General features: G+C 73.1%; 111 protein-coding genes (1 of these 111 running past the window's edge). 53 read left to right on the plus strand and 58 right to left on the minus strand.

Annotated elements, in window-relative coordinates; all coding sequences use genetic code 11:
- Positions 1-59: the 3' portion of a hypothetical protein gene (locus FB388_RS30690; RefSeq protein WP_142105661.1), read on the plus strand. 619 nt of this gene lie to the left of the window's left edge; 59 of the gene's 678 nt are visible here — the last part of the coding sequence; its start codon lies off the left edge, out of view; it ends in the stop codon at positions 57-59.
- Positions 60-93: 34 nt separating this feature from the next.
- On the opposite strand, the gene FB388_RS30695 is transcribed toward FB388_RS30690, so the two are convergent.
- From FB388_RS30695 to FB388_RS30710, 4 genes are all read right to left on the minus strand, one after another.
- Positions 94-1,491 carry a hypothetical protein gene (locus tag FB388_RS30695; RefSeq protein ID WP_142105663.1) on the minus strand — a complete coding sequence of 466 codons (1,398 nt, stop codon included), beginning with the start codon at positions 1,489-1,491 and terminating at the stop codon, positions 94-96.
- On the minus strand, positions 1,488-2,363 hold the full coding sequence (locus FB388_RS30700) for an ABC transporter ATP-binding protein (RefSeq protein WP_142105666.1): 876 nt from the start codon (positions 2,361-2,363) through the stop codon (positions 1,488-1,490). Before FB388_RS30700 ends, FB388_RS30695 begins: the two co-directional genes overlap by 4 nt.
- An 81-nt stretch (positions 2,364-2,444) precedes the next feature.
- Positions 2,445-2,825 carry an MBL fold metallo-hydrolase gene (locus tag FB388_RS30705; RefSeq protein WP_211362278.1) on the minus strand — a complete coding sequence of 127 codons (381 nt, stop codon included), beginning with the start codon at positions 2,823-2,825 and terminating at the stop codon, positions 2,445-2,447.
- 69 nt (positions 2,826-2,894) lie between these two features.
- Positions 2,895-3,485 (minus strand): helix-turn-helix domain-containing protein, encoded by a 591-nt coding sequence (locus FB388_RS30710; protein ID WP_425468594.1) that lies wholly within the window; start codon positions 3,483-3,485, stop codon positions 2,895-2,897.
- A gap of 7 nt (positions 3,486-3,492) precedes the next feature.
- On the opposite strand from FB388_RS30710, the gene FB388_RS30715 reads away from it, so the two are divergent.
- Positions 3,493-4,017 (plus strand): GNAT family N-acetyltransferase, encoded by a 525-nt coding sequence (locus FB388_RS30715; protein ID WP_211362279.1) that lies wholly within the window; start codon positions 3,493-3,495, stop codon positions 4,015-4,017.
- Here the strand turns inward: FB388_RS30715 and FB388_RS39690 are convergent.
- The 4 genes from FB388_RS39690 to FB388_RS30735 are packed head-to-tail and all read right to left on the minus strand — an operon-like array spanning position 4,014 to position 6,155.
- Positions 4,014-4,412: a PPOX class F420-dependent oxidoreductase gene (locus FB388_RS39690; RefSeq protein WP_170225894.1), complete on the minus strand. Its 399-nt coding sequence runs from the start codon at positions 4,410-4,412 to the stop codon at positions 4,014-4,016. The genes FB388_RS30715 and FB388_RS39690 overlap by 4 nt on opposite strands.
- Before the next feature lie 2 nt (positions 4,413-4,414).
- Entirely contained in the window at positions 4,415-4,732 is a 318-nt protein-coding gene (locus tag FB388_RS30725; protein ID WP_211362280.1) for a hypothetical protein, read from the minus strand.
- Positions 4,729-5,433 (minus strand): deoxyribose-phosphate aldolase, encoded by a 705-nt coding sequence (gene deoC, locus FB388_RS30730; RefSeq protein ID WP_246122533.1) that lies wholly within the window; start codon positions 5,431-5,433, stop codon positions 4,729-4,731. The genes FB388_RS30725 and deoC overlap by 4 nt, the downstream gene beginning before the upstream one ends.
- Before the next feature lie 17 nt (positions 5,434-5,450).
- Positions 5,451-6,155, minus strand: coding sequence for a GntR family transcriptional regulator (locus FB388_RS30735; RefSeq protein WP_211362281.1), 705 nt, complete (start codon positions 6,153-6,155; stop codon positions 5,451-5,453).
- A gap of 254 nt (positions 6,156-6,409) precedes the next feature.
- Here FB388_RS30735 and FB388_RS30740 point away from each other — a divergent pair, with 254 nt between their 5' ends.
- Positions 6,410-6,676 carry a hypothetical protein gene (locus FB388_RS30740; RefSeq protein WP_170225895.1) on the plus strand — a complete coding sequence of 89 codons (267 nt, stop codon included), beginning with the start codon at positions 6,410-6,412 and terminating at the stop codon, positions 6,674-6,676.
- Between the two features lie 121 nt (positions 6,677-6,797).
- A complete protein-coding gene (locus tag FB388_RS30745) occupies positions 6,798-7,598 on the plus strand; it encodes a mechanosensitive ion channel family protein (protein WP_142105675.1) in 801 nt (266 codons plus the stop codon).
- A 134-nt stretch (positions 7,599-7,732) separates the two neighbouring features.
- Here the strand turns inward: FB388_RS30745 and FB388_RS30750 are convergent, their stop codons facing one another.
- From FB388_RS30750 to FB388_RS30760, 3 genes are read right to left on the minus strand one after another with little or no spacing between them, the layout of a single operon-like run.
- Positions 7,733-10,042: a xanthine dehydrogenase family protein molybdopterin-binding subunit gene (locus FB388_RS30750; RefSeq protein ID WP_142105677.1), complete on the minus strand. Its 2,310-nt coding sequence runs from the start codon at positions 10,040-10,042 to the stop codon at positions 7,733-7,735.
- Positions 10,039-11,028 (minus strand): FAD binding domain-containing protein, encoded by a 990-nt coding sequence (locus FB388_RS30755; RefSeq protein WP_142105679.1) that lies wholly within the window; start codon positions 11,026-11,028, stop codon positions 10,039-10,041. The genes FB388_RS30750 and FB388_RS30755 overlap by 4 nt, the downstream gene beginning before the upstream one ends.
- Positions 11,025-11,528, minus strand: a complete 504-nt coding sequence (locus FB388_RS30760) for a 2Fe-2S iron-sulfur cluster-binding protein (protein ID WP_142105680.1) — start codon at positions 11,526-11,528, stop codon at positions 11,025-11,027. The genes FB388_RS30755 and FB388_RS30760 overlap by 4 nt, the downstream gene beginning before the upstream one ends.
- A 75-nt stretch (positions 11,529-11,603) precedes the next feature.
- On the opposite strand from FB388_RS30760, the gene FB388_RS30765 reads away from it, so the two are divergent.
- Positions 11,604-12,257, plus strand: coding sequence for a TetR/AcrR family transcriptional regulator (locus FB388_RS30765; RefSeq protein WP_142105681.1), 654 nt, complete (start codon positions 11,604-11,606; stop codon positions 12,255-12,257).
- 51 nt (positions 12,258-12,308) lie between these two features.
- Here the strand turns inward: FB388_RS30765 and FB388_RS30770 are convergent, their stop codons facing one another.
- The 5 genes from FB388_RS30770 to FB388_RS30790 all read right to left on the minus strand — a co-directional run bounded on the left by FB388_RS30770 (position 12,309) and on the right by FB388_RS30790 (position 16,119).
- Positions 12,309-12,692 carry a DUF6401 family natural product biosynthesis protein gene (locus FB388_RS30770; protein WP_246122534.1) on the minus strand — a complete coding sequence of 128 codons (384 nt, stop codon included), beginning with the start codon at positions 12,690-12,692 and terminating at the stop codon, positions 12,309-12,311.
- A 66-nt stretch (positions 12,693-12,758) separates the two neighbouring features.
- Positions 12,759-13,049, minus strand: a complete 291-nt coding sequence (locus FB388_RS30775; RefSeq protein ID WP_142105682.1) for a hypothetical protein — start codon at positions 13,047-13,049, stop codon at positions 12,759-12,761.
- Positions 13,050-13,174: 125 nt separating this feature from the next.
- Positions 13,175-13,879, minus strand: a complete 705-nt coding sequence (locus FB388_RS30780) for an IclR family transcriptional regulator (protein WP_211362376.1) — start codon at positions 13,877-13,879, stop codon at positions 13,175-13,177.
- Between the two features lie 123 nt (positions 13,880-14,002).
- Entirely contained in the window at positions 14,003-14,773 is a 771-nt protein-coding gene (locus tag FB388_RS30785; protein ID WP_142105684.1) for an enoyl-CoA hydratase, read from the minus strand.
- 2 nt (positions 14,774-14,775) lie between these two features.
- Positions 14,776-16,119, minus strand: coding sequence for an SLC13 family permease (locus FB388_RS30790; RefSeq protein ID WP_142105685.1), 1,344 nt, complete (start codon positions 16,117-16,119; stop codon positions 14,776-14,778).
- 111 nt (positions 16,120-16,230) lie between these two features.
- Here FB388_RS30790 and FB388_RS30795 point away from each other — a divergent pair, with 111 nt between their 5' ends.
- Both FB388_RS30795 and FB388_RS30800 read left to right on the plus strand, forming a co-directional pair.
- A complete protein-coding gene (locus FB388_RS30795) occupies positions 16,231-17,403 on the plus strand; it encodes a pyridoxal-phosphate-dependent aminotransferase family protein (RefSeq protein WP_142105686.1) in 1,173 nt (390 codons plus the stop codon).
- On the plus strand, positions 17,400-20,336 hold the full coding sequence (locus tag FB388_RS30800) for an FAD-binding and (Fe-S)-binding domain-containing protein (protein WP_142105687.1): 2,937 nt from the start codon (positions 17,400-17,402) through the stop codon (positions 20,334-20,336). The genes FB388_RS30795 and FB388_RS30800 overlap by 4 nt, the downstream gene beginning before the upstream one ends.
- 162 nt (positions 20,337-20,498) lie before the next feature.
- On the opposite strand, the gene FB388_RS30805 is transcribed toward FB388_RS30800, so the two are convergent.
- Both FB388_RS30805 and FB388_RS30810 read right to left on the minus strand, forming a co-directional pair.
- Positions 20,499-21,461, minus strand: a complete 963-nt coding sequence (locus FB388_RS30805; RefSeq protein ID WP_246122535.1) for an asparaginase — start codon at positions 21,459-21,461, stop codon at positions 20,499-20,501.
- 59 nt (positions 21,462-21,520) lie between these two features.
- Complete coding sequence (locus FB388_RS30810; protein ID WP_142105689.1) at positions 21,521-22,729, minus strand: alpha/beta hydrolase fold domain-containing protein; 1,209 nt, start codon at positions 22,727-22,729, stop codon at positions 21,521-21,523.
- A 109-nt stretch (positions 22,730-22,838) separates the two neighbouring features.
- Between FB388_RS30810 and FB388_RS30815 the strand changes: the two genes are divergently transcribed.
- From FB388_RS30815 to FB388_RS30830, 4 genes are all read left to right on the plus strand, one after another.
- Positions 22,839-23,240 carry an alpha/beta hydrolase fold domain-containing protein gene (locus tag FB388_RS30815; RefSeq protein WP_246122536.1) on the plus strand — a complete coding sequence of 134 codons (402 nt, stop codon included), beginning with the start codon at positions 22,839-22,841 and terminating at the stop codon, positions 23,238-23,240.
- Complete coding sequence (locus tag FB388_RS30820; RefSeq protein ID WP_142105693.1) at positions 23,237-24,121, plus strand: alpha/beta fold hydrolase; 885 nt, start codon at positions 23,237-23,239, stop codon at positions 24,119-24,121. The genes FB388_RS30815 and FB388_RS30820 overlap by 4 nt, the downstream gene beginning before the upstream one ends.
- 159 nt (positions 24,122-24,280) lie before the next feature.
- Positions 24,281-25,432, plus strand: coding sequence for a sensor histidine kinase (locus FB388_RS30825; protein ID WP_142105695.1), 1,152 nt, complete (start codon positions 24,281-24,283; stop codon positions 25,430-25,432).
- Complete coding sequence (locus FB388_RS30830; protein ID WP_142105697.1) at positions 25,429-26,106, plus strand: response regulator transcription factor; 678 nt, start codon at positions 25,429-25,431, stop codon at positions 26,104-26,106. Before FB388_RS30825 ends, FB388_RS30830 begins: the two co-directional genes overlap by 4 nt.
- A gap of 36 nt (positions 26,107-26,142) precedes the next feature.
- Here FB388_RS30830 and FB388_RS30835 read toward each other — a convergent pair whose 3' ends face one another.
- Positions 26,143-26,784, minus strand: a complete 642-nt coding sequence (locus FB388_RS30835; protein ID WP_142105699.1) for a class I SAM-dependent methyltransferase — start codon at positions 26,782-26,784, stop codon at positions 26,143-26,145.
- Positions 26,785-26,889: 105 nt separating this feature from the next.
- Here FB388_RS30835 and FB388_RS30840 point away from each other — a divergent pair, with 105 nt between their 5' ends.
- Positions 26,890-28,191, plus strand: a complete 1,302-nt coding sequence (locus tag FB388_RS30840) for an MFS transporter (protein ID WP_142105700.1) — start codon at positions 26,890-26,892, stop codon at positions 28,189-28,191.
- On the opposite strand, the gene FB388_RS30845 is transcribed toward FB388_RS30840, so the two are convergent.
- Positions 28,157-29,053: a DMT family transporter gene (locus FB388_RS30845; RefSeq protein WP_142105702.1), complete on the minus strand. Its 897-nt coding sequence runs from the start codon at positions 29,051-29,053 to the stop codon at positions 28,157-28,159. The two genes, FB388_RS30840 and FB388_RS30845, sit on opposite strands and share 35 nt — an antisense overlap.
- A 285-nt stretch (positions 29,054-29,338) precedes the next feature.
- Between FB388_RS30845 and FB388_RS30850 the strand changes: the two genes are divergently transcribed.
- Complete coding sequence (locus FB388_RS30850; protein ID WP_142105704.1) at positions 29,339-30,067, plus strand: DUF2382 domain-containing protein; 729 nt, start codon at positions 29,339-29,341, stop codon at positions 30,065-30,067.
- 45 nt (positions 30,068-30,112) lie between these two features.
- On the opposite strand, the gene FB388_RS30855 is transcribed toward FB388_RS30850, so the two are convergent.
- A complete protein-coding gene (locus FB388_RS30855) occupies positions 30,113-30,715 on the minus strand; it encodes a GNAT family N-acetyltransferase (protein ID WP_142106417.1) in 603 nt (200 codons plus the stop codon).
- A gap of 99 nt (positions 30,716-30,814) precedes the next feature.
- On the minus strand, positions 30,815-31,612 hold the full coding sequence (locus tag FB388_RS30860) for an MBL fold metallo-hydrolase (RefSeq protein ID WP_246122537.1): 798 nt from the start codon (positions 31,610-31,612) through the stop codon (positions 30,815-30,817).
- A gap of 438 nt (positions 31,613-32,050) precedes the next feature.
- Here FB388_RS30860 and FB388_RS30865 point away from each other — a divergent pair, with 438 nt between their 5' ends.
- Positions 32,051-32,485 carry a hypothetical protein gene (locus FB388_RS30865; RefSeq protein ID WP_142105706.1) on the plus strand — a complete coding sequence of 145 codons (435 nt, stop codon included), beginning with the start codon at positions 32,051-32,053 and terminating at the stop codon, positions 32,483-32,485.
- A gap of 8 nt (positions 32,486-32,493) precedes the next feature.
- On the opposite strand, the gene FB388_RS30870 is transcribed toward FB388_RS30865, so the two are convergent.
- From FB388_RS30870 to FB388_RS30895, 6 genes are read right to left on the minus strand one after another with little or no spacing between them, the layout of a single operon-like run.
- Positions 32,494-33,270, minus strand: coding sequence for a creatininase family protein (locus tag FB388_RS30870; RefSeq protein WP_142105708.1), 777 nt, complete (start codon positions 33,268-33,270; stop codon positions 32,494-32,496).
- The gene (locus FB388_RS30875; RefSeq protein WP_142105710.1) at positions 33,270-34,607 is read right to left on the minus strand and encodes an FAD-binding oxidoreductase; all 1,338 of its coding nucleotides are present in this window, start codon (positions 34,605-34,607) and stop codon (positions 33,270-33,272) included. The genes FB388_RS30870 and FB388_RS30875 overlap by 1 nt, the downstream gene beginning before the upstream one ends.
- Entirely contained in the window at positions 34,604-35,776 is a 1,173-nt protein-coding gene (locus tag FB388_RS30880) for a substrate-binding domain-containing protein (protein ID WP_142105712.1), read from the minus strand. The genes FB388_RS30875 and FB388_RS30880 overlap by 4 nt, the downstream gene beginning before the upstream one ends.
- 15 nt (positions 35,777-35,791) lie before the next feature.
- The gene (locus FB388_RS30885) at positions 35,792-36,640 is read right to left on the minus strand and encodes an ABC transporter permease (protein ID WP_211362283.1); all 849 of its coding nucleotides are present in this window, start codon (positions 36,638-36,640) and stop codon (positions 35,792-35,794) included.
- Positions 36,637-37,389: an ABC transporter ATP-binding protein gene (locus FB388_RS30890; RefSeq protein ID WP_246122539.1), complete on the minus strand. Its 753-nt coding sequence runs from the start codon at positions 37,387-37,389 to the stop codon at positions 36,637-36,639. Before FB388_RS30890 ends, FB388_RS30885 begins: the two co-directional genes overlap by 4 nt.
- Positions 37,390-37,394: 5 nt before the next feature.
- The gene (locus FB388_RS30895) at positions 37,395-38,657 is read right to left on the minus strand and encodes an amidohydrolase family protein (RefSeq protein ID WP_211362285.1); all 1,263 of its coding nucleotides are present in this window, start codon (positions 38,655-38,657) and stop codon (positions 37,395-37,397) included.
- A gap of 176 nt (positions 38,658-38,833) precedes the next feature.
- Between FB388_RS30895 and FB388_RS30900 the strand changes: the two genes are divergently transcribed.
- Together FB388_RS30900 and FB388_RS30905 are read left to right on the plus strand one after the other, a co-directional pair.
- Positions 38,834-39,415 carry a helix-turn-helix domain-containing protein gene (locus FB388_RS30900; RefSeq protein ID WP_246122541.1) on the plus strand — a complete coding sequence of 194 codons (582 nt, stop codon included), beginning with the start codon at positions 38,834-38,836 and terminating at the stop codon, positions 39,413-39,415.
- On the plus strand, positions 39,408-39,995 hold the full coding sequence (locus FB388_RS30905; RefSeq protein ID WP_142105716.1) for a pyridoxine/pyridoxamine 5'-phosphate oxidase: 588 nt from the start codon (positions 39,408-39,410) through the stop codon (positions 39,993-39,995). The genes FB388_RS30900 and FB388_RS30905 overlap by 8 nt, the downstream gene beginning before the upstream one ends.
- Positions 39,996-40,598: 603 nt before the next feature.
- Here FB388_RS30905 and FB388_RS30910 read toward each other — a convergent pair.
- Complete coding sequence (locus FB388_RS30910) at positions 40,599-41,885, minus strand: amidohydrolase family protein (RefSeq protein WP_142105718.1); 1,287 nt, start codon at positions 41,883-41,885, stop codon at positions 40,599-40,601.
- Between the two features lie 10 nt (positions 41,886-41,895).
- A complete protein-coding gene (locus tag FB388_RS30915) occupies positions 41,896-43,224 on the minus strand; it encodes an aminotransferase-like domain-containing protein (protein WP_142105720.1) in 1,329 nt (442 codons plus the stop codon).
- Positions 43,225-43,316: 92 nt separating this feature from the next.
- Here FB388_RS30915 and FB388_RS30920 point away from each other — a divergent pair, with 92 nt between their 5' ends.
- The 3 genes from FB388_RS30920 (at position 43,317) to FB388_RS30930 (ending at position 45,834) form a co-directional block, all read left to right on the plus strand.
- On the plus strand, positions 43,317-44,108 hold the full coding sequence (locus FB388_RS30920; protein WP_142105722.1) for an alpha/beta fold hydrolase: 792 nt from the start codon (positions 43,317-43,319) through the stop codon (positions 44,106-44,108).
- 113 nt (positions 44,109-44,221) lie between these two features.
- Positions 44,222-45,163, plus strand: a complete 942-nt coding sequence (locus FB388_RS30925; protein WP_142106422.1) for a permease — start codon at positions 44,222-44,224, stop codon at positions 45,161-45,163.
- Entirely contained in the window at positions 45,160-45,834 is a 675-nt protein-coding gene (locus FB388_RS30930; protein ID WP_142105724.1) for a TIGR03943 family putative permease subunit, read from the plus strand. The genes FB388_RS30925 and FB388_RS30930 overlap by 4 nt, the downstream gene beginning before the upstream one ends.
- Before the next feature lie 67 nt (positions 45,835-45,901).
- On the opposite strand, the gene FB388_RS30935 is transcribed toward FB388_RS30930, so the two are convergent.
- Positions 45,902-46,519 (minus strand): DedA family protein, encoded by a 618-nt coding sequence (locus tag FB388_RS30935; protein ID WP_246122543.1) that lies wholly within the window; start codon positions 46,517-46,519, stop codon positions 45,902-45,904.
- Between the two features lie 60 nt (positions 46,520-46,579).
- Between FB388_RS30935 and FB388_RS30940 the strand changes: the two genes are divergently transcribed.
- Positions 46,580-47,647 carry a carboxylate-amine ligase gene (locus FB388_RS30940; protein WP_142105727.1) on the plus strand — a complete coding sequence of 356 codons (1,068 nt, stop codon included), beginning with the start codon at positions 46,580-46,582 and terminating at the stop codon, positions 47,645-47,647.
- A gap of 66 nt (positions 47,648-47,713) precedes the next feature.
- Here the strand turns inward: FB388_RS30940 and FB388_RS30945 are convergent, their stop codons facing one another.
- Positions 47,714-49,876 carry a 3-hydroxyacyl-CoA dehydrogenase NAD-binding domain-containing protein gene (locus tag FB388_RS30945; RefSeq protein WP_142105729.1) on the minus strand — a complete coding sequence of 721 codons (2,163 nt, stop codon included), beginning with the start codon at positions 49,874-49,876 and terminating at the stop codon, positions 47,714-47,716.
- Between the two features lie 207 nt (positions 49,877-50,083).
- Positions 50,084-51,298 carry an acetyl-CoA C-acetyltransferase gene (locus tag FB388_RS30950; protein WP_142106424.1) on the minus strand — a complete coding sequence of 405 codons (1,215 nt, stop codon included), beginning with the start codon at positions 51,296-51,298 and terminating at the stop codon, positions 50,084-50,086.
- A gap of 100 nt (positions 51,299-51,398) precedes the next feature.
- Here FB388_RS30950 and FB388_RS30955 point away from each other — a divergent pair, with 100 nt between their 5' ends.
- From FB388_RS30955 to FB388_RS30965, 3 genes are read left to right on the plus strand one after another with little or no spacing between them, the layout of a single operon-like run.
- On the plus strand, positions 51,399-52,130 hold the full coding sequence (locus tag FB388_RS30955; RefSeq protein WP_142105731.1) for a MerR family transcriptional regulator: 732 nt from the start codon (positions 51,399-51,401) through the stop codon (positions 52,128-52,130).
- Positions 52,131-52,145: 15 nt separating this feature from the next.
- On the plus strand, positions 52,146-52,949 hold the full coding sequence (locus FB388_RS30960; protein WP_142105733.1) for an alpha/beta hydrolase: 804 nt from the start codon (positions 52,146-52,148) through the stop codon (positions 52,947-52,949).
- Positions 52,946-53,368 (plus strand): acyl-CoA thioesterase, encoded by a 423-nt coding sequence (locus tag FB388_RS30965; protein WP_142105736.1) that lies wholly within the window; start codon positions 52,946-52,948, stop codon positions 53,366-53,368. Before FB388_RS30960 ends, FB388_RS30965 begins: the two co-directional genes overlap by 4 nt.
- A gap of 13 nt (positions 53,369-53,381) precedes the next feature.
- Here FB388_RS30965 and FB388_RS30970 read toward each other — a convergent pair whose 3' ends face one another.
- Positions 53,382-54,311 carry an NAD-dependent epimerase/dehydratase family protein gene (locus tag FB388_RS30970; protein ID WP_142105738.1) on the minus strand — a complete coding sequence of 310 codons (930 nt, stop codon included), beginning with the start codon at positions 54,309-54,311 and terminating at the stop codon, positions 53,382-53,384.
- A gap of 132 nt (positions 54,312-54,443) precedes the next feature.
- Between FB388_RS30970 and FB388_RS30975 the strand changes: the two genes are divergently transcribed.
- A complete protein-coding gene (locus FB388_RS30975; protein WP_142105740.1) occupies positions 54,444-55,127 on the plus strand; it encodes a TetR/AcrR family transcriptional regulator in 684 nt (227 codons plus the stop codon).
- A 15-nt stretch (positions 55,128-55,142) separates the two neighbouring features.
- On the opposite strand, the gene FB388_RS30980 is transcribed toward FB388_RS30975, so the two are convergent.
- The 3 genes from FB388_RS30980 to FB388_RS30990 are packed head-to-tail and all read right to left on the minus strand — an operon-like array spanning position 55,143 to position 57,492.
- Positions 55,143-56,075 carry a phosphotransferase family protein gene (locus FB388_RS30980; protein WP_142105743.1) on the minus strand — a complete coding sequence of 311 codons (933 nt, stop codon included), beginning with the start codon at positions 56,073-56,075 and terminating at the stop codon, positions 55,143-55,145.
- Positions 56,076-56,125: 50 nt separating this feature from the next.
- On the minus strand, positions 56,126-56,521 hold the full coding sequence (locus FB388_RS30985) for a DUF3224 domain-containing protein (protein WP_142105745.1): 396 nt from the start codon (positions 56,519-56,521) through the stop codon (positions 56,126-56,128).
- Positions 56,518-57,492, minus strand: coding sequence for a DUF2867 domain-containing protein (locus FB388_RS30990; RefSeq protein ID WP_142105747.1), 975 nt, complete (start codon positions 57,490-57,492; stop codon positions 56,518-56,520). The genes FB388_RS30985 and FB388_RS30990 overlap by 4 nt, the downstream gene beginning before the upstream one ends.
- Before the next feature lie 53 nt (positions 57,493-57,545).
- Here FB388_RS30990 and FB388_RS30995 point away from each other — a divergent pair, with 53 nt between their 5' ends.
- On the plus strand, positions 57,546-58,118 hold the full coding sequence (locus tag FB388_RS30995; protein WP_142105749.1) for a TetR/AcrR family transcriptional regulator: 573 nt from the start codon (positions 57,546-57,548) through the stop codon (positions 58,116-58,118).
- Here the strand turns inward: FB388_RS30995 and FB388_RS31000 are convergent.
- Positions 58,105-58,869: an enoyl-CoA hydratase/isomerase family protein gene (locus FB388_RS31000; protein WP_170225897.1), complete on the minus strand. Its 765-nt coding sequence runs from the start codon at positions 58,867-58,869 to the stop codon at positions 58,105-58,107. The two genes, FB388_RS30995 and FB388_RS31000, sit on opposite strands and share 14 nt — an antisense overlap.
- A gap of 76 nt (positions 58,870-58,945) precedes the next feature.
- Here FB388_RS31000 and FB388_RS31005 point away from each other — a divergent pair, with 76 nt between their 5' ends.
- Positions 58,946-60,031, plus strand: coding sequence for an S-(hydroxymethyl)mycothiol dehydrogenase (locus tag FB388_RS31005; protein WP_142105753.1), 1,086 nt, complete (start codon positions 58,946-58,948; stop codon positions 60,029-60,031).
- Positions 60,028-60,654 (plus strand): MBL fold metallo-hydrolase, encoded by a 627-nt coding sequence (locus tag FB388_RS31010; protein WP_142105755.1) that lies wholly within the window; start codon positions 60,028-60,030, stop codon positions 60,652-60,654. The genes FB388_RS31005 and FB388_RS31010 overlap by 4 nt, the downstream gene beginning before the upstream one ends.
- Before the next feature lie 50 nt (positions 60,655-60,704).
- Here the strand turns inward: FB388_RS31010 and FB388_RS31015 are convergent, their stop codons facing one another.
- On the minus strand, positions 60,705-61,115 hold the full coding sequence (locus FB388_RS31015; RefSeq protein WP_142105757.1) for a nuclear transport factor 2 family protein: 411 nt from the start codon (positions 61,113-61,115) through the stop codon (positions 60,705-60,707).
- Between the two features lie 120 nt (positions 61,116-61,235).
- On the minus strand, positions 61,236-62,390 hold the full coding sequence (locus tag FB388_RS31020; RefSeq protein ID WP_246122545.1) for an MFS transporter: 1,155 nt from the start codon (positions 62,388-62,390) through the stop codon (positions 61,236-61,238).
- A 93-nt stretch (positions 62,391-62,483) separates the two neighbouring features.
- Here FB388_RS31020 and FB388_RS31025 point away from each other — a divergent pair, with 93 nt between their 5' ends.
- The 5 genes from FB388_RS31025 (at position 62,484) to FB388_RS31045 (ending at position 67,365) form a co-directional block, all read left to right on the plus strand.
- On the plus strand, positions 62,484-63,434 hold the full coding sequence (locus tag FB388_RS31025; RefSeq protein WP_142105762.1) for a metal ABC transporter solute-binding protein, Zn/Mn family: 951 nt from the start codon (positions 62,484-62,486) through the stop codon (positions 63,432-63,434).
- Positions 63,435-63,438: 4 nt separating this feature from the next.
- The gene (locus tag FB388_RS31030; protein ID WP_142105764.1) at positions 63,439-64,188 is read left to right on the plus strand and encodes a metal ABC transporter ATP-binding protein; all 750 of its coding nucleotides are present in this window, start codon (positions 63,439-63,441) and stop codon (positions 64,186-64,188) included.
- Positions 64,176-65,360 carry a metal ABC transporter permease gene (locus FB388_RS31035; protein ID WP_142105766.1) on the plus strand — a complete coding sequence of 395 codons (1,185 nt, stop codon included), beginning with the start codon at positions 64,176-64,178 and terminating at the stop codon, positions 65,358-65,360. The genes FB388_RS31030 and FB388_RS31035 overlap by 13 nt, the downstream gene beginning before the upstream one ends.
- 15 nt (positions 65,361-65,375) lie before the next feature.
- The gene (locus FB388_RS31040; protein ID WP_142105768.1) at positions 65,376-66,269 is read left to right on the plus strand and encodes a metal ABC transporter permease; all 894 of its coding nucleotides are present in this window, start codon (positions 65,376-65,378) and stop codon (positions 66,267-66,269) included.
- Between the two features lie 61 nt (positions 66,270-66,330).
- Positions 66,331-67,365 (plus strand): gamma-glutamylcyclotransferase family protein, encoded by a 1,035-nt coding sequence (locus FB388_RS31045; protein WP_211362288.1) that lies wholly within the window; start codon positions 66,331-66,333, stop codon positions 67,363-67,365.
- Between the two features lie 87 nt (positions 67,366-67,452).
- Here FB388_RS31045 and FB388_RS31050 read toward each other — a convergent pair whose 3' ends face one another.
- Positions 67,453-68,790: an MFS transporter gene (locus tag FB388_RS31050; RefSeq protein ID WP_246122547.1), complete on the minus strand. Its 1,338-nt coding sequence runs from the start codon at positions 68,788-68,790 to the stop codon at positions 67,453-67,455.
- Positions 68,791-68,867: 77 nt separating this feature from the next.
- Between FB388_RS31050 and FB388_RS31055 the strand changes: the two genes are divergently transcribed.
- Positions 68,868-69,785: an ABC transporter ATP-binding protein gene (locus FB388_RS31055; RefSeq protein ID WP_142105773.1), complete on the plus strand. Its 918-nt coding sequence runs from the start codon at positions 68,868-68,870 to the stop codon at positions 69,783-69,785.
- Positions 69,782-70,972 carry an ABC transporter permease gene (locus FB388_RS31060; RefSeq protein ID WP_142105775.1) on the plus strand — a complete coding sequence of 397 codons (1,191 nt, stop codon included), beginning with the start codon at positions 69,782-69,784 and terminating at the stop codon, positions 70,970-70,972. The genes FB388_RS31055 and FB388_RS31060 overlap by 4 nt, the downstream gene beginning before the upstream one ends.
- Positions 70,973-71,295: 323 nt before the next feature.
- Here FB388_RS31060 and FB388_RS31065 read toward each other — a convergent pair whose 3' ends face one another.
- From FB388_RS31065 to pdxH, 3 genes are all read right to left on the minus strand, one after another.
- A complete protein-coding gene (locus FB388_RS31065; protein ID WP_142105777.1) occupies positions 71,296-72,597 on the minus strand; it encodes a citrate synthase in 1,302 nt (433 codons plus the stop codon).
- Positions 72,598-72,702: 105 nt separating this feature from the next.
- On the minus strand, positions 72,703-73,956 hold the full coding sequence (locus FB388_RS31070) for an MFS transporter (protein ID WP_142106425.1): 1,254 nt from the start codon (positions 73,954-73,956) through the stop codon (positions 72,703-72,705).
- Positions 73,957-74,254: 298 nt separating this feature from the next.
- A complete protein-coding gene (gene pdxH / locus FB388_RS31075; protein ID WP_142105779.1) occupies positions 74,255-74,908 on the minus strand; it encodes a pyridoxamine 5'-phosphate oxidase in 654 nt (217 codons plus the stop codon).
- A 146-nt stretch (positions 74,909-75,054) separates the two neighbouring features.
- Between pdxH and FB388_RS31080 the strand changes: the two genes are divergently transcribed.
- Positions 75,055-76,218 (plus strand): citrate synthase 2, encoded by a 1,164-nt coding sequence (locus FB388_RS31080; protein ID WP_425468580.1) that lies wholly within the window; start codon positions 75,055-75,057, stop codon positions 76,216-76,218.
- A gap of 72 nt (positions 76,219-76,290) precedes the next feature.
- On the opposite strand, the gene FB388_RS31085 is transcribed toward FB388_RS31080, so the two are convergent.
- Positions 76,291-77,535, minus strand: a complete 1,245-nt coding sequence (locus tag FB388_RS31085) for an MFS transporter (RefSeq protein ID WP_246122627.1) — start codon at positions 77,533-77,535, stop codon at positions 76,291-76,293.
- Positions 77,536-77,632: 97 nt separating this feature from the next.
- Between FB388_RS31085 and FB388_RS31090 the strand changes: the two genes are divergently transcribed.
- Positions 77,633-78,589, plus strand: a complete 957-nt coding sequence (locus FB388_RS31090; protein WP_142105783.1) for a GlxA family transcriptional regulator — start codon at positions 77,633-77,635, stop codon at positions 78,587-78,589.
- Here the strand turns inward: FB388_RS31090 and FB388_RS31095 are convergent.
- Complete coding sequence (locus tag FB388_RS31095; protein WP_142105785.1) at positions 78,574-80,094, minus strand: DUF7847 domain-containing protein; 1,521 nt, start codon at positions 80,092-80,094, stop codon at positions 78,574-78,576. The genes FB388_RS31090 and FB388_RS31095 overlap by 16 nt on opposite strands.
- Positions 80,095-80,338: 244 nt before the next feature.
- Between FB388_RS31095 and serC the strand changes: the two genes are divergently transcribed.
- Both serC and sepH read left to right on the plus strand, forming a co-directional pair.
- On the plus strand, positions 80,339-81,475 hold the full coding sequence (gene serC, locus FB388_RS31100; RefSeq protein WP_142105787.1) for a phosphoserine transaminase: 1,137 nt from the start codon (positions 80,339-80,341) through the stop codon (positions 81,473-81,475).
- 142 nt (positions 81,476-81,617) lie between these two features.
- Entirely contained in the window at positions 81,618-82,865 is a 1,248-nt protein-coding gene (gene sepH, locus FB388_RS31105) for a septation protein SepH (RefSeq protein WP_142105789.1), read from the plus strand.
- 48 nt (positions 82,866-82,913) lie between these two features.
- Here the strand turns inward: sepH and FB388_RS31110 are convergent, their stop codons facing one another.
- Complete coding sequence (locus tag FB388_RS31110; protein WP_142105791.1) at positions 82,914-83,576, minus strand: hypothetical protein; 663 nt, start codon at positions 83,574-83,576, stop codon at positions 82,914-82,916.
- An 87-nt stretch (positions 83,577-83,663) separates the two neighbouring features.
- Here FB388_RS31110 and FB388_RS31115 point away from each other — a divergent pair, with 87 nt between their 5' ends.
- The gene (locus FB388_RS31115) at positions 83,664-84,521 is read left to right on the plus strand and encodes an SMP-30/gluconolactonase/LRE family protein (RefSeq protein ID WP_142105793.1); all 858 of its coding nucleotides are present in this window, start codon (positions 83,664-83,666) and stop codon (positions 84,519-84,521) included.
- A gap of 3 nt (positions 84,522-84,524) precedes the next feature.
- Here FB388_RS31115 and FB388_RS31120 read toward each other — a convergent pair whose 3' ends face one another.
- Both FB388_RS31120 and FB388_RS31125 read right to left on the minus strand, forming a co-directional pair.
- Positions 84,525-85,079, minus strand: a complete 555-nt coding sequence (locus FB388_RS31120; protein ID WP_142105795.1) for a DUF2537 domain-containing protein — start codon at positions 85,077-85,079, stop codon at positions 84,525-84,527.
- A 55-nt stretch (positions 85,080-85,134) separates the two neighbouring features.
- Positions 85,135-85,938, minus strand: a complete 804-nt coding sequence (locus FB388_RS31125; protein WP_142105797.1) for a TrmH family RNA methyltransferase — start codon at positions 85,936-85,938, stop codon at positions 85,135-85,137.
- Positions 85,939-86,124: 186 nt separating this feature from the next.
- On the opposite strand from FB388_RS31125, the gene FB388_RS31130 reads away from it, so the two are divergent.
- From FB388_RS31130 to FB388_RS31140, 3 genes are all read left to right on the plus strand, one after another.
- Positions 86,125-87,633: a glutamate-cysteine ligase family protein gene (locus FB388_RS31130; RefSeq protein WP_142105799.1), complete on the plus strand. Its 1,509-nt coding sequence runs from the start codon at positions 86,125-86,127 to the stop codon at positions 87,631-87,633.
- Positions 87,634-87,825: 192 nt separating this feature from the next.
- Positions 87,826-88,620, plus strand: coding sequence for a hypothetical protein (locus FB388_RS31135; protein WP_142105801.1), 795 nt, complete (start codon positions 87,826-87,828; stop codon positions 88,618-88,620).
- A 5-nt stretch (positions 88,621-88,625) separates the two neighbouring features.
- Positions 88,626-89,216 (plus strand): hypothetical protein, encoded by a 591-nt coding sequence (locus FB388_RS31140; protein ID WP_170225900.1) that lies wholly within the window; start codon positions 88,626-88,628, stop codon positions 89,214-89,216.
- A 216-nt stretch (positions 89,217-89,432) separates the two neighbouring features.
- Here the strand turns inward: FB388_RS31140 and FB388_RS31145 are convergent, their stop codons facing one another.
- Positions 89,433-90,899: an MFS transporter gene (locus tag FB388_RS31145; protein WP_142105806.1), complete on the minus strand. Its 1,467-nt coding sequence runs from the start codon at positions 90,897-90,899 to the stop codon at positions 89,433-89,435.
- A 116-nt stretch (positions 90,900-91,015) separates the two neighbouring features.
- On the opposite strand from FB388_RS31145, the gene FB388_RS31150 reads away from it, so the two are divergent.
- A complete protein-coding gene (locus FB388_RS31150) occupies positions 91,016-92,053 on the plus strand; it encodes an RNA polymerase subunit sigma-70 (RefSeq protein WP_211362289.1) in 1,038 nt (345 codons plus the stop codon).
- Positions 92,050-92,697 (plus strand): TIGR03086 family metal-binding protein, encoded by a 648-nt coding sequence (locus tag FB388_RS31155; protein WP_142105808.1) that lies wholly within the window; start codon positions 92,050-92,052, stop codon positions 92,695-92,697. The genes FB388_RS31150 and FB388_RS31155 overlap by 4 nt, the downstream gene beginning before the upstream one ends.
- A 69-nt stretch (positions 92,698-92,766) precedes the next feature.
- Here FB388_RS31155 and FB388_RS31160 read toward each other — a convergent pair whose 3' ends face one another.
- A complete protein-coding gene (locus FB388_RS31160) occupies positions 92,767-94,200 on the minus strand; it encodes an NCS2 family permease (RefSeq protein WP_142105810.1) in 1,434 nt (477 codons plus the stop codon).
- 54 nt (positions 94,201-94,254) lie between these two features.
- On the opposite strand from FB388_RS31160, the gene FB388_RS31165 reads away from it, so the two are divergent.
- The 4 genes from FB388_RS31165 to FB388_RS31180 all read left to right on the plus strand — a co-directional run bounded on the left by FB388_RS31165 (position 94,255) and on the right by FB388_RS31180 (position 97,650).
- The gene (locus tag FB388_RS31165; RefSeq protein ID WP_142105812.1) at positions 94,255-94,506 is read left to right on the plus strand and encodes a DUF2530 domain-containing protein; all 252 of its coding nucleotides are present in this window, start codon (positions 94,255-94,257) and stop codon (positions 94,504-94,506) included.
- A gap of 117 nt (positions 94,507-94,623) precedes the next feature.
- Positions 94,624-95,361, plus strand: a complete 738-nt coding sequence (locus FB388_RS31170) for an SDR family NAD(P)-dependent oxidoreductase (protein WP_142105814.1) — start codon at positions 94,624-94,626, stop codon at positions 95,359-95,361.
- A gap of 79 nt (positions 95,362-95,440) precedes the next feature.
- Positions 95,441-96,745, plus strand: coding sequence for an MFS transporter (locus FB388_RS40075; RefSeq protein ID WP_142105816.1), 1,305 nt, complete (start codon positions 95,441-95,443; stop codon positions 96,743-96,745).
- Positions 96,742-97,650 carry an SMP-30/gluconolactonase/LRE family protein gene (locus tag FB388_RS31180; RefSeq protein ID WP_211362290.1) on the plus strand — a complete coding sequence of 303 codons (909 nt, stop codon included), beginning with the start codon at positions 96,742-96,744 and terminating at the stop codon, positions 97,648-97,650. The genes FB388_RS40075 and FB388_RS31180 overlap by 4 nt, the downstream gene beginning before the upstream one ends.
- Before the next feature lie 30 nt (positions 97,651-97,680).
- On the opposite strand, the gene FB388_RS31185 is transcribed toward FB388_RS31180, so the two are convergent.
- A complete protein-coding gene (locus FB388_RS31185) occupies positions 97,681-97,893 on the minus strand; it encodes a hypothetical protein (RefSeq protein WP_142105822.1) in 213 nt (70 codons plus the stop codon).
- A 59-nt stretch (positions 97,894-97,952) separates the two neighbouring features.
- Between FB388_RS31185 and FB388_RS31190 the strand changes: the two genes are divergently transcribed.
- Positions 97,953-98,906, plus strand: a complete 954-nt coding sequence (locus FB388_RS31190; RefSeq protein ID WP_142105824.1) for an NAD-dependent epimerase/dehydratase family protein — start codon at positions 97,953-97,955, stop codon at positions 98,904-98,906.
- A gap of 1 nt (position 98,907) precedes the next feature.
- Here the strand turns inward: FB388_RS31190 and FB388_RS31195 are convergent, their stop codons facing one another.
- Complete coding sequence (locus tag FB388_RS31195; RefSeq protein WP_246122549.1) at positions 98,908-100,086, minus strand: L,D-transpeptidase; 1,179 nt, start codon at positions 100,084-100,086, stop codon at positions 98,908-98,910.
- Between the two features lie 97 nt (positions 100,087-100,183).
- A complete protein-coding gene (locus tag FB388_RS31200) occupies positions 100,184-101,233 on the minus strand; it encodes a UDP-N-acetylmuramate dehydrogenase (RefSeq protein WP_246122551.1) in 1,050 nt (349 codons plus the stop codon).
- Positions 101,234-101,458: 225 nt separating this feature from the next.
- Here FB388_RS31200 and FB388_RS31205 point away from each other — a divergent pair, with 225 nt between their 5' ends.
- The 3 genes from FB388_RS31205 (at position 101,459) to FB388_RS31215 (ending at position 104,593) form a co-directional block, all read left to right on the plus strand.
- On the plus strand, positions 101,459-101,968 hold the full coding sequence (locus FB388_RS31205) for a DUF2505 domain-containing protein (RefSeq protein ID WP_142105827.1): 510 nt from the start codon (positions 101,459-101,461) through the stop codon (positions 101,966-101,968).
- Between the two features lie 19 nt (positions 101,969-101,987).
- A complete protein-coding gene (gene purU, locus FB388_RS31210) occupies positions 101,988-102,890 on the plus strand; it encodes a formyltetrahydrofolate deformylase (RefSeq protein WP_142105829.1) in 903 nt (300 codons plus the stop codon).
- A 152-nt stretch (positions 102,891-103,042) separates the two neighbouring features.
- Positions 103,043-104,593: an amidohydrolase family protein gene (locus FB388_RS31215; RefSeq protein WP_142105831.1), complete on the plus strand. Its 1,551-nt coding sequence runs from the start codon at positions 103,043-103,045 to the stop codon at positions 104,591-104,593.
- 46 nt (positions 104,594-104,639) lie between these two features.
- On the opposite strand, the gene FB388_RS31220 is transcribed toward FB388_RS31215, so the two are convergent.
- From FB388_RS31220 to lon, 3 genes are all read right to left on the minus strand, one after another.
- The gene (locus tag FB388_RS31220; RefSeq protein ID WP_142105833.1) at positions 104,640-106,028 is read right to left on the minus strand and encodes an FAD-binding oxidoreductase; all 1,389 of its coding nucleotides are present in this window, start codon (positions 106,026-106,028) and stop codon (positions 104,640-104,642) included.
- A gap of 67 nt (positions 106,029-106,095) precedes the next feature.
- Positions 106,096-107,490, minus strand: coding sequence for an FAD-binding oxidoreductase (locus FB388_RS31225; protein WP_142105835.1), 1,395 nt, complete (start codon positions 107,488-107,490; stop codon positions 106,096-106,098).
- A 128-nt stretch (positions 107,491-107,618) separates the two neighbouring features.
- On the minus strand, positions 107,619-109,934 hold the full coding sequence (gene lon / locus FB388_RS31230) for an endopeptidase La (protein ID WP_142105836.1): 2,316 nt from the start codon (positions 109,932-109,934) through the stop codon (positions 107,619-107,621).
- A 298-nt stretch (positions 109,935-110,232) separates the two neighbouring features.
- On the opposite strand from lon, the gene FB388_RS31235 reads away from it, so the two are divergent.
- Positions 110,233-110,874 carry a TetR/AcrR family transcriptional regulator gene (locus tag FB388_RS31235; protein WP_211362292.1) on the plus strand — a complete coding sequence of 214 codons (642 nt, stop codon included), beginning with the start codon at positions 110,233-110,235 and terminating at the stop codon, positions 110,872-110,874.
- Here FB388_RS31235 and FB388_RS31240 read toward each other — a convergent pair.
- Complete coding sequence (locus FB388_RS31240; RefSeq protein WP_142105837.1) at positions 110,845-111,801, minus strand: SDR family oxidoreductase; 957 nt, start codon at positions 111,799-111,801, stop codon at positions 110,845-110,847. The genes FB388_RS31235 and FB388_RS31240 overlap by 30 nt on opposite strands.
- Between the last annotated feature and the right edge of the window lie 14 nt (positions 111,802-111,815).

Consider the following 111,815-nt stretch of genomic DNA (forward strand, 5'->3'; position numbering starts at 1 on the left):
CGGCCGTCGTGCTCCTCGGCGACATCGACCCGGGCGGCGGGTCGCTCGCCACGAGGTAGCGCCGAGCGGCTCTACGCGACAGCCGGATCCACGCTAGGCGAGGTCGCGCCTGGCCACTCGGTAGCCGGCGAGCCCGAGCAGGCCGGCCCAAAGCACCAACGACACGATCACGGGCCCTGGCCCCTCCACCGGAGCGACCGTGGCCAGCGCCGCCGTGGCGCTCGACGGATCCACCCAGGCGAAGACCTCGGGGGCGAGGCCGCTGATCGTGAGCATCACCGGCACCGTCGCGAAGTAGATCGCGAGCGCGCCGGCCGCATTGGGCACCAGCATCGCGACGGTGAGCGCGACGAGGATCGTCAGCAGCGAACCGAGCACGCACACCCCGACGACCCATCCGATGCGGTAGCCCAGCAAGTACGTGGCGCCCACGTCGGTCACCGCTGCCGGTGCGACGAGCAGCGTCGTACCCAGCTGCAGACCGGCGGCCAGTACCCACAGCATCAGCACGACCGTCGCCTGCGCGAGGAAGTACCGCGCCCGCGACGGCTGGACGAGCAGGGTGGGCTGGGCGCTGCGGTGTTGCCACTCACCGGCGATGAGCTTGATCAACACCGCGTGCAGCAGCACGTGCCCGATCCGGACCGTGTAGAACGTCGGCGAGATCTGGCCCTCCGCCGACGCGTACGTCGACGCGTAGTCGGTGCCCTTGTGGATCAGCACGGTGATGCCCACCAGGACGACCGGGGCGAGCGCGAGCAGGATCCGGTCCGACAGCGTGCCGGTGAGCTTGCGCAGCTCCACCACCACGAGGGTCCGGAACGGGATGCGTCGCGACGCTGCGGCGAACGGCCCCCCGCTCGGCGAGCCGGGCGGGGCCGGAGGAGGCGCGACCTGGGGAACCGGCTGTGCAGGCGTCGCCTGCGCCTGCGGCCCACCCCAGCCCTGCGCCACAGTCCCCGCACCTCCGGTGGGCACCTGCTTCGCCATCGCCGACGGGGCCTGCGCCTGGGGTGCACCCAACGGCGGGGTGGCCGTCTCCGCATCCGCGGCGAGCCCGTGCTGCGCCGTCGCCGACGCCCCGTGCGCCTGGGGTCCACCCCATCCCGGGGCGGCCGGCCCCGCACCTGCCGAGGGGAGCTGCTGCGCCACCGGCGCGGCGACACCAGGAGCCTCGGCCAGCGGACCGGGGCCACCAGGCCACTGCCCCGCCTGAGGCTGCCCCTGCTGCACCGGAGCCTGCTGGCCCCAACCGTGCTGACCGGGGCCGTGCTGGACCGCGCCCAGCTGCACCGCACCCAACTGCGCCGCGCCCAACTGCACCGGGCCGGACGGCACCGCTCCTGCCTGCGCAACGCCCGCCTGCACCGGACCGGGCTGCCCAGGACGGGGCTGCCCAGGACCGGACGGCGTCGCACCAGGCTGCTGCGGCGGGCCGGGAGGCGCCGCGCCTGCAGGCACTGCCCAGCTCTGGCCCTGCCCTGTGGTCATCGCCCGCCTCCCGACAGCCTGAAGAACAACTCTTCGAGGTTCTGCTGGTGATCGCTGATGCCGTGCACCCGCACGCCGGCCGCGTGCACGACGTCGGAGACCCGGTCGCTCGTCGCGTCGGCCAGGATCTGGCCGTCCGGGCCGGGCTGGATGAGCACGCCGGCTTGCATGAGCGCGTTCGCGATCGCCTGCATGTCCGGCCCACGCACCAGGGACCGGTGGGACGCGAGCAGTTCGCGGATGGGCCCGTCGGCGACGATGCGCCCGTTGCCGATCATGACGATGCGATCGGCCGTCTGGTCCACCTCGGACAGCACGTGGCTCGACAGCAACACGGTGCCGCCGCGCGCGGCGTGGCCGCGCAGCAGCTCGCGCACCGCCCGGATGCCGACGGGGTCCAGGCCGTTGATCGGCTCGTCGAGCATGAGCAGCGGGGGGTCGGCCAGCAGGGCGTGCGCGAGTCCGAGCCGCTGGCGCATGCCCAGGCTGTACTTGCCGATCTTCTTGCGGGTCGCGTCGCCCAGCCCGAGCTGGACCATCAGCTCATCGGCCCGCCGGGCCGGGACGCCGATGAGGGAAGCCGCGTTCCGCAGGTGGGAGCCACCGGAGCGGCCCGGGTGCACGGCCGAGGCGTCGAGCAGCACGCCCGCGACGTGAGCGGGGTTGGGCCAGTCGCGGAACGGCTTGCCCGCGACCCAGCTGCCGCCCCCGGTGGGCGGCGTCAACCCGGTGATCATCCGGAGCGTCGTGGACTTGCCCGCGCCGTTCGGGCCGAGGAACGCGGTCACCGTGCCGGGCTGCAGGTCGAAGGAGACGTCCTGGACAGCAGGCCGACCTCCGTAGATCTTGGTCAGCCCCCGGACACTCAGCACGATCGGATGGTAGCGATCAGCCTTTCGGGTCCGACGACCGCGGGACCTGCAGGAACTCCAGGCCCAGCTCAGCGGGTGGAGTCAGCCGAGCGGGTCCGGCACGACCGCCTCGCCGGCGGCGGCGCCGAGCAGGCCGGTGCGGTCGTCGAGAAGGGGCTCGCCGTGCCCGAAGCACACCGTCGCGAGCCCCGGCTCGGCCAGCCGCCGGAACGACTCCTCGGCCCGGTCCCGGTCGGTGTTGAACGGCCCGAGGAACACGGCACCCTCGCGCTCGGCGGCCGTGTCACCGGTGAACAGGATCCCGCGCTCGTCGTGCCGGAGGGCGATGCTGCCCGGGGTGTCCGCGGAGCCGGGCGGGCGGGTGTCGACGAGCGTCACGTCACGCCCGTCCCGCAAGGCGTACGCCTGGCCGACGGGGAAGCGCAGCATGCGCAGGTCAGGGGCGTGGTCCACGATCTCCACCCCGCCATCGTGTCCAGCGGCACCCGGGTCCGGCACGCCTGTTCACCGCCGGCGGACGGCTGGTCCCGCCTAGCGGCGCGTGAGCGCGACCAGGTAGCGGCAGGTCCGGTCGGTCGGGTTGCCGTAGGCGCGGTCCGCGGGTGGGCCGAGCTGGAGGCAGTCGCCGACGTGGAGCTCGTGGACCGTCTCGCCCTCCTGCAGCCGCAGATGGCCGTCGAGCACCCAGACCTGCTGGTGGACGTCCGGGTAGGCGTCGGCGGCGAATGCGACCCTCGCCCCGGCGGGCAGCTCGATCTCCACCAGCTCGAGCGGGCGGCCGCTGGCCGGTGACACCGTCCGGCGCCGGTAGCCGCTGGCCGGGTCGGTCCAGGTCGGCTGGTCGGCGGCGCGCACGAGCCGGCCGGCGCCGTCCTCCGCACGCGCCACGAGCTCCGAGAGCGTCATCCCCAGTGCGAGCGCGAGCCGGGCGAGCAGCACGGCCGTGGGTTGGGCCTCGCCGCGCTCGATCTTCGCGATCATGGCCCGGGACACGCCTGCCCGCTCCGCGAGCGCGCTGACCGAGAGGCCGCGTGTCTTCCGGGCCGCCTGCAGCGCGGCGGCGAGGGACGAGGTCAAGGTGTCGGGCACGACTGTCACTATAGTGGCGGTTCTGCTTATCATCGTCGCCATGAAGGTCCGCGCAGCCACCGAGGGGGATGCCGCGGCCTGCGCCGCGATCTACGCCCCCTACGTCACCGACACGGCGATCACGTTCGAGATCGAGCCACCGACCGCCGACCAGCTGGCCGCGCGGATCGCGGCGGCGGAGCGCACGCACGCCTGGCTCGTGCTGGAGAACCTGGAGGACAGCCGGGTCGTCGGCTACGCGTACGCGGGCCCGTACAAGGAGCGGCCCGCGTACCGGTGGTCGTGCGAGGTCAGCATCTACCTGGAGACCGGCCTGCGGCGCACGGGTGGCGGGCGGGCGCTCTACGAGGCGCTGTTCGCGCGGCTCGTGGAGCGGGGGTACCGCACCGCCGTGGCCGGCATGACGCTGCCGAACGAGGCGAGCGCCGGCCTCCATCGGGCGTTGGGCTTCGAACCGGTCGGCACCTACCGGCGCGTCGGCTGGAAGCACGGCCGGTGGCACGACGTCGCGTGGATGCAGCGGACGCTCGCCGAAGGCGGCGACCCGCCCGTCGAACCGCGTTAGTGGCCCAGCTGGGACGTGGTCCGCTCGACGATCACGCTGGTGGCGTAGCGAGCCGTGCCCGGCGGCTCCACGTCCTCCCAGCTGCCGGTGTACTTCTCGGCGATCGCGCGCTCCAGCTCCAGGCCCGGGTCGGGCACGAGCTCGCTCACCGTGCCGCGCAGCTCCAGGTAGAAGGTGGGGCGGGCCGGGTCGGCGATCGCGACGGCGATCCGCGGGTCGCGGCGCAGGTTGCGCAGCTTCTGGCGGCCCTCGACGAGGCTGATCCGCACGCGCTCCCCGTCCCAGAGGAACCACAGCGGGGTGATCTGCGGGGCGCCGCTCTTGCCGATCGTCGAGACGAACGCCACCGCGCGCGAACGCAGGAGGTCGTGGAAGACCTCGGGGACCTCGGTCACCCTCAGGCCCGCACCCGGACGATCACCTCGGTGTCGGTGACCCGCTCGACCCCGACCGTGAAGCCGCCGGCCTGGGTCTCGCCGCCCACCGGCACGGTGATCTGCTGACCCGCCACCTCCAGCTGCGCCGTGCCGTCCTGGACTCCGACCAGGCGGGCGTCGACCCCGAGCACCGAGACCACGGCGTCGCCGCTGCGCGGGAAGGTGACGGTGCACCCGTCCAGCCCGCAGTCGACGTTCGAGCTTCCACCACCGCAGCCGGCGACGAGTACCAGCGCGGCGAGGACGGACATCACGGACAGAACGGCACGACGGATCACGATTCGGAGCCTACGGGGATCGTGGCACCGGCGGAGCGACGGGCGGCGAGGTCGTCGAGGATCGTCGCCGTGGCCGTCGCCCCGAAGCGGGTGGCTCCGAGCGCGGCGAGCTCGAGCAGCCTGTCGAGCGTGCGGACCCCACCTGCGGCCTTGACCCCGATGTGCGGCGACACGGTCCGCCGCATCAGCGCGATGTCGTCGGCGGTCGCGCCACCGGCGGCGAAACCGGTGCTCGTCTTGACGTAGTGGGCGCCTGCTGCCTCGACGAGCCGGCAGCCGAGCACCTTCGAGTCGGTGTCGAGCAGCGCGTTCTCCAGGATCACCTTCACGGTGCACCCATCGGCCGCCGCGACGACGGCCGCGATGTCGTCCTGCACGTAGCCGGCATCGCCGTCGCGCAGCCGGCCGATGTGCAGCACCATGTCGATCTCGACGGCGCCGTCGGCCACCGACTCCCGCGTCTCGGCCACCTTCGCCGCGGTCGTCGAGGTGCCGTGCGGGAACCCGACCACGGTGCCCACCAGCACCTCCGTCCCGGCGAGAGCGCCGACCGCGAGGCGCACGTCCGACGGGCGCACGCACACCGACGCCGTGTCGTAGGCGGCGGCGAGCGCGCAGCCCGTGCGCACCTCGTCGGCCGTGAGCTCGGGTCGCAGCAACGAGTGGTCGATCATCTTCGCGACCGCTCCGGGTTCGCTCACGGGCTTCTCCAGTTCACTCACGGGCGGGCCTCCACGTCGAAGGTCAGTTGCAGGGCGTACCGGGATCCGACGTAGCGGCTCACCGTGCGTTCCAGGGGTTCGGCGCGCTGATCGACGATGAGCCGGGTCTCCACGAGCAGCGGCTCGTTCGCCGGCACCTCGAGCGGGCCCGCGTGCGGACCGGCGGCTTCCGCCGTGAGCCTCGACGAGCCGAGGGTGGGGCTCAGGCCGCGCTCCCTCAGAGCGCGGTGCAGCGACTCGCTCCGCAGGTCGAGCTCGAGCAGGTGGGCGAGATGCGGCGGGAAGCAGGCGTGCTCGAGAGCCAGCGGCACCGGACCGGCGAGCCGGACGCGCACGATCGCGACGACCTGCTCCCGCGACGCGAGGCGCAGGGCCGCCCGCTCGTCGGCGGTGGCCGGCCGCAGTCCGGCCTCGACCACGCGGGACGACGGCACCTGTCCCCAGCTGCGAACCTGGTCGTGGAAGCTCATCAAGGTGCCGGCCGGGCGCGGCTCGGGCCGGGGCCGGGCGAAGGTGCCGCGTCCCGGCACGCGCTCCACGAGGCCGTCCGCGGCGAGCCGGTCCAGCGCCGCCCGCACCGTCATCCGGGCCACGCCGAACTCGGCGGCCAGCGCAGGCTCCGACGGCAACGGGTCCCCGGCCGCGGCGGCGGCGAGGCGGGTGCGCAGCGCCTGCTCGATGCGCGCGTAGAGCGGCGACACAGGCACCTCCTTGCTGTCTAGACAGCCTAGACAGTCACACGGGCGTCGCCGGGTGTCAAGCAGCGAGCACAACACCCCCGCACCTGCACGAACCCGGGCCCGAGCCCATCGGATCGCACGCGCAGGTGCACGTGCAGAAGCGGGTTGCAACTTCCCCTTGCGCATGCAAGCGGAGAGCGACAGACTGGACGCACTGGGTGGCACGCCCCTTGGGCGCCCGCCCGCTGGGGTGGACCTGTAGCGGAGTGGGGACCGTGAGCAGACCGCATGAGCAGTGGGAGTCGTCCGAACACGGCGGCACCACGATCTCGGTCACCTGTGTCATCGACGGCCGCTGCCACTCGGTCCCCGACGAGGAGCTCGCGATCGGCATCGCCTATCGCGGCGGCCAGTACTCCGCCGTCTGCGGCCACGTCGTCACCCCTGCGCCGATGGTCTCCCCCGACGGCGACCTCTGCCCCGCGTGCGCCGAGCGCGACGCGAGCCACCGCCGCAGGCGCGGCCTGCGCTTCCGCCGCTGAGCGGCGGCTTCACCCCCCATTAGGGGGTCCACCGGTTGTGCGGACTTCGTGTGAACCAGGTGTGACGCGGGTTCGGATGGGCATCCGAACTCCAGCGACATCCACCGACCTGGGAGTACCGATGTTCGACAACCTCGTCGCTGCACTCGGCGACGCGATGCGCACGGTCGCGGTCTTCGTGCCGCAGCTGCTGCTGTTCCTCGTCATCCTGCTCATCGGATGGCTGATCGCGAAGGCGCTGCGCAAGGTGACCGACACGGTCCTCGAGCGCCTGCACTTCGACCGTGCCGTCGAGCGCGGCGGAATCGGACGGGCGCTCGCGCGGTCCAAGTACGACGCCAGCGACCTGATCGCGATGGTCGTCTACTACGCGGTGCTGCTGCTCACGCTGCAGCTCGCGTTCGGCGTGTGGGGACCGAACCCGATCAGTGCGCTGCTGACGGGGATCGTCGCGTTCCTGCCGCGGATCGCCGTGGCGATCATCATCGTCGTGGTGGCCTCGGCCATCGCCGCCGCCGTCAAGGACCTCGTCATGAGCGTCACCGGCGGGCTCTCCTACGGCAACGTGGTCGCGAACATCGCCTCGGTGTTCATCATCGCCCTCGGTGTGATCGCCGCCCTGAGCCAGATCGGCGTCGCGGTCGCCGTCACGCTGCCGGTGCTCATCACCGTCCTGGCCACGGTCGGCGGCATCCTGATCGTCGGCGTCGGCGGTGGGCTCATCCGGCCGATGCAGCAGCGCTGGGAGCGCTGGCTCGACCGCGCCGAGCAGGAGGCGCCCATGGCCCGGGCCCACGCCCAGGCCTACGAGCGCGGCCGCGAGGACGCCGCGCGGCCGATGATGCCCGCCGAGTCCACGGACCCGGTCGGCACCCGGATGGACCCGGCGACCGACCAGGGCGCCGAGATCCGCAAGTCGTAAGCGCTCCCCCCGGAGCACCCGGCGGGGCCGGAGGCCACAGCGCCGGCCCCGCCGCGGCCCTCTCTCAGTTCAGGAAAGCCACGTTCAAGGCCGTGCAGGCCCTGAACGTGGCTTTCCTGACTTTCGGGGCCGGATCAGAGCAGCAACCGGTCCGGCGTGATCGGAAGGTCCCGCACGCGCACGCCCGTCGCGTGGTGCACGGCATTCGCCACCGCCGCCGCGACGCCGGTGATGCTCACCTCCCCCACCCCGAGCAGGCCGAGCGGGGTGGTCGGGTCCGGCTCGTCGAGGTAGGAGACGTCGATCGCGGGGACGTCCGCCTGCACCGGCACGTGGTAGTCGGCGAGGCTCGCGTTCACGATCCGCCCGCTGGCGGGGTCGACGAGCGTCTCCTCCGACAGCGCGGCCCCGATACCCATGACGATCCCGCCGCGCAGCTGGCTGCTCGCCGTCTTCGGGTTGATCACACGCCCGACGTCGAACACCGCGACCCAGCGCGTCACGCGCACCTCGCCGGTGTCCTCGTCGACCGCCACCTCGCAGAAGTGGGCGCCGGTGGCCGCGCGCACCTGGCGCCGCTGGTCGTTGACCATGCCGGCGAGGAAGCGCACCTGACCGGCGACGCGGCCGACCGAGGTCCGCGCCCCGACCCGGCCCTCCAACGAGGGACGGCCTGCCCTGGCGAGGATCTCCGCGTAGGTCTCGCCCGACCCGTCCGCCGCGAACAGCCCGCCGTCGCGGGCCGCGAGCTCGTCGATCCGGCGCCCCCGCAGGGGCGACCCCGGCGAGCGGCGGGCGAGCGCGAGCGCCGACCGCCTCAGGTCCTCGCAGGCGCGCAGCACGCTCGCCGCGACCGTGGCGGTCTGCCCCGAGCCGCCCGCCATCGGCCCGACCGGGAGCGCCGAGTCGCCGTGCTCGACCGTGACCGCCTCGACCGGCACGCCGAGCGCGTCCGCCGTGATCTGCGACTGCACGGTGGCCGCCCCCACGCCGATCTCGTGGAAGGCGCAGCGCACCAGGACGGTGCCGTCCATCCCCAGCCGCACGGTGACATCGGCGGTGAGCTGGATCGGCATGTGGAACGCGGTGGCGACGCCCCAGCCGAGCAGCCGCCGCCCGTCGCGCATCGAACGCGGGTGCGGCGGCCGGTCGGCCCAGCCGAACCGCTGTGCGCCGCGGGCGTAGGCGGCCCGCAGGTTGCGGTGGGTGAACGGCTTGCCGCCCAGCGGGTCGCGCTCCGGCTCGTTGCGCATGCGCAGCTCGACGGGATCCATGCCGAGCTCGTGCGCGAGCGCGTCCATCCCGGACTCGAGCCCGAAGGTGCCGACGGCCTCGCCAGGCGCCCGCATGGCCGTGTTCGGCAGCACGTCGAGCGTCGCGGTGCTGTGGCGGACGAGGATGGTGCGGGCCGCGTAGAGGTGGCGGGACTGCGAGCCCACCGCCTCCGGCATGCCACCGACGCGCCCGACCTGCGAGATCCCGGTGTGCACGAGCGCGGTCAGCGTGCCGTCGCGTTCCGCGCCGAGCGCGACGCGCTGCACCGTGGGCGAGCGCCCCCCGACGGTGCGGAACACCGCCTCGCGCGTGAGCGCCAGCCGGACCGGCCGTTCGGCCACGCGGGCGGCCAGCGCGCACAGGAGGGTGCCGGCCCAGATGAACCCCTTCCCACCGAACCCGCCGCCCACGTTCGGGGCGATGACGCGGACGCCGTCGACCGGCACCCCGAACCGGAGGGCGAGGTGCCTCCGCACGAAGTCCATCGCCTGGGTGCTCTCGTGGACGGTGAGCCGGTCGCCGTCCCACACGGCGGTCGTGGCGTGCGGCTCGATGGCGTTGTGGTTGTGGGGCGGGGTGGTGAAGCGCAGGTCGACCGCGACCGGAGCAGCGGCCAGCGCCTGCTCGGCGTCACCCTTGCGGCCCGCACCGGACAGCATCGAGGGCCCCCGCGCGGGCTCCGCAGAGCCCTCCGCGCCGTGGAAGTCGGTGACGGCCGGCTCGGCGGCGTAGCTCACCCGCACGAGCCGGGCGGCCTCCACCGATGCCTCCGGGGTCTCCGCGACGACAACCGCGACCGGCTCGCCGTTCCAGTGCACCTCGTCGCCGCCCAGGTAGTTGACCTTGGTCCCGGCCGCGATCGTGCTGAGGTCGAGCGGGTTGATCCGGGCGGCCGGGGGCTTGAGCGGGGGCGCGTTCCGGTGGGTGATCACGGCGAGGACGCCGTCCACGGCCTCGGCCGCAGCGGTGTCGATCGCGGTGATCCGCCCCCGGGCGATGGTGGCGTGCACGAGCGTGGCGTGGGCGAGGTCCGGGTAGGGCCGGTCGGCCGTGTACTCCGAGGCGCCGGTGGTCTTGACCGCGCCGTCGACGCGGTCGATCGGCCGCCCGACGGCGGGCCCGGTGGCCGTCGCGGGGCGGGTCGGCGCCTGGGTCGGTGCCTGGGTCACGCCGCACCTCCGTGGGTGGCCAGCTGCCGCAGCGTCGCGACGACGGTCCGCTGCACCATCTCGATCTTGAACGCGTTCTGCGGTCGCGCGACCGCAGGCGCCAGCTCGGCGGCGGCCGCCCGGCGGAAGGTCTCCTCGGTGGCCGGAGCGCCCAGCAGCAGGCGCTCGGCCTCGCGGGCCCGCCACGGCGTCGTGGCGACCCCGCCGAGCGCCAACCGCACGTCGACGACGTCGCCGTCGCGGACCTCGAGCGCCGCCGCCACCGACACCAGCGCGAACGCGAACGAGGCGCGGTCGCGCACCTTGCGGTACCGCGAGTTGCGAGCGACCGGCGACGCGGGCAGCTCCACCGCGGTGATCAGCTCGTCGGGCGCGAGCACGGTCTCGACGTGCGGGGTGTCGCCGGGCGGGCGGTGCAGCTCCGCGAGCGGGATGCGCCGCGTGCCCCGCACGCTCTGCACCTCGACCACCGCGTCGAGCGCGACCAGCGCGACGGCCATGTCGGACGGGTTCGCCGCGATGCAGTGCTCGCTGGTGCCGAGGACGGCGCTGCCGCGGTGGAGGCCGTCGAGCGCGGCGCACCCGGAGCCGGGCTCGCGCTTGTTGCAGTCCGCCGCGTGGTCGCGGAAGTAGGGGCAGCGGGTGCGCTGCAGGAGGTTGCCGCCGACCGTCGCCATGTTGCGCAGCTGCCCCGAGGCGCCTGCGAGCAGCGCCTGGGCGAGCACCGGGTACCGCGAGCGCACGAGCCGGTCGGCGGCGAGGTGGCTGTTGCGCACCACAGCGCCGATCCGCAGGCCGCCACCCGGCAGCTCGTCCACCCCGGCCAGGGGCAGCGCGGTGACGTCGACGAGCGTCTCGGGCCGCTCGACGTCCTCGCGCATGAGGTCCACGAGGTTGGTGCCGCCGCCCAGCGGGCGCGCCCCGGCCGCGACGGCGTCCAGCGCGGTGATGAGGTCGGGGGCGCCGACGTACCCGAACGGCCTCATCGGGCGACCTCCTGGATGGCCCCGACGATCCCCTCGTACGCCCCGCAGCGGCAGAGGTTGCCGCTCATCCGTTCCTTGATCTCCGCCTCGGTCAGCGGGATCTCGTCGGCGTCCAGGTGCTGGGTGACCGCGCTGGGCATCCCGGCGCGGTGCTCGCCGAGCATCCCCAGGGCCGAGCAGATCTGGCCCGAGGTGCAGAAGCCGCACTGGAATCCGTCCTCCCGCACGAACGCCCGCTGCAGTGGGTGCAGGTCATCGGGCCGCCCGACCCCCTCGATGGTGGTGACGTCGCGCCCGGCGTACTGCACGGCCAGCGCCAGGCAGGCGGCGATCCGCTCGCCGTCGACGAGCACCGTGCAGGCACCACAGGCGCCCTGGTTGCAGCCCTTCTTGGTGCCGGTCAGCCCCAGGTGCTCGCGCAGGGCGTCGAGCAGGCTGACCCGGGGATCGAGCTCCAGGAGCTCGGTGGTTCCGTTGACGCGCAGCTTCACGGGGGTCACGCGGCCACCATAAGGCAACACCGTTGCCCTAACAAGACAACGGTGTTGCCCTATCCGCGGGTTAGGGTCCTCCCGATGAGTACGAAGGCCGGCTTCCTACGCGCCAGGCGTCCCGAGCAGAAGCAGCAGCGCTACGCCGCGATCCTCGACGCCGCGCGCGAGCTCGCCCTGCGCGACGGGGTGGGCGCGGTGAGCCTCGCCGACATCGCGGGCGAGGTCGGCATGCACAAGTCGGCGCTGCTCAAGTACTTCGAGACGCGCGAGGAGATCTTCCTGCGGCTCGCCGAGACGGAGTTCGGGGAGTGGGCCGCCGGAGCGCTCGCCGCGCTGTCGACGGCGGGGCCGGAGCCGCGGCAAGTGGCCGAGGTGCTGGCGAACTCGGTGGCCGCCCGGCCGCTGCTCTGCCAGCTCCTGCTGTACACGCCGCTCACGCTGGAGCGGAACGTCTCCCTGGACGTCGTCCGCGGGTTCAAGCTGGCGATTAAGGCGTCGACGCAGGGGGTGCTCCCCGCGCTGCAGCGGGCGCTCCCGGCTCTCGACACCGAAGCGTGCTTCGACCTGTTGATGATGACCGCGCTCGTGGCGGCCGGGCTGTGGCAGGCGGCGCACCCGTCGCCGCACGTTATGGCCGTGCACGCCGAGGACCCAGACGCGGCGCCCTACCCCGACTTCAGGGCCTCGTTGATCCGGTTCGTGCGGACCTACCTCGCCGGGCTGATGGCGAGGTGATCCGACCCGCGCGCCCCTCGCAGTGGAAGTGGCTTCCTCGCGGCAGAGCCGCTATGCCTCGAACAGCGGGGCCGGGGTGCGGTGCCAGCGGTCGTCGCGGCTCAGGGCGCAGACGGCGAGCACGCGGAGTGTGAGCCAGTCCGCGCGGTGCCAGCCGTCCCCCACCGCGGCGCGCAGCCGGGCGGGGTCGGTGCCTGCCTGGTCGAGCAGGCCCTTCGCGTAGCCGGCGAGGAGCACGGCACCCGCGGCGACGGCGGCGCCCTCCACGCCGAGCAGGAGGATGTCGCGCACACCCGCGGCGTGCTGGTCCACCGCGGCCAGCAGCGCGGGCACGGCGGCCGCAGCAGCGAGCCCCGCATCACCCAACTGGTCCATGACGCCGGACAGCCAGCGCTGTGCGTGGTGATCGGCGACGTGGTCGAAGAAGCCTGCCACGGCCGAGGAGGATAGCTCCCCCGATCGGGCGCCGGTTCGATCAGTGACCGAACACGCAGTGAACGGCTAGAGCCAGATACCCGGTCCGCCGAACGGGCCACGCGCCTCGCGGCCGGCGTCGTGTTCGCTCGGCTCCACGGCGTCGGCCGTGCGCAGCAGCCACCAGACCGAGCCGAACGCGGCCACCACGACCACGGCGAACACGGACCCGGTCAGCGCCACGAGGCCCAGCACTATCGAGATCATCGCCCATTCCGGCACCGTCGTCTCGCCGGGGCGGGCGCACGGATCCTCCCCGGCGTCGTGCCGGCGCACGGCTTCGGCGAGCTGCTGGTCGTCGTCAGCGGTCCACTCCATGCCGCTCACCTCCCTCGTCGGGGGTACCCGCAACGGCCTACCAGCCATGCGGCGGCTTCGCATCCGGCAACCGGGCGAGTTACCCGTAAGTGTGAACGAAAAACGCCTGCTCGGGGCAGAAAACGCTAGGCCATGGCTCCGCGGGCGTCGAGGTGCCCGGCGAGGGACGCCGCGGCCGCCTGCAGCATCGGCACGATCCGTTCGACGGCCGCCCACGTCACCCGCGTGTCCGGGCCGGACACCGAGAGCGCGGTCGACGCCGGGCCGCCCGGCACCGACACGGCCACGCAGCGCACGCCCAGCTCCTGCTCGGCGTCGTCGACCGCGTAGCCCTGCACGCGGATGCGCTCCAGCTCGCGCTCCAGCCGGTCCGGGTCGGTGATCGTGTGCGGGGTCTGGGCCGGCATCCCGGCGCGGGTGACCATCGCCCGGACCTCCGCGGGCGGCAGCTGCGCGAGCAGCACCTTTCCCACCCCGGTGCAGTGCACCGGGACCCGCCTGCCCACCTCGGTGAACATGCGCATCGAGTGCCGCGACGGGACCTGCGCCACGTAGACGACCGCGTCCCCGTCGAGCATCGCGAGGTTGGCCGTCTCGCCCGCCTGGTCGACGAGCTCGGTGAGCTGCGGGCGCGCCCACTCGCCGAGCATCCGCGACGCGGCGTCGCCCAGCCCGATCAGGCGCGGGCCGAGGGCGTACCGGCGGGACGGGAGCTGGCGGACGTACCCGGAGGCCACCAGCGTGCGGACGATGCGGTGGATGGTCGGGAGCGGCAGGCCCGAACGGGTGGCCAGCTCCGACAGCGCGACGGCCCCTCCGGCCTCGGCCATGTGTTCGAGCAGGGCGAACGCGCGGTCGAGGGACTGCACGCCGCCGCTGCGGTCCGGCTGGCTCGCTGCGCCCACCGTGCTCCTCCTGCGAGATCCTGGCCCACCAGGTTAAGCGGTGCCCGCTCACGCGCCGGTCCAGGTGGCCCGCTCCTTACGGGCGAAGGCGGCCACCGCCGACGCGAAGTCCGCGCTGCCGTACACGCGGGCGACGATGTCGTCGCCGTCCGGCAGCCCCGCCCGGCGCAGCCGCGCGACCGCCTGCTTGGTGCCCCACATCGACAGCGGCGCGTGCGACGCGAGCGCCGCGACGGTCTCGGCGAGCGCGGCGTCGAGTGCGGCCGCGTCGTCGACGAGCTGGGTGACGAACCCGGCCGCGTGCGCCTCCGCCGCGTCGAGGAGGCGGGCGCGCAGGAGCATGTCGAGGGTCCGTGCCCGGCCCAGGTGCGCCACCAGCAGCGCGATCGTGTCCATCGACAGGCAGTTGCCCAGTGTCCGGGCGATCGGTACCCCGAAGCGCGACGCGGCCGTGGCGATGCGCAGGTCGCACGCCGCGGCGAGGGCGAGCCCGCCGCCCACGCAGTACCCGTCCACCGCGGCGACGGTGGGTACCGCGGTGTCCTCCAGCCTGCGCAGGACCCGGGTCATCCGCTCCTCGTACGCCACGCCGGCCGCGCCGTCGAAGCCGGCGAACTGCGAGATGTCGGTGCCGGAGACGAACGCCTTCCCGCCCGCGCCGCGCAGCACCAGCACCCGGATGTCCGGGTCGGCGTCGGCCTTCTCGCAGGCGTCGTGCACGCCCTCGTACATCGGGAACGTCAGTGCGTTGTGCGCTCGGGGGCGGTTGAACGTCACCCGCAGGACGGGGCCGTCCTGCTCGACGAGGAGATCGGTCATGCCTACAGCCAACCCGGAACCACCAGAACCAGCCACGTGACGAGCGGAGCGATCAACACCATCGAGAAGCCCCACATCATCAACCGGCGGTAGACGTAGTCGCGCTCGTTCTCGGGCGTGTTCGCAACGGTGAGCGCTCCGGACGTCGAGTACGGGCTGGAGTCCACGACCGACGAGGAGATCGCCAGCGCGGTGATCACCCCGATCGCGCCGAGCTCCCCGCCGAGCAGCAGCGGCACCGCCAGCGGGATCAGTGCGGCGAGGATCCCGGTGGTGGAGGCGAACGCGGAGACGACGCTGCCGATGTAGCAGATCAGCAGCGCGGCGACGAGCGGGACACCGATCGCCGCGACCGACTCCCCGAGCCAGTCGATCGTGCCGTTCTCCTGCATCAGGTTGACGAAGGTGACGATCCCGCAGACCAGCAGCACGGTCGGCCACGCCACTTGCGCGACGGCACCCTTGTATGAGTTCGGGGCAACCAGGGAGAGCAGCACGGCCGCGGTGACGGCGAGCAGGCCGACGTCGAGCTGGAAGGCCAGCGCCCCGACGGCCACGCCCAGGAGCGCGACGAGCGTGAGCGAGCGGTTCAGGTCGAGCGTGGTGACCGGCCTGGGCTCCCCGTCGCCGAAGGTGGCACCGGTGGCGCCGCTCATGGTGGCCTTCGCGGCGCCAGGGCCCTCCTTGCGCTCGGCCACCTCCGCCACGGCCGGCTCCTCGACGACCCTGCCCAGGAGCTCCCGCCCGCCGAAGATGAAGAACATGACGATGTTGAGCAGCAGGTTGAAGACCAGGCTGCCGAAGAAGAGGAACGCCGGGCTGCCCGGGAGCTGACTCTCGGCCACGACGTTGTTGGTGATCACGCCGAAGACGCTGATCGGCGAGAACCCGCCCGCCGTCGCCCCGTTGATGATCGACAGGCCCATCAGGACCGGGTTGATCTTGTGGCGCACCGCGAAGCTCAGCCCCACCGGCGCGATGATGGCGACCGCGGCCGGCACGACCGAACCGGCCGCGGTGAGCACGGCGGTGACCGCGAACATGATCCAGGGGATGAACGCGATCCGCCCCAGTACCAGCTGCACGGCGCGATGGACGAGCCAGTCGACCGTGCCGTTGGCGCGGGCGATCGCGAACAGGAACGTGACGCCGACCAGCGTCACGAACAGGCTCCCCGGGAAACCTTCGAAGATGGCGTCCGCGACGTCGTCGGGGGAGCCTTCCAGCACCGCCGAGCCGATTACGAACGCCGCGACCAGCGCGATGGCGCCCAGGTTGATCGGGAGGAGGGTGGCGATCACGAACGCGACCACCAGGGCGAGGATCGAGACCACGTGGATGGACATGCGCACTTCCTCACGGCCGCGTTGACGGAGGTTGTTCCACATTGCGAAAGTCTGATTCCGTCAGGAGTATGGTTCCGGTCACTGCGAGCGTCAACCCGTCGGGAGGTCCGCGTGCACATCACCGGAGGGCGTCACTTCCTGCAGATCCCCGGGCCGACGAACGTGCCGGACCGGGTGCTGCGGGCGATGGCCGCGCCGACGATCGACCACCGCGGGCCCGAGTTCGCCGAGCTGACGAAGGCCGTGCTGGCCGCGCTCGGCCCGGTGTTCGGCACCGGCGGTCCCGTCGTGATCTACCCGTCGTCCGGCACGGGCGCGTGGGAGGCGGCGCTGGTCAACACGCTGAGCCCGGGTGACCGCGTGCTGATGAGCGAGACCGGGCACTTCTCGACGCTCTGGTCGGAGCTCGCGGGCCGGCTCGGGCTGCAGGTCGAGGTGATCCCCGGCGACTGGCGCCACGGCGCCGACCCGGCGGAGATCGCGAGCCGGCTCGCCGCCGACGAGCGGCAGGAGATCAAGGCCGTCTGCGTGGTGCACAACGAGACGTCCACCGGCGTCACCAGCCGGATCCCGGACGTGCGTGCGGCGCTCGACGCGGTCGGCCACCCGGCCCTGCTGCTCGTCGACACCATCTCCTCGCTCGCGTCGATCGACTACCGGCACGACGAGTGGGGCGTGGACGTCACGGTCGCCGGGTCGCAGAAGGGCCTGATGCTGCCGCCCGGCCTCGGGTTCAACGCGATCAGCGAGAAGGCGCTCGCGGCGAGCCGGGCGGCCGCGATGCCGCGCTCGTACTGGGACTGGGGGCCGATCATCGCGGCCAACCAGCGCGGCTTCTTCCCCTACACCCCGGGCACCAACCTGCTCTACGGCCTGCGCGAGGCGTGCGCGATGCTCGCCGAGGAGGGGCTGCCCGACGTCTTCGCGCGGCACCAGCGGCACGCCGCGGCCACCAGGGCCGCCGTGCGCGCGTGGGGCCTCGAGGTGCTGTGCGCCGACGAGCGCGAGCACTCCGGCTCGCTCACCGCAGTGCTGCTGCCCGACGGGCACGACGCCGACGAGGTGCGGCGGGTGATCCTGGACAGGTACGACATGTCCCTCGGCGCGGGGCTCGGCAGGCTCGCGGGAAAGATCTTCCGCATCGGCCACCTCGGCCATTTCAACGACCTCACGCTCATCGGCACCCTCGGTGGGGTACAGATGGGTCTGCAGCTCGCCGGTGTGCCGATCAAGCCGGGAGGTGTGGAAGCGGCAGTCGAACACCTGCGGGAGGCAGCACGATGACCGAGCTCCAGCAGGCGCTCGACCGCGAGCTCGACGGCGAGGTGCTGTTCGACGACTACACCCGCCACCTCTTCTCGCGCGACGCGAGCATGTACGCGATCACGCCGATCGGGGTGGTCGCGCCGCGGCACGCGGGCGACGTCGTCACGGCCGTGCGGATCGCACGCGAGCACGGGGTGCCCGTGCTGCCGCGTGGCGGCGGCACGAGCCTCGCCGGGCAGACCGTCGGCGAGGCGCTCGTGCTCGACTTCTCGCGGCACATGAGCGCGATCGTCGAGCTCGATCCGGAGGCGCGCACCGCGCGCGTGCAGCCCGGTGTGGTGCAGGACCAGCTCAACCGCGCCGCAGCTGCGCACGGGCTGATGTTCGGGCCCGACACCTCGACGTCCAACCGGGCCACGATCGGCGGGATGATCGGCAACAACTCCGCAGGCAGCGGGTCCGTGCGGTACGGGATGACGATCGACCACGTCCGCTCGCTCGACGTGGTGCTCTCCGACGCCTCGACTGCCCGGTTCGGGCCGGTCGACGAGGCCGAGCGCGCCCGCCGCGCGGCGGGCGACACCCTCGAGGCCCGGCTGTACCGGGAGCTGCCCGCACTCGTCGACGCGCACCGGGACGCGATCGCCACCGGGTTCCCGAAGTTCTGGCGGCGCGCCGGGGGCTACCGGCTGGACCGGCTCGCAGAGCCGATCGACGGAGCCCCGTTCGACCTCGCCCGGTTCGTCGTCGGCTCGGAGGGCACGCTCGTCGTCGCCACCGAGGCCGAGGTGGGGCTGGTGCCCAAGCCGAGCCGCACCGTGATCGCCGTCGGGCACTTCCGCTCCACCCAGGCCGCGATCAACGCCACCGAGGACGCGCTGGCGTGCGAGCCCGCGGCCGTCGAGCTGCTGGACCGCACGATCCTGGACCTGTCCAGGTCGAAGCTCGAGTACGCCGCGCTGGGCTCGATCCTGCACGACGACCCGGACGCGCTGCTGTTCGTCTCGTTCACCGGCGACGACGCCGACGAGCTCTCCGCGCAGCTGAACAGGCTCGACGCGTTGTGGAAGCGCCACGGCCACGGCTACCACACCCTCCTCGCCGAGACGGCCGCCCAGCAGGCCGCGCTGCTCAAGGTCCGCAAGGCGGGGCTCGGGCTGCTGATGGCGGCGAGCAGCGGCGCCAACCGGCCCGTGGCGTTCGTCGAGGACACGGCCGTCGGCCCGGACCGGCTCGCCGAGTACAGCGAGCGGTTCGCGAAGGTGCTCGAGCGGAACGGCATGCGGGCCGGGTTCTACGGCCACGCGTCGGTGGGCTGCCTGCACGTGCGGCCGTTCGTCGACCTCTCCCGGCCGGAGGAAGTCGCGAAGATGCGGGCTGTTGCCGAGGAGGTCCGGGACCTGGTCGCCGAGTTCGGCGGCGCCAACTCCTCCGAGCACGGCGACGGCCTGGCCCGCAGCGAGTTCAACCGGCACCTGTTCGGCGACGAGCTGTACGAGGCCATGCGCCGGGTCAAGGGGATCTTCGACCCGGAGGGCCGGATGAACCCCGGCAAGATCGTCGACGCCCCGTCGATGACCGACAACCTGCGCGAGCCCGCGCTGCCGCCCGCCGGGCCGCTGACGACCATGCTGGACTTCACCGTCGTGGCAGGCGGGCAGCACGGGATGCGCGGCGCCGCCGACCGCTGCATGAACATCGGGCTGTGCCGCAAGGACGACGTCGGCGTGATGTGCCCGTCGTACATGGCCACCCACCGCGAGGAGGACGCCACCCGCGGTCGGGCGAACGCGCTGGTGAAGGCCCTGTCCGAGCCCGACCCGTCAACCGCGCTCGGCGACGAGCGGCTGCACGAGGTGCTCGACCTGTGCCTGATGTGCAAGGCCTGCAAGAGCGAGTGCCCGCTCTCGGTGGACATGGCCACCCTCAAAGCCGAGGCCCTGCACCACAAGCACGAGACGAAGGGCATCCCCCTGCGCTCACGGGTGTTCGCGGGGATCCGAGGCCTCAACCGCCTCGGCGCGGCGAGCGCCCCGATGGCGAACCTGCCCAACCGCGTCCCCGCGCTCCGAAAGCTGATGGCCAGGGCGATCGGAATCGCACCGGAACGCCCGCTCCCGGTCTTCGCCCAGGAAACGCTGCTGACCTGGTTCCACGGGAGGGGACGTCAGCAAAGCCACTTTCATGACGCCACGCGTCAGCAAAGCCACTTTGCTGACACCGGGAGCCGGGGGCCGCTCACCTTCCTCGGCGACTCCTTCACCTCCTTCACCGAGCCCGCCATCGGCATCGCGGCCATCGAGCTGCTGGAGCGCGCCGGATGGGACGTTCGGCTGGAGTCGAACGGCTGCTGCGGGCGGGCCGCGTTCTCCAAGGGGATGCTCGACCAGGCCAAGCGGCAGGCGTCGGGCCTGGTCGACGCGCTCGCCGGCACGGAGGGCCCGATCGCGGGCGTCGAACCGTCCTGCGTGCTGACCCTCGGCGACGAGCACCGCGCCCTGCTCGGCGCCGACGACCCCCGCGTCACCGACGTGGCAGGCCGGGCCCGGCTCGTCGACGAACTGCTGGTCGAGGCCATCGACGACGGCGCCCTGCGGCTGCGCGACGACGCGTGGCCCGCGGGCAAGCGGATCCTCTACCACGGGCACTGCCACCAGAAGGCCGAGGTCGGCACCGCCGCCACGGTGGCGCTGCTCTCCCGGATCCCGGGTGCCGTGGTCGTCGAGGTCGACGCCGGGTGCTGCGGGATGGCCGGCTCGTTCGGGTTCGAGGCCGAGCACTACGAGGTGTCGATGAAGGTGGGCGAGGACCGCCTCTTCCCCGCCGTACGCGCCGAGCCAGAGGGCACCGTCATCGCCGCAACGGGCGTCTCCTGCCGCCAGCAGATCGCCCACGGCACCACCCGCCGCGCCCACCACCCCGTCGAGCTGATCCGCGCCGCACTGGCCTGACGGCCCTACCGGCTCTCGAAGAGCACCTCGGGGAACCGTTCCGACGGGCCGTCGAGCAGCGGGGCCCACCGCCCCTCCAGGTGCTCTCGCAGGTCTCGCCCGTGACGGACCGAGGCGCGGATCGCCGACGCCCGGCGCCGGGTGGCCCAGGCCCCGGGAGGTTCAGGAGCGGAACGCGTCCAGGGCCGGCTCGACCTCGCCCACCGGCTCGCCGTGGCCCAGCACCGCGACCCGGCCGACGGCGCCGAGCCCGGGCACGCCGAGCGTCTCCAGCAGCCCGGTGACAACCGGCGGAAGCGGACGCGGTGAGCCGTCCGCGATCTTCACGGCGAGGGCGGAGCCGTCGGGCAGTGCCGCGGCGAACACGCCCTCCGCGCCGTCCTTGGCGACGAGGCCCGGCACGGCCTCGATCAGCCTCGTGGGGAACCGGCCGGTGCCGCCGAGCCACCACGGGTGCGCGCGCACGGCCGCAGCGACGCGGTGCTCGGGCGTTCCCACCGGGGCGGTGGCGATCCGCGCGAACGCGCGGGCCAGGCCGGCGGGTGTGCACGAGAAGAGCGGGGCACCGCAGCCGTCGACGGTGACGTGCAGGGGGTCGCCGTCTCCGGTCAGCTCCGCGATCGTGGCGCGGATCGCGCGCTGCAGGGGGTGGTCGGGGGCCCGGTAGCCGGCTCGGTCCCACCCGGCGGCCACGCACGTGGCGAGCATCGCGGAGTGCTTGCCCGAGCAGTTCTGCGTGAGCGGCGTTGGCTTGTTCCCGGCGACCACCCACGCGGTCGCAGCGTCGGTGTCGAGCGGGAGGGCCGGGGTGTTCTGCAGGTCGGCCTCGTCGAGGCCCGCTCCGGCGAGGATGCGGCGCACGCCAGCCAGGTGGTCCGGCTCGCCGGAGTGGCTGGCGCAGGCGAGGGCGAGCAGCTCGCCGTCGAGGTCGAGTCCGCAGCGCAGCATCGCGACCGCCTGCACGAGCTTGAGCGACGAGCGCGCGAAGAACGTGACGTCCGGGTCGCCGTATCCCGCCCGCACCGACCCGTCGGGCGCGAGCACGACCACGTGACCCCGGTGCACGGACTCCACCACCCCGCCGCGCACGACACGCGCCACGACCTGCGCCCGCTCCCCGATCACACGTGCACGCTACGTCGCCACCGGCTCCCGCTCCCGCTCCTGTGCGGCAGGCAACGCGGTCAGGCGCTGCGCGAGCCCCCTGCCCGCTCCCCCACCTCCCGCACGAACGCGCCGGCCTGCTGCAGCGCCTCCGCCGCCTCGGGCAGGAACGACCAGAACATCTGGAACTGGTGCGTCTCGGCGGGGTAGAGCTCCAGACGGGCGTCGACGCCGTGCTCGCGAGCGCGCTCGACGAGCCGCCGCGCCTCGGTGCGGGCCTTGTCCCCCGTGGCCGCCTGCACGAGGAGGGGCGGTAGCCCGCGGAGGTCGGCGAGCAGCGGGCTGACCAGCGGGTCGTCCACCGGGTGGCCGTCGAGGTAGAGCTCGCGGCTGCGGCGCACGTGCCCGACGAGCTCCGCATCCGCCACCGGGTCGAGGTGGGCACCGGTGAGGTCGAGGCCGGGGCAGAGCAGCACGGCACCGCCCGGCATCGGCAGGCCCTCCGCGACGAGGCTGAGCAGCAGCGACAGCACGAGCGCCCCGCCGGTGGAGTCGCCCACCACCACGACCCGGTCCGGGGACGGCGCCCGCTCGACGATCCACGCGTACGCGCGCAGGGCGTCCTGAACGGCGGCGGGGAAGGGGTGCTCCGGCGCGAGGCGGTAGTCGGGCAGCACCGCGCCGGTGCCCGCGGCGAGCGCGAACGCCCCGACGAGCGGGCGGTAGCCGAACGCGGACCCGAGGATGTAGCCGCCGCCGTGCAGGTAGAGCACGGTCGTCTCCTGCTCCGGCGATCCGGTGAGCACCAGCGACGGCACGCCGCCCGCGTTGGCCGGCCGGACGAGCACCTCGGCGGGCACCGCGAACTGCGCGTGCATCGCCTCGACGGCGTCCCGCAGCTCCTGCAGACCCGCGTCGACGCCGAGCGCCTCGCGCAGCTCGTCCCAGTGCCGGGTGGCGCGGCCGATCAGCTCGCCGCCGACGGCGCGCGTGGCGGCCACCGCGTCGTCGAGGCGCTCGAGCAGGTCGACCGCGCGGGGCAGGAGCGCCTCCCCGGCCAGGGTGAGCTCCACGCGGTGGGTCGACCGGCGCAGCAGCTCGGCGCCCAGCAACCGCTTTAGGGCCCGGATCTGGCGGCTCAGCGCGGGCTGCGAGAGGTATAGCCGGGCCGCGGCCCGCCCGAAGTTCAGCTCCTCGGCGACCGCGACGAACGCCCGCAGGTGGCGCAGCTCGACGGCGTCGGGTGCTTGTGGGAGCGCGAGCAGGCGCCCAGGGGACGACTCGTCCATGGGGCGATTCTCGCCGGTGATCGCGTCCCGTGGTGATGCGTTCCGGACACGACGGTCATGCGCACTCGGCCTTTCCCCCGGCGCCGTCCCCGGTGCGAGCGTCTTCCACATGGCACTCGAGTTCCACGGCACCGCCCGGCTCGCCCTCCGGGGCGCGACGGGCCGGCTGTGGTCGGACCTGCACCAGCCCGGCGGCCCGTCCCGGACGCCGCTGCTGGTGTTCTTCCCGGACGTGCTGCGGCCGGTCGTCGACCCGGCCGCGCTCGGCCGTGCCGGGTTGACGGTCCTCGTGCCCCGTCCCGGCGGCGTGGCCGACGCGATCACCGTCGTCGAGTGGGCGGCCGAGCACGCCGCCGAGCTCGACGCCGACCCGGCGCGCCTGCTCGTCGGCGGCGAGCGCTCGGGGGCAGCGCTCGCCGCCGCCGTGGCCCGGCACGCCCGTCACCAGGGATGGCCGCCGCTGCAGCTCTTCGTGCTGCCGGCACAACCGAACCGAGAGGAACCACGATGACCAGGTCGACCGCACTCCTCGCGATCATGTGCACCGTCGCGGGCGCAGTCGCCGCAGGCTGTGCCACCCCCGCCGCGGACGCGACCCCCGAGCCGGGTCGCTACGCCACGGTCAACGGGCTCGAGATGTACTACGAGGTGCACGGCCCGGAGTCCGGCCGCCCGCTGGTGCTGCTGCACGGCGCCTTCTCCGGCATCGACGTCGACTTCGCAGGCCTGCTCCCCGAGCTCGCCCGGAACCGGCGGGTGATCGCCGTCGAGCAGCAGGCACACGGCCACACCGCCGACATCGACCGTCCGCTGCGCGTCGAGCACATGGCGGACGACACCGCCGCGCTGCTGGACCAGCTGGGGGTGGCCGAGGCCGACGTGCTCGGCTACAGCATGGGCGCCGGCGTCGCCCTCGAGATGGGCCTGCAACGGCCGGAGCTGGTGCACAAGCTGGTGCTCGTCTCGCCCAGCTACGACAACAACTCGACGCACGCAGGCCTGATGGAGGGCCTCCAGGACTTCCGGGCCGAGATGCTGCACGGCACCCCGTTCCACGACTACTACCTGCGTGCCGCACCCCGGCCCGACGACTTCCCGATCCTGGTCGAGAAGAAGAAGGAGATGGACCGGCACTACCCGAACCACTCGCCCAGCGCCGTGCAGGGCCTGGCCGCACCCGTCCTGCTGGTGGCCGGCGACTCCGACATCATCCGCAACGACTACCTCGTGGGGTTCTTCGGGCTGCTCGGCGGCAACGTCGTCGGCGACGCGGTCGGCCTGCCGGCGTCGCGGCTCGCGATCCTGCCGGGCACCACGCACCTCACCGTGCCCCACAGCCCGGAGCTGCGCACGATCGTCCCGGCGTTCCTCGACGCGCCGGCAGCGACGTAGCGGAACGCCCCGATCGCCCCCGCCCGAACCCACCGGGCGGGGGCGCGGGGCGTTCGCCGCAGACCCGATCCGAGCTCGGGCTCGTACCCTGAGGGCGGTAGGGCAAGGCACTCCCGCCGACGGAGTCGCCGCGCCCGCGCGCCGGATACCGTCGCCCTCATGCGAACCGGCGAGCGTCCGAGCTGGTGGGCGGGGGTCGTGCCCACCGTGGTTGTGCCGGTCGCCGTCGCCGTGTTCACCGTCGTCGGCACCGGGTTCGCCCAACGGTTCGGCACCGGGCTCCGCCTGCTCGACCCGCTGGGCGGGATCCTGCTGCTCGCCGGGCCCGCGGCGCTCGTCGCGCGCCGGTGGAACCCACCCGTGGTGCTCGCAGGCGTCGCGGGCGCGCTGCTGGCCTACCTCGCGGCCGGCTACCCGTTCGGGCCGGTGCCGCTCGCGACGTTCGTGGCGCTCGGCACCACGGTCGGGCAGGGGTATCGGCGCGCGGGGTACGCGCTCGCGGCCGTGACGTTCGCCGGGGTGCTCGCAGTGCACGTGCTGCGCTACCCCGACCTCGGGTTCCCGCTGGCGGGGGCGTCGGCGTGGCTCGCGTGGATCGCCGCGTACGTGGCGGCCGTGGAGCTGTGGCGGGCCCGGCGGGAGCGGCGCGAGCAGGCCAAGGCCGCGGCGGACGAGGCCCGGCGGCGCCAGGGGAGCGAGGAACGGCTGCGCATCGCGCGCGACCTGCACGACGTGCTCGGCCACCACATCTCGCTCATCAACGTGCAGGCCGGGGTCGCGCTCTACCTGATGGACGACGACCCGGAGCAGGCCCGCTCCGCGCTCACCGCCATCAAGCAGTCCAGCCGCGACCTCCTGCGCGAGATGCGCTCGACGCTCGGCGTGCTGCGCGGCGTGGACGAGGAGCCACCGCAGCACCCGGTGACCGGTCTCGCCCGGCTGGACGAGCTCGTGGAGGCCACCCGTGCGGCCGGGCTGCCGGTCACCGTCGAGGTCGGCGGCGAGCCGCGCGAGCTGCCGCCGAGCGTCGACACGGCGGCGTACCGGATCATCCAGGAGGCGCTCACCAACACCCGCAAGCACGCCGGCCCCGCGCGGGCGTCGGTGCTGCTCACCTACACCGAGGACGGGATCACGATGCGGATCGACGACGACGGCACCGGCCCGGCGGGGAAGACCGACGGCGGTGACGGGCTCCCGGGGATGCGTGAGCGCGCGGCCGCCCTCGGTGGCACGCTCACGGCGGGACCGCGTCCCGGCGGCGGGTTCCGCGTGGAGGCGCACCTGCTCACGGCGGGAGACCGCTCGTGATCGGCGTGCTGCTGGTGGACGACCAGGCGCTCGTGCGCGCCGGGTTCCGCGCGCTGCTCTCCGTCCAGCCGGACATCGAGGTCGTCGGCGAGGCCGAGGACGGCGCCGCCGCCGTCACCATGGCGCGCGACACCAAGCCGGACGTCGTGCTGATGGACATCCGCATGCCAGGCCGCAACGGCCTGGACGCCACCAAGGACATCGTGGCCGACCCGCGGCTCGCGGGCGTCAAGGTCATCGTGCTCACCACGTTCGCCGAGGACGCGTACGTCTTCGACGCCATCCGCAACGGCGCGAGCGGCTTCCTGGTGAAGGACATCGAGCCGGTGGAGCTCGTGCACGCGATCCGCGTGGTGCACGGCGGCGACGCGCTGCTCTCCCCCGGCGTCACGCGGCGGCTGATCGAGGAGTTCGCCGCACGGGCGAAGCCGCCGCAGCCCGCGAAGCAGATCACCGCGCTGCTCGACCAGCTCACCGACCGCGAGCGCGAGGTCGTGGCCCTGGTGGCCGCAGGCCTGTCGAACGACGAGATCGCCGAGCGGCTCGTCGTGAGCCCGGCGACGGCGAAGACGCACGTCAGCCGGGCCATGATCAAGCTGGCGGCCCGCGACCGCGCGCAGGTGGTGGTGCTCGCCTACGAGAGCGGGCTGGTGCGTCCCGGCTGGACCGGCTAGCACCCCGACGCCGTCACGGCTGCTGGGCGACCGGCCTCAGGCCGGACTTCCCGCTCCCCAGTAGAACGGTCCGGCCGTCGTGGGCCGGACCTGCACCCGCCACCCCATCCGGGTCAGCCGCTCCTCGAGCTCGTCCGCCCGGTGGGGCACCTTCACGGCTCGGTGAGCGGACCCGTCGGTCAAGCGCCGGAGGATCGTCGAGGACGACTCGCCTTCGATGAGCTCCTCGGGCGTGCGGTACGCGTCGTCGACGAAGAACACCCGCCCACCCGGTTCCAGGCACTCCCCGATCTTCGACCAGAACGACGCGAACCGCTCCAGCGGCACGTGCGAGAGCCAGAAGCCGAAGAAGACCACGTCGTAGCGGTGGTCCGGCTCCCAGTCGAAGATGTTCGCCCGGACGAACCGCACGCGTTCGCCGTGGCGCGCCGCTGCGATCGCGAGCATCTCGGGTGACGCATCGACGGCCGAGACGTCAGTGGCGTGGCGGAGGAGCTGCCCGGTCCAGACGCCGGGGCCACACGCGAGCTCGAGAACGCGGCCGGTCGGCCGGAAGGCGTCGAGCGCCGCCCTCAGCTCGTCGCCGCCGTCGAACGGCAGTGCGCCGCTCTCGTACTCGGGCGCGACAGCACGGTAGTAGGCGACCTGCTCGGCGAGGAGCTGCTCGAGGTCGCTCATGGTCCCGATCGTCGCGCAGGCGCCGGCGGGCCGGCAACCACCGGGACGGTTGACGACCGCGGCCGGGCACTAGATCGTGTTCGCAGCACACGAGGAGGTGGCGCGGTGGATCCCGAGTCGAAGGTCGCTGCCGCGGAGGCGGGCTCCCGACCCGACCAGCTGCGCCGGGTCGCGCTCGCGAGCGCGGTCGGCACGACGATCGAGTGGTACGACTACTTCATCTACTCCACCGCGGCCGCGCTGGTGTTCGCCTCCCAGTTCTTCCCCAGGTTCGATCCCGCGACGGGCACGCTGGCGTCGTTCGCGACGCTCGGCGTCGGGTTCCTCGCCCGCCCCGTCGGCGGTGTCCTCTGGGGTCACTTCGGGGATCGCGTGGGCCGCAAGGCGATGCTCATCGCGTCGCTGCTGCTGATGGGCTTCGCGACGGTCGGGGTCGGCCTGCTGCCCACCTACGACCAGATCGGCCTGCTCGCCCCGGTGCTGCTGGTGGTGCTGCGGCTGCTGCAGGGCCTGTCCGCGGGCGGCGAGTGGGGCGGTGCCGCGCTGATGGCGGTCGAGCACGCTCCCGAGGGGCAGCGGGGCAAGTACGGCTCGTACTCGCAGATCGGGGTGCCCGCCGGGCTGATCCTCGCCCAGCTGGTGTTCGTCGCGGTCGGAACGCTCAGCGACGAGCAGTTCGCGAGCTGGGGCTGGCGGCTGCCGTTCCTGTTCAGCATCGTGCTCGTCGGCGTCGGGCTGTTCATCCGCCTGCGCGTCGAGGAGAGCCCGGTGTTCGCGGCGTTGCGCGCCGAGAACGTCCGGGCCAAGGTCCCGATGATCGACGTGGTGCGGGAACGGCCCCGCGAGCTGCTGGTGGCATCGGTCAGCTTCATCGCCAACACCGCGATCGGCTACGTCTTCCTCGCCTACCTGCTCTCCTACGGGACATCGGTCCTGAAGGTCGACCGCACCACGATGCTGGTGGTCGTGATCATCGGCAGTGTGTCGTGGCTGATCAGCATCGTGGTGGCGGCCCGGTGGTCGGACCGGGTCGGGCGCAAGCCGGTGTACCTGGTCGGGTCGGTGCTGCTCGTCGTGTGGCCGGTGCCGTTCTTCCTGCTGATCGACACGACTTCGCCTGCCCTGATGATCCTCGCCGTGATCGTCCTGACGATCGGGCTCGGCGCCTCGTACGGCCCGCAGTCGGCGCTCTTCGCCGAGATGTTCGAGGCGCGGTTCCGCTACAGCGGCGCCTCGTTCTCCTACGCCGTCGGCGCGGTGCTCGGTGGCGGTTTCGCACCACTGATCGCCGTCTGGCTGCAGAGCTCGACGGGCACCTCGCTGTCGGTGTCGGCCTACATGGTGGTCGTCGCGCTGATCAGCTTGGTCGCCGTCATCGGCATTCGGGAGACGCGACCGGCGCGGTGACGGTCTTGCGGTCCCGCGACGCCGTGGCCAGCACGGAGCCGGCGAGGATCAGCGCGAACGCCACCACGATCGACGCGGTGAGCGGCTCGCCGAGCACCAGGACACCCGCGGTGACGGCCACGGCCGGGTTCACGTACGTGAACACGAGCGCCCGTGACGGCCCGACCTCGCGGATGAGCGCGAAGAACACGATGAACGCGAGCGCCGTGCAGATGACGGCGAGGCCGGCGAGGGCGGCGAGCACCCGGCCGTCGGGCAGGGTCTGCGGCCAGGTGAGCGCGGCGGGCGCGGCGTAGACGAGCGCCGCGCCCCCGAGGCACACGGCCGTCATCGGGAGAGCGGGCACGTCGGACAGCCGCCGCGCGGCGATGAGCGGCGCCGTCGCGTAGCAGACCGCGACCAGCAGCACCTCGACGATCGCCCACGGGCTGCCCTCGCCCAGCGCGGGGCCCGCGAGCACGAGGACGCCCGCGATGCCCACGCCGAGCCCGGCCAGCCGCGTGGCGCCGAGCCGCTCCGTGTCGCCGGCGAGCCGGCCGATCAGCACCGCGAGGATCGGCGAGGCCGCGATCAACAGCCCGGTCATCGAGCTGGTGATGTGCCGCTCGGCGTCGGACAGCAGGCCCCACGGCACCATGATCTCGATCACCGCGAACGCGAGGAGCGGTCGCCAGCGCTCCCGCAGCCACGTCGGCCGGCCCGCGCGGAACGCCAGCGGCAGGAGGACAGCGGCCCCGACCGCCGTCCGCGCGAACACCAGCACCGGTACGGAGACGCCCTCCACCGCGATCTTGATCATCAGGTACGGGATCCCCCACAGGACACCCATCAAGCCGAACAGCACCCACCCGCGACCGCTCACCGGCCGGCACCTCCGATCGAACCCCCCCCACAAGCTGCCGCGGAGCACGGTACGGCCCGCGGGCGCCTGCGGATAAGAGCCAAGACCACCGCCGTTCGCGGAGAGCGTCGACTTCCCGCGACCCGGCCGTCGATACCGCCCTACCCGGTGACCCGATCTCACGGGGCGCGACGGCTGCCCCCGCCCTCGATCACACGTCCGGTGCGCCTCGGCGGGCGACCGTTTCCGCCCGTCCCATCGCGCCGAAACCGGAACCGTCCCGCCGAGAAACAGGGAGGAACGATCATGGCGATCACCATCGACGACCCGGCCCGGCTAGAGGGCACTCAGGTCCGGAGCGACGACGGCGGCAAGCTCGGGAGCGTGGAGGCGGTCTACTACGACCGCGAGACCGACAGCCCGGAATGGGTGTCGGTGCGCAGCGGGCTCTTCGGCACGCACGTGTCGATCGTGCCGCTGCAGCGCGCCGCTTTCGACGGCCGCGAGCTGCGCGTGCCGTACGACAAGGACGCGCTCCGCTCGGCGCCGCACCACGACCCAGGCCACGAACTGAGCCCGCAGGACGAGGAGGACCTGTTCCGCCACTACGGCATGGCCTACGACGGCAGAGGGCGCGACGGCGACGGCCGCACGCACGACGGCGACGCGATGACCCGCTCCGAGGAGCGGCTGCGCGTCGGCACCGAGACCCACGAGACCGGACGCGCCCGCCTGCGCAAACGGGTGGTGACCGAGCACCAGCAGGTCAGCGTGCCCGTCGCGCGCGAGGAGCTGCGCGTCGAGCGCGAGCCGATCACCGGTGCCAACCGGGACGACGCGTACTCCGGTCCGGAGATCTCCGAGTCCGAGCACGAGGTGACGCTGCACGAGGAACGCCCGGTGGTGCACACCGAGACGGTGCCGACCGAGCGCGTGCGGCTGACCACCGAGACCAAGCGCGACACCGAGCAGGTGGGCCGCGACGTCCGCCACGAGGAGATCGAGCTCGACGAGGACGGCCACGACCGCAGGTGATCCGTCCCGCTGCCCCGCCCGCACCCCGCGGGCGGGGCAGCGCCGTCACGGCGCGATGGTGTCCCTCCCGAGGAAGGCGCCGTCCGGGAAGCCAGCCACGGCGATCTCGTGGAAGCCCAACCGGTCGTAGAAGGCCCGTGCCTTCGTGTTGTGCGGGTCCATCTGCAGGTGCACCCGGGGGACGCCCTGCTCGCCGAGAGCGCGCAGGAACGCCGTCATCAGACCCCTGCCGTGGCCTGCGCCCTGGTACGCCGGCAGCAGATCGATGTGCAGGTGGGCGGGGTGGTCGGCCACCTCGTCCACCTGCATCCGCTCCGGGTTGTGCAGCAGGCCGACCAGCCAGTCGTGCTGGGTGGTCTGCTGCTCCGGCAGCGGGTAGCGCTCGACGAGCGGGGGCAGCCACTCCTCGCGGAACCACTTCACGAACGCTTGCGTGTCGGCCGTCCCGAGCACGTACCCGACCGCGCGGCCGCCGTCGTCCAGCACGAACGCCAGCTCCGGCTCGTGATCGACGTAGGGCAGCGCGAAGATGCTCGGCAGCAGGTCGGGGTCGGGCCACCTCTCGCGGGAGTCGCCCCCCGCATCACCGGTGAGCACGCAGATCTCGGCGACCGCGGCGCGATCCTCTGGCCGGTAAGGACGGATCATGGGCACTGCGCAACGGTAGCCCGCCCACAACCACGGGTCGGCTGACGACACCGTCGAGGCCCAGACCCTCGACGAGGCACGAGCAGCCGAGTCTTCTCATCAGCTCGAGCCGGTCAGCCGAACCCAGCTGCCGTGGTCGACGAGCCGTAGAACCGACGAGTAGCCCGCCTGCTCGAAGGCCTCCGCGATGTCCGTCCCGGTCTCGGAGAAGTGGGCCCACCCGTCGTAGTGGGCGGGCACGACGATCGGCGTGTTCAGGATCGCCGCGGCAGCGGCAGCGCGTACCGCATCCAGGGTGAGCGGACGCCCACCGAACTTCGCCGCCACGCGGGCCGCGCCGGCGAAGAGCACGGCTGCATCGATGCGCGGGTATCTGCGCGCCACCTCGGCGACGACCCGGATCGAAGCGTTGTCGCCGCTCACGTAGACCGTGGGCAGTTCGGGGCCGGAGACGAGGAACCCGGTCACCTCGCAGTTGACGTTGCCGTTCTCGTCGCGGGGCGCGTCTTCCGGGCCGTGGACCGCGGGTACGGCCGTGATCGTGACGTCCCCCCGGTCGCCTGCGCTCACCGTGTGCGAGGTCCACGGGCGCAGTCCGATGGCCCGTTGGCCCAGCTCGGTCGCGGCGGACGGGCACGTGAGCACCAACGGTGCGGCGACGGCGAACGCCCGGCCGCGGTCGTCGAGGTTGTCGGGGTGGGCGGCGTGGCTGACCAGTACCACGTCGACCGGTCCGAGCGCCTCCTCATCGACGGCGGGCCCGGCGGTCTTGGTCAGATAACCGTGGGGACCCGGGGCGTCGAAGGTCGGGTCGACAACGATGCGAAGGCCACCGAGGTCGAGCACCGTCGTCGGCCCGCCCAGCACCGTCGCTGCACATTCCTGTCGTGTCAGCACCGCGTGATCGTCCCCTCTCCGGGCTGAGTCGGCATCAGGCCGGGGTGGTGAAGTGATGGGCCTCCTCCACGATCGCCTCGGCGAGCCTGCCGACCGCCGCTCGGGAGGAGGTCGGGACCCGGCCGCCTCTCGCGCGAGTCGCCGCTCGCATCACCGGTGAGCACGCAGACCTCGGCGACCGCGGCGCGATCCTGGGACGGATCAGGGGCGCGGCGCAACCGCAGCCGGCCCCGGACACGAGGAGTGACGAGGCTTCGACACTTCGGATTGGCAAGATCACGTCGATTCTTGGCCACATTCCTGCTCGACCACCGATGACCGCGTGAAATACAGTCCGCTCTCGCATTGATCTTGTAAAAGGTCAAGGCCGCAAAAGGCAGAAATTAGTGGCTGCGTCGGGACCGACGTCGCACTCGCCGAGGTGGAAGTGGGAGCAACGTGGTGTTCTCGATCGCAGACAGGTCGGCCGTACGACGGACGTTGGCGACCTTGGCGTCATCGGTCGTACTCTTCACGGGGTTGATGACCGGTACCGCAGCAGCGGCCGGGCCACAAGGCCAAGCCGAGGTGGAGCCGATGGTTCCCTGCGGCGGCGGGCAATGCATGGCCATGTACAGCCACACGAACTACCGGGGCATCAAGTTCAACCTCGCCGATTCGAGTGCCAACGGCTGCGTCTATCAAACCTTCCTCAATCAGCCGGTGACGTCGTACGACAATCGCGACTCACGATTGGAAGGGTACCTCTACGCCGGCACCAAATGCGACGGGACCCGCGTCGCGACCGTGCGCAAGGGCAGCCGCAACCCGAACATCGGTGGCATCGCGTTGAGCTTCAGGATCACCTGCATCTCGTGCCGAGAAGAGGGCTGACCGGACCATCAGGCCGGTGTCGTGAAGCGGTGGGCCTCCACGATCACCTCGGCGAGCCGGCCGACCGCCGCCTCGAAGATCGCCTTCCCGTGCTCCGCGGTGGCGCCGGTGGGGTCGCCGATGTGGCCGTCTGGGCCGAAGTCGGCGCTCGTCCAGCCGAACGACACCGGCTTGCCGAACCCGATGTGCTCGTAGTCGAGCAGCCCCTCCGGAACGCGGCGCCGGGCGTGTTCCATGTGCACCAGCTCGGGGCGCAGGTGCAGCATCAGCGACGTCTCGCCGTGGCCGCCGTGCACACCCATGCCGTGCTCGTTCTCGGCCGACGTCCGCCCGCCCTGGTCGGCGGGCACCGACAGGTGCGCGAAGAACGTGCGGAGCCCGAACTTGATCCGGATCTCCCGGCAGGCCACCTGCCCCAGCGCCGAGTTGCCGCCGTGCCCGTTGACGAACAGCAGCCGCGTGATGCCCGACGTGGCGAGCGACCGGCCGATGTCCACGAGCGTTCGCATCAGGGTGTCCCAGGACAGCCAGATCGTGCCGGCCGCCCAGTGGTGCTCGTCCGACTTCGTGTACGCGAGCCCGGGCAGCAGCACGACGGGCGCGCTGCCGGCTTCCGCGACGGCCCGGACCGCGGCCTCGGCGGCTTCGGTCGCCGCAACGTAGTCGGTGGAGACCGGCAGGTGCGGGCCGTGCTGCTCGATCGCACCGAGCGGGAGCACCGCGACGGTGTGCGGCGGCAGCGCCGCGATCCGGGGCGCCGTCAGGTCGACGAACCGCGGCACCATCAGCGCACCCCGATGTTCACGCGGGAGTCCACCGGTGGCGCAGCCGTGAGCTTGCCCGGGTTGAGCAGCCCCTTCGGGTCGGTCACGCGCGCGGTCTCGGTGGCCAGCTCGACGCTGCGGTCCACGTACCACTGGTGTGGGGAGTGGATCCCCACCCCGAGCGCCTCCAGCTTCGGGATGCCGGCGAGCACGGCCTCCTCCCCCTGGTACCCGGCCACGATCATGGCGCCCGGCCCGTGGCAGAACAGCTCGAGGTGCAGGTGCACGGGCCCGGCGTACACCTCGCGCACGGCGTCGGGCTCGTCCCACAGCGGCGTGCCGCCCGACTCCATGTGGAAGTACGAGCGGTCCGGGTTGCCGCGCTGGAAGAACCAGACCGGGTGGTTGTACGACATGCCCGAGAGCCGGTCGGTCTCGGTGTAGTCGGTGAGCGTTGCGACGTGCTCGCCGCCCGCGGCCATCCGCGCGGCCACCTCGTCCGCCGTGGACGCCTCGGCGATCACCCGGAGGCTGTAGCGGGTGGGGTCGAGGTCCATCGGCGCCGTCAGCGTCGGCACCAGCGCGGGTTCGTCGGCCGAAGCCAGCCGCGGCAGCTGCGGGAGGTCCAGCAGCGAGCGGTGCACGGCGACGAGGTCGGCGTACGAGCCGAAGCTCCCGTAGACCGCCACCCAGTCGCGTGCGGGGTCGGTCCGGATCTCGACGTCGACCAGGATGCCGGTGACGCCGTAGGTGTGGATGTAGGGCGTGAGCTCGTCGCCGGTGACCCGGCGCATCGTGCCGCTGCCGTCCATCGGCGCGACCAGCGCCGAGACGACGAAGCCGTCGCTCGTGGTCCGGTGCTCGATCGTGCCGGTGCCCGCGCTGCCGCCGCCGATGAACCCACCGATCGTGGAGCTCTTCGTGGACGGGTACATCCAGATGTCGCGCCCGGCGGCGCGCCCGACGCGGTCGATGGCGGTGAGCCGGGCGCCCGCGCCCGCGGTGATCGTGCCGCCCGGGTTCACCGTGATCGCGTCGAGGCCGCGCAGGTCGAGCAGGATGCCGCCGTCGAACGGGGTGGCCTGCCCGTAGTTGCCCGTGCCTGCACCGCGCGGCGTGACCGGCACCTCGTGCTCGAAGGCCACCCGCAGCAGCTCCGGGACGTGCTCGGGCCGCGTCGGCCGCACGACCGCGTCGGCGAGGTAGCGCCCCGGCGGCACCTTCTCCTGCAGCACGGGCGACATGCGCGACCAGTCCGAGGAGACCTTCAGGATCAGTGCCGGGTCGGTGGAGACGGTGCCTGCGTCGAGACGCTCGATCTCGGCGACGGCCGCCGCGGTGCGCTCCGCGACGTTCACGGGCCCTCCATCTTGATGCTCGGGTCGATGAACTCGTTGGTGTAGAGGCTGGACGGGTCGGGCACCGTGGAGATCGTGCCCTGGGCCTGCAGGATCGGACCGAACGTGGACACGATCTGCTGCATGCGCGCCGGGTCGAACTGCCCGAACACCCCCGACGCCGGGTCGTTCGTCACGAAGCCCTGCTCGACCTGCGCCTTCGCCGAGAAGTCCGCGACACCTGCCGAGTAGCTCCACCCGGTCTGGTAGGCCTCGACGAGCTCCACGATCAGCCGGTTGGTCGGAGCGGGGTTCTTCAGGTAGTCGAGCTGGGACCGCTGCATGATCGGCACCAGCTTCTGCAGGCACGGGCGCAGCTGCTCGAGCTTGTCCGCGCGCACGGCCAGTGCCTCCGGGTAGACGGAGAAGCCGTACTTCGCGAGCGGCTCGAAGCCCACCGGCCGGCCCCACTCCGCGATCTCGTTCTGGTAGACGTACGGCTCGGCCGTCGCGAAGCCCTGTTGCAGGATCGTCGGGTCGGACACGAACCGCGCGGGCGTGCCCTCGTAGCTGGTGTCCGACTGCGACTTCTGCATGATTCCCTGGCTCTCCAGCAGGGCCGGGATGATGTCGCCCGACGTCACCACCGGCACACCCTGGGCGGCGACCTGGCGGATCGTGGTGGCCCCCTGGTGGCTTGCCGGGTCCCACATCAGGATCTGCGGGCTCACGGTCATCTGCGAGGCCACCGCCACGGTGGGCTGCTCGGCCGCACCGGAGATCGCGGCGTCGGTGGTGACGGCCCCGAGCACGATCGTGTCGTCGAGGTGCATGAGCGCCGGCACCGGCTGGAAGCCGACGTTGGGGCCGCCGGGCCGCACCTCGACGTCCACGCCGGTGTCCATGCCCTGCGCGACGAGCGAGCCGCTGACCGACTTGGCGCCCGAGTCGATCGTGTGGTCGGAGCCGACGAGCGCGTACATCGAGCCGTGCTCGGCCTCGGGCTGCCAGTCCTGCTGCAGCACCACCTTCGCCGGGCAGACGCCGGTGAGGTCGAGCGGCCCGCCGGCCTCCGCGGCAGGGACGGCCGGGGCCGGGGCGGCGCCGGGGTCGGTCGCGCCGCCACCGCACGCGGAGAGGGCGAGCGCGGCGACGACAGCAGCCGCGGCGAGCGAGGCGGGTCTGGTCATGGGGAGCTCCAGGGGTCAGCGGGCGACTCGCCCGTACCAGCGACCGACGACGGCCCGGTCGAGCACGGCGAAGACGGTGAAGATCACGACGCCGAAGAGCGCGGTGAGCGTGACGGCGGTGAGCAGCGCCTCCATCTGCAGGCGCTGGGTGTAGACGCGCAGCAGGCCCCCGATGCCGGGCGCGCCCTGCTGGAAGAAGTAGTCGCCGACGATCGCGCCGATCACCGAGAGGCCGGCGGCGTTGCGCAGCCCCGTGAATATCGATGGCACGGCCGCGGGGAACTGCAGCTTCGTCAGCCGCTGCCACCGCGTGGCCTTGTTCAGCGTGAACAGGTCATGAGCGGCGGCACTGGCGGACTGGAGCCCGAACAGCGTGTTGGCGATCATCGGGAACAGGGCGATGATCACGCAGACCGCCACCCGGGCCGGGAACGCGTACCCGAGCCAGATGCCGATCAGCGGCACCAGCGCGAGGATCGGGATCGTCTGCAGGATCACCGCATACGGGTAGAGGATCTTCTCCGCCCACGACCACTGCGACATCACCACGGCGTAGGAGATGCCGAACACGACCGCGATCACGAGCCCCACGAGCGCCACCGCGAACGTGCGGCCCAGCGCCTCCAGCATGGGGCCCATCAGCTGGGGGTTGGAGAGCGCCCCGCCGTACACCTCGTGCGGGGGTGGCAGCAGGAACCGCTGCCTGGCCGGCAGCAGCAGGTAGGTGACCGCGTACCAGACCGCCAGGAAGCCGGCCAGCGCGCCGACGATCGGGGCGGAGCGGCGCATGGCCGTACTCGCGGCGGAGCGCGACGGCGCCGCCTCGGGGGCGGGCACCTCCACGCGGCCCTCGACGGTCGTCACGAGTGCTCCCCCAGCGCCGTGGAGACCCGGCCGGTGATCTCGCCGAACTCGGCCGAGTACCGCAGCTCGGGCGGCCGCGGGTAGTCCCACGGGATCTGGACCTCCGCCACGATCCGGCCCGGCCGCCCGCTCATCACGAGCACGCGCGTGGACAGGTACACCGCCTCCGACACCGAGTGCGTGATGAACAGGCCCGCGAACCGCTCCTGCCGGAAGATCCGCTGCAGCTCCGTCTGCATCTGGAGGCGGGTGATCTCGTCGAGCGCGCCGAACGGCTCGTCGAAGAGTGCGAGATCTGGCTCGGCGACGAGCGCCCTCGCCAGCGACACGCGCATCCGCATTCCGCCCGACAGCTGCCGCGGGTGCTGGGCCTCGAACCCGGTGAGGCCCACGAGGTCGAGCGCGGCGCGGGCGCGCTCGCGCCGTTCGTCGCGGGGCACACCGCGCAGCTCCCCGACCAGCTCGACGTTGCGCATGGCGCTGCGCCACTCCAGGAGCGTGGCGTCCTGGAACACGTAGCTGACGGCGCGGGCCGACACCTCGATCGTGCCGCTCGTTGCGGTCTCCAGCCCGGACGCGAGCCGCAGCAGCGTGGACTTGCCGCAGCCGGACGGCCCGACGACCGTGACGAACTCGCCCGCGCCGGTGGACAGGCTCACGCCGGTGAGCGCGACGGTGCCGGTCGGGAACCGCTTCGTCACCCCCTCGAGCGCCAGGGTGCGCGTGCGCTCGGCGGTGTCGGTGGTCACGCTCGTCACCTCACCTCGGTGAGTGGATGCAGGTCGGGACCGGGCACGGCCCCGGTGGGCAGGTCGAGCGCGCGGGCCACGCGGGTGTCGGCCACGACGCGTCCACCGGACACCACGACGCGCGCGTCGACCGCGCCCGCGAGCACATCGCCCAGGTCGACGTCGGGCACGAGCACGAGGTCGGCGGCCGCGCCGGGCGCGGTGCCGGCCGCCGGCAGCCCGAGCACGGTGCGCGCGCCGGTGGTGACGGCGGCGAGCGCCTCCACCGGGCGCAGGTGCGCGGCCGTCATCAGCAGCGATGTGGTCTCGAACGGGTCGGCGCGGCCCGCCGGGTTGAACGGGTCGCGCAGGTTGTCGGCGCCTGCGGCGAGCGGGATGCCGGCGTCGAGGATCTGCCGCACGGCCGCGATCCCGCGCGGCACGGCGTGCGTGGCGTCGCGGCCCTGCAGGTAGAGGTTCGTGATCGGCAGCGTGACGATGCCGATGCCGGCCCGGGCGGCGAGCTCCAGCACGGGCGCCAAGCGGTCGGGCGGCAGCATCCCGAGGCGCACGCAGTGGCTCGCCGTGACCCGCTGCTGCAGCCCGCGGGCGAGCACCTGCTCGGCGAGGTCGACGATGTCCAGCCCGGAGTCAGGCAGGCCGACGCCGGTCTGCTCGTCGGCGTGCAGGTCGACCGGCAGGCCGAGCCGCTCGGCGAGATCGAGCATGCGGGTGGTCTCGCGGTGCGGGTCGGGAGCGATGTGCGGGCAGCCGCCGATCACGTCGACGCCGCGTGCGGCCGCGTCGGCCACCACGGCGTCCGGGACGTCGGCCCCGGCGAGCAGGCAGACCTGCAGCGTGACCCGGCCGCGCAGCTGCTCGCGCACGCCGATCAGGGCGTCGACGGCGCGCAGCGGGTCGCCACTGGGCGGGACGTCCACGTGGGTGCGGATCGCGGTGATCCCGCGCGCCACGTAGCGGCGCACGGCGTGGAGCGCCCGCTCGGCGATGTCGACGGCGTCGATGACGGGCAGGAGCGCCCGCCACTGCGCGATCGCCGAGACGAGGTCGTTGCCGGCATCCGGGTCGAGCCGCGACGCCGTGAGCGCCTTGTCCAGGTGTGCGTGCGGCTCGACCGCGGAGGGCAGAACCCGCCAGCCGGCGGCGTCGAGGTCCACGCCAGGGTCGCCCACCCCCGCCGGTTCCTGGCTGACCCGGCCGTCCACGACGTGCAGGTCGACCACCGTGCCGTCGAGCAGCCGGACGCCGCGCAGGGAGCGCAGCTGCACGCCGGACAGCTGCGCCGGCCCGTCCGGTGCCCCGATCGGGCGGATCCGTACCTCGTCGATGACTTCCTCCTTGACCCGGCATCTACCTGCACTTTATTGATGGAGTCAACACTGACCGACGCTAGGGAGCCCATGTTGCAGCGACGTTGCCACGCTCGCGCGGCCGTGTGAAATCCGTGCCGAACGCGAGCGGTGCCGAACGTGCGGCGGACACCCGGCTGGGCCGCGCCATCCGCGCCACGCGCCACGACCGCGGGATGACCCTCGCGCAGGTGGCGGCGCAGGCCGGGCTCTCCCAGCCGTTCCTGTCCCAGCTGGAGCTCGGGCGCACCCGTCCGTCCATGCGATCACTGTTCCGGATCGCCACCGCGCTCGGTACCACCCAGCAGGCGCTCCTGGGCCAGGCCGCCGGCCCGCCACCCGGCGAGGCCGTGCGCGGGAACGACGCTGCGCTCGTCGAGAGCGGGGTGGGCGGGGCCCGGCTGCTGCTGCACGACCCAGGCGGCGCCGACGTGACGGAGTTCGTCGGTTCCCCGCAGGAGTTCGGCGAGTTCTTCCGCCACGAGCGCACGGAGCTGCTCTACGTGGCCAGTGGCACCGTCGAGGTGGAGCTGCGCGAGGACGGCACCAGCCGTTTCAGCACGCTGCACGCCAGGGACTCGATCACCTACCCCGGCCAGGTGGATCACCGGTTCCGGCAGGTCGGCCCACAGACGTGCGTCGTGGTGCTGGTGCACTCGGGGGCGGCTGATGCCTGAGGAACTCGCCGGCGACCCGCTCGCCGTACTGGCCCGCTGGTTCACCGAGGGCACGCACCACACGATGACGTTCGCCACGGCCGCCGCCGACGGCACACCGCACGCGCGAACCGTCCTCGTCACGGGGATCGACACCGGCGTGCGCTTCCACTCCTCAACCCCGACCACCAAGACCCGCGACCTCGCCGCCAACCCGCGCGCGTCGGGCGTCTTCCACTGGCCCGAGCTCGCGCGGCAGGTCGTCCTCGACGGGACCGCCACCGAGCTCGACGCCGAGACGTCACGCGAAGGCTTCCGCACCCAGGCCCGCCGGCTACAGCTCATCGCGTGGGCCTACCACGCCCTCCTCCCGCAGGTACGGCCGCCGGACCACGCCGTGCCGCCCGGTGCGGTCGAGGAGGCGTTCGCCGCGGCGGCCGCCGACCCGGCTTCCCACGAGGCGCCGCCGAGCTGGACGACGATCCTGCTCGTACCCGAGCGCGTCGACTTCTGGCAGGCAGGGACCGACGACTCCCCCTCGAGGAAGACCCGCTTCGTGCGGGACCCGGAGGGGTGGCGGCATTTCCCCGTCCTGCCCTGAGGCGTGAGCGGCCGGCGGACTTTCAGTGGCGCAGGCCGACCCCACCAGGCCATCGGAGGCGCCGCGCACCATCAGGCCCAGCCCCACCGGGCCTTCGGTGGCGCCGCGCATCGTGCGGGGCCGCCCCTCACGCCTCAAGGGCGCTCCGCGTCGCTGCCGCGATCGCTGCGCGACCCTTGACCCGCGAGCCTCTACGGCCCCTGATGGCCCGCTTCGCGGGCAGGCCCACGGCCAGCCCCTTCGGCGCGCGGCGCCACCGAAGGCGGCCTCACCACCATGATCGAGGTCTGGGCGCGAAAACGGCGAAATCCAGCCGGGAACGCGCCGAAACACCGATCATGGGCGGGACCGAGGTCGCGGCCAGGCTGATCGGCGCGAGGAGCACACCAGCGTCGCCGGCGAAGCCGTCAGGTACTGCTCGGGGCTGATCCGCAAGGTTCACGCACCCGTTCCCGGCCCACACTGCCCGTCGACCGATTGTGTGGACCGACAGGGGGTGCGCGAGCCCAAACCAGGTGCGCGACAGCAAGATCACCCCGACACCGGCCTCGACGGCCGAACTGGCGGGCGCAAACATCGTCGAAGTAGCGACCGGGATGCAACTCACGCACCGGGAGCCCGGCGGCCGGCCAGGAGGGTCCGGAGCGCCCCCGCCACCTCCCGCTCCGGCCGCCCCACCAGCTCTCCGTCCCGCACGACGACCCGCCCACCGACCACGACGTGCCTCGGTCGTCGGCCCGGCGCGGCCCACAAGAGCCCGGCGAGCGGGTCGGCGACGCCCGCGTCGGCGACGCCGGTGACGTCCCAGCAGGCCAGGTCGGCGGTGCAGCCAGGGTCCAGGCGACCCAGCTCGGGGCGCCCCAGCCCGGTGGCGGAGCCGGCGGTCGCCCAGGTGAGCACCTCGCGGGCGCTCACCGGGCGGCCGGAGAGGGGGGCCACCTGCATGGCGAGGCGGGCGTCGGCGAGGAGATGGCCTGCGTCGTTGCTGCCGCCGCCGCTGGTCCCGAGCCCGACCGGGACGCCAGCGTCGGACAGCGCGGCCATCGGGGCCACCCCCCACCCCATGGGCACGTCGCAACCGGGGGCGTGCGTCGCGCTCACGCCCGCCGCCGCGGCCCTGGCGATCTCGTCGCCGCTGACGTCGCACAGGTGCGCGATCGTGACGTCCGGGGCGAGCCAGCCCCACTCGTCGAGGAGGTCGAGGGGGCGGCGGCCGTAGCGCTGGGCCGCGACCTCGACGTCGACCTGCTCGTTCGCCTGCGTCCGTCGCCGGAGGCCTTGGCGGCGCGCGACCTCGCCGAGCAGCTCGAAGGTCTCCCTGCCGTCGCTGTGCACGCCTGCCGGTCCGACGGCGACCTGCACCATCCCGGTCGGGTCGCCGCCGAGCGCCGCCGCGATCGCGTCCGCGGAGGCGGCCGCCGCCTGCGGGTCGTCGCGCGCGCTGCCGCGGACGAACACCAGCCGCGCGCCCAGCTCTCCTGCGGCCGCGACGACGGCGCGGGCGATCCCCACCCCGTCGCCCGCGGGCCAGGTGAGGTGGTGGTCGGCCACCGTCGTCACCCCGCACAGGAGCGCCTCGGCGAGCCCGGCCGCAGCAGCGGCGTGCGCCAGCTCGTCGTCCACACCCACCGCGGCATATGCGGCGGCCATGCGCGGCAGCCAGTCGCGCATGGGGACGCCGCGGGTACCGGGCAGCGTCCGGAACGCGGTCTGTAGCAGGTGGTGGTGGGCGTTCACGAGGCCGGGCGTGACCACGCACCCCGACGCGTCGAGCACCTCGCCCTCGACGGGGCCTGCCGCCACCCGCCCGTCCGGCCCGCAGGCGATCTCACCGCCCGGCAGCTCGGCGCTCCCCGTCCAGACCAGCTCGGCGCCCCGCACGATCAACACGGGCGAAGTTCTACTCGGTGCCGTCGTCGCCGGGCGCACCCCGGCCCAGCCCGGCGAGGACGTCGAGCGCGGCGGCGAGCGTGTCGAGCGGCGGTGTGGCCAGCGCCAGCCGGACGGCGCTCGGCGCGTGCCCGGCGCCCGCGGCGTACGAGGCGGCCGGCGTCACCGCGATCCCGCGCCGCGCGGCGGCCGCGACGAACGTCTCCGCCCGCCACGGCGACGGCAGCTCCCACCAGCAGTGGTAGGCCGCCGGGTCGGCGCGCACGGTGAACCCCGCCAGCCGCTCGGCCACGAGCGCCTGGCGCTGGGCCGCATCGACCCGCTTCGCGCTCTGGATCTCCGCCACGACCCCGTCGGCCATCCACCGCGTGGCGGCCTCCACGGCGAGGCTCTGGGCGAGCCATCCGCCCGAGCGGATCGCCGCGCGCACCCGCTGGTGGCGGGCCGTCGGCGGCACGAGGAACCCGAGGGTGCAGCCCGGGGCGACCCGCTTGGACAGGCTGTCCACCACGACGGTGTGCTCCGGCGCGAACGCCGCGAGCGGCGGCGGGTCGTCGCGGAGGAACGAGTAGATGCGGTCCTCGATGGCCGGGACGTCGAGCTCGGCGAGCACCTCGGCCAGCTCCCGCCTCCGCGGCACGGGCATGGTGACGCCGAGCGGGTTGTGCATGGTCGGCTGCAGGAACACCGCGTCGAGGCGCCCCGCGGCGCGCACCGCGCCGGGCTGCACTCCCTCGTCATCCACCGGGAGCGGCACGACCTCGACGCCGAGCCGCGCGGCGATCGTGCGCATGACGGGGTAGGTGAGCGTCTCGACGCCGAGCCGCCCGCCGACCGGCACGAGCGCGCCGATCGCCGCCGCGATGGCCTGCCGCCCGTTGCCGGCGAACAGCACCTGCTCCGGCTGTGGAGCCCAGCCCTCGCAGGCCAGCATCGCCGCGGCCGCCCGCCGGGCCGCGTCCGTGCCCGCGGCGCTGGCCGGCGACAGGCCGGCCCGCAGCCCGTCGGCGCGCAGCAAGCCCGACAGCGCGGGCGCGAGCAGCGCCTCCTGACCGTCGAGGATCGGGAAGTTCATCTGGAGGTCGATCGCGCCCGGCCGGTGCTCGGCGAGAGCGGGGCCGGGTTGCGGGGGCGCCGCCCGGACGAACGTGCCGCGGCCCACCTCGCCCGTCACCAGCCCGCGGCTGGAGAGCTCCGCGTAGACGCGCGACGCCGTGGACACCGCGATGCCGCGGTCGCGGGCGAACCGCCGCTGGGTGGGGAGCCGGTCGCCCGCACGGAGCCGCCCGCCCGCGATGTCGGCGGCGACGACGTCGGCCAGCGCCCGGTAGTCGTCCACTATTGCTCCGAGTTCATTGTCGCGACGCAGCGGTATTGCTCTGCTGCTTTGTACCGATCAGACTCGGAACGGTCAAACCGGGAGGAGCAGGGATGCGCACCATCGCACTGGAACGGACCGTTCTCGCGTACGAGGACGTGGGACCCGACCGCGGCACGCCGCTGCTCCTGGTGCACGGGCACCCGTTCGACCGCTCGATGTGGGAGCCGCAGCTGCGCCACTTCGGCGCCGACCGGCGGGTGATCGTGCCCGACCTGCGCGGCTACGGGGCCAGCGGCGGTGCGGTGCCCGAGTGGTCGGCGTTCGTCGACGACCTCGCCGCGCTCCTGGACGGCTTGCGCGTGCCCCGCGCCGTGGTGGTGGGACTGTCGATGGGCGGGCAGATCGCGCTCGAGCTCTGGGCCCGGCAGCCGGGCCGCGTTGCCGGGCTGCTGATCGCCGACACGACAGCGGCAGGCGAGACCGCGAGCTCCCGTGCAGCGCGGATCGCGCAGGCACAGCGCCTGTCGCACGACGGAATGGACCCGTACGCGGTCGAGAACCTCTACCTGATGGTCTCGCCGGACGCCCCGGCCGAGGTGGCCCGGCACGTCCTCGCGATGATGCGCTCCACGGACCCCGCAGGCGCAGCGGCTGCCCAGCGCGCCCGCGCCGACCGCCCCGACCGGCGGGCCGACCTCGCTGCCGTCGCGGTGCCGACGGTCGTGGTCGTCGGCGGCGAGGACTCCTTCACCCCGGTCGCGGACGCGCGGGTGATCGCCGACGGCGTGCCGGGCGCGGAGCTGGTGGTCGTGGACGGCGCGGCGCACATGCCCAACCTGGAGGGCCCGGACGCGTTCAACGCCGCCCTGCAGCGCCTCCTGGACCGCGTGCCCGGAGATTGATCCGAGCTCTTTGCTCCGAGCACCCGATGGTCGGGATCTTTCCCCGTTCCGGCCCGGGGTGACCACCCGCGCTGGCAGCATCCCCACCCGTGACCGCTGCCGTCGGCTCCCGCATGACGTCGATGCACGTGTTCTGCGCGGTCCTGCTGGTCGCGATCGCAGGCCGGCCACTGCTCGTCGACGCGCTCTCGGTGCCCGTGCTGCAGACCGCGGCCACGGTGTTCGTGGCCGTCTGCGTGCAGGCGCTGCCGTTCCTCGTGCTCGGAGTGCTGCTGTCCGGCGCGATCGCGGCGTTCGTCTCGCCGTCGGTGCTGCGCCGGGTGCTGCCCGCGCGCACGGGCGCGGCCGTGCCGGTGGCCGCTTCCGCCGGCCTCGTGCTGCCGGGCTGCGAGTGCGCGTCGGTGCCGGTGGCGCGGCGGCTGATCGGCCAGGGCGTACCGGACGCCGCGGCGCTGACGTTCCTGCTCGCCGCCCCCGCGGTCAACCCGGTGGTGCTGGTGGCCACCGCGGTCGCGTTCCCCGGCGAGCCGCGGATGGTGCTCGCCAGGGCCGTGGGAGCACTCGCCACCGCGTGCGTCACCGGCTGGCTGTGGCAGCGGTTCGGCAAGGCCGAGTGGATCGTCCGCCGGGCCGTACCTCCCCCGTCGGACGGCGGGCGCTGGGCCGTGCTCGCCGAGACCGCGCGCCACGACCTCGTATCCGCGGGCGGGTTCCTCGTGGTCGGCGCGGCCGCGGCGGCGGCGCTTTCGGTGCTCGTGCCACCCGCCTGGACCGAGGCGCTCGCCGGGCAGCTCGTGCTCGCCGTGCTGGTCATGGCCCTGCTGGCGGTGGTGCTCGCCCTGTGCAGCGAGGCCGACGCGTTCGTGGCCGCGTCGCTCACGACGCTCCCGCTGCTGCCCCGGCTCGTGTTCCTCGTCGTCGGCCCGGCGGTCGACGTCAAGCTGATCGCGCTGCAGGCGGGCACGTTCGGACGGGCGTTCGCCGCCCGCTTCGCGCCGCTGACGTTCACGGTCGCGGTGCTCTGCGCGGTCGGCTCCGGGCTGGTGCTGCTGTGAGGCGCGACACCCAGCACGTCCTGCTCGTGCTGCTCGGCGGCGCGCTGCTGCGGATCGCCGCCGACGACACCTACCTGCGCTACGTCCGCCCGTCCCACCGCTGGCTGCTGCTCGCCGCGGGCGCCGTGATCGTGGCGCTCGCGCTCGTCGGTCTGGTGCGCGACCGCGCCGGGCCGCCCGAGCACGAGCACGGCCACGGGCACGGGCCCTGGCTGCTGCTCGCGCCCGTCCTCGTGATCGCGCTGGTCGTCCCGCCCGCGCTGGGCGCCGACGCCGTGAGCCGGGCGGGTGCGGGCAACGCGGTGGTGCAGGAGTCCGACGTGTTCGGGCCGCTGCCGGCCGAGCTCTCGGTGGCCGAGTTCGTGCAGCGCGCGGTGTGGGACACCAGCGGCTCCCTCGACGGGCGCGAGGTCGCGCTCACCGGGTTCGTGCTGCGCCGCGGCGCGGCCACCGAGTTGGCCCGGCTGACGATCGCCTGCTGCGCGGCCGACGCCCGCCCGGTCCGCGTGCGGCTGGTCGGCGACGTCGGCGACCACGCCGCCGACACCTGGCTCCAGGTGCGGGGCGTCCTGCAGGCCGGTAGCGCGACGGCGACCAACGGCCACGTCCCCGCACTGACCGTCAGCGAGGCCCGGACGATCCCGCCGCCACCGGATCCCTACGAGTACTGACCCTGCGACTCCCGGATCCGGCCCGATCTCGTCGGCGCCGGAAGATGGCGCTTCGCGGGTACGCCGGTCACCCGTGGGGAACCGAGTCCGATCGCGAGCGGACGCGGCGCACGATCAGGACGACCAGCCCCACCGCGAGCAGCCCGAGCACCACGTAGCTGATGGGGCCGAGGTACCGCTCCACCTGGTCCCAGTTGTTCCCCAGCGCCCAGCCCAAAGCGATGAAGGCCGCGTTCCAGACCCCGCTGCCGATCGTGGTGAGCACGAGGAACCGCGACAGCGGCATGCCGGCGATCCCGGCCGGGATCGACACCACGCTGCGCAGGAACGGGACGCATCGGCCGAGCAGCACGACCTTGCCCCCGTGCCGCTCGAAGACCCGCTCACCCCGGTCGAGGTCCTTCTGGCTCACGAACACGAACCAGCGGTGGCCGGCGAGCCGGTGCAACCGCTCGTAGCCCAACCACGTCCCCAGGCCGTAGAGCAGCAGCGCACCGAGCACCGACCCGGCCGTGGCGGCGGGCCAGACGGCGAGGACGTTCAGGGCGCCGGAGCGGGCCCGGAACCCGGCGAGCGGGAGGATCACCTCTGACGGAATCGGTGGGACGACGTTTTCGAGCAGGATGAGCAGCCCCACCCCCGCTGCCCCCAGCCGGTCGACGATCGAGAACACCCAGTCGGCCACGCACATGGGTGCCCGAAACGGGCGATACCGACGCGCGGAACAGTGGGTACTTTTCTCCGCGTGACCGTACGGACGCTGGGCGTCGAAGAAGAGTTCCTGCTGGTCGACCCGGAGACGGGGCGGCCGAGGGCGGTGGGGCAGGCGGTGCTCGCCGCGTCCGAGGACGGTGAGCTCACCGCGGAGCTGCAGCAGGAGCAGGTGGAGACCGCCACCAAGCCCTGTCACACCCTCGACGAGCTGTCGGAGCAGATCCGCTCGGCGCGGTTGGCCGCCTCGGAGGCCGCAGCCGACGTCGGCGTAGCGCTCGTCCCGCTCGCGACCTCGCCGCTCGCGGTCGAGCCGACGATCATGCCGTCGCGCCGGTACGCGGAGATGGCCCGCCGGTTCGGGCTCACCGTCGCAGAGGGGCTCACCTGCGGGTGCCACGTCCACGTCGCGGTCGACTCACCGGAGGAGGGCGTCGCCGTCCTCGACCGGATCCGGCCGTGGCTCGCGCCGCTGCACGCGCTGTCGGTCAACTCCCCGTTCTGGAACGGGGAGGATTCCGGGTACCAGAGCTTCCGCGGGCAGGCCTGGCAGCGCTGGCCGTCGGCGGGCCCGTACGCGCCCTTCGGGTCGATCGCGGCGTACCGGGAGTTCGTCGACACCGCGCTCGGCACCGACACGCTCATCGACGAGGGGATGATCTACCTCGACGCGCGGCTGTCGCGGCGGCTCCCGACCGTCGAGGTGCGGGTGGCCGACGTCTGCCGTGAGCCCGACGACGCCGTGCTCGGGGCCGGGCTCGTCAGGGCGCTCGTGCAGACCGCGGCCGACGCCGCCGAGCGCGGCTCGGCGCCCGACCCCGTGCGCACCGAGGTACTGCGGCTCGCGGCGTGGCGGGCGAGCCGCTCGGGCCTGGACGGCGAGCTGCTGGACCCGCGCACGTGGCGCCCCGCTCCCGCGGCCGAGGTGCTGGAGGGGCTGGTCGCGCACGTGACCCCGGCGCTGGAGGAGTCCGGCGACCTCCACCTGGTGCGCGACTTGCTCGGCGCCGTGCTGCGCAGGGGCACGGGTGCGCAGCGCCAACGCGAGATCATGACCCGCACGGGCGACCTGGCGGAGGTCGTCCGGGACGCGGTGGACTAGCCGTCAGCATGGCCACCTTCATGACGCCTGCGGTCGTGAAGGTGGCCATGCTGACACTCCGACCGGCTACGCCGCCGTCGTCGCCGCCGCCCGGGCGCGGAGGCTCTCCGGCACCTCGAAGCGCTTGCCGTACCTGCCCGCCAGCTCGTCGGCCCTCGCCACGAAGCCGGCCACGCCACCGGGGTAGCCCTCGACGTACTGCACCACGCCGCCGGTCCACGCCGGGAAGCCGATGCCGAAGATGGAGCCGATGTTGGCGTCGGGCACCGAGGTGAGCACGCCCTCGTCGAAGCACTTCTGCGTCTCGATAGCCTCGACGAACAGCATGCGCTCGGACAGCTCGTGCAGGTCGACGTCGTGGTTGGTGGCGCCCAGCTCGGTGCGCAGGCCGGGCCACAGGCCCGTGCGCCTGCCGTCGGCGTACTCGTAGAAACCGGCGCCCGAGCTCTTGCCCTTGCGGTCGAACTCGGCGACGAGCCGGTCGATGATCGCCTCGGCCGGGTGCGGCTGCCAGGTGCCGCCCGCCGCCTCGACGGCGGCCTTCGACTCGTTGCGGATCTTCTGCGGCAGCGTGAGCGTCAGCTCGTCCATCAGCTGCAGGACCGGAGCCGGGTAGCCGGCCTGCGACGAGGCCTGCTCGATCGTCTGCGGGTCGATGCCCTCGGCGAGCATCGCGACGCCCTCGTTGAGGAAGGTGCCGATGACCCGGCTGGTGAAGAACCCGCGGCTGTCGTTGACGACGATCGGGGTCTTCTTGATCGCGAGCGTGACGTCGAACGCCTTGGCGACGGTCGTGTCCGAGGTCCGCTCGCCGCGGATGATCTCGACGAGCGGCATCTTGTCGACGGGCGAGAAGAAATGCAGGCCGATGAAGTCGCCCTGGCGGTCGAGGCTCGCGGCGAGCTCGGTGATCGGCAGCGTCGAGGTGTTGGAGCAGAGCAGGGCGTCCGGCTCGACGACCTTCATCGCCTCGCGGAAGACCTCCTGCTTGAGCTGCATCGACTCGAACACCGCCTCGATGATCATGTCGCAGCCTGCGAGGTCGTTGTAGTCGGCGGTGGGCGTGATGCGCTGCAGGAGCGCCTCCCCCTTCTCGAGGGTGGTCCTCCCGCGCTTGACACCCTTCGCGACGAGCCCCTCGGAGTAGGCCTTGCCCTTCTCAGCCGCCTCGAGCGAGACGTCCTTGAGCACGACCTCCCAGCCGGCGAGCGCGCAGACGTATGCGATGCCGGCGCCCATCATCCCGGCCCCGAGCACCGCGACCTTGTTGGGCTGCCACTTCTCCGGACCGTCCGGCCGGGACTTGCCGCCGTTGATGGCCTGGAGGTCGTAGAAGAACGCCTTGGTCATGTTCTTCGAGGTCTGTCCGGTGGCCAGCTCGGCGAAGTAGCGGGCCTCGATGCGGAACGCGGTGTCGACGTCGACCTGCGTGCTCTCGACGGCCGCCGCGAGGATGTTGCGCGGGGCGGGCATGGGGGCGCCCTTGAGCTGCTTGCGCAGGTTGGCCGGGAAGGCCGGCAGGATCGAGGCGAGCTTCGGGGTCGCCGGCGTACCGCCGGGGATCTTGTACCCGGGCTGGTCCCACGGCTGCCGCGCCTCGGGGTTGGCGGCGATCCAGGCGCGCGCCTTCTCCAGCATCTCCTCGTGAGTGGCCGCCAGCTCGTCGACGATGCCGACCTCCACGGCCTTGGCCGGCTTGTGCCGCTGGCCCTGCACCAGCACGTTCATCACGGCGTTCGCGATGCCGAGCATCCGCACCGTGCGCACGATCCCGCCGCCGCCGGGCAGCAGCCCGAGCGTGACCTCGGGCGTCCCGTAGACCACGCCCTTCGCGTCGAGCCCGATCCGGTGGTGACAGGCGAGCCCGATCTCGAGGCCGCCGCCGAGCGCGGTGCCGTTCATGGCGGCCACGACCGGCTTGCCGATGGTCTCCAGCTTGCGCAGCTGCTTCTTCACGGTCATGGACTTCTCCATCACCGCCGCCGCGTCCGCGGCCGTCGCCTTGCTGAGGGTGTCGAGGTCGCCACCCGCGAAGAACGTCTTCTTCGCCGACGTGACGATCACGCCGGTGATGTTCTCCCGGTCCGCAACGAGCGCGTCGACGCACTCGCCCATCGCCTCGACGTAGCGGTCGTTCATGGTGTTGGCGCTGCGGCCGGGGTCGTCGAGGGTGACGACGACGATCCCGTCCTCGCCCTTCTCCCAGCGGACGGCCTTCTGCTCGGTCACGGTTCGAGTTCCCTTCGTGTTCTGTTGGCGGCGGAGCCGCCTGTGAGAGCACGCAGCCGGCGCTCTGCAGCCGAATTCTCAGGCGCCTTCTCGCGAGGACAGCGCCGACGTGGTGAATTGGCATTCATGAGGAGGCGATCCCGGAGCGAGAAGGCGTCTGAGGTTCCGCTACCCGCACCGCTTCGCAAGGCACGTATGGAATATCGGTCAGGAGAGGCGTTCGACGACTGTTGCGATGCCCATGCCGCCGCCGACGCACAATGTGGCGACGCCGAAGCGCTGGTCGCGGCGTTCGAGCTCGTCGATGAGGGTGCCGAGGATCATGGCGCCGGTGGCGCCGAGCGGGTGGCCCATGGCGATCGCGCCCCCGTTGACGTTGACCTTCTCGTGCGGCACGCCCATGTCCTTCATGAAGCGCAGCACGACGGCGGCGAAGGCCTCGTTCATCTCGAACAGGTCGATCTGGTCGGCCGTCATCCCCGCCCGCGCCAGTGCCTTGCGGGTGGCGGGCGCCGGGCCGGTCAGCATGATCGTCGGGTCGGAGCCGGACAGCGCCGTCGACACGATCCGGGCGCGTGGGGTGAGCCCGGCGGCCTTGCCCGCGGCCTCGGTGCCGATCAGCACGAGCGCGGCGCCGTCGACGATGCCGGACGAGTTGCCCGCCGTGTGGACGTGGTCGATCTTCTCGACCCAGTGGTAGCGCTGCAGGGCCACGGCGTCGAAGCCGCCCTGGTCGCCGATCATCTCGAAGGACGGCTGCAGCCCGCCGAGCGCGTCGAGGGTGGTGCCTGCGCGCACGTGCTCGTCGCGGTCGAGCACCACGATCCCGTTGCGGTCCTTCACCGGGACGACCGAGCGCGCGAAGTAGCCGTTGGCCCATGCCTTCGCGGCGCGGGTCTGCGACTCGAGCGCGTACGCGTCGACGTCGTCGCGGCTCCAGCCCTCGAGGGTGGCGATGAGGTCGGCGCCGATGCCCTGCGGCACGAAGCCGGTCTCGTAGGAGGTCTCCGGGTCCATCGCCCACGCGCCCCCGTCGGAGCCCATCGGCACCCGGGACATGCTCTCGACGCCGCCTGCGAGCACGAAGTCGGCCATGCCCGCGCGCACCTGGTGGGCGGCGCTGTTCACCGCGTCGAGGCCGGAGGCGCAGAACCGGTTGTGCTGCACGCCGGCGGTGGTGTCCGGCAGGCCCCCGAGGATGGCGGCGGTCTTGGCGATGTCACCGCCCTGGTCGCCGATCGGGGAGACGACGCCGAGCACGACGTCGTCGATCGCGGCGGGGTCGAGCTCCGGGTAGCGGGCGCGCAGCTCGTGGATGAGGCCGACCACGAGCGACACCGGCTTCACCTCGTACAGCGAGCCGGAGGCCTTGCCCCGGCCGCGAGGCGTGCGGATGGCGTCGTAGACGTACGCCTCGGGCATCTCTGCCATGGGAACCTCTTCCTCGACGACCGAGTGGGATCTCCCGCTTTGTTACAGCAGTGCTGTCACATAGGTCAAGCGGTGCCGTAACCTGCCGCGCATGGCGGCGCCATCCCTACCCGACCGGGGCGAGCTCCTCACGATCGACCAGCTCGCCGAGCGCTCCGGCATCACGGTCCGCAACATCCGGTACTACGCCGCCCGCGGGCTGCTCCCGCCGCCGCAGCTGCGGGGCCGCACCGGGCTGTACGGTTCGGACCACCTCGCCCGGTTGGCGCTGGTCAGCGAGCTGTCCGCGCTCGGCTTCACCCTCGCTGCGATCGAGAGCCACCTCGAACGCCTCCCCCCGCAGGCCGGCCACGCCGAGCTGGCGCTGCACCGCGCGCTGCTCACGCCGTGGGTGCCGGAGGAGATCGAGGAGGTCGACCGGGCCGAGCTGGAGAGACGCGCCGGCCGCAGCCTGTCCGACGAGGACCTCGAGTCGCTGTGCGACCTCGGCGCCGTCACCCCGCTGCCCGACGGCCGCCTCCAGCTGCACGGCGCCGGCACGCTCGGCAGCGCGCTCGCCGTGATCGACTCGGACCTACCGACCGACGTGTGGCGCCGCGCACACGGGCTCATCGAGAAACACACAACGGCGCTCGCCGAGGAACTGATGGAGATGTTCCAGGACGAGGTGCTGCAGCCCTACCGCGAGCGCGGCCGCCGCGCCGACGAGCGGGACCGCCTGGCGGCGGCGCTGTCCCAGCTCAAGCCGGTGACGGTGCTCGGGCTGGTCACGGCGTTCGGGCGGGCGGTCAACCGGACGATCCGCGAACGCCTCGGCGACTGACACAAGGAGGACGAGGTGCCCGAATCGCGGGAGTGGACCTTCAAGGGGCACGCGGGTGAGCTCACCGCCCGCACCTGGCCCCGAGCGGGCGCGCGCTTCACCGCGCTGCTCTGCCACGGCTACGGCGAGCACATCGGCCGGTACGAGCACGTCGCCGACGCGCTCGTGCGCCGGGGCGCCGTCGTGCACGGCGTCGACCACGTCGGCCACGGCAGGAGCGCCGGCGAGCGGGTGCTGATCACCGACTTCGAGACCGTGATCAGCGACTTCCACGAGCTCGCCACCCGGGTCCGCGACCCGAAGCTGCCCACGGTGCTGGTCGGGCACTCGATGGGCGGGATGATCGCGGCGCGCTACGCCCAGCGCTACGGCCACGAGCTGGCCGCCCTCGTGCTGTCCGGGCCCGTGCTCGGCCGCTGGGACGCCGCCGCAGGCCTGCTCGCCCCGGCCGAGATCCCGGACACCCCGATCGATCCCGACACCCTCTCCCGCGACCCGGCGGTGGGCAAGGCCTACGCCGACGACCCGCTGGTGTGGCACGGCCGCTTCCAGCGCGCCACCCTCGAGGCGATCGTCGCCTGCCTCGACCGCATCCGCGCCGACGGCCCGCTCGGCGCGCTCCCCACCCTCTGGGTGCACGGCGAGGACGACCGGCTCGTCCCGATCGACGGCACCCGCGAGGGCATCGACTCCCTGCGCGGCGTCGTCTTCGAGGAGAAGACCTACCCCGACGCCCGGCACGAGATCTTCAACGAGACCAACAAGGACGAGGTCCTGTCGGACGTCACGACCTTCATCACCCGGGCGATCGGCGCATGAGCGACGTCCTCACCTTCCCCCTCACCGTCCGGTACATGGAGGTGGACGCGCAGGGCGTCGTGTTCAACGCCTGGTACCTCACCTACTTCGACGAGGCCATGTCCGCCTTCCTCACGGCGCGCGGGTTGCCCTACGCGAAGATGATCGAGGCGGGCTACGACGTGCAGCTGGTGCGCTCGGAGATCGACTGGCGATCGGGGCTGCGCTGGCAGGACACGGCGGAGGTGGCCGTGTCGACCGCCCGCATCGGGCGCACCAGCTTCGCCCTGGACTTCGAGGTGCGTCGCGACGGGCACGAGGTCACCTGCTCGGGCCGCACGGTCTACGTGCTGATCGCGGCGGACGGCTCGGGCAAGCGCGAGATCCCCGAGCTCATCGCCGACGTGCTCGGCGACCCGGCGCCGCTGCGCGCCGACTGAGGCAGCACACGCATCAGCGGCGCGCCGGCGTCAGTCCGTGGACCGTCTCCGCGAGGCTCTCCTCGATCGGCGTCGGGGTGACACCCAGGGCCGCCGTCGCGGCCGACGAGTCCATGACGAACGGCTTCCGGAACTGGTACTGCGTCTCCCGCAGCTCGCGGACCAGCGGGTTCGCCAGCCCGCCGAGCCACAGGACGGGCGCGGGCATTGTCGAGAGCCGCGGCGGCGGGGCGTCGGCGAGCGCGCACGCACGGGTGACGACCTCCCGGACGGACAGCGGCGCCACGCTCGGCACGTGCCACGCCCGGCCCCAGGCCCGCTCGTCGTCCGCGACGGCGACGATGGTGCGGGCGACGTCGCCGACGGCGGTCCAGGTGCGCGGAGCGTCGAGGTCCGCAGGCACGCTCGCCCGCCTGCCGGCGAGCACCCGCGGCAGCACCGCCGCCGTGAGCAGGGACTGGCTCCCGGCGCCGACGTGATCGGACGCCCGCACGTCGGCCGTGCGGATCCGGCCTGCCTCGTGCCTGGCGAGCGCGTCCTGCCACATCCGGGCCCGCACCCGCGCCTTCGGCCCGGCAGGGCGCGCGGGCAGGTCCTCGGTGAGCGGGCCGTCAACCGGGCCGTAGAGGTAGAGGTTCCCGGCCGAGACGAGGACGGCGCCGGTTGCCTCGGCCGTGTCGAGCAGCGCCGCAGCCAGCGGCGGCCATTCGCTCGTCCAGCGGTGGTACGGAGGTGCGGCGCAGTTGTAGATGGCCACCGCGCCGTGCGTGAGGCGGGCGAGGGCGGCGGAGTCGGTGGCGTCCGCGGCCACCCGCTCCACCGAGGGGTGTTCCGGCCCGGTGCCCCGCCGGCTGACGAGCCGAACCTGGTCACCGCGGACGGCGAGCAGCCGCGCCGTCGCCACCCCCACGGCACCGGCTCCGACGACCACGTGCAACGCCACGACCCACCCCCAGAATCTAGTTCCGATTCGAGAACACTGTTCTCGAATGCACGCTAGCGCACCGGGCACGACATCTCAAGAACAGCGTTCTCCTTCCGTGCGCCCGATCTCGTTCTGTGGGAGTCTCACAGCGTGCCCGCCCCGTCCCTGCGCGCCCGCGTGCGCGCCGAGCTCGTGGAGGAGATCAAGGGGGCCGCCCGCCGCCGCCTGGCGACCGACGGCCCCGCACTGACGCTCCGGGCCGTGGCGCGCGACCTCGAGATGGTTCCGTCCGCGCTCTACCGCTACTTCGACGGCCGCGACGCCCTGCTCACAGCACTGATCACCGACGCGTACGACGAGCTCGGCGCGGCTGCGGAGGCAGCCGAGGCAGCCGTGGATCCGTCCGACCTGCGGGGCCGGTGGATGGCGCTCTGCCGGGCCGTGCGCCGCTGGGCGCTGGAGCACCCCGCCGAGTACGCGCTGCTCTACGGCACCCCGGTGCCCGGCTACACCGCGCCGCCGGACACCACGCCGCCCGCGTCACGGGTGGTCGTGGCGCTGATCCGGGTTACCGCCGAGGCCGAAGCGGCGGACGTGCCGGTCGCCCCGGCGCTGCACGCGGACCTCGACCGCCTCGTCGCGCAGGCGCCCGGTCCCCCCGCCGACGCCCGCCCCGCCGACAGCGCCCTGCTCGCCGGGCTCGCCGCGTGGAGCCAGCTGTTCGGCCTGGTCGGCTTCGAGGTGTTCGGCCGGCTGGCGGAGATGTTCGAGGACCCGGCCGCCCACTTCGACCACCAGATGCAGACGATGGCCGACCTCGCCGGCCTGCCCTGATCGGCCCGAGTGGAATCAGCGCAGCCGGGCTTCGACCCAGCGCATCGCCGCCTCGCCCTGCACCCGCTGGAACTCCCGCACCCGTTCCAGGTTCGGGGGCGGCGGCAGCAGCGAGTGGTACAGGAAGAATCCCGTCTGCGCGACGAGAACGGCCGTGACCGCGTCCGGGTCGGCCGCCCGCGCAGGCGGGTACGCCGCCCAGACCTCCCCGGGATCGGTCCCGGTCGCGGCGACGCTCGGCAGCATGAACAGCAGGTCGAGCCACGGCGCACCGATCCGGGCGTGCGGCCAGTCGACGAACACCACCCCGTGCGGGGTCAGCAGGATGTTGTCGGCGCGCAGGTCGGTGTGCACCAGCGAATCCCCCGCCGCGGCGGCGGTCCAGCCCTCCTCGATGCCGGCGAGCTCGTCGAGCCGGGCGCACACGGCGGGGCCGAGCGGGGCGGCGGCGACCGGGTTCGCCGCGAGCGTCCGCCAGCCGCGGAACAGCTCCTCGTCGAACGTCGCGACCGGCCGGACCTCGATCGGGCTCGGCGTGAGCCGGTCGGCGAGCTTCGCCATGGCCTCGACGACCCGCGCCAGCTCGTCCGCGCGCCACGGCTCCGCGGGCGCCTCCCCGGCCACGTCCTCGACGACGAGCGCCACCCAGCTGCCGTCGTCGTAGCTGCCGAGCAGGCGCGGCACGGGCAGGTCCGGCGGCAGGGCACCGAGCACCTCGATCTCCCGCCGGTGGAACCCGGGGGCGTCGGGGTTGCGCTCGACGCCGACGGCCTTGGCGAACGCCCGCCGGCCGTCGGCCAGCACCAGGCGGGCGGCGAGGCCGGGCGAGAACCCACCCGGCTGCGAGTCGGCGGCGACGACGGGCGAGCCGAGGATCTCCTCGATCGCTGCCCGCACGCGCACCGGGATCTCGTCGATGCCCAGCCGGGCTCCCCCTCCGTTCGGCATGCGCCCAGACCACCGCATCCCGGCGGCCCCGGTCCACCGGTTTCCGGCGGTCAGGGCAACGAGTACGCGAACGAGTAGGAGTGCTCGCGCTCCGGGGTCATCGTGATCGTCAGCTCCCCGGTGAGCCCGGCGAGGTCGCCGGTGGCGGAGCCGGGCACGACGTCCACCCGCATGTCACCGCCCCCGTCCGCCGTCATCGACGCCGAGTGCCGCAACACGAACGTGCCCTTCCGCCCGTCGATCTCCCCCGCGACCCGCTCCATCCCCACGTAGGCCGCGCCGCCGTCGCCCGCGATCGCCTGCAGGAGCTCCGTCGAGCTGGTGCCGGAGATCCCGCCCTCGAACGTCTTGGTGTTCTGCACCTTCAGGAGCCGGGCGCCGTCGGCGTCGTCGTAGGCATCCTCGGCCCAACTGGTGAGGTCGAAGCGGCCGGTGGTCGTCGTCATGGCCCCATCGTCGGCGCCTGCTCGACCGGGGTCTTGGACGAACCCGACAGCCGGCGGGCGGCGCGGTTCAGCATCGCGCGCACGATGGTGGGGTGCACCAGCCGCACCAGTGCCGAGTAGGCCCGGCCGCGCCGGTTGTGCAGTTGGACGACCGTGGTCAGCACGACGCGGTCGGGCTCGCACCGCACCGACGCCCGGAAGTCGAGGTGGTCGGAGTCCGCACCGAGCAGGACCTCGTCCTCGGTGCGCGCGAGCGTGTCGAAGGCACCGGCGCCACTCCGCTCGATGCCGACGAGGCCGACGAGCTGCTCGCGCAGCCCGAGCGCGCCGAGCACCCAGCGCGGTGGGTCGCGGAACAGGGCGTCCGCCCACACCTGCGGGTCGCCCGGCATCCCGGGAAGCGTGTGGACGGCGTAGGCATCCGTCCAGTGGACGTGCGGGAGCGCGCCGGCGATCAACGGCGTGCGCGGCGGGGCGGTGGTGGTCGAGCGCGGCACCTCGAAGACCCGCAACAGCCGCACGTAGGCCGACCGCCGGGCCGGGCGCGCCGGCTCGGCCCCGACCGCGCGCTCCGCGTTGTCGAACAGCTCCTCCAGCACCGCGTCGTGCGCCCAGCGGATGGCGAGCGGCCACGCCAGCCGGGCCGGGCCGGCGAGCCTGCCGTCGATGACGTGGCGCAGCAGCGTGCGGTCCGGTCCGGCGGAGTCGGCCGTGAAGGTGTGGCGCCCGCGGAACGCCGTCTCCGGTGCGAAGGCGAACTCGATCCTGCGACCCGGCACGTACCCGGTGACGCGGTAGCGGATCCCGCCGTGCCCGCCTGCCGCCCCGACGCGCGGCGGCCCGTCCAGCACCATCGGCTGCCACCCGGGCGTCGGCCAGAGCACGTCGTGTGGCCCGCCGATCCGGTCGAGCAGCGGGCCGACCCGTTCGATCGGGGCGGGAACGATCCGCTCGTGAACGTTCCGGACCACGAGGCCACCTCCGTACGCATCCGTATGGAACTTCCGTACGGTACCGTACGGCGATGCCGGTGCGGAAGCGTCTGACGGCGGGCGACTGGACGTCCGCCGCGCTCGCGGCGCTGGCCCGCGGCGGGGTCGCCGCCGTGGCCGTGGAGCCGATAGCGGCGTCGCTCGGCACCACCAAGGGCAGCTTCTACTGGCACTTCGACAGCCGGGACGCGCTGCTGGAAGCCGCACTGCTCGAGTGGGAGCGCGCCGAGACCGACGACGTGATCGCGCTGGTCGAGACGGAGCCGGACATGCTCCGGAGGCTGCGCAAACTGCTCGCAGTCGCCCTCGGCACAGGCATCGAGCAGCCGGGGTCGGGCGTCGAGCTCGCCCTTCAGCCCAGCGCGGACCACCCGCTGGTCGCTCCGGTGCTGGCCCGGATCACCACCCGCCGCCTCGACTACCTGGCCGGGATGTTCCGCGAGCTCGGCTTCCCGCCCGACGAGGCCCGGCAGCGGAGCCTGCTCGCCTACACGGCGTACCTCGGCCACGCGCAGCTCGCGCACGCCACCCCGGACGCCGCGCCTGCAGGCGACCAGGTTCCCGCCTACGTCGACACGGTGATCGCGACGCTCACCGCCCGGTGACGGACTCCAGGTACCTGGTGACCCACCCGTCGGCGATGTGGCGCTTCCACAGCGTCGTAACGGGCTCCTCCTCGTCGGCGTAGCGGTCGGTCCGCTCCAGCGCGACGCGACGGAGCTGCCCCTTGGTGGTGGCGAAGGTGTCGGGCGGGACGTCGCGCGCCAGCGCGGCCGCCTCGGCCGCGGCTCGTGCCCCCAGCTCGCCTGCGGGGACGATCTCGTGGACCAGCCCGAGCTGCACGGCCCGCTCCGGGAGGTACGTCCGCGCACCCATCACGAGCTCGCGCGCGGCCCGGTCTCCCACCGCGACGCCCAGGATCTCCAGCACGATGCGCGGGAACGGCACCCCCACCCGGATCTCGGGCACCCCGATCCGCGCGGCACCCTCGGCCATCAGCACGACGTCGGCGCACGCCGCGAGCACGCAGCCACCGGCGATCGCGTGCCCGTTGACCGCCGCGACGAGCGGCTTCGGCAGCTCGAACGCCGCCCGGAACGCGTCGACCAACGCCGGGATGAACTTCTCGACGTACGGGTCGCCGCCCGCGGCGCAGCGCTTGAGGTCGACACCTGCCGAGAAGGCGCGGTCCGATCCGGTGACGACGACGGCACGGGCGGGATCGGCCACCAGCTCGCGGAAGCGGTCGGCGAGTGCCCGGCACAGCTCGAGGTCCATGGCGTTGACCGGGCCGTGCGCCATCCGCAGCACCGCGACCGGAACACCCTCGACTTCGACGTCATCGCGTTCCAGCACGCCTTCGAACCTACCGGCGCACCCGCCACGTGGCAGGCTGCGCATGAGTGCATCCGTACGACGAGGTGAGGGAGCCATGCCACAGCAGGTCCGCGGGGTCGTCGCGCACAAGAAGGGCGAGCCGGTCTCGCTGGAGACGGTGATCGTGCCGGACCCGGGGCCCGGTGAGGCGGTCGTGAAGGTGCAGGCCTGCGGGGTCTGCCACACCGACCTGCACTACCGCGAGGGCGGGATCAACGACGAGTTCCCGTTCCTGCTCGGGCACGAGGCCGCGGGGGTCGTCGAGACCGTCGGCGAGGGCGTCACGGACGTGGCGCCGGGGGACTTCGTCATCCTCAACTGGCGCGCCGTCGACGGAACCTGCCGCGCGTGCCGCCGCGGCGAGCCCTGGTACTGCTTCTCCACGCACAACGCCGCGCAGAAGATGACGCTCGAGTCGGGCCAGGAGCTGTCGCCCGCGCTCGGCATCGGCGCGTTCATCGAGAAGACCCTCGTCCACGCCGGTCAGTGCACGAAGGTGAACCCCGAGGTCAAGCCGGAGGTCGCCGGGCTGCTCGGCTGCGGCGTCATGGCCGGGATCGGCGCGGCCATCAACACCGGCAAGGTGGGCCGTGGCGACTCGATCGCCGTGATCGGCTGCGGCGGCGTGGGCAACGCGGCGATCGCGGGCGCCCGGCTCGCCGGCGCGTCCACGATCATCGCGATCGACGTGGACGACCGGAAGCTCACCTGGGCGAAGGAGTTCGGCGCCACCCACACCATCAACTCTCGAGCCCAGGACGTCGTCGAGGGCGTGCAGGCGCTCACCGACGGCAACGGCGCGAACGTCGTCGTCGAGGCGGTCGGCCGGCCGGAGACCTACAAGCAGGCCTTCTACGCCCGCGACCTCGCCGGCACCGTCGTGCTCGTCGGCGTGCCCACGCCGGACATGATGGTCGAGCTGCCCCTGATCGACGTGTTCGGCCGCGGCGGCTCGCTCAAGTCGTCCTGGTACGGCGACTGCCTGCCGTCGCGCGACTTCCCCATGCTCGTCGACCTGCACCTGCAGGGCAGGCTGCCGCTGGAGAAGTTCGTCAGCGAGACGATCGGGCTGGACGACGTCGAGGCCGCGTTCGAGAAGATGCACAAGGGCGAGGTGCTGCGATCGGTGGTGGTCCTGTGAGCCCGGTCGACCGGGTCGTCACCTCCGGCACGTTCTCGCTCGACGGTGGCACCTGGGACGTCGACAACAACGTGTGGATCGTCGGCGACGAGCGCGAGGTGCTCGTCGTCGACGCCGCCCACGACGCCGACGCGATCGCCGCGGCCGTCGGCGACCGCCGGGTGGTGGCCGTGGTGTGCACCCACGGCCACAACGACCACGTGGGCGCCGCGCCCGAGCTCGCCGACCGCTTCGGCGCACCGATCCTGCTGCACCCGGCCGAGGCTCCGCTGTGGGAGATGACCCACCCCGACCGCAAGCCCGACGCCGAGCTGGCCGACGGCGAGACGCTCACCGCGGGCGGGGTGGCGCTGCGGGTGCTGCACACCCCCGGCCACTCCCCCGGCTCGTGCAGCCTGCACGCCGCCGACCTGGGCACGGTCTTCACCGGCGACACCCTGTTCCAGGGCGGGCCCGGCGCCACCGGCCGCTCGTTCTCGTCGTTCGACACGATCATCGACTCGATCCGCGGACGCCTGCTCACGCTGCCCGGCGACACGGTGGTCCGCACGGGCCACGGCGACCAGACGACGATCGGGGCGGAGCTGCCGCACCTGGAGGAGTGGATCACGCGGGGTCACTGACCTCGTGGCACCCAGCACTCCGGCGGAGCGGGTCCGGCCGCCGGGTCTGGCTACTGCTGCGGCTCGATGCCCGCCACCTGGGTCCACTGCCAGGTGTCGGTGTACTGCTGGAACCTGACGACCTTGCCCTGCCGGAAGTCCCAGACGTGGGCGACCATGGCGTCCAGGGCCTTCCCGGTCGCCTTGGCCGTCGCCCGGTAGCGGGCCTCGGCGAGCACCGTGTCGCCCGCGGCAGAGATCCGGTCGACGTCGATCCGGAAGCCGTCGAGGTCCCGCGTGAGTGGCCCGATCACGCCTTCCAGCACGGCCTGTACTCCCCGGAACGGGCCGCCGGGCCAGTAGATGAAGTGCTCGGCCTCGTTCCATTCGACGTCATCGTCGAGGATGGCGACGAGCGGACCGACGTCCCCCTTGGCGAATCCGTCGTACGCCTCCTGCACGAGCGCAGCGTTGTCCGCCATCGCGATCCTCCTCGGTCGTCCCCGTCGCGGGGAGCGGCGACCGTAGTCCCGGTCGCTCGGGAAGGACACCGCCGTTCAGCCCAGGAGCGGATCGCGCGCATCTCGGCCGCCGGTCGACGGCTATCGAGCCGGCTGCCGGGGCTTGATCCAGGTCAGCGCCACCCCGGCACACAGCACCACCGCCGCGACCCCGAACGCCGCCGGGTAGCCGAAGGGCTCCGCCACCGCCCCGAGGCCGAGGGCGCCCACGCCGGTGCCGGCGTCGTAGGCGATGTTCCACAGCGCGCTCGCGGCGCCGTAGCCGCTGCTGCCGAATGCGGCGAACAGCACGGTGAGGGAGTCGTTCTGCACCAGGCCGAAGCCGAAGCCGACGGCGACCGCCCCGATCACGACCAGGGCGCCGCCGCCGGCGACCTCGGCTCCCATCCCGGCCGCGGCGAGCAGCATCCCCGGGACGAGCAGCCTGCCTCCCCAGCCGCGGCGGTCCACCAGCTCGCCCGCCGCCAGCCGGCCGAACAACGCCCCCGCCGCCGTCGCCAGCAGGGCTCCGGGCACGAGCAGCCCGGCATCGGGCACGGCGAGCGGGAGGAAGGTGATCAGGCCGCCCTGCGCGATCGAGCAGGTGACCATCGCGACCACCGGGGCGAGCGCCGAGCGGGTTGCCGGCCGCGGGCGTGGACGGGTCAGGGTCGCTGCGGGAGCACCCGGCATCCGGATCGCCGGCACGAGCAGCGCGCCCAGCACCGGGACGACCCCCGCCACGACGAACACCGCGGTGAAGCCGAACCGCTCGACCGCGGCCACCCCGACCGCGAGCAGCACGAGCTGGGGCACCCCGACCGCGAGGCCGTACCGGCCGGCCGCACGGCCGTGCTGGGCGCGCGGCACGAGTTCCGCGACCAACGCGCTCCCGGCCACCGTCGCCAGCCCGAACCCGATGCCGCGCAGCGCGGAGAGCGCGAGCACGGGCGCGAGGTCGGCCGAGAGGGCGAGGAAGGGCGCCGGGGCGCCGAGCAGCACCGACCCGGCCGCGAGCACCCAGCGGTGGCCGATTCGCACGAGCAGCCACGGCACCGCGAGCTGGGTGGCGACGGTGGTCGCCATCAGCATCGCGGTGGTGGCACCCGAGCCCAGCGCTCCCGATCCGCCGCGCTCCGCCCAGAGCGGCACGACCGGGAGCAGCAGCGCGTACCCGCTGAAGCAGAGCACGGTGGCGCCGAGCATGAACCGGAACGGCCCGCCGGTGATGCCGGCAGGTGTGCTGGTCGAGACCACACCCCGAGCGTAGGTCTCACACTTCCGGGTAGTCCGGCGCATACGCTATCGTGGATCATTAGTCGTGGCTCACCGTTGAATTAGAGGTGGCTAATGCCGAAGGTGGGACGGCGGTCCGTGCTGGTCGCGGCCGGTCTGCTCACCCTCTCCGGCTGCGTGGCCGCGCCGCCGTCCGCCACGGAGCCGATCGGCGACCGGCGGATCCGCGTGACGACGACCACCAACTTCCTCACCGACACCGTCGGCCGGATCGGCGGCGACCGCGTGGAGGTCACCGGCCTGATGGGACCGGGGGTCGACCCGCACCTGTACCGGGCCAGCGCGGGTGACGTGCAGGCCCTGCGCGGCGCCGACGTGATCCTCTACTGCGGGCTGCACCTGGAGGGCCGCATGGGCGAGCTGCTCCACGAGCTCGCCGAGCGGCAGCCCACCACCGCCGTCACGGACGGGATCCCCCGCGAGCAGCTGCTCGCTCCTCCCGACACCACCACGGAGTACGACCCGCACATCTGGTTCGACGTCTCGCTGTGGGCATGTGTCAGCGAGACGATCGCCGCCGCGCTCGTCGAGCGCGACCCGCAGCACGCCGACGGCTACCGCGCCCGGCTCGACACGTACCTCGCCGAGCTGGCCGCCCTGGACGCAGAGATCGAACGGCGGCTCGCGGCGATCCCGCCCCGCAGGCGCGTGCTCGTCACGTCGCACGACGCGTTCAGCTACTTCGGTCGCCGCTACCGGCTCGACGTCGCGGGCATCCAGGGCATCTCCACCGCGGCCGAGGCCACCACCACCGACGTCGAGCGGGTGGCGCGGCTCGTGGCAGAGCGCGAGGTCCCGGCCGTCTTCATCGAGTCGAGCGTGCCCCGCCAGACGATCGACGCCCTGCTCGCGGCGGCCGCCCAGCAGGGCGCACGGATCCACGTCGGCGGGGAGCTCTTCACCGACGCCGCGGGGAACCCCGGCACCCCCGAGGGCACCTACATCGGGATGTTGCGGGCCAACGCCGACCGGATCGCGGCCGGGCTGACCGACGAGAGGGGATGACGCGATGCTCATGTCGACCGAGACCCGGACCGCCAGTGCGCTGGAGGTGCGCGGGCTGACGGTGTCCTACCGCTCGGCGCCCGTGCTCTGGGAGGTCGACTGCGCGTTCCCCGCCGGGCACCTCTCGGCGATCGTCGGGCCGAACGGGGCGGGCAAGTCGACGCTCCTGAAAGCCGCGCTGGGCCTCGTCCCCGCCGACGCAGGGCGCGTGCTGATCGACGGCGTCGAGGGGACCGGCGCGCTCGACCGCGTGGCGTACGTGCCGCAGGCGGAGTCGGTGGACTGGGACTTCCCGATCACCGTCCGCGAGGTCGTCGAGATGGGCCGCTACCGGTCGGCCGGCTGGTTCCGCCGCCTCGGCCGGGCCGATCGGGCGATCGCCGCGGAGTGCCTGGAGCGGGTCGGGATGGCGGGCTTCGGGAAGCGTCAGATCGGGCAGCTGTCCGGCGGTCAGCGCCAGCGGGTCTTCCTGGCCCGCGCGCTCGCGCAGCGGGCACCGGTGCTCGTCATGGACGAGCCGTTCGCCGGGATCGACGCCCGCACCCAGGAGGACCTGCTCCGGCTGCTGGGCGAGCTGCGCGACGCGGGCGGCTCGGTGGTGGTCGTCCACCACGACATGGCCCAGGTGCGCGCTGCGTTCGACTGGACGCTGCTGCTCAACGTGCGCGTGCTGGGTTGTGGGCCCACCGCGGACGTGCTCACCACCGACGCGGTGCGCGCGGCGTACGGGGCGGACGTGACGTGGACGGGCTAGTCGCATTGCTGGGCCTGCCGTACACCGACGCGGTCGTGATCGCGGGCGCGCTCGTACTCGGCATCACGAGCGGGGTGCTCGGCGCGTTCGCCGTGCTGCGCCGCCGCAGCCTGGTCGGTGACGCCGTCGCGCACGCCACCCTGCCGGGCGTCTGCGTCGCGTTCCTCGTCGCGGGCGTGAAGGACGTTCCCGGCCTGTTGCTCGGTGCCGCGATCGCGGGCCTGGTGGCCGCGCTGCTCATGGTGGGCATCGAACGGGCGAGCCGGATCCGGCCCGATGCGGCCATCGGCGTGGTCCTGTCGGGGTTCTTCGCGTTCGGCGTCGTGCTGCTCACGCACCTGTCCAACAGCTCCGACGCCGACCAGGCCGGCCTGGAGAACTACCTGTTCGGGCAGGCCGCGGGACTACTGGAACGCGACGTCGCGGTGATGGCCGGGCTCGCCGCGTCGGCGTTGCTCGTCGTCGGGGTGCTGCGACGCGCGCTCACCACCACCCTGTTCGACCCCGCCTACGCGGGCGCGATCGGGCTCCCGGTGCGGGCCCTCGAGACGGTCATGACGGCGCTGCTCGTCGTGGCGGTCGTGATCGGGGTGCGGGTGGTCGGCGCCATCCTCATGGTCGCGATGCTCGTGGTGCCGACGGTCACCGCCCGCCAGCTCGCCGACCGCTTCCCGCGCGTCCTCGTGCTCGCCGGGCTGATCGGGGCGGCCGTCGGTGTCACGGGCGCGCTCACGGCCACCCGTGGGCAGCTGCCCACCGGGCCGGTGGTCGTCCTCACCGGCTTCACCGTGGCCGTCGCGGCGCTGCTGCTGGCACCCGGTCGCGGCGTGCTGTGGCAGGCCCGGCGGCTCGCGGCGCGGCGGCGCACCGTGCGTCGCGACGCCGTGCTCACCCAGCCGGACGCGCCCGTGAGCGGTCTGCGGGACCGGCTGGTCCGCGCCGGCCTGCGCCGCCGTGGGCTGCTCGCCGCCGACGGCACGCTCACCGCCGCCGGGCGGGCCGCGGCCGCCGAAACGGCCGAGCGCAGGGCGCTGTGGACGGCGTGGCTCGAGCACGGCCCTTCGATCCGGCTGCCCGACGCGCGCGAACCCGACCCCACCGACCTGCGCGGCAGCCTCGGCGACGACGCGGTCGCCCAGCTCCGCGCCCTCGCGGCAGGAGCTCCGCGATGATCTGCGAGGTCGCCGATGCCTGACGGGATCCTCATCGTCCTCATCGCCGGGCTGGTGGCCACGGCGTGCGGGCTGCTCGGGCCGTTCCTCGTGCTGCGGCGGATGGCGCTGCTGTCGGACGCGGTGAGCCACGCGGTGCTGCCGGGGATCGTCGCCGTCTGGCTGGTGGCCCAGACCCGCGCCCCGCTTCCGGTGATCGTCGGTGCTGCGGCGTTCGCGGTGCTCTGCGTGCTCGGCATCGACTCGCTGCGGGCCACCGGCCTCGTCGCGTCCGACGCGGCGATCGCGCTGGTCTTCCCCGCTCTGTTCTCGCTCGGGGTCCTCGGCGTCACCCGCTACGCCGCCGGGATCCACCTCGACCTGGACTCCACGATCTACGGCGAGATCGCGTTCGTGCCGTTCGACACGGTCCGGCTCGGCGGCTACGACGTCGCGCGGTCCGGCCTGGTGCTCGGCGGGGTGGTGCTGTTCAACCTGCTGCTCGTCGGGCTGCTCTGGAAGGAGCTCAAGGCCACCACGTTCGACCCGCAGTTCGGCGCCACCGTCCGGCTCCGCCCGCGGCTGCTCTCCCGCCTGCTGCTGGTGGCGGCGGCCGTCACCGCGGTGGCCGCGTTCGACGCCGTCGGCGCGATCCTCGTGGTGACGCTGCTGATCGTGCCCGCCGCCACCGCGTACCTGCTCACCGACCGGCTCGTGGTCATGGTGGCGCTCGCGATCGCGGTCGGATGGGTGGGCGCGGCCGCCGGGTACGCCGTCGCGCTGCCCATGGACAGCTCGATCGCGGGCGCGATGGGCCTGGTCTGCACGGCCTGCTTCGTACTGGCGCTCCTCCTCTCGCCCCGCCACGGCCTGCTCACCCGCCGGTGGCGCCGGCGCCGAGCCGTGGCCGACGCGCCCCTTCTCCGTTGACGCGTCGCGCGTGAGCGAAGTCGGGGTGCACGGGCGCCGCTGGTCGCGGCACCCTGATCGGGTGGCACCGCTCCCCGACGCCGACTTCCCCGCCGATCCCTATCCCGGCGTCGTCCCGGACTTCTCGTTCGCGCACGTCGACGAGGAGTCGCACGTACTCCACACGGACAGCTGGACGGTGGCGGACACTCCCGTCGACGACTGGCTGGCCGCCCACGGCGCGGTGCCCTGCTCCCAGCGCGTTCCCCTGCTCGCCTACGGCTCCAACCGCTGTCCGAGCAAGATCACCTGGCTGCGCAGGGCCCTCGGGATGGGTGAGGACCCGGTGGTGGCGCTGCGGGTGCGCACCCGCGACGTCGCGGCCGTCTGGGCGAGCGGGCTGCGCAGGCGCGACAGCCAGCGGCCCGCGGTGCTCGCCGCCGCACCCGGAGTGGTCGAGGAGCACGTCGTCTGGCTCGCGACGAGCGAGCAGATAGCGGTGCTGGACCGCTGCGAGGGCCGCGACGAACGCTTCCGGCTGGCCCGGCTGCGCACCGGCGAGGTGCACATGGCCGACGGCGTCCGGATCCCGGAGCCGTGGTGCTACGTCGGGCACGGCGCGATCCGCCGCCCCCTGCTCGTGGACGGGGCACCGGTACGGTGCGCCGACCTGACGCAGGAAGCGGCGCGCGGGCTCACCGGCGAGCCGGGCGACGACGGCCTCGACGCACCGACGGTGGCCGGCATGCCGCACGGCGACGAGTGGCCTGCGGCCCTGTTCGTCTACGGGCTCCTGCAGCCGGGCCAGCCCTCCTGGTCGCTGGTGGCGCCGCACGCGGCAGGCGATCCCCGGCGCGCGACCGTCGTCGGCTCGGTGTACGACACCGGCCTCGGCTACCCGGCCCTGCGCCGCGGCACCGCGGACCGCGCGCCCGGCTGGCTGGTTCCGGTGCGCGACCCGGCGGCACTCCTGCCCGTCCTCGACGAGTACGAGGGCGGGCAGTACCGCCGCGAACGGGTCGTGGCGGCCGACGGCACCATCTGCTGGAGCTACGTGTGGGCAGACCCGTTCGACGGGCTCCGGCCCCTTCCCGCCGGGTGGCGAGAATGTATTTGAGAAGCGCGCATGTGGGCCGCAAGCGCCTGTGATCCAGCAGGATCCGGCTGCCCCGGGCGGCCCGCTCCGCGCTTCTCAAATACATTCTTAGGCCGGCTGCGCCCGCAGCACCGCCGCGGAGGTTCCCGGCAACGGCTTCCGCGCGCTCTCCGTCACCGCGATCACCGCGGCCAGCGAGATCACGGAGGCGACGACGAGGTAGATCCCGGGCATCGCGTTGTTGCCGGTGCTGATCACGAGGGTCTCCAGGACGAACGGCGCCGTCCCGCCGAAGATCGAGGTCGACAGGTTGTAGCCGATCGAGAAGCCGCCGTACCGGACGTCCGTGGCGAAGAGCGCGGGCAGCGTGGCCGACATGGTGCCGAGCAGCAGCACCAGCAGCAGCCCGAGGATGACCAGGCCGGCCACCGTTCCGAGCACCGTGCCGAGCGCGAGCAGCATGAAGGAGGGGTAGCCGAGCACGATGAACCCGATGCACGCCGTCACGATCAGCGGCTTGCGGCCGATCCGGTCCGACAGCGCGCCCACCGGGATGATCACGAACATGATCATCAGCATCATGCCGAGGATGTAGAGCAACGCCTCGGTCTCCCCGAGACCGAGCGTGGTCTGCAGGTAGGTCGGCATGTAGAAGAGGATCGTGTAGACGGCCACGTTGTAGAACAGCACCAGCCCCATGCAGACCAGCACCGGCCGCCAGTGGTGCACGAGGGTGTCCTTGAGCGGCGACTCCGACACCTGGTGCCGCTCCTCCAGCTCCCGGAACGCGGGCGTGTCCTCGAGCCTGCTCCGCAGGTAGAGCCCCACCAGCCCGAGCGGACCGGCGATCAGGAACGGGATCCGCCAGCCCCACGACGCCATCGCATCAGGGGACAGGCCGAGCTGAAGGACCGTCACCAGCCCCGCCGCGAGGACGAAGCCGCCCGTCGTGCCGAACTCGAGGAAGCTGCAGTAGAAGCCGCGCCTCTTGTCGGGCGCGTACTCGGCGATGAAGGCGGCGGCACCGCCGTACTCGCCGCCCGTGGCGAAGCCCTGCACCAGCCGCGCGACGACGAGCAGGATCGGCGCGAGCCACCCCACCGCCCCGAACGTCGGGAGGAGCCCGATCGCGAAGCTCGCCGCCGACATCACCACGATCGTCAGCGCGAGCACGCGCTTGCGCCCGATCCGGTCACCCAGCGGGCCGAGGATCGTGCCGCCGAGGGGGCGCACCAGGTAGGCGACCGCGAAGAGGGCGAACGTCAGCGCGACGTTCGAGCCCGAGTCACCGCCCGGGAAGAAGCTCATCGCGATGTAGATCGCGACGTAGCTGTAGATGCCGTAGTCGAACCACTCGACCAGGTTCCCCATGGCGGCGGCGCCGACCGCCTTTCGGACCGTGCGCTCGTCGACCTCGTGGGCCTGCTGGCTCTCCGGCGTCGTCATGTGCCGTCCTTTCTGCCGCTCGCCGACGCTAGGAGCGGTCATCAGGACCCGCAACAGCTGGCACTACTGTCCGGTTCGTGCTGGACATCGCACGGATCAGCAAGCGGTTCGGGACGCGGCAGGCGCTCGACGACGTCTCGTTCACCGTCGAGCCGGGCGAGGTCTTCGGGTTCGTCGGCAGCAACGGCGCCGGTAAGACCACGACGATGCGCATCGTGCTCGGGGTGCTCACCGCCGACGCGGGCGACGTGCGGTGGAAGGGCCGCGCCGTGGACGCCGACCTCCGCCGACGCATCGGCTACATGCCCGAGGAGCGGGGGCTCTACCCCCGCATGCGGGTCGGTGACCAGCTGCGCTATCTGGCCCGGCTGCACGGCCTCCCCGGAGCGCTCGCCGCAGCCGCCGTCGCGCGGTGGACGGAGCGGCTCGGCGTCGCATCCCGGCTCGGCGACGAGGTGCAGAAGCTCTCCCTCGGCAACCAGCAGCGGGTGCAGCTGTGCGCCGCGCTCGTGCACGACCCGGAGGTGCTCGTGCTCGACGAGCCGTTCTCCGGCCTCGACCCCACCGCGGTCGAGGTGATGAGCAGCGTGCTGCGCGACAAGGCCGACGCCGGCGTGCCGGTGATCTTCTCCAGCCACCAGCTCGACCTCGTGGAGCGACTGTGCGACCGGATCGGGATCATCGCCGGTGGGCGCATGGTCGCCGTGGGCAGCGTCGCCGACCTGCGGGAACGCGGCGGCGGCGCCGCCGTCATCGACGTCGAGGGGCCACCGGCCGGCTGGGCGGCCTCCCTGCCGGGCGTCGAGGTGCTCGATGACGACGGCGCCTGCCACACGCGCCTGCGCCTCGCCACCGGCACCGACGACCAGGACGTGCTGCGCGCGGCGCTCGCCGCCGGACCGGTGCACGAGTTCCGGCGGTGGCGCCCGCCGCTCACCGAGCTGTACCGCGACGTCGTGCAGGCCGGTCCGGAGCAGCCGGAGGCGGTGGCATGAGCGCGCCGCTGCCCGCCAGCACCGCCGTCCTGCTCGTGGCGCGCCGCGAGCTCGGCACGCAGGTCCGCTCGCGCAGCTTCGTGATCGGGATCGTGATCACGCTCGTCTTCTTCGGTGGGATGTTCCTGCTCGGCACCTACATCAGCGGTCAGACCTCGAGCCACGCGCTCGGGATCACTCCGCAGGCCGAGCGCATCCGGCCGGTTCTCGAGCAGACCGCACACCTGCAGGGCGCCGAGCTCGCCGTCCGCGAGGTCGACGACGCCGCGGGCCGCGCGCTGGTGCGCAGCGGCGGCCTCGACGCCCTGCTCACGGGCGCGCCCGGCGCGTACGAGCTGGTCGGCCTCGACTCCGTCGACGGGAGCCTGCAGGCGATCGTGCAGGACGCGGTCGAGCAGCAGGCGGTCTCCGCCGCGCTCACGGGCGCCGGTGTCGACCTCACGCAGTTCGCGAACGCCTCCGCGCTCGCCGTCAGCACGCTGGAACCGGCCGACACCGGGAACGGGCAGCGGCTCGCGGTCGCCTTCGTCGGCACGCTCCTGCTGTTCTTCTCGATCAGCCAGTACGGCAGCCTGGTGGCAACCGGCGTGGTCGAGGAGAAGCAGAGCCGGGTGGTGGAGCTGCTGCTCGCCACGATCACGCCGTGGCAGCTGCTGGCCGGCAAGGTCCTCGGGCTCGGCGCGGTGGGCCTGCTCCAGCTGGTGATCCTCAGCGCGATCGCGGGTGTGGGCGCGGCCGCCGCCGGGCTGCTGGTGCTGCCGGGCGCCGCGCTCGGCATGTTCGCGATGGTCGTGCTCTGGTACCTGCTCGGCTTCTTCCTCTACGCCTCGCTGTACGCCGCCGTCGGCTCCACGGTGTCGCGGCAGGAGGAGCTGCAGTCGGTGGTGGCGCCGATGATCTTCCTGCTGCTGATCCCGTTCGTCCTCACCCTGAACCTGCTGCCGAGCGACCCGCGCAACGGCCTCGCCACCGTGCTGTCGTTCGTGCCGTTCTTCTCCCAGACCGTCATGCCGGCGCGCTACGCCCTCGGCGTGGCCCCGCTGTGGGAGGTGCTGGTGGCGGCGGGGCTCGCCGCGGCCGCCATCGTGGTGGTCGTGCGGGTCGCCGGGCGCGTGTACCGGAACTCGGTACTGCGCACCGGCGCCCGCGTCAGCCTCCGCGAGGCGCTGGCCGGCAAGCCGTCCTGATCAGGGCGTCGGCGCCGGACGCGGCCGCGGCGACGGGCGACGGGGCGCGGCTTCGTCAGCGGGCTGCGCAGCAGGCGCGACCGCCCCGGTGTCCGCCGGCCGGGGCGGCGGCCATCCCGTGCCGATGTCCGCACGGGCCGCCCGCCTCGAGCGGACCACCCACACCCCGATCGCCAGCAACACGGCGAGCACCAGCCAGCGGCCACGACGACCCCTGTGCCTCTCGACGTTCTCCGCCATCGACCTTCACCCTTCCGCCGGACGCGCCCGAAGGGTAAGCCGTTCGGCCGGGATCCGCGTCACGCCCCGCCGCCCGTTTCCGCTCAGCGGTTGGCCATGGGCACGTACGGGCGCTCGGTTGCGCCGACGTACAGCTGCCGCGGCCTGCCGATCTTCGTGCTCGGGTCGTTGATCATCTCGCGCCAGTGGGCGATCCACCCGGGCAGGCGTCCGAGCGCGAACAGGACCGTGAACATCTTCGTCGGGAAGCCCATGGCCCGGTAGATCACGCCGGTGTAGAAGTCGACGTTCGGGTAGAGCTTGCGCTCGACGAAGTAGTCGTCGGCGAGTGCCCGCTCCTCCAGCGCCTTCGCGATGTCGAGCAGCTGGTCGCTGACCCCGAGCTTCTTGAGGATGTCGTCGGCGCTCTGCTTCACGATCCGGGCGCGCGGGTCGTAGTTCTTGTAGACCCGGTGCCCGAAGCCCATCAGCCGGGCGCCCTTCTCCTTCTTCTTCACGCGCTCGACGAAGGCGTCGACGTTGCCCTCCTCGACGTCCCGGATGCGCTGCAGCATCTCGAGCACCGCCTGGTTGGCACCGCCGTGCAGCGGCCCGAACAGGGCGTTGATGCCCGCGGAGATGCTCGCGAACAGGTTCGCCTGCGACGAGCCCACCATCCGGACGGTGGAGGTGGAGCAGTTCTGCTCGTGGTCGGCGTGCAGGATGAGCAGCACGTCGAGGGCGCGCACGAAGTCGGGGTCGACCTCGTACGGCTCCGCCGGGAACCCGAAGGTCATCCGGAGGAAGTTCTCGACGAGACCCAGCGAGTTGTCCGGGTACAGGAACGGCTGGCCGATCGACTTCTTGTACGCGTACGCGGCGATCGTCGGCACCTTCGCCAGCAGCCGCACCGTGGACAGCTCCACCGCGTCCTCGTCGAACGGGTCGAGGCTGTCCTGGTAGAAGGTCGAGAGCGCGCTCACGGCGCTGGAGAGCACCGGCATCGGGTGCGCGTCGCGCGGGAAGCCGTCGAAGAACCGTTTCAGGTCCTCGTGCAGCAGCGTGTGGCGGCTGATCCGGTTGGTGAACGACTCCAGCTGCTCCTTGCTCGGCAGCTCCCCGTAGATCAGCAGGTAGCTCGTCTCCAGGAACGAGGAGCTCTCCGCGAGCTGGTCGATCGGGTACCCGCGGTAGCGGAGGATGCCGGCGTCACCGTCGATGTAGGTGATCGCGGAGGCACAGGAAGCGGTGTTGCCGTATCCGGTGTCGAACGTGACGAGTCCCGTCGACGGGAGCAACTTCCCGATGTCGAACGCGGACGCACCCTCGGTTGCCGACCGGATCGACATCTCGTACTCGCCGCCCGGGTGGTTCAGAACAGCGGCGCTGGTGGTCTCGTCGGCCATGTGGAGGTTCCCTCACACTCATGTTTTGCGTGGTTGGCCGCAACGCTAGTGCTCCGGATCGGGGTTGCGCCCGTCCTGGCGCTGACGCGTTCATCACGAGTGATCTCACACGGCGTGCGCAGGGCGGTACCGCCAGAACGCGGGGAACATCGCCGCCACGACCACGGCACCGACGATCACGAGGACGCCGCCGACCGACGCCGACATCCCCGGGCCCCACCAGTCGGCCGCAGGCCCGTGCCACATGTCGGCGATCCGAGGGCCGCCGACCACGACCACCGCGAAAACGCCCTGCATGCGCCCGCGCATCTCGTCGGTTGCCACCGACTGCAACATGGACATGCGGAAGACACCGCTCACCATGTCGCCCGCCCCCGCGATCGCGAGGAAGATCACTGCGAGCCACAGCGACTGCGTGAGCCCGAAGAGCACCACGCCCAGACCCCACACGCAGATCGAGAGGGTGACCGCCACCCCCTGGCGGCGGATCGAGTTGAGGCGGCCGGAGAACAGCGCCGAGACGACCATCCCCGCCGGGATCGCGGCGAACAGCAGCCCGAGCGCGAGCCCACCCCCCGGCGGGTCGCCGTACACGGTGTGCGCGAGCTCCGGGAACACGACGCGCGGCATGCCGAACGCCATCGCGACGATGTCCATGAGGAACGACACCAGCAGCACGGCGTGCAGCGCGGCGTACCGGAAGCCCGCGGCGATCTCCCGCAGGCCGGCCCGCCTGCGCTCGCCCCCCGTCTCGGGCGGGACCGGCGGCAGCTTCCAGGTGGCCCACAGCGTGGCGAGCAGCGCCACCGCGTCGAGCAGGTAGAGGGTCGGGAGCCCCACCACCGGGATCAGGACGCCCGCGAGCAGCGGCCCCGCGATCGCGCCCGTCTGGTAGACGGTCATGTTCAGCGTGTTCGCGGCGGGGAGCAGATCGGCGGGCAGCAGCCGCGGGATCACGGCGTTGCGGGCGGGCTGGTTGACCGCGAGGAACGCCGTCTGCACGGCGAACAACACCAGCACCAGCCACACCCCGCCGACGCCGCTCGCCGCCGTGACCCACAGCGCCAGCGACGACAGCGCGATGCCCGCCCCGCTGATCAGCAGCAGCGTGCGCCGGTCCATGGCGTCCGCGATCGCGCCGCCCCACAGCCCGAACACGACCAGCGGCACGAGCCCGAAGAGGCCCGTCAACCCGACGTACGCCGACGACCCCGTCAGCTCGTAGATCTGCGCGGGCACCGCGACGACGGACAGCTGCGCACCGACGACCGTGACTATGCCGGCGGTCCACAGCCTCCGGTAGGCCGGCGTGCGCAGGGGCCGGGTGTCGGCGAGCACGCCGCGCACGGCCCGCGCCATCCGCCGGGTGGCGGGCTCGGTGCGCGCGGTGGGGGCGTCCGGGCCGGCGGTGATCGGCTTCGTTGGCCCATCCGGACCGGACGTTGTCATACGACAACGACTACCACCACCTTGCGCCCGAGCGCGCGCCGGTTCCCGCGCGAGTGCCCGGCTTCACCCCGGAATCCGGCGAATCACCCGCACTCAGACCGCGACTCGCATACATCCAGACCGCGACTCGCGGGTGTGGGGGCACTGCTCCCCGCGAGTCGCGGCGTGAGTGCGCGCGAGTCGCGGGCTGAGTGCGCGCGAGTTGCGGTCAGGGGGCTAGGCGGCGGATGCGCCAGGTGCGGCTGTGGGGGTCGTGCTCGAAGCGCAGCCGGTCGTGCATTCGGTTGTGGCGGCCCTGCCAGAACTCCACCTGCTCCGGCACGATCCGCCAGCCGCCCCAGTGCGGTGGGGCGGGCACCTCCTCCGCGCCTGCGAAGCGCTGCGTGGCGGCCTCCAGCGCGTCGTCGAGCACGCGCCGGTCGCGCACCTCGACGGACTGGGCGGACGCCCACGCCCCGAGCTGCGACCCGCGCGGGCGGGTGGCCCAGTAGGCCGCGTTCTCCGCGGCAGCGACCAGTTCGACGTGGCCGCGGACGTGCACCTGCCGGTGCTGGGCGTACCAGGGGAAGGTGGCCGAGGCGTACCGCGTGGCCCGCAGCTGGTGGCTCTTGGCGGACGTGTAGTTCGTGTAGAAGACGACGCCGCGCGCGTCGAGTCCCTTGCACAGCACCGTGCGTGAGGACGGCCTACCGTCCTCGCCCGTGGTGGCCAGCACCATCGCGTTGGGTTCGGCGACACCGTCGGTGATGGCCTCGTCCAGCCACAGCGCCAGCTGTTCGTGCCAGGTGTCGGCGAGGTCGCCCACGTCCAGCCCATCTGTGCGCGCATAGTCCACGCGCATCGTCGCCAGCTGCTCTGCCATCGACGCCCTCCCCCGGGTAGCGGACCCACCACGCTATGTGCAACCACACGCGATCGACAGCCCCGGTGACCGATGCCACCCGGTCGCCCGTTGCACCCGCTCCGATGCAGCGGCAGGGTTGCGCCAACCACGACGAGGAGGACGCGGTGACCACTGCGCCGACCGCACCAGGATCCGAACAGGGCGAGGAGGCGGTACCGCCGCCCCCGCCCGGCTTCCGCCCCGGCCTGGAGGGCCACGTCGCCTTCCGCACCCGCATCGCAGAACCAGACAAGGACGGCGGGTCGCTGCGCTACCGCGGCGTCGACATCGAGGACCTGGTCGGCAAGGTGACGTTCGGCAACGTATGGGCGTTGCTCGTCGACGGCCGGTTCGGGCCGGGCCTGCCGCCCGCGGAGCCGTTCCCGATCCCGGTGCACACCGGCGACGTCCGGGTGGACGTGCAGGCGGCACTCGCGATGCTCGCCCCGTACTGGGGGTACCGGCCGCTGCTGGACATCAGCGACGAGGAGGCCCGCGAGCAGCTGGCCAGGGCGTCGGTGATGGCGCTGTCGTACGTCGCTCAGTCGGCGCGCGGGATCGGCGTTCCCGCGGTGCCGCAGTCGCGGATCGACCAGTGCTCGACGATCACCGAGCGGTTCATGACGCGCTGGCGGGGAGAGCCGGACCCGGCGCACATCACGGCCGTCGACGCGTACTGGGTGTCCGCGGCCGAGCACGGGATGAACGCCTCGACGTTCACGGCGCGGGTCATCGCCTCCACCGGCGCCGACGTCGCGGCGTCGCTCTCCGGCGCGATCGGCGCCATGTCCGGCCCGCTGCACGGCGGCGCGCCGGCGCGGGTGCTGCCGATGATCGAGGAGGTCGAGCGCTCGGGCGACCCCGAGGGCCTGGTCAAGGGCATCCTCGACCGCAGGGAGCGCCTCATGGGCTTCGGCCACCGCGTCTACCGGGCGGAGGACCCGCGTGCCCGCGTGCTGCGCCGCACGTGCCTCGAGCTGAAGGCCCCGCGCTACGAGGCCGCCGCCGCGCTCGAGCAGGCGGCGCTCACGGAGCTGCGCTCACGCAGGCCGGACCACCCGATCGAGACGAACGTCGAGTTCTGGGCGGCCGTGATCCTCGACTTCGCCGAGGTGCCGCCGCACATGATGCCGGCGATGTTCACCAGCGCCCGCACGGCCGGCTGGTCGGCGCACATCATGGAGCAGAAGCGCGAGGCCAAACTGGTGCGCCCGGCGGGGCAGTACATCGGCCCCCGCCCGAGGCGTCCGGAGGACGTCGAGGGCTGGGACGAGATCGCCCACGCCTGATCCGACCGAGTTCCGACGAACGGCGCTGTCGTGCCACTGAGGGCTGCCCTCAGACATGCATGGGGTCCGAACCTATCCGACCAACGCGCCGTTCGTCGGAACGCGCTTGCGCACGAGGAGCGAGAGGAAGCCCGCCACCACGCAGATCGCGCCGCCCGCGTACCAGGCCATGTCGTAGGCGCCCAGCTCGTCGCGCACGATGCCGGCGCCGAGTGCCATGGCCGCCGCGCCCACCTGGTGCGAGGCGAACACCCACCCGAAGACGACGGGTGCGGCCGCGCCGAAGAGCTCGCGGCACAGCGCCATCGTCGGCGGGATCGTCGCGACCCAGTCCAGGCCGTAGAACACGATGAACGCCAGCATGTTGGCCTGGATGTCCGGCCCGAACAGCGCGGGGAGCGCCAGCAGGGACAGCCCGCGCAGCACGTAGTAGACGAGCAGCAGGTACCGCGGGTCCACGCGATCGGTGAGCCAGCCGGATGCGATGGTGCCGGCCACGTCGAAGATCCCGACGAGGGCAAGCAGGCCGGCGGCGACCGTCTGCGGCATGCCGTGGTCGTGCGCCGCGGGGATGAAGTGCGGCTGGATCAGCCCCATCGTGGTGGCGCCGCAGATCATCATGCCTGCGGCCAGGTACCAGAAACCCTTCGTGCGGGCGGCGTCGGCGAGCGCCCGAACCGCCAGCCGGGCGGCCCCGCTGCGCACGGGGTCGACGTCGTCGGCCGCGGTGCCGCCGTAGGGCACCACACCGAGGTCGCGGGGCCGGTCGCGCAGCAGCCACATGACGAGCGGCGCGACGGCGAGCGCCGAGATCGCGACCGCCAGCGCAGCGGGCCGCCACCCGTACGCGTCGGCGAGCTGGGAGACGAGCGGGAGGAACACCAGCCCGCCCGCAGCACCGCCCGCGGTCAGCACGCCGGAGACGAGGCCGCGCCGTGCGACGAACCAGCGCCCCGTCACGGTGGCCACGAGCGCCAGGGCCATCGATCCGGTGCCGAGCCCGACGAGCACGCCCCAGCAGAGGATCAGCTGCCAGCTCGCCGTCATGAAGACGGTGAGCCCGCTCCCCGCCGCAACCACCACGAGGGCCGCCGTGACAACCCGGCGGATGCCGAAGCGCTCCATCAGCGCGGCCGCGAACGGCGCCGTGAGGCCGTAGAGCGCCATGTTGACGGCCGCGGCGAGGGAGATCGTGCTGATGGACCAATCGAACTCGTCGTGCAGCGGGTTCATCAGCACCCCGGGCACGGCCCGGAACCCGGCGGCCCCGACGAGGGCGAGGAAGGTCACGGCGGCCACCCACCAGGCGGGATGGATGCGTCGCGAGGTCTCGAGCTGTGTCACCCAGGGAGCATCGCCGCAGCGGCGACGAATCGACAGTGGCCCGACAGCCAATACGTGAAAAGATTCGGCCATGGGTGAACCGCACGAGGTCGCCGTGCTCGCGCTGCCGGACGTCGTGGCGTTCGAACTGGGGCTGCCGCACAGGCTGCTCGGCACGGCCGTCGACGACACGGGACGGCGGCTCTACCGGGTGCGCGTCGCCACGCTGGACGGCGGGCCGGTGCGGACGTCGGCCGGTTACAGCGTGCTGCCCGAGCACGACGCGTCGATCCTGCGCACCGCCGGCACGGTGATCATCCCGGGCATCTACAGCGGGTCCGCGCTGGAACGCGGCGTGCTCGAACCGGACCTCGCCGCGGCCATCGAGGGTCTCCCGGCCCGGATGGTCTCGATCTGCACCGGTGCCTTCGTCCTCGCAGCTGCCGGCCGCCTCGACGACCGCCCCGCCACCACCCATTGGATGCACGCCGACCAGTTCCAGGCGCTGTTCCCGCAGGTCAAGCTGGACCCGGACGTCCTGTACGTCGACGACGGCGACGTTCTCACGTCCGCGGGCAACGCCGCCGGCATCGACCTGTGCCTGCACATCGTGCGACGCGACCACGGACCGGCCGTGGCCAACCGTGTGGCACGGCGCAGCGTCGTCGCGCCGTGGCGCGACGGCGGGCAGACGCAGTTCATGGAGCCGGTCCCCGACCCCGACGGCCCCGGCACGGCACCCACCAGGGCGTGGGCCCTCGAACGGCTCCACGAGCCGCTCGGCCTCGCCGACCTCGCCACCCACGCCGCCATGAGCGTGCGGACCTTCACGCGCCGCTTCCGCGAGGAGACCGGCATGAGCCCGGCGCGGTGGCTCAACGCACAGCGGGTCGCGGCCGCCCGGCGGCTCCTGGAGAGCACCGACCTGCCCGTGGAACGGATCGCGGAGGAGGCGGGGTTCGGTACGACCGCGTCGCTGCGCCAGCACCTGCACGCCACCATCGGCGTGGCGCCGCTGGCGTACCGCCGCACCTACCGCGGCGGCTGACCGGCCGAGCGCGCCAGCTCGAGGTCGAGGCGCTCCTTGCGGATCCGCTGGTCGACGTAGAGCAGCCCGGTGATCCCCGTGACGAACGGCACCGCGAACGTCGTCACCACCACGGAGGCGATCGCGGTCCGGACCATCGTCGCCGGGTCCGGTGGCGCGACCGTGATCGCGCCGAACAGGCCCATGACGACGACCCCGGGGACGGTGATCAGGAGCCAGGTGAGCAGCAGGATCCCGAACGTCCGCCACCAGGAACCCCGCACCAGCCGCCCGGACCGGCCGAGGGCCGACGTCACCCCGATCGGCTCCAGCACGTACGCGGCGGGCGCGAACGCCCACAGCACACCGAGGTAGGCGACGGCCGCCACCGCGACCAGCACGAGCAGCACGGCGAGCAGGACCGCCCCGCCGGATCCGGTCGCGGCGGCGACCAGCGCGACGAGGATCAGGACCGCCGCGATCGCCCCGAGGACGAGCCCGATCAAGATCCCCAACCCGAGGAGGCCGGGCACCCGGCGCGCGGTGGCGCCCCACGCCTCGCGGACACCGATCCGTTGCCCGAGCACGGCCCGGCTGAGCACCACGAGCAGGATGCCGGTGAGCACCGAGCCGAGCACGAGGCCGACGAGGGTGCTCCCGGCCGTGCCGAGCAGCGAACCGACCAGCCCGCCGACCCGGCCCCGCGCCAACGCCGCCGGGTCGATCCGCGGCAGGGTCAGGTTGACGACCAGCTGGACCGCCTGGATCACGACCGCGACGGCCGCCGTCACCCCGAGCGTCACGAGCGGGTTGGCCCTGACGTAGCCGACGGCCCCCGCCAGGATGTCGCCGACGGCGAGCGGGCGCAGCGGCACGATGCCCGGGCGGGGGGCTTCACCACCTGGCGCCCCCTGGTAGGGCGGCGGACCGTAGCCAGGAGGCGGGCCGTAGCCGGGCGGAGCGTATGCCGGCTGTGCGTATGCCGGCTGTGCGTATCCCGGAGGCCCGTAGCCGGGAGGTCCGTAAGCGGGAGGCCCGTATCCGGATGGCGGGCCGTAGCCGGGCGGCCCGTATGCCGGCTGTCCGTATCCCGGAGGCCCGTAGCCGGAAGAACCGTAGGCCGGGGGCCCGTAGCCCGGAGGCGGGTAGCCGGGTTGGCCGGATCCCGGCTGCCCGTGGGTGTACGGCCCGTACCCGGGCTGCGGATGCTCCGGCAGGCCGCCAGGAGGCGTGGCGGCCGTCGAGGCCTCGTCGGATCGTTTCTCGAGGTCGATCCCGGAGACGGGCTCGGCGTCGCCCGCGACCGGCTCCGTGTGCTCGTCCGCGCGGGGTGCTGCGGGTTCGGTCACGTCGGCGCCGGCCGGCGCGGCAGCTTCCGCAGCGGGAGGCTCGGACGCCCCGCTCTCACCAGCGGCCGGCTCGGCCTCGGGATCGGGCGCCGGTGCATCGGTGCGCGCCTCGTCCTGCCCGGGAGCCGCGGCGGGGTTCCGCTCGCCCGGCTCCGGCCGGTCTGGTCCGTTCGACATCTCCGCTCGCCCCTTCGCCGATGATCTCCACATGGTGTCAGCGAACGGCGGCACGTGTGCAGCCGAACGGAGGCGCCGGACGGGACGTGAGCGCGCTGGGGCGTGACTTCACACACCCCGTGCCAGCTTCACACAGGGCCGGCCTCCTGTGAGGTCCGGATTCGGTCTGTGAAGTGCGGTTCGTCCCGTCGTCGTGAGGACCCACACCCTTTCGGGCATCGTCGTGGCTGCGACACTGGGGCCCGTGACCGCTTCGACGTCCACCGACCTGCAGATCCCCGCCGACCTCCAGCCCGCCGACGGACGCTTCGGCTGTGGCCCCTCGAAGGTCCGTCCGGAGCAGCTCACGGCGCTCGCCGGGGCCGGAGCGGCGATCATGGGCACTTCGCACCGCCAGAAGCCGGTGAAGTCGCTGGTCGGGCGGGTGCGCAGCGGGTTGCGGGAGCTGTTCTCGCTGCCCGAGGGCTACGAGGTCGTGCTCGGCAACGGCGGGTCCACGGCGTTCTGGGACGCCGCCGCGTTCGGCCTGGTGCGCGAGCGCGCGCTGCACCTCACGTACGGCGAGTTCTCCTCCAAGTTCGCCGACTCGACCCGCGGTGCCCCCTTCCTGGCCGAGCCGGTGGTGGTCAAGGCCGACCCGGGCAGCGCCCCCGAGCCCACCGCCGACCCCTCGTGCGACGTGCTGGCGTGGGCGCACAACGAGACGTCGACCGGTGTGTCCGTCCCGGTCGTGCGCCCCGCGGGCGCCACCTCCGACCAGCTCGTGCTGATCGACGCCACCTCCGGCGCGGCCGGGCTCCCGGTGGACGTGAGCCAGGCCGACGCGTACTACTTCGCCCCGCAGAAGGGCTTCGCGTCCGACGGCGGGCTGTGGGCCGCGTTGATGAGCCCCGCCGCTCTGGAGCGCGTGAGCGAGCTCGCCGCCACCGACCGGTGGATCCCGCCGTTCCTGTCCCTCGCCACGGCCGTCGACAACTCGGTCAAGGACCAGACCTACAACACGCCCGCCATCGCCACGCTCATCCTCATGGCGGAGCAGATCGACTGGATGCTCGGGCTCGGCGGGCTCGACGCCTGCGTCGCTCGCACGGCCGACTCGTCCTCACGGCTCTACGCGTGGGCGGAGAAGTCGGAGTTCGCCACGCCGTTCGTGAGCGACCCGGCCCACCGGTCCCAGGTGGTCGGCACCATCGACTTCGCCGACTCCGTCGACGCCGCTGCCGTCGCCAAGACGCTGCGCGCCAACGGCATCGTCGACACCGAGCCGTACCGCAAGCTGGGGCGCAACCAGCTGCGCATCGGCATGTTCCCGGCGGTCGAGCCGGCCGACGTCACAGCGCTCACGGCTTGTATCGATTGGGTTGTCGAGCGCATGTCGTGATCACCGCTGTAAGCGCTCCGTAGTCACACCAGTAACATGCGTCCCAGCTCAACACGGGTGTCGTCGGCGCGCCTCCGACACGGGGTGCGATCCGGCAACTAACGTCACCCGGACGGGGAGAACGAGAGCGGGAGGGCCGCTGATGCGGGCGCTGCGGGTCGTCGGGATCACCGAGGGTGGCGGTGAGTTCTCCGTCGTCCTCGAGGACCCGGTGCGACGCGAGCGCTTCACCGTGCCTGCCGACGAGCAGCTGCGCGCCGCCGCACGCGGAGACCTCACCCGGCTCGGACAGATCTCGATCGAGTTGGAGAGCCAGTTGCGTCCACGTGAGATCCAGGCCCGCATCCGTGCCGGGGCGTCCGTGGAGCAGGTCGCCGCCGCGGCCGGCGTTCCGCTGCAGAAGATCGAGCGGTTCGCCTACCCCGTGCTGCTCGAACGCTCCCGCACCGCCGAGGTGGCCCAGCGCGCCCATCCCGTGCGTACAGACGGGCCGGACACCCGCACCCTCGGTGACGTCGTCGCCCACACGTTCGGCCTGCGCGGCCAGGAGTACGCCGACGCCGAGTGGGACTCCTGGAAGGGCGAGGACGGCAAGTGGGTCGTCGCCCTGTCCTGGCGCGCCGGGCGCTCGGACAACCGCGCTCACTGGACGTTCCAGCCGGGCGCGCACGGGGGCACCGTCACCGCGGTCGACGAGCACGCGAGCGACCTGGTCGAGGGCCTGCCCGCGCGGCCGCTGCGCACCGTCGGCCCGGTGATCGACATCGGCCGCTCGGAGGACCCCGCCCCCGCCCCCGGGCCCGAGGAGGAGCTGCGAGCCGTCGCGTCCGACTCGGTCCGCGGTTCCCGCGTCGACCCGTCGCCGGCCACCGAGGCCCGCACGGTCGAGCGCGCCCCCACCCGCACGACATCGGAGCCGCGCAGGCAGGCACCTCCCGCGGCGCAGCGCCAGCCCGCCGTCGAGCCGCCACGCGCCGAGCCCGCCCGCCCGGAGCGGACCCGACCCGAGCCCACGGCGGCCGAGGCGGGCGACCGGCGGCAGCGATCCGCGCAGGACGACGGCGCAGCCCCGGCGAGCCGGCCGGAAGCCACCGAGAGCGCCGCGCCCGCCGAGCCCGAGGCCCCGGAACCCCGGGCGACGGGGGGCACCGGCGAGCCGGCCGGCCGGCCCGAGCGCCGCAAGCCGGAGCCGCCCCGCACCGAGCCGGCACCGAGCGCCCCTGCGGCGAGCCCCGAGCCCGTCGCGGAGGCCCCCGCTCCCGAGGAGCCGGCCGATGTCCCCGCGCCCGCGGCCGCGCAGCAACCCGCCGCGAACAAGCGCACCAAGAAGGGCAAGCCGGTCATGCCGTCCTGGGACGAGGTCCTGCTCGGCGTGCGCGGCCAGCGCTGACCCGCTCGTTGCAGTAGTGCCGCCTCGCGGGGAGAGGCCGTGGGCCGCTCAGGCGCCGAAGAGGCGGCGGCGACTTCGGGGCCGTGGTGGCGCGGGGGTGAACCAGCGGCCCGTCGGGTCGAGCTCGAACCGCTCCGGCTCGTCGAGGAGCTCGGCGAGCGTCCGGCGCGCGGCGTCGCGGTCCAGCTCCTCGGCCACCGCGATGCCGGCGAGCTGCACATCGCGCAGCTCCGCGCGGAAGCCGTAGCGGAAGTCCTCCTCACCGGCGTAGTAGAGGGCGAGCGCACCGGTCCAGGTCACGTCGTGGCCCGCCGCCGTCGGGGTGAACGTCACCTCGTGCCCCGCAGCGGCGTCGTGGCCGAGCAGGTAGACGGTGAAGGCGGGCTCTTCCTCGAAGTCGACCTCGTCGACCGGGTCGGCCGTGAGCGTCTGCGGGACGGTCAGCCGGAACGGGCGGCCGGGCTCCGCGGCCGGCAGGCCCTGCCGCCAACCCGGGCTCAACGTGCAGCGGTGGTAGTTGTTCCAGACGATCGGGCTGCGCCAGTCGCCCTCGCCAGGGTCGGTCGGCTCGCGCGCCCCGTACTCCTCGGAGCGCAGGTTCAGCTCGAACCACAGCCTGCCGTCCGGGTGGATCCGCCCCCACCAGCCGAAGTCCTCGACCGCGTGCCCGTCGGGCCACGGGTTGCCCGGGAACCAGATCCTGCCCTCCACGGGAGGAACCCTAGGTCGCGCAGGTCGCGTGCTTCCGCCTCCCCGCCCTGGGTGTCGATGCGGGCACCTCCCGTTCGTATGGATGGCATGAGCGATGTTCTGCTGACCGGACTGAAGATCGGCGAGTCCGCGCGCTGGCACGACGGCAGGCTGTGGCTGTGCAACTGGGGCACCCAGCAGGTCCTCGCCGTCGACCTCGACGGCGGCACCGAGGTGGTGGCCACGGTGCCGACCACCATCCCGTTCTCGATCGACTGGCTCCCGGATGGGCGGCTGCTGGTGGTCGCGGGGCCAGAGGGCAGGCTCCTGCACCAGGAACCGGACGGCTCGCTAGTCGACCACGCCGACCTGACCTGCCTCGGCGCCGGCCTGAACGAGATCGTCGTGGACGGTCGCGGCAACACCTACGTCAACGGCGGCACGGACTTCCACCCGGACGCCGGCGTGGCACCCGGGTTCGTCGCGCTGGTCACGCCCGACGGCGCGGTGCGGCGGGTCGCGGACGGGATCGCCTTCCCGAACGGGATGGCGGTCACGCCGGACGACTCGACGCTGATCGTCTCCGAGTCGTTCGCCGGCACGCTCACCGCGTTCGACATCGAGCCGGACGGGAGCCTGTCGAACCGGCGGGTGTGGGCTCCGGTGCCCGGCGACGGCATCGTGCTGGACGCCGAAGGTGCCGTGTGGACGCCGGGCTGGACCGACGCCGGGCCGGCCTGCCTGCGGGTCGCCGAGGGCGGGGAAGTGCTGGCCACGGTCCCGCTCGACCGGGCGGGGTTCGCCTGCACGCTCGGCGGCGATGACGGCCGGACGCTGTTCGTGCTGGCGGCGGACTGGCACATGCAGGAGGGCTTCGAGGAGAACATCGAGCGCCTGCTGACGGGCCCGGAGACCGGGCAGGTGCTCACCGCCCGTGCCCCGGCCGCGCACGCGGGCAGGCCCTGAGGATCAGCCGAGCTGGCCCAGCAGCAGCACCACCCACGCCGCCGCGAGGCCGGCCGCGGCGCCGAGCGCGGGCCAGCGCCAGAACGGTGTGAGCCGCAGCAGGTGCAGCGAGGGCGCGAGCCCCAGCGCGACGAGGATGTTCGCCGGCACCCACAGCAGCCCGAACGCCTCGGCGAACGCGCGGCTCAGCGCGATGTCCCCCACCGCCACGACCACGGCCGTGAACGCGGAGACGGCGAGGCCGGTGGCCCACGGCGTCGGCTCGCTGTCGTCGGGCCGGCGCGGGATCGGGCCGCTGGACGGGGCGGGCACCGCCTCGACCCGGCCGGACACCGGATCGGTGTAGGTGACCGTGCGCCCGAGAGCGTCGGCGAGGCGGACGGCGAGCTGGCGTCCCCTGCGCTGCAGCATGTCGCGCTCGTCCCGCCCGCCCGATCCGGAGACCGTGACGGCGAACGCCGCCCACTCGCGCAGCGCGTCCTCGAGCTCGGTGGGCAGGGGCGGATCGCCTGCTCGGCGCTCACCGAGCAGGACCCGTCCCCCCGAGGCGAGCCGCACGTCGTCAGCCTAGGGCCGCCCGCGGGCGGCAGCATCGGAAGAACGGACCAAACGGTCACGTCGCGAGAGCGTGGAATGCCACAGCCGCCGCCGTGGCGACGTTGAGGGAGTCGACGCCGGACGCCATCGGGATCCGGAGGCGCACGTCCGCGGCGGCCAGCGCTTCCGCCGTCAGCCCGGGTCCCTCCGCCCCGAGGAGGACGGCGACCCGCTGCCCGGCCGTCCCGGCGGTGGCGATGGGCTGCGCGTCCGCCGCGGGCGTGAGCGCGGCGACCCGCAGGCCCGCGCCGCGCAGGACGTCGAGCGACGCCGGCCACGGGCCGGGCAGCTCGGCGAGCGGGACGCGCAGGACGTGGCCCATCGAGACGCGGACGCTGCGGCGGTAGAGCGGGTCGGAGCAGCGCGGCCCGAGCAGCACGGCGTCGACGCCGAGCGCCGCGGCGTTGCGGAAGAGCGCTCCCAGGTTCTCGTGGTCGTTCACGCCCTCCAGCACCGCCACGAGCCGCGCGTGCCGCAGGATCTCGGTGACGTCGGGTGGCGCGGCCCGGTCGGCCACCGCGAGCACGCCACGGTTGAGGTGGAACCCCACGACCGCGGCCATCGTCTCCGCGTCGGCGGCGTACGCGGGCACGGGGAGCGCGGAGAGGTCCTCGGCCAGCTCGTCGAAGCGCCGGGGCACGCCGAGGAGCGACCGCACCGGGTACGGCGATTCGATCATGCGGCGCACGACGACCACCCCCTCCGCGATCACCAGTCCCCGCCCCCCGGGCCGGTCCGGTCGACGGTCGGCGGTGGTGAGGTCGCGGAAGTCGTCCACCCGGGGATCGGCCGGGTCGTCGACGTGAGTGATGGTCGCCACGAGGACCCATCGTCGCAGGCTGGGCGGGTGGGACGGCACCGGTCATCCGGTCGGCCGTAGCGCAGGGATCACCTCGGGTGCCAAGGTGGACAGCCCGCGCGCGTCGCGGCCGCCGCCGCGGCCCGCATCGCCCGCGAGCATCGAGCGAAGCTCCGGGCGTGCCCGGGGTCGGGAGGCAGCGCAGGCATGGGCCAGGACGTCGACCGACGGACGTTCAGTCGACGAGATCGCCAGCGCTACCGCACCAAGGTGCAGCGCTGCCTCGACACACTCGCGATCATGCTGCGCGAGCACCCGTTCGCCCGTGACGAGCCGATGACCGGGCTCGAGGTGGAGCTCAACCTCGTCGACCACGATCTGTCACCGTCGCTCGCGGGGTCCGCCGTGCTGGACGCGATCGGCTCGTCCCAGTTCCAGTCCGAGCTCGGGCGTTGGAACCTCGAGCTGAACCTGCCGCCGCGCCCGCTGCCGGGCGACGAGTGGCGGCACCTGGAGCGCCACCTGCTCGACGAGCTCGCCGTGGCCAGGGCGAAGGCCGTGGACTGCGGCGCCCAGCTCGCCGTCATCGGGATCCTGCCCACGCTGGAGCGCCGCCACCTCGTCACCGAGGCGCTGTCCCCCGACCAGCGCTACGCCACGCTCAACGAGCAGATGCTGAGCGCTCGCGGCGAGCCGATCCGCCTCGACATCGCGGGCGACGACCCGTCCGGCCGCCACGGCGTCGAGCCGGAACACCTCCAGGCCGACTTCGACTCCATCGCACCGGAGGCAGCCTGCACGTCCATGCAGCTGCACCTCCAGGTGCACCCGGACTCCTTCGCCGGCTACTGGAACGCCGCACAGTGCCTCGCGGGTGTGCAGCTCGCCGTCGGCTCGAACTCACCGTTCCTGCTGGGCTCGCGGCTGTGGGCCGAGACCCGGATCCCGCTGTTCGAGCAGTCCTGCGACGTGCGCACCCCGGAGCTGCGCAACCAGGGGGTGCGGCCGCGGGTGTGGTTCGGCGAGCGCTGGATCACCTCGATCCTGGACCTGTTCTCCGAGAACGGCCGCTACTTCCCCGCGCTCATGCCCGTCACCGAGGACGACGACCCGATGGCGGAGCTCGAGGCGGGGCACGTGCCGGCCCTCAACGAGCTCCGGCTGCACAACGGCACGATCTGGCGCTGGAACCGCCCGGTCTACGACGTGGCCGACGGCGTGCCGCACGTGCGCGTGGAGAACCGGGTGCTGCCGGCCGGGCCCACGGTCGTGGACATGGTGGCCAACGCGCTGTTCTTCTACGGCCTGCTGCGCACGCTCGTCGAGGCCGAGCGGCCGCTGTGGAGCATGATGTCGTTCGAGGCCGCCGAGGAGAACTTCATCACCGCCGCCCGCCACGGCCTCGACGGCCCGCTGTACTGGCCCGGCACCGGCTGGATCCGCCCGGACGAGCTGGTGCTGCGCAAGCTGCTCCCGCAGGCCGCCGACGGGCTCGCGCGCTGGGGCGTCGAGGGCGAGGTCACCGACCGCTTCCTGTCGATCATCGAGCAGCGCTGCGTCACCCGCCGGACGGGCGCCGGCTGGCAGCTGGACACGGTCGCCGCGCTCGAGGAGGGCGGGGCCGACCGGCCGGCCGCCCTGCACGGCATGCTCTCGCGGTACCTGGAGTGGTCCGCCGCCAACGAGCCGGTGCACACCTGGCCCGTCCCGAAGTGACGCAGGCGGTCGCCCGTAGCCGCCGAGGTGCCGGGGCCCGAGCGTTCACGATTGCAAACCGCTGCCCCCGAACGGCCCCACACCTGCCTACCTCGCTCCTACCGTCATCGGCGTGCCGTGCCCGACCGATGGGGGAACCATGTCCGATCCCGGCCCCACCCGCCCGGACCGCTCCGCCGTCCCGCTCGGCCGGTGACCGCCGTGGCCCGGTTCCGGCTCTTCGGCCGCAGCCCGGAACCGGCGGCCGCCGGCCCGGTGGGCGAGCGGCCGCCGGAGGCGCTGTCCGCGTACCCGGGCACCGCGTGGGGTGCCGCGGCCTGGCCGGCGAACGGGCCGGCCGTCTGGGGGCCGCCACCCGTCGCCGACCCGCCGACCGAACCGCGCGGGTTCGCCCCGGTGCCTGCGCAGCGTCCGGCCTGGCACCCCACGCCCGCCCCGGACCCCGACCCGGCCGAGGCCGCGGCGCTCGCCGGGGCGTTCGCGGTCGACTACCTGTCATGGGACGAGGAGGACCCGGCCCGCCGCGGCCAGGTGCTGCTCGGCTACCTGGCTGCGGCGAGCGGCGACCCGTCCCGCATCGGGTGGAACGGCGAGGGCAGGCAGCGCGCCGACTTCGCGCTCCCGGGCCGCGTGCGCCCGGACGGCGAGGGGCGGGTGCTCGTCGACGTCCGCGTGCGGGTCACCCCCTACCGCCCGGTCGGCGAGCACGATGCACGCACCAGCGCGCAGGACGTGGATCGGGAGCAGATGGGCGTCCCCGCGGTGGCGCCGGCGCCCACCGGCCGCGGGTGGCGCAGCCTGGCGTCCCGGTGGGTGCGCCTGTCCGTGCCGGTGGTGTTGGAGCGGGGGCGGCTGGCCGTCGACGCCTGGGAGGAGACCCTCGGCGAGGACGGGCCCCCTCCGCCCGCCCCGGCGACCGCCACCGCCCGTGAGCACACCCTCGCCGAGGACGATCCGCTCGCCGAGCTACCCGGAGGTCAAAGATGAGCGCCGTGCGCAAGCCCGTCATCACCGGCATCACCCGGGCGGGCGGCACCAGCACCCTCGCCGCCGCCCTGCACACGATCGACGGCGGTCTGCTGGCCCCCGGCACCCCGGGCGAGGCCGACGTGCTCGTCTGCCGGTCCGACGAGCAGTCCCTCCGGCAGGCGGCGACGCTCGCCTGCGCCCCAGCGGGACACCGGCCCGTGCTCGTGCTCGCCGGGATCGCGCAGGGGATCCCGACCCCGACGGTGCCCGCGGGGCGGTTCGCGGCCGTGGTGGCGCTGCCGCACGTGCGCCGCTGGTTCGGGGGCGACGCGCGCGCGGAGGCGGCCGCCGTGCTCGCCTACCCGCCCGAGCGGCTCCCGCCCGACGTGCGCGGGTACGCGGCTGCGCTGCACCGGATCGTGTCCGCGCTCGTCGGGTCGGGGCAGCTGCACCGCGCGGTCCCGCCGTTGGTCTCGCGACCCGTCACCACCGCGTTGTGGCGCGGGCTGCGGCCTGCGGAGCTCGCCGTGCCGCGCCTGGCGCCGGTTCGCAACGGTCCCGCCGAGCCGGACGACGAGGCGCTCGAGAGCGAACCCGCGCGCGTGGTCGCCTGAGCTGCGGCGCCTCAGCGCACCTCGCCGTACCACTGCCAGGCTCCGCGGGGCAGTCGCGGGTGGTCACGCCGAGGGTGATGTGGTCGAGCAGCTCGTGGCACGACCAGTCGGTCTCGCCTGCCCGCAGCGACCGGTCCTCGTCGACGGCCCTGCCGAGCACGTCCAGCACCTCGGCCGCGACCACGGTCGGCAGCTCGGCCCACGACACCGGGGCGGTCACGGCGCCACTCCCGTCGCCTGCCCGGCGGGCCGACCGTCGCGCAGCGCGAGCAGCACGAGCGCGACCGCGAGGCAGCACGCCGCGAAGACGAACGCCGCGCCGAACGCGGCCTGGACGCCCGCGTTGAGGCCGACGCGCCCGTCCGCGTGACCGGTGCCGGTGAACGCCACCGCCACCGTGGTGCACATTGCGATCCCGAAGGCCGCACCGACCTGGAAGATCGAGTTGTTGATGCCGGACGCGAGTCCCGACTCGTTCGGGGCCACCCCGGAGAGCGCGGCGATCGCGGCGGCGACCACGGTGGTTCCGATGCCGTAGCCGAACACGATCATCGCCGGCAGCAGCTCGGTCCAGTAGTTCCCCTCGGGGGACACGCGGGTCAGCAGCAGCGCCCCGGCCGACAGCACCGTCGCACCGAACACCGCGACCCGCCGGTACCCGAACCGCGTGACGAGCGGCCCGGTGAGGTTCGAGCCGACCACCGACATCGCGGCGTAGACCGCGGTGCTCAGCCCGAACAGCACCGGCGACCAGCCCAGCACCTGCTGGGCGTAGACGGACATCATCAGCGCGCCCCCGTAGATGGCCATCGAGACGAGCAGCGTCATCGCGTTGCCCCCGACGAGCGTGCGCACGCGGAAGACCCGCAGCGGCACCAGAGGTGCCTTCGACACCCGCTCGATCACGAGGAACACGGCGAACAGGACCAGCGCCCCTGCGAGCAGCCCGAGGGTCGACAGCGAACCCCAACCCACCACCGGCGCCTCGACCACCGCGTACGCCAGCAGCACGAGCGCGCCGGTGACCGTGATCGCGCCGAACGGGTCGTAGGAGCGCCTGCCGGCGGCGACCGGGGTCTCCCGGAGCAGCCGAGGCCCGAGCACGAGGACGGCGCCTGCGAGCGGAACGTTGATGAAGAAGATCCACTCCCAGCCGAGGCCCTCGGTGATGGTGCCGCCGATGAGCAGTGCAGCGGTGGCACCGAATGCGCCGATGCCGGTCCAGACGCCGATGGCGCGGTTGCGCTCCTTCCCCTCGGCGAAGGTGTTCATCAGCACGGCCATGGCGGTCGGGGCCATCACGGCCGCGGCGACGCCCTGCACGACGCGCGCCGCGACGAGCACGGCACCGGACCAGGCGAGCCCGCAGACCACCGACGCCACGAGGAACAGCGCGGTGCCGACCATGAACATCCGGCGGCCGCCGAGCAGGTCGGCGGTGCGGCCTCCGAACAGCAGCAGGCCGCCGAAGCTGAGCAGGTAGGCGCTCATCACCCACTGCGAGCCGTTGGTCCCGAACGACAGCTCCGCTTCGATGGACGGAAGCGCGAGGATGACGATCTGGGAGTCGACGATGATCATGAAGTAGGCCGTGCACAGGACGGCGAGCGCCTTCCAGCGGCGCGGGTCGGGGTTGGCCGGGACGGGTCGTGGAATGGGCGCGGCGCCCGTTCGTTCTGACATGGGAGGACAGACCGGGACCCGTCCCCGGATTCGCCGCGGCCGCGCGACGAATCCGCGCCGCGCATCTGGTCGGTACCTGCGTGAGGACTTCCGCGCGCGGACGAGAGGGGCGGGTCGTGGTGACGCACGAAGGCACACGGACCGGGGATCCGGCCGACGGGAGCGCGACGGCCGTGCTGGTCGGAGCGGCGGACTTCGCCCGGCTCGCCGACCCGTTCCGCACCGAGCTGCTGGCGCACTGCTACCGGATGCTCGGCTCCGTGCAGGACGCCGAGGACCAGGTGCAGGAGACCTACCTGCGGGCATGGCGCTCCTACGGCGACTTCGAGGGCCGCTCGTCGCTGCGCACCTGGCTGCACCGGATCGCGACGAACGTCTGCCTCACCGCCCTGGACGGACGGCGGCGGCTGCCGGTGCCGTCCGGGTTCCCGGAGTCGGAGGGCGACGACGACGGCCCGGCCCCGTGGCCGGAGGCGACGGGACCCGCCGCGGCCGAACGCCGCGGTGTCGACCCCGATCTCTCCGACCCGGCCGCCGTGCTGACCTCCCGGGAGCACCGGGCAGGGGCGCTCGGGGTCGTCTGGCGGCACCTGTCCCCCCGGCAGCGCGCGGTGCTCGTGCTGCGCGACGTGCTGGGCTGGCAGGCCATCGAGATCGCCGGCCTCATGGGCACCTCCGGCGTCGCCGTGCACAGCATGGTTCGCCGGGCGCGGGAGCAGCTCGCGCAGGCCGCCGTGGACCCCGCGGAGCCGGCTCCGGACGACAGCGTTCAGCAGCGGCTGCTGGACGAGTACGCGGCGGCGTTCGAGACGGGCGATCTCGGCACGCTGGTGAACCTGCTGACCGATGACGCGGCGTGCACGCTGCCCGGGACGGGCAGCGCCGTCACGGGGAAGGACGCGATCCTGCAGCTGTTCCGAGCCTGCCCCGCCCTCGGCGAGGCCCGGATGGTGGCGGTCACGGTGTCCGGCCGCCCGGGCTTCGGCATCTACCGCCGCGACGCCGACGGGCGCTACCGCGCGCACGGCATCGACGTGCTGGCCACGTCGCGCTCGGGTCTCACCCGCATCGACGTGATCGAGGACCGGAGCCTGTTCAGCGCCTTCGGCCTGCCGAAGGTGCACCCGGGCGGCCCGGGCACGGCGCCGGCATGACGGGGGACACGTCCACCGTCCTCACGCGGCGCCGCGGCCTGCTCGAGCGGGCCATCCGGTACGCGCGCACCGTGGTCGTCCAGGTGCGACCCGCGGACCTGGCGCGACCCACGCCCTGCGCCGGGTGGGACCTGCTGGACCTGATGCGGCACCTCAACGAGTCGGTGGCCGCGCTGCGCGAAGCGGTCGAGCACGCGTGCGTGTTCCCGGGACCGGCGCCGAGCGGGGTGGGCACGGACGTGCTCGAGACGTTCGCCGTGCAGTCCGGCCTGCTCCTGTCGGGATGGGACGAGCAGCGTGCGGAGGGCTCCGTGACGGTCGGCCGCGCGCCCGTGCCCGGTCTCGTGGTGGCCAACGCGGGAGCGGTGGAGCTGGCGGTGCACGGCTGGGACGTGGCTCAGGCGTGCGGGCTGCCTGACGTTATCCCGCTGGATCTGGCGGCTCACCTGCTCGCGGTGGCGAGGTGGGTGGTGCCGTGGCCGCGGTTCCCGCAGTTCGGGCCGGAGGTGCCGGCCCGCGGTGCGAGGGCCGCTGACGAGAGGCTGCTGGCGTTCCTCGGCAGGCGGCCGCTGCTCGAAAGGGCCCCGAACGCCCGTGGGGGCCCCGGCCGGCTGGCCGGGGCCCCCACGGGTTTCCCGAACTGACGCGCCGCTCCCACCACGAAGCGACGAGCTGAGGTTAGCCTAGCCTCTCCTAAAAGCGCAACCCCGCCGTCAGGCGAAGATCCCCTCAAGCGGACCGACCGCGAAGTACCCGACGAACGCCGCCGCCACCACCCACATCAGCCAGTGCACGTCCCGCGCGCGCCCCGTGGCCGCGGTCAGCACGACGTAGGAGATGAACCCCGCACCGATGCCGTTGGCGATCGAGTACGTGAACGGCATCACCGCGATCGTCAGGAACGCCGGGAGGGCCACGCGGAAGTCGCTGAGATCGATCTCGGTGATCTGCCGGACGAGCAGCGCCCCGACGACCACCAGCGCGGGCGCGGCGGCCTCGATCGGCACCACCTCGTAGAGCGGGGTGAAGAACATCGCCAGCAGGAACAGCACGCCGGTGAGCACGCTGGCGAGTCCGGTGCGCGCCCCCTCGGCGATGCCGGCCGCCGACTCGACGAACACGGTGTTGGAGGAGGACGACGCGGCGCCGCCCGCCACCGCACCGGCGGCGTCGACGACCAGCGCGCGCCCGACCCTCGGCAGCTGACCGTCCTCGGTGATGAACCCGGCCTGGCGGCCGAGGCCGGTGATCGTGCCCATCGTGTCGAAGAAGTCGGCGAGCACGAGCGTGAAGATCAGGAGGACCACGGTGAGCAGGTCGACGTGGCTGAACGCGCCGAACGAGAACGCACCGACGAGCGAGAGGTCCGGGACCCCGACGATGCTGCCGGGCACCCCGGGCACCGACAGGTTCCAGCCGTACGGGTTCGTCCCGGCGGACGGGCCGACCTGCGCGATCGCCTCCACGATGATCGCGACGACCGTGGTGACGGCCACCCCGATCAGGATCCCGCCGCGCACGCCGCGCGCCACGAGCGTCCCGGTCACGAGCAGCCCCACCACGAACACGAAGGTCGGCCACGACGCGATCGAGTTGTCGATGCCCAGCCCGACCGGCACCGTGGTGCCGGCCGCGTCGGGGACCCGCCGGACGAACCCGGCGTCCACCAGCCCGATGAACGCGATGAACAGGCCGATCCCCACCGCGATCGCCGCCTTGAGCGAGGGCGGCACGATGTTGAACACCGCCGTGCGGAAGCCCGTGGCCGCGAGCACCAGCACTACGAGGCCCTCGACGACGACCAGGCCCATGGCCTCCGGCCAGCTCATCTGCGGCGCCAGGGTGAACGCGACGAACGCGTTGAGCCCGAGGCCGGTGGCTATCGCGAACGGGTAGTTCACGATCAACCCGAAGAGCAGCGTCATCACCCCGGCCACGAGCGCGGTGACGGCCGCGACCTGCGGCACCTGCAGCACGTTGCCCAGCGCGTCCGGTTTGGCGCCCGGCCCGGTCGGCGCGAAGCTGCCGATGATCAGCGGGTTCAGCACGACGATGTAGGCCATCGTCACGAACGTCACGAGCCCGCCGCGCAGCTCGCGGCCGACCGTGGAGCCGCGCTCTTGGACGCGGAAGAGGCGTTCGATCACGCGCGCAGGGTAAGCGCCGCGGATTACGGACGCACTCCCCGTACGCTGATCGGCGTGATATCGCCCCCACCGCTGCCGCCCCGGCTCTCCCGGCCGGCGCTCGTCGCGGTCGTGGGCAGCGCGCTGTGGCTGGTGGCTGCCGCCCTGCTACTCCTCGCGGCGCTCGCGGGGCTGCGCCCGCTGGACATCTGGTTCACCGCCTGCCTCGCAGGCGCGTTCCTCGGCGCTCTGGGCTACGGCATCTTCGCCTGGCAGCGAGCCGCCGCCCGCCGCGGCTCCCGCACCGCGCAGCAGGGCCTCGAGTAGCGCGACTCGCCTACATCCAGAGCGCGACTCGCGGGCGGGGTCGCTGTGCTCCCCCGCGAGTCGCGGTCACAGTGCGCCCGAGTTGGGTTCGTTCTGTTCCCACATAGGGTTTCGGGTATGTCTGATCGACCTACCGCCGTCGTCACCGGTGCCAGCTCCGGTATCGGCGCCGCCACCGCCCGCGCGCTGGCCAAGGCCGGGTTCCACGTCGTGCTGGGCGCGCGCCGGGTGGACCGGTGCGCCGAGATCGCCGCCGAGATCGACGGCACCGCGGTGCGCCTGGACGTCACCGACCGGGAGTCGGTGGCGGCGTTCGCAGCTGCCGTGCCGGACTGCCGGCTGCTGGTCAACAACGCCGGGGGCGCGAAGGGCCTCGAGCCGGTGGCCGAGGCCGACGAGGACGCGTGGCGCTGGATGTTCGAGGCGAACGTGATGGGCACGCTGCGGGTCACGAAGGCCCTGCTGCCGGCGCTCCTGGCCTCCGGCGACGGGCACATCATCACGGTCACTTCGATCGCCGCCGTCGAGGTCTACGACAACGGCGCGGGCTACACGGGGGCGAAGCACGCGCAGTCGGTGCTGCACCGGACGCTGCGCGGGGAGCTGCTCGGGCACCCGGTGCGGCTCACCGAGGTGCTACCGGGGATGGTGGAGACCGAGTTCTCGCTGGTCCGCTTCGAGGGCGACGAGGAGCGGGCCGCCGGCGTCTACCAGGGGCTCACGCCGCTCACCGCGGACGACGTGGCCGACGTGATCGCGTTCGCCGCCACCCGGCCGTCCAACGTGAACCTCGACCAGATCGTGCTGAAGCCCCGGGCGCAGGCGAGCGCGACGCGGGCTCACCGAAACATCTGATGAGTGGTTGACGACGGGATGATCTCGGGCGGAGGATGGCCGCGCTCCCCCGCTCCCTGACGCGCCGCCGAGGTCGCCCATGTCCGAGAAGCCCGTGGCCACGCCCCGCCCGTCCTGGGTGCCTCGCGCACACCCCCTGTCCTGGGGAACCCTCGCCGTCACCACCGGCGCGATCCTGATGACGGCGGTGGACGGCGGCATCCTGCCCGCCGTCCTGCCGGCGATCCAGGACGAGTTCGAGCTGAGCAACGAGCAGGCCGGCCTGGTGAACTCGGTGTTCTTCGGCGGCCTGATCGTCGGAGCTCTGCTCTTCGGCTGGCTGTCGGACCGCATCGGCACCGGGTACCGGCGCACCTGGACCTGGAACGTCGCGATGCTGATCGGCATCCTCGGCGGCGCCCTGACCTTCGGCCTGGCCGGCAGCTTCGCGGCGTTCCTGCTGCTGCGCATCCCGATGGGGGTCAGCCGCGGCGGCTCGGAGCCGGTGAACGTCGCGCTGGTGAGCGAGTGGTGGCCGAAGGAGTACCGCGGGTTCGCGGTGGGCGTGCACCACACCGGGTTCCCGCTCGGGCAGTTCGTCACCGGCGCCCTCATCGCCGCCGTGCTCGGCGTGGCGGGGTGGCGCGAGGCGTTCCTGCTCATCCCGCTGCTCGGGCTCCCGATCATCGCTGCGCAGGCCTTCATCGGCACGCGGCGCAACCAGCAGAAGGTCTACGACTGGATCGACGCCAACGCGTACACCCGGCCGCTTCCCGAGCTCTCCACCCGCCCGAAGGGCGCGGGCCTCGCCCCCGTGAAGGAGGCGCTGGCCAGCGCGAACGTCCGCTGGTCGGTCGTGCTGATCTTCCTGTTCCTGTGGGCGGAGGCGGGCGCGGTCACGTTCCTCACGGTGCAGCTCGTCGACGCGGGGATGGGCCTCGGCCTCGCCGCCCTGCTCTCCGGCGCGTCCGGGCTCACCGGCTGGATCGGGCAGGTCGTGTGGGGAGCGTGGTCGGACCACGCCGGCCGCAAGTTCGCGATCCGGTTCCTGGTGATCGGCTGGGCCGCCAGCCTGCTGTTGATGATCTTCATCGCGAGCCCGGTGAGCGCCTGGATCGTGCTGCTCGTGTGGGGCCTGTTCCGCAACGCCCCGTTCCCGGTGGTGTACGCCCTGCTCATCGACTCGGTGCCGCGCGCGGCCGGCACCGCGATGGGGCTCATGATCGGCCTGGCGCTCGGGGTGTCCGGCGCGCTGGCCGCCTGGGTCTCGGGATGGATCATCGACACGGCCGGGTTCACCGTGCACTACGTCGTGCTCGCCGTGATCTGCCTCCTCGGGCTGCTACCGCTGTCCCGGATGACCGAGACCGTGACCACTGCGAAGACCGCGGAGGTATCGAAGTGACCGACCTGCTCGAAGCCGGCGCCGAGCTGGAGAAGGTGGCCACCGGCTCGATCTGGGCGGAGGGCCCGGTCTGGGTCGCCGCCGACCGGACCGTGCGCTACAGCGACATCCCGAACAACCGCATCCTGCAGTTCTCCGAAGCGAGCGGAGAGCTGAGCGTCTACGCCGAGGACGTCGAGTTCACCAACGGCCGCACGCTGGACCTGGACGGCTCGGTGATCCAGTGCTCGCACGGCAGGCGGCGGGTGGAGCGCGACCAGGACGGCGTCGTGGAGAGCGTCGTCGACCGGTGGGCCGGGGTGCGGCTCAACTCGCCCAACGACGTCGTCGTGAAGAGCGACGGCACGATCTGGTTCACCGACCCGTCCTACGGGATCATGAAGCCGACCGAGGGGCACGCGGGCGAGCTCGAGTACGGCGACCACTACGTCTTCCGCTTCGACCCGCGCGACGGCTCCGTCGTCCCCGCCGTGATCGACGTCGAGACGCCGAACGGGCTCGCCTTCTCCCCCGACGAGTCGCTGCTCTACGTCGCCGACTCCGGCGCCTCCCCTCCCACCGGCGAGCGCGACCCGGCCCGGCCCGGTGGCCACTCCATCCACGTCTACGACGTGTTCGACGGCCGGCTGTGCAAGAACGGCCGCGAGTTCGTCGAGGTATCGCCGGGGGTGCCCGACGGCTTCCGGGTGGACGAGCACGGAAACGTGTGGACCTCGAGCCACGACTCGATCCAGGTGTTCGACCCGGCAGGCGCCCCGCTGCTGCGGATCCCGGTGCCGGAGAAGATCGCGAACCTGTGCTTCGGCGGCGAGGACGGCCGCACGGCCTACATCACGGCGAGCACGAGCCTCTACCGCATCCGGACGACGGTCCGCGACGCGGCGGCCCTGATCCGCACGACCTGATTCCGACGAACGGCGCCTTCGTCGGAACGGTCAGGGGCCTGCCGTCTCCTCCGTCGGGCGGTTCTCCCGCGCAGCGTCCGCCGGGCGCTCGCCCGTCGCCGCCTCGCCGATCCGCTGCTCGGAGTCGCGCAGGATCTCCCTGGCCTCGGCGCGGCGGTCCTCCCGGCCGTCCTCCGCCCGCTCCTCCTCGGGAAGCGGAACGGATCGGCTCTCGACCTGGTCGCTCAGCTCGTCGGGACGCATGACCGCGCGTACCCGTACATCCCGTGCACTACCCCTCCCGGACGGAGCATGATCGAACGATGCGCGTAGTGGTGGTCGGAGCGACCGGGCACATCGGCTCATACCTGGTCCCCCGCCTCGTGCGCGCCGGGCACGAGGTCGTCGCGCTCAGCCGCGGGACGCGGGAGCCCTACCACGAGGCGCCCGAGTGGTCGCGGGGCGAGCGGGTCGTCGTCGACCGGGACGCCGAGGACGCGGCGGGCACGTTCGGCGCCAGGGTCGTGGCCCTCGACCCCGACGTCGTGGTCGACCTGGTGTGCTTCACGCCCGAGTCGGCGGGCCTGCTCGTCGAGGCGCTGCGGCCGATACGCCCGTTGCTCCTGCACTGCGGCACGATCTGGGTGCACGGCCCGGTCCACCGCGTGCCGGTGACGGAGGACGAGCCGCGCACGCCGGTGGGCGAGTACGGCATCGGAAAGGCCGCGATCGAGCGCCTGCTGCACGCCGAGACCCGTCGGGGCGGGGTCCCGAGCGTCGTGCTGCACCCCGGGCACATCACCGGGCCGGGATGGCCGGTCATCAACCCAGCGGGCAACCTGGACCCCGGCGTCTGGCGGGCGCTCGCGCTGGGCGAGCCCGTGGCGCTGCCCGACCTCGGTCTCGGCGTGCTGCACCACGTGCACGCGGACGACGTGGCGCAGGCGTTCGAACGGGCGCTGACCCGCCCCGCTGCGATCGGCTCCAGCTTCCACGTGGTCGCGGAGCAGGCGATGACGTCGCTGGGCCTCGCACACGCGGCGGCCGGGTGGTTCGGCCGCGAACCCGTGCTCGAGCCGGTGGACTGGCCCGAGTTCGAGTCGCGGGCCGGCGCGGAGCACGCGCGGGTCACCCGCGAGCACGTCTCCCGCTCGATCAGCGCGAGCATCGAGCGCGCCCGCACCGTGCTGGGCTACGCGCCGCGCTACACGGCGACGCAAGCCCTCCGGGAGGCGCTGGACTGGCTCGTCGCGAACGGGCGGGTCGACCTGGGCTGAGTCAGCCGCCCAGGGCCGAGAGGCCCTTCCACTCGTTCCAGGACAGCGTCCAGTCCCAGATGTCGCCGTCGCGGGCCGACAGCGCCACCTGGGTGCCGGTGACCTCGACCGGGTCGCCGTAGATCGCCGAGTCGTAGTACGCCTTGGCATTCTCGGGGGAGAGGTTGAGGCAGCCGTGGCTGACGTTCGCCGAACCCTGGACCCCCACGGTGGCGGGCTGGGCGTGGAGGAACTCGCCGTTGTTGCTGATCCGGACGGCCCACTTCATGTTCACGTCGTAGTCGAAGGTCTCGCTGACCATCCGCCGCTCGGGGAACTTCTCGGTGACGACGTGCACGCCGGTGCGGGTGTTGCGGCGGGGGTCGGAGTCGAGCCCGAAGCTCGCCGGGAAGTCGAAAACCTGCTGGCCGTCGCGGATGACGACCACGCGGTGGCTCCTGGCGTCGGCCTTGACGACCTGCGACCGCCCGATCTCGAACGAGCTGCTGATGTCGGAGGCCCCGTAGTCGCCTCCGCCGTACGGCACGCCGAACAGGTCTGCGGTGACCTTCACCTTCGTGTGGGCCGGCCAGTACTCCCGGGGGCGCCAGTCCACCCGCGACCCGCCGCCCTCGTCGGGCAGCCAGCCCCACGAGCCCTCGACGGGAACCGACGTCTCGACCGACAGCGCACGCTCAACGGCCGCGCGGTCCTCGACGTGGTCGTTGAACTGGATCCGGATCGGCGCGGCGACCCCGACGGTGCGCCCGTCGCCGATGTTGATCGTGCCGCGCACCGTCTTGGCCGGCTTCAGCGTGGTGAACGAGCCCTGCACGGGCACCTTCTGCCCGTCCCGGCCGGTGGCGCTGCCGGCCCACATGTACGTGACGCCGTAGGCGAGCTCCTCGGTGCTGCTCCACTCGGTGCGGTCGGCGTTCGCCTCGCCCTCGACGGCCTTGCCGTCCGGACCGCTGAGCGTGACGTCGTCGAGCTTGCCGTCCTTGACCGACACCGCGGCCGACGCCCGCGGGTCGACACCGGCGGCGTCGACGCCGGGTGAGTACGCGAGCGTGGCGGGCGGTTCGAGAACCGGCGGAACAGCCGCTTCCGTCACACGGCCCGATTCATCGGCCGTGGCGATCGTCACCACGCCGAGCGAGCCGACCAGCACGACCGCCAGTGCGAGCAGGATCCTGCGCAAAACCGAGTCCCCCTTGCCAGAGCTCCCCACTGCTACAGACGCGCCAAAGACACCGCGGGTTGTCCCGCAGCGGGGCCCTAGCCAGATTACGCGCGGGTCAGATCCGGCATCCCACGAGAACCGGTTCGGGGGACAGTGTCACTCCCCACTGTGACCGCACGCCGTCGCGGACCTCGCGGGCGAGCTCGAGCAGCTCGGCGGTGGTACCCCCACCGCGGTTGGTGAGCGCGAGCACGTGCTTGCCGGAGAGCGCCACCCGGCCGCCGGGGCCGGGGTGGCCGCGCCGGAAACCGGCGTGGTCGATCAGCCACGCGGCCGGCACCTTGACCGTTCCCGGGCCCGCGGGGAAGCGGGGCGCGGCCGCGGGCACCTGCTCCTCGGGCAGCACGGGGTTGGTGAAGAACGAACCGGCGCTCCACGTGTCGTGGTCGTTCGCGTCGAGCACCATGCCCTTGCCGCGGCGCAGGTCGAGCACCGCCTCCCGGGCCACCGCCGCCGGCACCCGCGCTCCGGCCTCGACCCCCAGCGTCCGCGCCAGCTCGGGGTACCGGACGGGAGCGCTCGCGTCGGTGCCGGGCAGGGCGAACCGCACCCGCAGCACCACGGCGTCGTCGCGGCCCTTCAGCACGCTGGTGCGGTAGGCGAGGCCGAGCTCGGCGGCCGGGACGTGGGAGCGCACGGCCCCGCTGCGCCGGTCGTATAGGTCGACGTCGACCAGCAGGTCGGCGACCTCCACCCCGTACGCGCCGACGTTCTGCACGGGGGTGGCCCCGGTCCGGCCCGGGATCCCGGACAGGCACTCCAGCCCGCCCAGCCCGTCGGCGACGCAGGCGGCGACCACGTCGTCCCAGTCGGTTCCGGCCTCGACCGTGAGCAGCACCGAGCCGTCCGGCCGCCGCTCGACCACGCGCCCGGTGTTCGCGACGTGCACCACCGTGCCGGGCCAGCCGTCGTCGGCGACCACGACGTTCGAACCCCCGCCGAGCAGCAGCAACGGCTCCCCCGCCGCATCGACGTCCCGGACCGCCTGCACCACCGCGTCCGCCGACGTCGCCTCGACGAGCCGGCGGGCGGGGCCGCCCAGCCGCAGCGTGGTCAGCGGCGCGAGCCGCTGCGTCGGCGACGGGAGCACGTCGGGTACGGACACAGGCGTCAACGGTAAGGCAGGACCACGGCCCCCCGACCCGCGCCCTGGTGCCCCGCCCCGAAAGGTTCACCACGTACCTCGGCGGCCCAGGCGCCCGCTGGCCGCGTTGCCGCACGACCCGAGTACGGCCCGGTACGAGGGCCGTGCGGCGCCTTGCCAGCGAACGCCTGGATCCACCGATCTACGCGCCAACCTTCCGGGGCGGGGCACTAGTAGCCTCCGCTCATGCCCCGGCAGATCGACTTCCGGTCCGTGTCCACGCATCCCGCGGACGAGGTCTACGCCACGATGGTCGACCCCGACTACCTGCGCGCCCGGTTGGAACGCGTCGGCGGCCCCGGCGCGGCCCTCCTGGAGCACTCGGCCGACGTGCAGGGCGCGCGCTACCGGCTGCGGCTCGGCCTCGACTCGAAGGACCTGCCATCGGTGGTGCGCAGCGTGCTGTCCGGCAACCTCACCATCGAGCGCAACGAGCGGTGGACCCGGCAGGACAGCGGCCGCTACGTCGGCGAGGTCGACGTCACGATCCACGGCGCCCCGGCGTCCGCAACCGGCGGCATGCGGCTGCGGGACCTGCCCGACGGCGGCAGCGAGCTGAACGTGCGCGCGGACGCGCAGGTCTCGGTGCCCCTGATCGGCGGGAAGATCGAGGGCGTGATCGCGGAGCAGGTGCAGCGGCTCCTCACCGCCGAGACCGCGTTCACCCAGGAATGGCTGGCCGGCAACGCCCGCTGACGGCGAGGACCATCGTCTCGTGGAGCCCACGGCCGAGCATCGGTACGTCATCACCCTGAGCTGCCCCGACACCACCGGGATCGTCGCCCGCATCGCGGGGTTCCTGGCCGACGCGGGCGGCTGGATCGTGGAGGCGGGCTACCACTCCGACCCCGGCACCGGATGGTTCTTCACCCGCCAGGTGGTGCGGGCCGACTCGCTGCCGTTCGGCCCCGACCAGCTGCGGGAACGCTTCGCCGAAGTGGCCGCCGAGCTGGGCGGCGAGACGACCTGGACGGTCACCGACACCCGCGAGCCGAAGCGCATCGTCCTGCTGGTGAGCGAGGAAGCGCACTGCATGCACGACATCCTCGGGCGCGTCGCCACCGGGGAGCTCCCGGTGCGCCTGGCCGCCGTCATCGGCAACCACGACCGGCTCGGGCCGATCGTGCGCGCCCACGGAGTGCCCTTCCACCACGTCCCGTTCCCGGCACCGGGCGGCGGCGACCCGGAGGCGAGGGCCGCCGCGAAGGCGCAGGCGTTCGCCGACGTGGACGACCTCGTGAGCCGGCACGACCCGCACGCCGTGGTGCTCGCCCGCTTCATGCAGATCCTGCCGCCCGAGCTGTGCCGCGCCTGGGCCGGCCGGGCGATCAACATCCACCACAGCTTCCTGCCGTCGTTCGTCGGCGCACGGCCCTACCACCAGGCCTACGCCCGCGGCGTCAAGCTGATCGGCGCCACCTGCCACTACGTCACGCCCGAGCTCGACGCCGGCCCGATCATCGAGCAGGACGTCATCCGCGTTGACCACAGCGACACCGCAGCCGACATGGTCCGCCGCGGCCGCGACATCGAGCGGCTCGTACTGGCCAGGGGTCTGCGCTGGCACCTCGAGGACCGGGTGCTCGTGCACGGCAACAAGACGGTGGTCTTCCCCTGAGGGGAGCTCGTGCCCGCGCTGAGCTCGCGCCCGGCGGCCCGAAACTGTTCACGGGGGTAACCCCCACCCGGGTACGACCGGACCGCACCACCGCCGGAGACCTCCTGCCCGAATGACGATCTCCTCGTCATCGGACGGATGCGAGGTGCGGGATGCAAGGCAGGATCAGCCGGAGGTCGGTGCTGGCCGGCGGGCTGGCGTTGGGCGTGATCGGCGGAGTCGGGGCGACCGGGTGCGCCCCGGAACCACCGTCACCCCCGCTCCCACCACCGGCGCCTGCTCCGGCCGACGGCGTCATCGCGATCACGGGGGTGACGGTCGTCGAGGTGGACGCCGGGCGGCGGCGGCCTGCAACGACGGTGCTGGTTCGGGGCGACCGGATCACGGAGGTCGGACCCACGGCCCGGGTCCGGGTCCCGCCCGGTGCGACCGCCGTCGACGGCACGGGGAAGTTCCTCATCCCGGGCCTCGCCGACATGCACGTCCACACCGTGCCGCTCGAGCGGACCTTCCCGCCGCTGTACCTCGTCAACGGGATCACGACCGTGCGGGAGATGGGCGGCAACCCGGACGCGGTCACCTACCGGGACCGGGTGGCGGCGGGTGCGGCGTTCGGCCCGCGATCGCAGGCGACCCGCCTGCTCGTCGACGGTTCACCATCGCTGTGGGAGGGCATCGGGCCGCCGTACGTCGCCGTCGCCGACGCCGCGCAGGCGCGAGCCGCCGTCCGCGAGCAGCACGCGGCCGGAGCGGATTTCATCAAGGTCTACACGAGGTTGAGCCCCGAGGCCTTCCACGCGATCGCGGAAGAGACCCGCGAGCTGGGCATCCCGTTCCTCGGGCACTGCTCGGACTTCGTGCCGCTCCCCGAGGCGAGCGACGCCGGGATCCGCAGCATCGAGCACCTATGGCAGTTCTGGTACGCGGCGTCGCGGGAGGAGGATCGGCTGCGCCGCGAGGTGGCCGCCGTCCCGATCGCGGGCGGGGAGTACGGCGGCTGGTACACCAAGATGCACGACGCCGAATACGCGGCCGCCCGCAGCACGGACCGCCGGAAGGCGGCCCGTGTCCTCGAGCGCCTCGCCTCGAACGGCACCTTCGTCACCCCGACGCTGGTGCAGCACCGGATCGCCGACACCCCGTCCACGGTGCGGGCCGACGACCCCCGCACCCGCTACCTGCCCGCCCCGTACACGGAGATCATGAAGGTGCAGCTGCAGCAGATCTACATGCAGAGGCGAACGCCCGCGCAGAACGTGGAGCGCCGCGAGCTGTTCGAGCGCCGCATGGACCTCGTGCCCGAGCTGGCCGAGGCGGGCGTGCCACTGCTCGCAGGCACCGACACCGGCACTCCGTCCCTCGTGCCCGGGTTCGCGCTGCACGAGGAGCTCGAGCTGCTGGTGCGCGCCGGTCTCACCACCGCGCAGGCGCTGCGGGCCGCCACGCTGGAGCCCGCGCGCTACCTCGGCCTCGAGGACGAGCAGGGCTCGATCGCGCCGGGGAAGGTCGCCGACCTGGTGCTGCTCGACGCCGACCCGCTGCGTGACATCACCAACACGACGCGGATCGACTCCGTCGTGGTGCGCGGGTGCCTGCTCGACGGCGCCGCCCGTGAGCAGATGCTCGACGACGTGCTCGCGGCGAGCCAGGACCCGGCGGCAGCGGCGGCACCAGGCCCGATGGTCTGCGCCTGTTGCCGCTGACCTGCGGGGCACCCCCGTCGGCTAGGTCGAGGGGTGCCGTCGTGGGTCAGGCAGGCTTGATGTTGGCGTTCGAACGCAGGACGTTGCGCGGGTCGTACACCGCTTTGATCATCGCCAGCCGCTCGTACTTCGCGCCGTACGAATCGCGGACCCGGTTCTCCTCGAACTCGGTCATCATGTTCACGTAGGTGCTCGCGTCGTCGGCGAACGGGCGCACCGCGTCCCAGGTCGACCGCGCCCACCGACGCTCCGCATCGAACATGACCGGGTCGGGCACGAGAGCGTCGACCACCAGCGCGTACTTCGCCGTGCGGCGCCCGCCGAAGGCCGTGGCGTCGTCCGGCACATCGCCGAAGGCGCCCCCGAGCGGGAACACGAGCACCTGCGACATCGGCGACGGCTTCTCCCGGAGTGCCGCCGCGACCACGTCGATCGCCTCGTCGGACAGCTCGTCCAGGTAGAGACCCTTCGTGTAGCCGTGCGCGCCCCACGGGGCACCCTCGTCGAGCATCTGCTGGAGCGCGACGTACGGCATCGGCGTCACGAGCTCGAACAGCGGCCCCGCCTCCCGCAGCTGCTCGATCACGGAAGCGTGCTCGACGGCCGAGCCGAACCCGGCCGCCACGATCGCGACGCCGGGTGCGAAGTGGGCCTCCTCCGGTACGAACGGCGCAGGCGGCGCGTTCAGGCCCACCATCGTGCCGCCGACGTTGCGCGGGCTGCCCGCGAAGAACGTCCGGCCGAGCCGGATCGCCTCCTCCGCCCGGTCCAGCCCGAAGAAGAACATCCCGAGGTGGACCAGCGGGCCCACCGCGTGCAGCTGGAACTCGAACTCGGTGACCACGCCGAAGTTGCCGCCGCCACCGCGGAGGGCCCAGAACAGGTCGGGGTGCTCGTGCGCGCTCGCCCGCACGACCCGCCCGTCGACGAGGACGACCTCGGCCGAGATCAGGTTGTCGATGGAGAGGCCGGCCATCGGGCTCAGCCAGCCGAAGCCACCGCCGAGGGTCAGACCCGCGACCCCGGTGTGGCTGACCGTCCCGGCCGGGACGGCGAGGCCGTGCTCCTGGCACGCCGCGTCCAGCTGGGCGAGCACCGCCCCACCACCGCAGCGCGCCCGCCGCGCGAGCGGGTCGACCACGACCGTGACCAGCGGGCTGAGGTCGATCGTCAACCCGCCCTCGATCACGGCGGTGCCCGCGACGTTGTGGCCGCCCCCGCGCACCGCGATCTCGAGGCCGTTCTCCTGCCCCCACCGCAGCGCCGCGGCGACGTCCGCCGCCGACGTGCAGCGCGCGACGACGGCCGGCAACCGATCGATGGCGCCGTTCCAGATCAGCGCGGCGCGATCGAAGTCCGGGTCGTCCGGAAGCAGCACCTGCCCGTCCATCACCTCACGCAGTGCATCGACCCCGCCGCTCATCGTGTACGTCATCCGTTCCCCCTCATGGTCCATTCCGAAGAGGAGGAGCGTGCTCGGCCTTCCCTGATACAGGATGTGGTCAGGCCGGCTTGATGTTCGCGTTGCGGTGGAAGAGGTTGCCCGGGTCGTACTCGCCCTTGACCTGCGCGAGCCGCCCGTACTTCGCCGGACCGTACGAGGCGCGGATCCGCTCATCGTCGTCCAGCTCGGACATGAAGTTGACGTAGCTCCCCGCGTTGCCGGCGAGCGGACGCAGCGCGTCCCAGGTGGAGCGGGCCCACTCCCGGTCCGCAACGAACCGGTCCGGGTCGTAACTCGTCCCCGACACGTCGACCACGAAGTGGGGGGTGCGCAATCCGCCGTATGCGGTGGCCTCTTCGCCGACCTCCGCGACGGCGCCGTGCAGCGCGAACATCGGCATGAACGACAGCGGGTCGGTCTTCCCGGTCGCCCGCTCGGTGATCACCGTGATCGCGTCATCGGTCAGCTCGGCGAAGTAGAGGGCCTTGTCGTACATCCGGGTCCCCGGGGGGAGCTCGGGGTCGAACAACTGCTGCATCGCCGTGTAGGGCATCGGCGTGAGGAACTCGAAGAGCGGTGGGCAAACCTCGCGCACGGCGGCGATCGCGTCCGCGTGCTCCTCGGCAGAGCCGTAGCCGGCGACGAGGAGCGCGTGGCCGATCTTCCCGTGGTGCTCCTCGGGGACGAACGGCGCCTCCGGGGCGCTGAGTGCACCGCCGATCAGGATGCCGTAGTCCGACGGGAGGCTCTGCGCAGCTTCGCGGCAGGCACGCAGTCCGTCGACCCCCCGCTCGATCTCCCAGAACAGCAGACCGAACTGCACCTCGGGGCCGATCGGGTGCAGCCGGAACTCGAACTCGGTGACCACACCGAAGTTCCCGCCACCGCCGCGCAGGGCCCAGAAGAGGTCTGGCTCGTCGGACTCGGACGCCCGGACGACGCGACCGTCAGCGAGCACGACCTGGGCCGACTCGAGGTTGTCGATCGAGAGGCCGTGGCGGTTGGCGAGCCAACCCATCCCGCCGCCTAGGGTGAGGCCGCCGACGCCGGTGTCGCTCAGGACCCCGCCGGTCACGGCGAGGCCGTGCGCCTGCGCGGCCGCGTCGACATCGGCCCAGGTCGCGCCCCCTCCGACCCGGGCGCGTCGGCCGTCCGGGTCGACCTGGACGGAGGTCATCGACCCCAGGTGGATCGTCAGTCCGTCGTCGCCTGCGGATGCCCCGCTGAAGGAGTGGCCACCGCCGCGCACCGAGATCTCGAGTCCCGCGGACTCGGCGAACCCGATCGCCGCGGCGACGTCCTCCGAGGAGGCGCAGCAGGCGATCACCGCGGGATGCCGGTCGAACGAGCCGTTCCACAGCGACCGCGCGGTGTCGTAGCCCGGGTCGCCCGGCGTGATCACCGCCCCTGCCAGCTCCGACCGCAAGCTCTCGAGGTTCCTCGATGCCGCCATGACGGGACTCCCTCCGCGCGGCGATGAGAGCTGGACTCGCTCCCGAACCGCGAAGGGTTATCAACCCCACGAAAGCCGAACGGGTGGTCCTGCCGTCGGCAGGACCACCCGTTCGCTCTGCAGCAGCGTCAGGCCGCGGCGGTCAGCGGCACCGGCTCCAGCGCCAGCTCCAGCACCTCCGACACATCGGACACCGGGTGCACCCGCAGCTCGCCGCGCACCGACTCCGGCAGGTCGTCGAGGTCGGGCTCGTTGCGCTTCGGGATGATCACGTCGGTCAGCCCGGCCCGGTGCGCCGCCAGCAGCTTCTGCTTGACGCCACCGATCGGCAGCACCTTGCCCTGGAGCGTGACCTCACCGGTCATGCCCACCGACGACTTGACCGGCCGCCCGCTCGCGAGCGACGCCAGCGCGGTGGTCATCGTTATGCCCGCGCTCGGGCCGTCCTTGGGCACGGCTCCCGCCGGCACGTGGACGTGCAGCTTGCGCGTCGCCAGGTCACCGGCGAGGCCCTTCGACCGCAGGTAGGACAGCGCGATCGAGACGGACTCCTTCATCACCTCGCCGAGCTGGCCGGTCAGGGTCAGACCCGGGTCGCCCTCCATCGCGGTGGCCTCGATGAACAGCACGTCCCCGCCGGCTCCGGTGACCGCGAGCCCGGTGGCGACGCCGGGCACGGACGTGCGCTCGGCCGACTCCGGCGTGAACTTCGGGCGGCCCAGGTAGCCCACGAGCGCGTCCGCGTCGACGTGGACCGGGGTCTCGGCACCGCTGTCCAGCTTCACGGCCACCTTCCGCAGGACCTTGGCCAGGCCCCGCTCCAGCTGCCGCACGCCGGCCTCGCGGGTGTACTCGGCGGCGATCATCGACAACGCCACGTCGGAGAACTCGACGTCGCTCGGCTCGAGCCCCGCCTTCTGGACCTGCCGCGGCAGCAGGTGGTCGCGCGCGATGGCGACCTTCTCCGCCTCGGTGTAGCCGTCGAGCGTCACGATCTCCATCCGGTCGGCCAGCGGGCCGGGGATGGCCTCGAAGACGTTCGCCGTGGCGAGGAACAGCACGTCGGACAGGTCGAGGTCGACCTCGAGGTAGTGGTCGCGGAACGTGTGGTTCTGCGCCGGGTCGAGCACCTCGAGCAGGGCCGCGGTCGGGTCTCCCCTGAAGTCGCTGCCGACCTTGTCGATCTCGTCGAGCAGCACCACCGGGTTCATCGACCCCGCCTCGCGGATCGCGCGGACGATCCGGCCGGGCAGCGCACCGACGTACGTGCGCCGGTGGCCGCGGATCTCTGCCTCGTCGCGGACGCCGCCGAGTGCGACCCGCACGAACTTGCGGCCGAGCGCCCGCGCGACCGACTCACCGAGCGACGTCTTGCCGACGCCGGGCGGGCCGACCAGCGACAGCACGGCGCCGGACCCGCGGCCGCCGACCTTCTCCATGCCCTTGCGGTTGCGGCGGGCACGGACCGCCAGGAACTCGACCAGCCGCTCCTTGACGTCGTCGAGGCCCGCGTGGTCGGCGTCCAGGATCGCCCGGGCGGCGATGAGGTCGTCGGTGTCCTCGGTGCGCGTGTTCCACGGCATGTCGAGGACGGTGTCCAGCCAGGTGCGGATCCAGCCCGACTCCGGGCTCTGGTCCGACGCCCGCTCCAGCTTGCCGACCTCGGTGAGCGCGGCCTTGCGGACGTGCTCGGGCAGGTCGGCGTTCTCGACGCGGGTGCGGTAGTCGGCGGAGTCGTCGCCTCCGTCGGGGTCGAGCTCCCCCAGCTCCTTGCGGATGGCGGCGAGCTGCTGGCGCAGCAGGAACTCGCGCTGGGTCTTCTCCATCCCCTCGCGGACGTCCTGCGCGATCTTCTCGGAGACCTCCTGCTCCGCGACGTGCGCCTTGGTCCACTCCAGCAGCAGCTCCAGCCGCGTGACCACGTCGGTCTCGGCGAGCAGCTGCGACTTCTGCTCCAGGTCCAGGTAGGAGGACCAGCCCGCGGTGTCGGCGAGCTGGCCGGGGTCGGTGATCTGCTGCACCGAGTCGACGACCTGCCATGCGCCGCGCTGCTGCAGGATCCCGATGACCAGGGCCTTGTACTCCTTGGCGAGCTCGGTCATCCGGCCCGTCACGGGCTGCTCGGGCACCGGGGTGGCCTCCACCCACAGGGCAGCCCCCGGCCCGGTGACACCGGAGCCGATCTGTGCGCGGCCCTCACCGCGCACGACCGCCGCACGTTCCCCGCTGGGCAGGCGACCCACCTGCTCGAGGACGGCGACGGTGCCCACGGCGGCGTACTTGCCGTCGAGGCGGGGGACGACCAGGACCGTGCGGTCGACGCTGTTGGCTGCATCGACCGCTGCCTGGATCTCCGGCTCGTCGAGCCGGACGGGAACCACCATGCCGGGCAGCAGCACCGAGTCGGCGAGCGGAAGCACCGGCAGCTTCAGCGTCTCTGTCATGTCCTGCCCAACGCTTACACCGTTGTCGCCATTCCAGCGTTCAAGTACTTCCGCTGTGCGCGAACGCAGGAACCATGAGCGAGCAGGACTCAAGTCGTCGCGGGCGTCACCCGGACAACGCGGAAGCCTTCCGGGCACTTCCGATCCACGAGCGCCACGTCTGCTCCCGCCATCGCCAGCTCGCTCGCGAGGAAGCCCGATGGGCCCGGGGGCGCACGACGATCACGTCGTGCGCAGGATCCACACCAGGGACATGTGTATACCAAGTGCAGATATCAACCGCGGATAGGATCGCCCCGTGGATGAGGGACTGGGCCTGCGGGAACGGAAGAAGGCCCGCACGCGGAAGGCGATCTCGGAAGCGGCGATCGCGCTGTTCCTCGAGCGCGGCTACGACGACGTCCCGGTCACGGAGATCGCCGATGCCGCCGAGGTCTCGAAGCGCACCCTCTTCGCCTACTTCCCGACCAAGGACGACCTCGTCCTCCACCGGTTCGCCGACCACGAGGACGAGTCGGCGCGCGTCGTCCGCGACCGGCCGGCTGACGAGTCGCCGCTCGACGCCCTCCACCGCCACCTGCGGATCACCCTGGAGCGGCGCGACCCGATCACCGGCCTCTGCGACACCCCGGAGGTCGTGGCGTTCCACCGGCTCGTCCGCGACACGCCCGCACTCAGCACGGCCCTGCAGCGCTACCACGCCCGCAGCGTGGAGGCGCTCACGTCCGCCCTGTTCGGGGCGGCCCGCGAGGCCCCCCACCCGGAGCTCACCGCACGCCTGGCCGCGAGCCAGATCTTCGTGGTCCTGCGGGAGCTCGCCGACGCCAACCAGCGCCGGATCATCGCAGGCCAGAGCGCCGACGCACTGGCCCCCGCCGCGCTGACCGAGGCCGACCACGCATTCGACCTGCTACGCGGAGGCCTCGCCCCGTACGCCTGACACCCCGTGGGCCACCGTGGCCTTCGGGGCGGCGAGGTAGTCGCCGTGCTCCAGGTCGTCGAGGAGGGTCGAGCGGGTGGGCGACCAACCGAGCAGCTCCCGGGTGAACGAGCCGGAGGCGGGCGCATCGACGCCGTAGACGGCGGCCATGAACGGGCTCGCGAAGTGCGCGGCAGCCTCCTCCGCACCGAGGGACACCGCAGGCAGATCGAGTCCTCGGGCGATCGTCTCCGCGATGCTCCTCATGGTGACCCCGTTCTCGGCGACCCCGTGCAGCACGCTGCCCGCCGGAGCCTTCTCCAGGGCCATGCGGAACAGCCCCGCGGCGTCGATCCGGTGCACCGCAGGCCACCGGTTGCCGCCGTCGCCCACGTAGGCCGACACACCGGTCTTGCGTGCGGTGGCCACGAGCATGCCGATGAAGCCGTGGTCGCCGGGGCCGTGGACGGTCGGCGCGAGCCGCACGACGCTCGCGCGTACCCCCCGGCCGGCGAAGCCGAGACACGCTCGCTCGCCCGGGATCCGGAACCCGGCGATCCCTGCGGGGTCGGGCTCGTCCCCCTCGGCGCCCTCCCGGCCGGCGGGCATGACGAGGGTGCCCGAGGTGCTGACGAACGGCTTGCCCGAATGTTCCAGAACGCGGCCCAGCGTCTCGATCGCTGCCCGGTCGCGCCTGATCATCGCATCGGGGCCGGCAGCGTCGAAGCCGAAGGCCATGTGCAGGACGCCGTCAGCGGCTTCGGCACCGGTGCGCAGGGTGTCGAGGTCGTCCAAGGAGCCGCGGTGCGGCGTGACGCCGAGCGACTCGAGCCGAGCGGCGGCGGCGTCCGAGCGCGCCAGGCCGGTGACGGCGTGGCCGGCGGCGACGAGCTCGGCGACGACGGCAGGGCCGGTGAGCCCGGAACCACCGGTGACGAAGACGTCCATGAAGACTCCTATAC

Source organism: Pseudonocardia cypriaca, from assembly GCF_006717045.1.
Classification (GTDB): Bacteria; Actinomycetota; Actinomycetes; order Mycobacteriales; family Pseudonocardiaceae; genus Pseudonocardia; species Pseudonocardia cypriaca.

What these genes read in the sequence shown, in the direction of transcription:
- FB388_RS30695 (WP_142105663.1), bottom strand. Translation starts at nt 1,491, where the DNA reads ATGACCACAGGGCAGGGCCAGAGCTGGGCAGTGCCTGCAGGCGCGGCG.
- FB388_RS30710 (WP_425468594.1), bottom strand. Translation starts at nt 3,485, where the DNA reads ATGATAAGCAGAACCGCCACTATAGTGACAGTCGTGCCCGACACCTTG.
- FB388_RS30715 (WP_211362279.1), top strand. Translation starts at nt 3,493, where the DNA reads ATGAAGGTCCGCGCAGCCACCGAGGGGGATGCCGCGGCCTGCGCCGCG.
- FB388_RS30745 (WP_142105675.1), top strand. Translation starts at nt 6,798, where the DNA reads ATGTTCGACAACCTCGTCGCTGCACTCGGCGACGCGATGCGCACGGTC.
- FB388_RS30755 (WP_142105679.1), bottom strand. Translation starts at nt 11,028, where the DNA reads ATGAGGCCGTTCGGGTACGTCGGCGCCCCCGACCTCATCACCGCGCTG.
- FB388_RS30765 (WP_142105681.1), top strand. Translation starts at nt 11,604, where the DNA reads ATGAGTACGAAGGCCGGCTTCCTACGCGCCAGGCGTCCCGAGCAGAAG.
- FB388_RS30775 (WP_142105682.1), bottom strand. Translation starts at nt 13,049, where the DNA reads ATGGAGTGGACCGCTGACGACGACCAGCAGCTCGCCGAAGCCGTGCGC.
- FB388_RS30780 (WP_211362376.1), bottom strand. Translation starts at nt 13,879, where the DNA reads ATGGCCGAGGCCGGAGGGGCCGTCGCGCTGTCGGAGCTGGCCACCCGT.
- FB388_RS30785 (WP_142105684.1), bottom strand. Translation starts at nt 14,773, where the DNA reads ATGACCGATCTCCTCGTCGAGCAGGACGGCCCCGTCCTGCGGGTGACG.
- FB388_RS30790 (WP_142105685.1), bottom strand. Translation starts at nt 16,119, where the DNA reads ATGTCCATCCACGTGGTCTCGATCCTCGCCCTGGTGGTCGCGTTCGTG.
- FB388_RS30800 (WP_142105687.1), top strand. Translation starts at nt 17,400, where the DNA reads ATGACCGAGCTCCAGCAGGCGCTCGACCGCGAGCTCGACGGCGAGGTG.
- FB388_RS30810 (WP_142105689.1), bottom strand. Translation starts at nt 22,729, where the DNA reads ATGGACGAGTCGTCCCCTGGGCGCCTGCTCGCGCTCCCACAAGCACCC.
- FB388_RS30815 (WP_246122536.1), top strand. Translation starts at nt 22,839, where the DNA reads ATGGCACTCGAGTTCCACGGCACCGCCCGGCTCGCCCTCCGGGGCGCG.
- FB388_RS30820 (WP_142105693.1), top strand. Translation starts at nt 23,237, where the DNA reads ATGACCAGGTCGACCGCACTCCTCGCGATCATGTGCACCGTCGCGGGC.
- FB388_RS30825 (WP_142105695.1), top strand. Translation starts at nt 24,281, where the DNA reads ATGCGAACCGGCGAGCGTCCGAGCTGGTGGGCGGGGGTCGTGCCCACC.
- FB388_RS30835 (WP_142105699.1), bottom strand. Translation starts at nt 26,784, where the DNA reads ATGAGCGACCTCGAGCAGCTCCTCGCCGAGCAGGTCGCCTACTACCGT.
- FB388_RS30850 (WP_142105704.1), top strand. Translation starts at nt 29,339, where the DNA reads ATGGCGATCACCATCGACGACCCGGCCCGGCTAGAGGGCACTCAGGTC.
- FB388_RS30855 (WP_142106417.1), bottom strand. Translation starts at nt 30,715, where the DNA reads ATGATCCGTCCTTACCGGCCAGAGGATCGCGCCGCGGTCGCCGAGATC.
- FB388_RS30870 (WP_142105708.1), bottom strand. Translation starts at nt 33,270, where the DNA reads ATGGTGCCGCGGTTCGTCGACCTGACGGCGCCCCGGATCGCGGCGCTG.
- FB388_RS30880 (WP_142105712.1), bottom strand. Translation starts at nt 35,776, where the DNA reads ATGACCAGACCCGCCTCGCTCGCCGCGGCTGCTGTCGTCGCCGCGCTC.
- FB388_RS30905 (WP_142105716.1), top strand. Translation starts at nt 39,408, where the DNA reads ATGCCTGAGGAACTCGCCGGCGACCCGCTCGCCGTACTGGCCCGCTGG.
- FB388_RS30920 (WP_142105722.1), top strand. Translation starts at nt 43,317, where the DNA reads ATGCGCACCATCGCACTGGAACGGACCGTTCTCGCGTACGAGGACGTG.
- FB388_RS30925 (WP_142106422.1), top strand. Translation starts at nt 44,222, where the DNA reads ATGACGTCGATGCACGTGTTCTGCGCGGTCCTGCTGGTCGCGATCGCA.
- FB388_RS30950 (WP_142106424.1), bottom strand. Translation starts at nt 51,298, where the DNA reads ATGCCCGAGGCGTACGTCTACGACGCCATCCGCACGCCTCGCGGCCGG.
- FB388_RS30955 (WP_142105731.1), top strand. Translation starts at nt 51,399, where the DNA reads ATGGCGGCGCCATCCCTACCCGACCGGGGCGAGCTCCTCACGATCGAC.
- FB388_RS30965 (WP_142105736.1), top strand. Translation starts at nt 52,946, where the DNA reads ATGAGCGACGTCCTCACCTTCCCCCTCACCGTCCGGTACATGGAGGTG.
- FB388_RS30980 (WP_142105743.1), bottom strand. Translation starts at nt 56,075, where the DNA reads ATGCCGAACGGAGGGGGAGCCCGGCTGGGCATCGACGAGATCCCGGTG.
- FB388_RS30985 (WP_142105745.1), bottom strand. Translation starts at nt 56,521, where the DNA reads ATGACGACGACCACCGGCCGCTTCGACCTCACCAGTTGGGCCGAGGAT.
- FB388_RS30995 (WP_142105749.1), top strand. Translation starts at nt 57,546, where the DNA reads ATGCCGGTGCGGAAGCGTCTGACGGCGGGCGACTGGACGTCCGCCGCG.
- FB388_RS31005 (WP_142105753.1), top strand. Translation starts at nt 58,946, where the DNA reads ATGCCACAGCAGGTCCGCGGGGTCGTCGCGCACAAGAAGGGCGAGCCG.
- FB388_RS31015 (WP_142105757.1), bottom strand. Translation starts at nt 61,115, where the DNA reads ATGGCGGACAACGCTGCGCTCGTGCAGGAGGCGTACGACGGATTCGCC.
- FB388_RS31025 (WP_142105762.1), top strand. Translation starts at nt 62,484, where the DNA reads ATGCCGAAGGTGGGACGGCGGTCCGTGCTGGTCGCGGCCGGTCTGCTC.
- FB388_RS31030 (WP_142105764.1), top strand. Translation starts at nt 63,439, where the DNA reads ATGCTCATGTCGACCGAGACCCGGACCGCCAGTGCGCTGGAGGTGCGC.
- FB388_RS31040 (WP_142105768.1), top strand. Translation starts at nt 65,376, where the DNA reads ATGCCTGACGGGATCCTCATCGTCCTCATCGCCGGGCTGGTGGCCACG.
- FB388_RS31050 (WP_246122547.1), bottom strand. Translation starts at nt 68,790, where the DNA reads ATGACGACGCCGGAGAGCCAGCAGGCCCACGAGGTCGACGAGCGCACG.
- FB388_RS31060 (WP_142105775.1), top strand. Translation starts at nt 69,782, where the DNA reads ATGAGCGCGCCGCTGCCCGCCAGCACCGCCGTCCTGCTCGTGGCGCGC.
- FB388_RS31065 (WP_142105777.1), bottom strand. Translation starts at nt 72,597, where the DNA reads ATGGCCGACGAGACCACCAGCGCCGCTGTTCTGAACCACCCGGGCGGC.
- FB388_RS31070 (WP_142106425.1), bottom strand. Translation starts at nt 73,956, where the DNA reads ATGGCGCGGGCCGTGCGCGGCGTGCTCGCCGACACCCGGCCCCTGCGC.
- pdxH (WP_142105779.1), bottom strand. Translation starts at nt 74,908, where the DNA reads ATGGCAGAGCAGCTGGCGACGATGCGCGTGGACTATGCGCGCACAGAT.
- FB388_RS31090 (WP_142105783.1), top strand. Translation starts at nt 77,633, where the DNA reads ATGGGTGAACCGCACGAGGTCGCCGTGCTCGCGCTGCCGGACGTCGTG.
- FB388_RS31095 (WP_142105785.1), bottom strand. Translation starts at nt 80,094, where the DNA reads ATGTCGAACGGACCAGACCGGCCGGAGCCGGGCGAGCGGAACCCCGCC.
- sepH (WP_142105789.1), top strand. Translation starts at nt 81,618, where the DNA reads ATGCGGGCGCTGCGGGTCGTCGGGATCACCGAGGGTGGCGGTGAGTTC.
- FB388_RS31115 (WP_142105793.1), top strand. Translation starts at nt 83,664, where the DNA reads ATGAGCGATGTTCTGCTGACCGGACTGAAGATCGGCGAGTCCGCGCGC.
- FB388_RS31130 (WP_142105799.1), top strand. Translation starts at nt 86,125, where the DNA reads ATGGGCCAGGACGTCGACCGACGGACGTTCAGTCGACGAGATCGCCAG.
- FB388_RS31145 (WP_142105806.1), bottom strand. Translation starts at nt 90,899, where the DNA reads ATGTCAGAACGAACGGGCGCCGCGCCCATTCCACGACCCGTCCCGGCC.
- FB388_RS31155 (WP_142105808.1), top strand. Translation starts at nt 92,050, where the DNA reads ATGACGGGGGACACGTCCACCGTCCTCACGCGGCGCCGCGGCCTGCTC.
- FB388_RS31170 (WP_142105814.1), top strand. Translation starts at nt 94,624, where the DNA reads ATGTCTGATCGACCTACCGCCGTCGTCACCGGTGCCAGCTCCGGTATC.
- FB388_RS40075 (WP_142105816.1), top strand. Translation starts at nt 95,441, where the DNA reads ATGTCCGAGAAGCCCGTGGCCACGCCCCGCCCGTCCTGGGTGCCTCGC.
- FB388_RS31185 (WP_142105822.1), bottom strand. Translation starts at nt 97,893, where the DNA reads ATGCGTCCCGACGAGCTGAGCGACCAGGTCGAGAGCCGATCCGTTCCG.
- FB388_RS31190 (WP_142105824.1), top strand. Translation starts at nt 97,953, where the DNA reads ATGCGCGTAGTGGTGGTCGGAGCGACCGGGCACATCGGCTCATACCTG.
- FB388_RS31205 (WP_142105827.1), top strand. Translation starts at nt 101,459, where the DNA reads ATGCCCCGGCAGATCGACTTCCGGTCCGTGTCCACGCATCCCGCGGAC.
- FB388_RS31215 (WP_142105831.1), top strand. Translation starts at nt 103,043, where the DNA reads ATGCAAGGCAGGATCAGCCGGAGGTCGGTGCTGGCCGGCGGGCTGGCG.
- FB388_RS31220 (WP_142105833.1), bottom strand. Translation starts at nt 106,028, where the DNA reads ATGACGTACACGATGAGCGGCGGGGTCGATGCACTGCGTGAGGTGATG.
- FB388_RS31225 (WP_142105835.1), bottom strand. Translation starts at nt 107,490, where the DNA reads ATGGCGGCATCGAGGAACCTCGAGAGCTTGCGGTCGGAGCTGGCAGGG.
- lon (WP_142105836.1), bottom strand. Translation starts at nt 109,934, where the DNA reads ATGACAGAGACGCTGAAGCTGCCGGTGCTTCCGCTCGCCGACTCGGTG.
- FB388_RS31240 (WP_142105837.1), bottom strand. Translation starts at nt 111,801, where the DNA reads ATGGACGTCTTCGTCACCGGTGGTTCCGGGCTCACCGGCCCTGCCGTC.